At 70.8% G+C, this 100,088-nt stretch carries 81 protein-coding genes and 3 pseudogenes; 36 read left to right on the top strand and 48 right to left on the bottom strand.

Annotated features, from left to right (window positions below; all coding sequences use genetic code 11):
* The 3 genes and pseudogenes from K7G59_RS28940 to K7G59_RS28930 all read right to left on the bottom strand — a co-directional run.
* Nucleotides 1-279, bottom strand: a pseudogene (locus tag K7G59_RS28940) (hypothetical protein); the annotation flags it as partial.
* Nucleotides 280-579: 300 nt separating this feature from the next.
* A complete protein-coding gene (locus tag K7G59_RS28935; RefSeq protein WP_225839350.1) occupies nt 580-2,181 on the bottom strand; it encodes a M4 family metallopeptidase in 1,602 nt (533 codons plus the stop codon).
* 147 nt (nt 2,182-2,328) lie between these two features.
* Complete coding sequence (locus K7G59_RS28930) at nt 2,329-3,309, bottom strand: LysR family transcriptional regulator (RefSeq protein WP_225839346.1); 981 nt, start codon at nt 3,307-3,309, stop codon at nt 2,329-2,331.
* A gap of 423 nt (nt 3,310-3,732) precedes the next feature.
* On the opposite strand from K7G59_RS28930, the gene K7G59_RS28925 reads away from it, so the two are divergent.
* The 8 genes and pseudogenes from K7G59_RS28925 (at nt 3,733) to K7G59_RS28895 (ending at nt 10,901) form a co-directional block, all read left to right on the top strand.
* Entirely contained in the window at nt 3,733-4,392 is a 660-nt protein-coding gene (locus K7G59_RS28925) for a GNAT family N-acetyltransferase (RefSeq protein WP_225839343.1), read from the top strand.
* A gap of 618 nt (nt 4,393-5,010) precedes the next feature.
* Nucleotides 5,011-5,595, top strand: a complete 585-nt coding sequence (locus K7G59_RS28920) for a TerD family protein (protein WP_225839342.1) — start codon at nt 5,011-5,013, stop codon at nt 5,593-5,595.
* A gap of 75 nt (nt 5,596-5,670) precedes the next feature.
* Nucleotides 5,671-5,881: pseudogene (locus K7G59_RS28915) on the top strand (FAD-dependent oxidoreductase); the annotation flags it as partial.
* Between the two features lie 159 nt (nt 5,882-6,040).
* Entirely contained in the window at nt 6,041-6,556 is a 516-nt protein-coding gene (locus K7G59_RS28910) for a GNAT family N-acetyltransferase (protein ID WP_225839339.1), read from the top strand.
* 133 nt (nt 6,557-6,689) lie between these two features.
* Nucleotides 6,690-6,904, top strand: a pseudogene (locus K7G59_RS35435) (IS5/IS1182 family transposase); the annotation flags it as partial.
* Nucleotides 6,905-7,197: 293 nt separating this feature from the next.
* The gene (locus K7G59_RS28905; protein WP_374114298.1) at nt 7,198-7,752 is read left to right on the top strand and encodes an IS5 family transposase; all 555 of its coding nucleotides are present in this window, start codon (nt 7,198-7,200) and stop codon (nt 7,750-7,752) included.
* Between the two features lie 198 nt (nt 7,753-7,950).
* The gene (locus tag K7G59_RS28900; protein WP_225839337.1) at nt 7,951-8,832 is read left to right on the top strand and encodes a TIGR03619 family F420-dependent LLM class oxidoreductase; all 882 of its coding nucleotides are present in this window, start codon (nt 7,951-7,953) and stop codon (nt 8,830-8,832) included.
* A gap of 869 nt (nt 8,833-9,701) precedes the next feature.
* A complete protein-coding gene (locus tag K7G59_RS28895; protein ID WP_308295102.1) occupies nt 9,702-10,901 on the top strand; it encodes a GDSL-type esterase/lipase family protein in 1,200 nt (399 codons plus the stop codon).
* 167 nt (nt 10,902-11,068) lie between these two features.
* Here K7G59_RS28895 and K7G59_RS28890 read toward each other — a convergent pair whose 3' ends face one another.
* On the bottom strand, nt 11,069-12,034 hold the full coding sequence (locus K7G59_RS28890) for a D-2-hydroxyacid dehydrogenase family protein (protein WP_225839336.1): 966 nt from the start codon (nt 12,032-12,034) through the stop codon (nt 11,069-11,071).
* A 551-nt stretch (nt 12,035-12,585) separates the two neighbouring features.
* Between K7G59_RS28890 and K7G59_RS28885 the strand changes: the two genes are divergently transcribed.
* On the top strand, nt 12,586-14,889 hold the full coding sequence (locus K7G59_RS28885) for an NACHT domain-containing NTPase (RefSeq protein ID WP_225839335.1): 2,304 nt from the start codon (nt 12,586-12,588) through the stop codon (nt 14,887-14,889).
* A 318-nt stretch (nt 14,890-15,207) separates the two neighbouring features.
* Here the strand turns inward: K7G59_RS28885 and K7G59_RS28880 are convergent, their stop codons facing one another.
* Nucleotides 15,208-15,645 carry a hypothetical protein gene (locus K7G59_RS28880; protein ID WP_225839334.1) on the bottom strand — a complete coding sequence of 146 codons (438 nt, stop codon included), beginning with the start codon at nt 15,643-15,645 and terminating at the stop codon, nt 15,208-15,210.
* 883 nt (nt 15,646-16,528) lie between these two features.
* Between K7G59_RS28880 and K7G59_RS28875 the strand changes: the two genes are divergently transcribed.
* Entirely contained in the window at nt 16,529-17,239 is a 711-nt protein-coding gene (locus tag K7G59_RS28875; protein ID WP_225839333.1) for a hypothetical protein, read from the top strand.
* Between the two features lie 263 nt (nt 17,240-17,502).
* Nucleotides 17,503-19,728 (top strand): alpha-galactosidase, encoded by a 2,226-nt coding sequence (locus K7G59_RS28870; RefSeq protein WP_225839332.1) that lies wholly within the window; start codon nt 17,503-17,505, stop codon nt 19,726-19,728.
* Nucleotides 19,729-19,872: 144 nt separating this feature from the next.
* Here K7G59_RS28870 and K7G59_RS28865 read toward each other — a convergent pair whose 3' ends face one another.
* Entirely contained in the window at nt 19,873-20,829 is a 957-nt protein-coding gene (locus tag K7G59_RS28865; protein WP_225839331.1) for a hypothetical protein, read from the bottom strand.
* 169 nt (nt 20,830-20,998) lie between these two features.
* Between K7G59_RS28865 and K7G59_RS28860 the strand changes: the two genes are divergently transcribed.
* From K7G59_RS28860 to K7G59_RS28850, 3 genes are all read left to right on the top strand, one after another.
* Complete coding sequence (locus K7G59_RS28860) at nt 20,999-21,427, top strand: hypothetical protein (RefSeq protein ID WP_225839330.1); 429 nt, start codon at nt 20,999-21,001, stop codon at nt 21,425-21,427.
* A 396-nt stretch (nt 21,428-21,823) separates the two neighbouring features.
* Entirely contained in the window at nt 21,824-23,227 is a 1,404-nt protein-coding gene (locus tag K7G59_RS28855; protein ID WP_225839329.1) for an SMI1/KNR4 family protein, read from the top strand.
* 170 nt (nt 23,228-23,397) lie between these two features.
* Nucleotides 23,398-24,345, top strand: coding sequence for a hypothetical protein (locus K7G59_RS28850; RefSeq protein WP_225839327.1), 948 nt, complete (start codon nt 23,398-23,400; stop codon nt 24,343-24,345).
* A gap of 317 nt (nt 24,346-24,662) precedes the next feature.
* Here K7G59_RS28850 and K7G59_RS28845 read toward each other — a convergent pair whose 3' ends face one another.
* From K7G59_RS28845 to K7G59_RS28835, 3 genes are all read right to left on the bottom strand, one after another.
* Nucleotides 24,663-25,568 (bottom strand): hypothetical protein, encoded by a 906-nt coding sequence (locus K7G59_RS28845; RefSeq protein WP_225839325.1) that lies wholly within the window; start codon nt 25,566-25,568, stop codon nt 24,663-24,665.
* 158 nt (nt 25,569-25,726) lie between these two features.
* The gene (locus tag K7G59_RS28840) at nt 25,727-26,725 is read right to left on the bottom strand and encodes a hypothetical protein (protein WP_225839364.1); all 999 of its coding nucleotides are present in this window, start codon (nt 26,723-26,725) and stop codon (nt 25,727-25,729) included.
* Between the two features lie 34 nt (nt 26,726-26,759).
* The gene (locus K7G59_RS28835) at nt 26,760-27,008 is read right to left on the bottom strand and encodes a hypothetical protein (RefSeq protein WP_225839324.1); all 249 of its coding nucleotides are present in this window, start codon (nt 27,006-27,008) and stop codon (nt 26,760-26,762) included.
* Nucleotides 27,009-27,028: 20 nt separating this feature from the next.
* On the opposite strand from K7G59_RS28835, the gene K7G59_RS35430 reads away from it, so the two are divergent.
* Nucleotides 27,029-27,283 (top strand): hypothetical protein, encoded by a 255-nt coding sequence (locus K7G59_RS35430; RefSeq protein WP_374114297.1) that lies wholly within the window; start codon nt 27,029-27,031, stop codon nt 27,281-27,283.
* Between the two features lie 307 nt (nt 27,284-27,590).
* Here K7G59_RS35430 and K7G59_RS28825 read toward each other — a convergent pair whose 3' ends face one another.
* The 3 genes from K7G59_RS28825 to K7G59_RS28815 form a co-directional block, all read right to left on the bottom strand.
* The gene (locus K7G59_RS28825) at nt 27,591-28,397 is read right to left on the bottom strand and encodes a maleylpyruvate isomerase N-terminal domain-containing protein (RefSeq protein WP_225839323.1); all 807 of its coding nucleotides are present in this window, start codon (nt 28,395-28,397) and stop codon (nt 27,591-27,593) included.
* 353 nt (nt 28,398-28,750) lie between these two features.
* Nucleotides 28,751-29,485, bottom strand: a complete 735-nt coding sequence (locus K7G59_RS28820) for a sulfite exporter TauE/SafE family protein (RefSeq protein WP_225839322.1) — start codon at nt 29,483-29,485, stop codon at nt 28,751-28,753.
* Between the two features lie 215 nt (nt 29,486-29,700).
* Nucleotides 29,701-30,159, bottom strand: coding sequence for a nucleotidyltransferase domain-containing protein (locus tag K7G59_RS28815; protein WP_225839321.1), 459 nt, complete (start codon nt 30,157-30,159; stop codon nt 29,701-29,703).
* Between the two features lie 320 nt (nt 30,160-30,479).
* Here K7G59_RS28815 and K7G59_RS28810 point away from each other — a divergent pair, with 320 nt between their 5' ends.
* The 3 genes from K7G59_RS28810 to K7G59_RS28795 all read left to right on the top strand — a co-directional run bounded on the left by K7G59_RS28810 (nt 30,480) and on the right by K7G59_RS28795 (nt 32,436).
* Nucleotides 30,480-30,863 carry a VOC family protein gene (locus K7G59_RS28810; protein WP_225839320.1) on the top strand — a complete coding sequence of 128 codons (384 nt, stop codon included), beginning with the start codon at nt 30,480-30,482 and terminating at the stop codon, nt 30,861-30,863.
* 117 nt (nt 30,864-30,980) lie between these two features.
* Entirely contained in the window at nt 30,981-31,529 is a 549-nt protein-coding gene (locus K7G59_RS28805; RefSeq protein WP_225839318.1) for a GNAT family N-acetyltransferase, read from the top strand.
* A gap of 484 nt (nt 31,530-32,013) precedes the next feature.
* The gene (locus K7G59_RS28795; protein WP_225839317.1) at nt 32,014-32,436 is read left to right on the top strand and encodes an SRPBCC family protein; all 423 of its coding nucleotides are present in this window, start codon (nt 32,014-32,016) and stop codon (nt 32,434-32,436) included.
* A gap of 31 nt (nt 32,437-32,467) precedes the next feature.
* On the opposite strand, the gene K7G59_RS28790 is transcribed toward K7G59_RS28795, so the two are convergent.
* The 4 genes from K7G59_RS28790 to K7G59_RS28770 form a co-directional block, all read right to left on the bottom strand.
* A complete protein-coding gene (locus tag K7G59_RS28790; RefSeq protein WP_225839316.1) occupies nt 32,468-32,860 on the bottom strand; it encodes a hypothetical protein in 393 nt (130 codons plus the stop codon).
* Nucleotides 32,860-35,181: a DUF4132 domain-containing protein gene (locus K7G59_RS28785; RefSeq protein ID WP_225839315.1), complete on the bottom strand. Its 2,322-nt coding sequence runs from the start codon at nt 35,179-35,181 to the stop codon at nt 32,860-32,862. The genes K7G59_RS28790 and K7G59_RS28785 overlap by 1 nt, the downstream gene beginning before the upstream one ends.
* Nucleotides 35,181-37,685 (bottom strand): DUF4132 domain-containing protein, encoded by a 2,505-nt coding sequence (locus K7G59_RS28780; RefSeq protein ID WP_225839314.1) that lies wholly within the window; start codon nt 37,683-37,685, stop codon nt 35,181-35,183. The genes K7G59_RS28785 and K7G59_RS28780 overlap by 1 nt, the downstream gene beginning before the upstream one ends.
* 800 nt (nt 37,686-38,485) lie before the next feature.
* On the bottom strand, nt 38,486-39,052 hold the full coding sequence (locus K7G59_RS28770) for a TetR/AcrR family transcriptional regulator (RefSeq protein WP_225839313.1): 567 nt from the start codon (nt 39,050-39,052) through the stop codon (nt 38,486-38,488).
* Between the two features lie 87 nt (nt 39,053-39,139).
* Here K7G59_RS28770 and K7G59_RS28765 point away from each other — a divergent pair, with 87 nt between their 5' ends.
* The 4 genes from K7G59_RS28765 (at nt 39,140) to K7G59_RS28750 (ending at nt 43,276) form a co-directional block, all read left to right on the top strand.
* Nucleotides 39,140-39,607 carry a nuclear transport factor 2 family protein gene (locus K7G59_RS28765; protein ID WP_225839312.1) on the top strand — a complete coding sequence of 156 codons (468 nt, stop codon included), beginning with the start codon at nt 39,140-39,142 and terminating at the stop codon, nt 39,605-39,607.
* A gap of 411 nt (nt 39,608-40,018) precedes the next feature.
* Nucleotides 40,019-40,537 carry a GNAT family N-acetyltransferase gene (locus K7G59_RS28760; protein ID WP_225839311.1) on the top strand — a complete coding sequence of 173 codons (519 nt, stop codon included), beginning with the start codon at nt 40,019-40,021 and terminating at the stop codon, nt 40,535-40,537.
* A gap of 936 nt (nt 40,538-41,473) precedes the next feature.
* Nucleotides 41,474-42,487 carry an alpha/beta hydrolase gene (locus tag K7G59_RS28755; protein WP_374114296.1) on the top strand — a complete coding sequence of 338 codons (1,014 nt, stop codon included), beginning with the start codon at nt 41,474-41,476 and terminating at the stop codon, nt 42,485-42,487.
* A gap of 201 nt (nt 42,488-42,688) precedes the next feature.
* Nucleotides 42,689-43,276, top strand: coding sequence for a histidine phosphatase family protein (locus K7G59_RS28750; RefSeq protein WP_225839310.1), 588 nt, complete (start codon nt 42,689-42,691; stop codon nt 43,274-43,276).
* A gap of 137 nt (nt 43,277-43,413) precedes the next feature.
* Here the strand turns inward: K7G59_RS28750 and K7G59_RS28745 are convergent, their stop codons facing one another.
* The 8 genes from K7G59_RS28745 to K7G59_RS28710 all read right to left on the bottom strand — a co-directional run bounded on the left by K7G59_RS28745 (nt 43,414) and on the right by K7G59_RS28710 (nt 55,104).
* Complete coding sequence (locus K7G59_RS28745) at nt 43,414-46,233, bottom strand: type 2 lanthipeptide synthetase LanM family protein (protein ID WP_225839309.1); 2,820 nt, start codon at nt 46,231-46,233, stop codon at nt 43,414-43,416.
* Between the two features lie 234 nt (nt 46,234-46,467).
* The gene (locus K7G59_RS28740) at nt 46,468-46,668 is read right to left on the bottom strand and encodes a DUF6229 family protein (RefSeq protein ID WP_225839308.1); all 201 of its coding nucleotides are present in this window, start codon (nt 46,666-46,668) and stop codon (nt 46,468-46,470) included.
* 345 nt (nt 46,669-47,013) lie between these two features.
* The gene (locus K7G59_RS28735) at nt 47,014-47,622 is read right to left on the bottom strand and encodes a DNA-binding response regulator (RefSeq protein ID WP_225839306.1); all 609 of its coding nucleotides are present in this window, start codon (nt 47,620-47,622) and stop codon (nt 47,014-47,016) included.
* Between the two features lie 498 nt (nt 47,623-48,120).
* Complete coding sequence (locus K7G59_RS28730) at nt 48,121-49,569, bottom strand: DUF6851 domain-containing protein (protein ID WP_225839304.1); 1,449 nt, start codon at nt 49,567-49,569, stop codon at nt 48,121-48,123.
* Nucleotides 49,570-49,860: 291 nt separating this feature from the next.
* On the bottom strand, nt 49,861-51,087 hold the full coding sequence (locus tag K7G59_RS28725; RefSeq protein WP_225839303.1) for a 3-deoxy-7-phosphoheptulonate synthase: 1,227 nt from the start codon (nt 51,085-51,087) through the stop codon (nt 49,861-49,863).
* A gap of 312 nt (nt 51,088-51,399) precedes the next feature.
* On the bottom strand, nt 51,400-52,998 hold the full coding sequence (locus K7G59_RS28720; RefSeq protein ID WP_225839301.1) for an FAD-dependent monooxygenase: 1,599 nt from the start codon (nt 52,996-52,998) through the stop codon (nt 51,400-51,402).
* A 64-nt stretch (nt 52,999-53,062) separates the two neighbouring features.
* The gene (locus K7G59_RS28715) at nt 53,063-54,772 is read right to left on the bottom strand and encodes a cation acetate symporter (protein ID WP_225839297.1); all 1,710 of its coding nucleotides are present in this window, start codon (nt 54,770-54,772) and stop codon (nt 53,063-53,065) included.
* Nucleotides 54,769-55,104, bottom strand: a complete 336-nt coding sequence (locus K7G59_RS28710) for a DUF485 domain-containing protein (RefSeq protein WP_225839295.1) — start codon at nt 55,102-55,104, stop codon at nt 54,769-54,771. Before K7G59_RS28710 ends, K7G59_RS28715 begins: the two co-directional genes overlap by 4 nt.
* A 204-nt stretch (nt 55,105-55,308) precedes the next feature.
* Here K7G59_RS28710 and K7G59_RS28705 point away from each other — a divergent pair, with 204 nt between their 5' ends.
* Entirely contained in the window at nt 55,309-56,049 is a 741-nt protein-coding gene (locus K7G59_RS28705; protein WP_225839292.1) for a DUF6081 family protein, read from the top strand.
* On the opposite strand, the gene K7G59_RS28700 is transcribed toward K7G59_RS28705, so the two are convergent.
* The 9 genes from K7G59_RS28700 to K7G59_RS28660 form a co-directional block, all read right to left on the bottom strand.
* Nucleotides 56,042-56,743, bottom strand: coding sequence for an SDR family NAD(P)-dependent oxidoreductase (locus K7G59_RS28700; RefSeq protein ID WP_225839290.1), 702 nt, complete (start codon nt 56,741-56,743; stop codon nt 56,042-56,044). The genes K7G59_RS28705 and K7G59_RS28700 overlap by 8 nt on opposite strands.
* Nucleotides 56,744-56,820: 77 nt before the next feature.
* Nucleotides 56,821-57,459, bottom strand: coding sequence for an isochorismatase family protein (locus K7G59_RS28695; RefSeq protein ID WP_308295101.1), 639 nt, complete (start codon nt 57,457-57,459; stop codon nt 56,821-56,823).
* A gap of 28 nt (nt 57,460-57,487) precedes the next feature.
* Entirely contained in the window at nt 57,488-58,273 is a 786-nt protein-coding gene (locus K7G59_RS28690) for a 2,3-dihydro-2,3-dihydroxybenzoate dehydrogenase (RefSeq protein ID WP_225839288.1), read from the bottom strand.
* A complete protein-coding gene (locus K7G59_RS28685) occupies nt 58,273-59,463 on the bottom strand; it encodes an FAD-dependent monooxygenase (protein ID WP_225839285.1) in 1,191 nt (396 codons plus the stop codon). The genes K7G59_RS28690 and K7G59_RS28685 overlap by 1 nt, the downstream gene beginning before the upstream one ends.
* A 10-nt stretch (nt 59,464-59,473) precedes the next feature.
* Complete coding sequence (locus K7G59_RS28680) at nt 59,474-60,790, bottom strand: AMP-binding protein (protein WP_225839284.1); 1,317 nt, start codon at nt 60,788-60,790, stop codon at nt 59,474-59,476.
* Complete coding sequence (locus K7G59_RS28675) at nt 60,787-61,548, bottom strand: amidohydrolase family protein (protein WP_225839282.1); 762 nt, start codon at nt 61,546-61,548, stop codon at nt 60,787-60,789. The genes K7G59_RS28680 and K7G59_RS28675 overlap by 4 nt, the downstream gene beginning before the upstream one ends.
* An 11-nt stretch (nt 61,549-61,559) precedes the next feature.
* Nucleotides 61,560-62,663, bottom strand: a complete 1,104-nt coding sequence (locus K7G59_RS28670; RefSeq protein WP_225839280.1) for a 3-dehydroquinate synthase II — start codon at nt 62,661-62,663, stop codon at nt 61,560-61,562.
* A 49-nt stretch (nt 62,664-62,712) separates the two neighbouring features.
* A complete protein-coding gene (locus K7G59_RS28665; protein ID WP_225839279.1) occupies nt 62,713-63,537 on the bottom strand; it encodes a 2-amino-3,7-dideoxy-D-threo-hept-6-ulosonate synthase in 825 nt (274 codons plus the stop codon).
* A gap of 15 nt (nt 63,538-63,552) precedes the next feature.
* Nucleotides 63,553-64,836 carry an aspartate kinase gene (locus tag K7G59_RS28660; RefSeq protein ID WP_225839277.1) on the bottom strand — a complete coding sequence of 428 codons (1,284 nt, stop codon included), beginning with the start codon at nt 64,834-64,836 and terminating at the stop codon, nt 63,553-63,555.
* Nucleotides 64,837-65,046: 210 nt separating this feature from the next.
* Between K7G59_RS28660 and K7G59_RS28655 the strand changes: the two genes are divergently transcribed.
* The 3 genes from K7G59_RS28655 to K7G59_RS28645 all read left to right on the top strand — a co-directional run bounded on the left by K7G59_RS28655 (nt 65,047) and on the right by K7G59_RS28645 (nt 68,900).
* Entirely contained in the window at nt 65,047-67,032 is a 1,986-nt protein-coding gene (locus K7G59_RS28655; RefSeq protein WP_225839275.1) for an anthranilate synthase family protein, read from the top strand.
* An 81-nt stretch (nt 67,033-67,113) separates the two neighbouring features.
* On the top strand, nt 67,114-68,241 hold the full coding sequence (locus tag K7G59_RS28650; RefSeq protein WP_225839273.1) for a sensor histidine kinase: 1,128 nt from the start codon (nt 67,114-67,116) through the stop codon (nt 68,239-68,241).
* On the top strand, nt 68,238-68,900 hold the full coding sequence (locus K7G59_RS28645; RefSeq protein ID WP_225839271.1) for a response regulator transcription factor: 663 nt from the start codon (nt 68,238-68,240) through the stop codon (nt 68,898-68,900). Before K7G59_RS28650 ends, K7G59_RS28645 begins: the two co-directional genes overlap by 4 nt.
* Before the next feature lie 118 nt (nt 68,901-69,018).
* Here K7G59_RS28645 and K7G59_RS28640 read toward each other — a convergent pair whose 3' ends face one another.
* Both K7G59_RS28640 and K7G59_RS28635 read right to left on the bottom strand, forming a co-directional pair.
* Nucleotides 69,019-70,572, bottom strand: a complete 1,554-nt coding sequence (locus K7G59_RS28640; RefSeq protein WP_225839269.1) for a DUF6851 domain-containing protein — start codon at nt 70,570-70,572, stop codon at nt 69,019-69,021.
* A 127-nt stretch (nt 70,573-70,699) separates the two neighbouring features.
* Nucleotides 70,700-71,590: an aromatic prenyltransferase gene (locus K7G59_RS28635; protein ID WP_225839267.1), complete on the bottom strand. Its 891-nt coding sequence runs from the start codon at nt 71,588-71,590 to the stop codon at nt 70,700-70,702.
* A gap of 472 nt (nt 71,591-72,062) precedes the next feature.
* On the opposite strand from K7G59_RS28635, the gene K7G59_RS28630 reads away from it, so the two are divergent.
* On the top strand, nt 72,063-74,912 hold the full coding sequence (locus tag K7G59_RS28630; RefSeq protein ID WP_225839265.1) for a LuxR family transcriptional regulator: 2,850 nt from the start codon (nt 72,063-72,065) through the stop codon (nt 74,910-74,912).
* 96 nt (nt 74,913-75,008) lie between these two features.
* On the opposite strand, the gene K7G59_RS28625 is transcribed toward K7G59_RS28630, so the two are convergent.
* The 4 genes from K7G59_RS28625 to K7G59_RS28610 form a co-directional block, all read right to left on the bottom strand.
* On the bottom strand, nt 75,009-77,120 hold the full coding sequence (locus K7G59_RS28625) for a LuxR family transcriptional regulator (protein ID WP_225839263.1): 2,112 nt from the start codon (nt 77,118-77,120) through the stop codon (nt 75,009-75,011).
* Between the two features lie 340 nt (nt 77,121-77,460).
* Nucleotides 77,461-79,557, bottom strand: coding sequence for an MMPL family transporter (locus K7G59_RS28620; RefSeq protein ID WP_225839261.1), 2,097 nt, complete (start codon nt 79,555-79,557; stop codon nt 77,461-77,463).
* Between the two features lie 266 nt (nt 79,558-79,823).
* Entirely contained in the window at nt 79,824-80,705 is an 882-nt protein-coding gene (locus K7G59_RS28615; protein ID WP_225839259.1) for a YegS/Rv2252/BmrU family lipid kinase, read from the bottom strand.
* A gap of 86 nt (nt 80,706-80,791) precedes the next feature.
* The gene (locus K7G59_RS28610) at nt 80,792-82,390 is read right to left on the bottom strand and encodes an FAD-binding oxidoreductase (protein WP_225839256.1); all 1,599 of its coding nucleotides are present in this window, start codon (nt 82,388-82,390) and stop codon (nt 80,792-80,794) included.
* 84 nt (nt 82,391-82,474) lie between these two features.
* On the opposite strand from K7G59_RS28610, the gene K7G59_RS28605 reads away from it, so the two are divergent.
* The 3 genes from K7G59_RS28605 to K7G59_RS28595 all read left to right on the top strand — a co-directional run bounded on the left by K7G59_RS28605 (nt 82,475) and on the right by K7G59_RS28595 (nt 85,906).
* On the top strand, nt 82,475-83,074 hold the full coding sequence (locus tag K7G59_RS28605; protein ID WP_225839254.1) for a TetR/AcrR family transcriptional regulator: 600 nt from the start codon (nt 82,475-82,477) through the stop codon (nt 83,072-83,074).
* Entirely contained in the window at nt 83,071-84,654 is a 1,584-nt protein-coding gene (locus K7G59_RS28600) for a glycerol-3-phosphate dehydrogenase/oxidase (RefSeq protein WP_225839251.1), read from the top strand. The genes K7G59_RS28605 and K7G59_RS28600 overlap by 4 nt, the downstream gene beginning before the upstream one ends.
* Before the next feature lie 454 nt (nt 84,655-85,108).
* Complete coding sequence (locus K7G59_RS28595; RefSeq protein WP_225839249.1) at nt 85,109-85,906, top strand: SAM-dependent methyltransferase; 798 nt, start codon at nt 85,109-85,111, stop codon at nt 85,904-85,906.
* Between the two features lie 30 nt (nt 85,907-85,936).
* Here K7G59_RS28595 and K7G59_RS35425 read toward each other — a convergent pair whose 3' ends face one another.
* Nucleotides 85,937-86,014: a 50S ribosomal protein bL37 gene (locus tag K7G59_RS35425; protein WP_374114300.1), complete on the bottom strand. Its 78-nt coding sequence runs from the start codon at nt 86,012-86,014 to the stop codon at nt 85,937-85,939.
* A 259-nt stretch (nt 86,015-86,273) separates the two neighbouring features.
* On the opposite strand from K7G59_RS35425, the gene K7G59_RS28590 reads away from it, so the two are divergent.
* Nucleotides 86,274-86,537, top strand: a complete 264-nt coding sequence (locus K7G59_RS28590) for a hypothetical protein (RefSeq protein WP_225839247.1) — start codon at nt 86,274-86,276, stop codon at nt 86,535-86,537.
* On the opposite strand, the gene K7G59_RS28585 is transcribed toward K7G59_RS28590, so the two are convergent.
* From K7G59_RS28585 to K7G59_RS28570, 4 genes are all read right to left on the bottom strand, one after another.
* Nucleotides 86,516-86,896 carry an NUDIX hydrolase gene (locus tag K7G59_RS28585; RefSeq protein WP_225839245.1) on the bottom strand — a complete coding sequence of 127 codons (381 nt, stop codon included), beginning with the start codon at nt 86,894-86,896 and terminating at the stop codon, nt 86,516-86,518. The genes K7G59_RS28590 and K7G59_RS28585 overlap by 22 nt on opposite strands.
* Nucleotides 86,897-87,411: 515 nt before the next feature.
* Nucleotides 87,412-88,353: a hypothetical protein gene (locus K7G59_RS28580; protein ID WP_225839243.1), complete on the bottom strand. Its 942-nt coding sequence runs from the start codon at nt 88,351-88,353 to the stop codon at nt 87,412-87,414.
* Between the two features lie 103 nt (nt 88,354-88,456).
* Complete coding sequence (locus K7G59_RS28575; protein ID WP_225839241.1) at nt 88,457-88,912, bottom strand: hypothetical protein; 456 nt, start codon at nt 88,910-88,912, stop codon at nt 88,457-88,459.
* Between the two features lie 109 nt (nt 88,913-89,021).
* Nucleotides 89,022-91,805 (bottom strand): SpoIIE family protein phosphatase/ATP-binding protein, encoded by a 2,784-nt coding sequence (locus K7G59_RS28570; protein ID WP_225839239.1) that lies wholly within the window; start codon nt 91,803-91,805, stop codon nt 89,022-89,024.
* Nucleotides 91,806-92,062: 257 nt separating this feature from the next.
* On the opposite strand from K7G59_RS28570, the gene K7G59_RS35420 reads away from it, so the two are divergent.
* Complete coding sequence (locus K7G59_RS35420) at nt 92,063-93,103, top strand: DUF6215 domain-containing protein (RefSeq protein WP_374114295.1); 1,041 nt, start codon at nt 92,063-92,065, stop codon at nt 93,101-93,103.
* Here K7G59_RS35420 and K7G59_RS28560 read toward each other — a convergent pair.
* Entirely contained in the window at nt 93,081-94,457 is a 1,377-nt protein-coding gene (locus tag K7G59_RS28560) for a tannase/feruloyl esterase family alpha/beta hydrolase (RefSeq protein ID WP_225839237.1), read from the bottom strand. The two genes, K7G59_RS35420 and K7G59_RS28560, sit on opposite strands and share 23 nt — an antisense overlap.
* A gap of 190 nt (nt 94,458-94,647) precedes the next feature.
* Here K7G59_RS28560 and K7G59_RS28555 point away from each other — a divergent pair, with 190 nt between their 5' ends.
* Nucleotides 94,648-94,929, top strand: a complete 282-nt coding sequence (locus tag K7G59_RS28555) for a hypothetical protein (protein WP_225839235.1) — start codon at nt 94,648-94,650, stop codon at nt 94,927-94,929.
* Nucleotides 94,930-94,953: 24 nt separating this feature from the next.
* Here the strand turns inward: K7G59_RS28555 and K7G59_RS28550 are convergent, their stop codons facing one another.
* From K7G59_RS28550 to K7G59_RS28540, 3 genes are all read right to left on the bottom strand, one after another.
* Complete coding sequence (locus K7G59_RS28550; protein ID WP_225839233.1) at nt 94,954-95,811, bottom strand: TIGR03943 family protein; 858 nt, start codon at nt 95,809-95,811, stop codon at nt 94,954-94,956.
* On the bottom strand, nt 95,808-96,716 hold the full coding sequence (locus K7G59_RS28545) for a permease (RefSeq protein WP_374114299.1): 909 nt from the start codon (nt 96,714-96,716) through the stop codon (nt 95,808-95,810). Before K7G59_RS28545 ends, K7G59_RS28550 begins: the two co-directional genes overlap by 4 nt.
* A gap of 311 nt (nt 96,717-97,027) precedes the next feature.
* The gene (locus K7G59_RS28540; protein ID WP_225839229.1) at nt 97,028-97,420 is read right to left on the bottom strand and encodes a helix-turn-helix domain-containing protein; all 393 of its coding nucleotides are present in this window, start codon (nt 97,418-97,420) and stop codon (nt 97,028-97,030) included.
* 130 nt (nt 97,421-97,550) lie between these two features.
* On the opposite strand from K7G59_RS28540, the gene K7G59_RS28535 reads away from it, so the two are divergent.
* The 3 genes from K7G59_RS28535 (at nt 97,551) to K7G59_RS28525 (ending at nt 99,827) form a co-directional block, all read left to right on the top strand.
* Nucleotides 97,551-98,201: an FMN-dependent NADH-azoreductase gene (locus tag K7G59_RS28535; protein ID WP_225839226.1), complete on the top strand. Its 651-nt coding sequence runs from the start codon at nt 97,551-97,553 to the stop codon at nt 98,199-98,201.
* Nucleotides 98,202-98,431: 230 nt separating this feature from the next.
* Nucleotides 98,432-99,280 (top strand): DMT family transporter, encoded by an 849-nt coding sequence (locus tag K7G59_RS28530; protein ID WP_225839224.1) that lies wholly within the window; start codon nt 98,432-98,434, stop codon nt 99,278-99,280.
* 139 nt (nt 99,281-99,419) lie between these two features.
* The gene (locus K7G59_RS28525; RefSeq protein ID WP_225839223.1) at nt 99,420-99,827 is read left to right on the top strand and encodes a hypothetical protein; all 408 of its coding nucleotides are present in this window, start codon (nt 99,420-99,422) and stop codon (nt 99,825-99,827) included.
* The last annotated feature ends 261 nt before the right edge of the window (nt 99,828-100,088 follow it).

Raw genomic sequence — 100,088 nt, 5'->3', positions numbered from 1 at the left:
GTCACGGGCCCAGTCGATCTGCCCGAGGACCCAGTCCCGACGCCCCTCGTGGTCACGGGCCCAGGAAGTGGGCCCATGGACGTCGTGGCGCACTCGGTCGTCGTTCCAGCCCGCGTCATGGGCCCCGGAGAGCCGCACAGACTGGGAGGCGACGGCATCCCGGTCGCCGGCCGGGAGGCTGGCCGCCGAGGCGGTACCCCCTGCGGCGAGGAGCCCGCTCGCTGCGACCACCACGGAAGCGGCCGCCATGGCGGCGCGGCGCGCAATGCCAATCCCCATGATCTTTCCTCCTTGCTTACCCCGTGACCTGGACAAACAGTTCACGATGGCGTGCCTTGGATCAGGCAATAGGGACACTACACGCCTTTAGTTGAATGATGAACTGTCTCCTGGGTGAGGTACGCCATGCCGGTACAAAGCCCTTGATCCGGAATATGCGGGAGGCGCCCACGCGATGCCGCACATTCGCCGGCCACCTCGCGCCCACCACTGGACAGAGGCCCGGGCGACGGCTGTGGGACTTGCCGTCGCCCGGGCCCGCTCCTGCGTATGAAGGAGGTGTGTCGGCGCGTGGGTGCGTCAGAGGACGTTGACCGCGCTCCAGGCCGCGGCCACGGTGGCGTACTCGGGGCTGGTGGCGCCGTACAGGTCCTTCGCCGCGTTCAGGGTCGCGGTGCGGGCGCCCTTGTAGTCCGTGGTGGAGGTCATGTAGACGGTCAGAGCGCGGTACCAGATGGCGGAGGCCTTCTGGTTGCCGATGCCGGTGACGGTGGAGCCATCACAGGTGGGGCTGTTGTAGGAGACGCCGTTGATGGTCTTGGCGCCGCTGCCCTCGCTCGCGAGGTAGAACCAGTGGTTGCCGACGCCCGAGGAGTTGTGCACGTCCAGGCGGCCCACCGACTTCGACCAGCAGTCGGCGGAGCGGCCGTCCAGGGACGGCTTGTCGAAGCGGCGCAGCCACGGCGGGGTGGACTGGTCGCTGAAGAGGTAGTCGGGGGTGTCGATGGGGTTGTTGGCGTACCACTCGACCATGGTGCCGAGGATGTCGCTGGTCGCTTCGTTCAGGCCGCCGGACTCGCCGCTGTAGCGCAGGTTGGCGGTGGCCGAGGTGACGCCGTGGGTCATCTCGTGGCCCATGGTGTCGAGGTCGACCTGCTCGGGGTCGGTGGTGCCGTTGCCGTCGCCGGTCATCATGCAGAAGCAGGCGTCCGACCACTGGGCGTTGTCCCAGTTGGTGCCGACGTGGACGAAGACGGTGGCGCCACGGCCGTCGTTCTTGATGCCGTTGCGGCCGAAGGTCGCCTTGTAGTAGTCGAACGTCTCCGCGGTGTTGGCGTGCGCGTCGACGGCTGCGGTGGCGCGGTCGGTGGAGAACTTCTTGCCGTCGCCCCAGACGTTGTCGGCGTCGGTGAACAGGGTGCCGGAGGAGCTTTTCAGGGACGAGGACGACAGGTTGTGCGCGTCCTTGGTGATGTGACCGCGCACGGGGTCGATCAGGGCATAGGTGCCGTCCGCCTGCTGGGTGGTGTCGATGCTGACGTCACCGGTGTACTCGGAGTGGCCGGTGCCGGTCGCCTCGTGCTCGGCGTCGTAGTTCTCGATCGCCGCGCCGGTGGTGGCGTCGGTGACGAAGACCTCGCCGTGCGGCTGGCCCTTGTCGCCCAGGCCCTGCACGGTCGTACGCCAGGCCAGGCGCGGGGTGCCGTCGGCGGCCCACACGATCAGCTCGGGGGTGGTCTTGGCGTTGCGCACCAAGCCGTGCGAGCGCCTCATGGCGCTGGCCGCTGTGCCCTTGGCGCTGACGGCGGGAGTGACGGACTTGAGCGCCACCATGTGGGCCTTGGCGCGGGAGGATCCCTTGAACGAGCCGTCGGCCTTCTGGTGGACGACGAAGTCGCCGCCGACGACGGGGAGGCCGCGGTAGGTCCGCTCGAAGCGGACGTGCTGGGTGCCGTCGGCGTCGATCACGACGTCCTTCACGTGGAGCGTCTGGCCCGTGCCGAAACCGAAGGTGTCGGCGTGCCGGGTCACGTTCGCCTTGGCCTGGGTTATCGCCGTGTCGCGCACAGAGGTTCCGCGCTGCACTGCATGGGGCTGCGAGTGCGCGGGGAGGGCCATCACACCCGTGGTGATGACGCCGGCGGCGACCATCGCCGAAAGGGCAAGAAGAGGACGGGGCATGACGCGGTGTTCCTTCGCTCGTCGTGGGGTGACAACGTCCTCGGACGTTGACGCGAAGTGTCCACCGAGTGGCATGTCCCTGACGTGACTCCATCTGGGATATAACTTCGGTGCTATAGGGGGCCTGGGGAACAGCGGGCCGGCCGGTCATGTGCCCTCACCGAGGGCGAACTCCTCACCTCCGTCCTCCCACCAGGCCAGATACTGCGGCCGCTGCCGCACCTGCGGCAGATAGGCGGCCAGCAGACGCTCGTACGCCGCGTCGGCGAGTTCGGGCGGCACCGATTCCGTGTTCCAGGCCAGCAGCAGCCGCCGGTGGAACGGCACGTCCACGAGCGGCCGTTGCACGGTGCCCGGGGCGGAAACGTCCGCGGTCGGCCATACGCCGCAGACCGCACGCCGGCCGGCGACCAGGATCTGCGCCACGGACAGGTCCGGCGTCACATGGGCGATGCGCGGGGTGAATCCCGCTGACTGGCAGGTGAGATGAAGGTAGGCGTGGACACCGCTCTCGTCGGCCTCCGGCATGACCCAGTCCTCCCCCGCCAGCTCCTGGAGCCCCACCATCTCCTTTCGCGCCAGCGGGTGTTCCTCGGCGAGCAGGACGAAGACCGGCTCGCGGAGCAGTGTGCGCGTCGCCACCGACTCACCGACCGGGAGGGGGAAACCCGGGAACTCACCGAAGACGGCGATGTCGCATTTCGACAGGCTCAGCAGTTTCACCAGGGTGTGCACGGAACGCCGGGCATCTATGGTGAGCCGGCGTTCCGGGACGAGTTCGAAGAGAGCGGAGACCAGCAGGGACACCAGGAGGCCGGCGGTTCCGCCCGCTCTCAGCGGGGCGGCGGCCTGTCGGTCCGCCTCGGCCGCCGATCGTGCGTGCTCGCGCAGCCGGTCGAAGCCGGCGACGAGGTCACGGGCGCAGCGCAGGACGTACTGTCCGTTCTCGTTCGGCTTCACCCCGTCGACGCTGCGGATGAACAGCGGGCCGCCCAGCTCCTGTTCTATCCGCTTCAGCTGAGCGCTCGTGGCCGGCTGAGAGAGCTGCAGCCGTGCGGCAGCCTTGCGGATGCTGCCGGCCTCGGCGACGGTGAGCAGGAGGCGCAGGTGCCGGAACTCGAGGTGCATGAACATTCCCCGCTCAGCGCGGAGGGACCCATGCACCCCCCGTGACCAGCAGAACCACATGCCTTACGGCATGGTGACCAAGAATCTGACGGGCCCGCGAAGGTGACAACCACAGGACGGTAAAACCTGCGGGCGAACACTGCGGCGTTTCACCGGCAGCGCAGTGCCGGTCTGCGTATGCCGGCGTGACTCACCGGGCTGCTGCCCGCGCCCTGACGGGCGGTCGGGTCCGCGGCGCTCGCCACGCCCCTGCCGTGCTTGCTCGCGGCCCTCCCCCGCACGGTGCCGCGGGCGGCACTCCGACGTCACCTGTCAAGGATGCTGCTGGTCCTCCGTGCGGAATTCGGACGACACGACCCGATGTCTCTGGAACGCTACCGCTGCACATGGTGGTTACTGAGATGACTTGGGAGATGGGCGTCGATGGGCGTGGTGTTCGAGGGTCCGGTCCTGGAGGGCGCGCTGGTACGTCTGGAGCCGTTGAGCCGCCGCCACGCTGCGGATCTGGCTGTGGCTGCTGAGGAGGACCGAAGTTCGTACCGGTTCACCTGGGTGCCTACGGCGGCCGAGGTCGACGGTTATATCGATGTCCAGCTCGCTCGTGTCGCTGAGGGGAGGTTGGCGCCTTACGCGCAGGTCGACCTCGCGTCCGGCCGGGCGGTCGGGGCCACGGCCTTCTGGGATCCGCGACCGTGGCCGACCGGGGACGGTCTCTGTGCGGTCGAGGTCGGATTCACATGGCTCGCGGCGACCGCTCAAGGCACCGGGCTGAACACCGAGGCCAAGTACCTGCTGTTCCGGCATGCGTTCGAGAACTGGGGGGTGGCACGTGTTGACCTGGTAACGGATGCGCGCAACAGCCGTTCGCGGGCCGCGATCGAGTCGGTGGGCGCGCGGTTCGAGGGTGTGCTCCGCAACTGGTCGCGATCCTGGGTGCCGGGTGAGGAGGGTCAGCTCCGCGACTCCGCCATCCACTCGATCACTGCGGCAGAGTGGCCGGAACGCCGGGCCGAGCTCCAGCAGCGCATTGCACGGTTCATTGAACGCAGACAGCAGGCAGCCGGTCTCGCCGCTGGGGGCTGAGCGTGATCCGTTGGCTCCCGGTCACCGCGCGTCATCGGCTCGCCGACGCCTGGCCGGGCGGAGCCGGAGGCCGGCAGGCGAGTCGCCGGCCGTGCCGTCCGGCAGCCGGAACGGCCGGGGTTCCGGGCGGCCTGCGGGTGAAGGCAGGGGCCGTTTCAGTGCAGCGGTTCTTGACCGACGCCGGGCGATGACCGCGGTCACGACCTTGCAGACAGCCCCGCCTCCGGCCCTTCGGCGACGCGCCGGGAGTCGCGCGCTGCCTCCAGGCTGATCTGCTGAGGAACGTGTACGGCGTCGATGGCGTCCTCGCCCTCATGGCAATGCCCATCAGGCCTGCGTACTGCAGGCCTGATGCGGTCGGTCGACTGTCAGGCCGCGGTGCTCAGTTCTTTCGTGCGCTGACGGTCCGGTCAGGCGGCGGGTCGGTCACCGCGGACGGCCCGCTCACGCGACTTCCGTCTCACCCGGCAGGCGGCATCAGGGCACGGCGCTTCGCCCCGGACCCTGCTCTGACCGACAGTTCGTCGCCTTCCATACCGTGCCCCCTCGTTCGAACAGCACAGGTTCCCGGCACACTCTCCTTGTTGCAGTCCCTATCACCATGAGGATGAACCACACATGATCACGCTCACCAAGGAAGACGGCCCGGCGGATCTGGACGGAGTGACCCACCTGTCGATCGGCGTGTCCTGGGACCCCACCGGGGGCGCCAGCGGCGGAGTCATGGGCATGCTCCGCCGCAAGGCAGGAACCGACCTGGACCTGATCGCCATCGCCATGCAAGGTGCGGACCCGGTGCGCCTGGCCGGTCTGGACTCTCTGGACCCCATGGGCAACGGCGCCTTGGTGCACAGCGGGGACAACCAGACCGGCCGCGGCCATGGAGACGACGAGACGGTGACGGTCGAGTTCGCGCGCATACCGCGCAACATCACCTCGATCGTGTTCGTCGCCGCCGCCTTCAAGAAGGGCAGTTCCTTCCAGAAGGCACGGAACATCAGCTTCAAGGTGTACGACGCGACCGGCGGAAGCTCCGAGCAGGTCGCCGACATCTGGCCCAGCCTGCTGACCCAGGACAACGGCTGCGCCGTGGCGAAGGCCGTGCGCGTCGGCGACACCTGGAAGCTGGAAGTGATCAACGCGACCGGGAAGATCAAGCAAGGTGACGAGCACGCCCTGATGCGTTTCGCCATCAGCAAGTAGTGCGTCTGCGCTGTCCTTCCCGCGTACCCAGGCGCGCGGGAAGGACAAGCACTCCGGCCTGCTCGGCGACGGCCCGGCGACGGCCCCGAACCGGCCGGCCGGCGAATACGGAAGACGTCGTGCTGACGCAGGGACGCCCGTACCCGCTGGTGCACCGCAGCCGAGGACTCCTGATCGACCAGACAGCCGGCCCTCGGGGCCGGGCTGGGCGAAACGGATGGACCACGTCGTCGACGTCAGCGAGGAACCGGACGTGCCCGCTGTGCCGCTACGTCCGGACGGCCATCGGCCACCGCGCAGACCCTGCTCACCGTCGGGCGAAGCGGGTCCGCGAAACCATCACTTGTGAGCGCCACGCCGTGCGTCCCGGCATTGCCGATATGACTGCGGTGCTGCACCCCGCTTCGAACCCGGCACACAGCGGACACCCTGAACCTGAGTGAGCATGACCAACGTCGTTGCCGAGACCATCCGCACCGAGCGGCTGACTCTCCTCCCCCTGTCGATCGAACACGCCGAGGAGATGGCCGCGGTGCTGTCAGACCCGGACCTGCACACCTTCATCGGAGGCGTTCCGGCCACCGCGCAGGCTCTGCTCACCCGCTACGAGCGCCTGACCGCAGGCTCTCCCGATCCCGCTGTCTCGTGGTGCAACTGGGTGATACACCTCCGCGACGCGGCCTGCCTGACCGGCACTGTCCAGGCGACGGTCACCGCCAAGGACCACGGAAGAACAGCGGAGGTCGCTTGGGTGGTAGGGACCCCCTGGCAGCGGCGTGGCATCGCCGCCGAAGCAGCCCAAGGGCTGGTGGCCTGGCTCGGGAAGCAAGGCGTGCGGACGGTCCTCGCCCACATCCGTCCCGACCACAAAGCATCCGCCGCCGTCGCCACCACCGCCGGACTCACCCCCACCGATCAATGGCACGACGGAGAGATCAAGTGGCAGCTGACGATCGGCTGACCCCCCGTCCCGCGGGCCCTCGATGTCGGGGATACCCAGTCCGTGCCGCGATGGTTGGGGATGGGAGGGCTGGTCTCGATGCTGGTGGTTCCTATGCTGGTGGTTCCTGTGTCAGGCGAGCAGGAGTGCGTGGCTGCTGGCCGCGAACGCCCACGACAACGCCTCGGGCGTCGCCCTGCTGGACCAGATCGCCGAGAACGCCTGCGGCACTGTCGAGAAGACGCTGGTCGACCAGGGCTTCAAGAACCAGGTCGTCGCTCATCGCGTCGGCCTGGGCATCGACGTCGAGACCGTCGTACGCAACCCGCAGGAAATGGGATTCGTTCGCAGCCGAAGCGGTGGAGGGTCTAGCAGACCTACGGAATCCTGATACCGCACCGGCGCCTATGGTGTCTGTCGATCTTGTCTCCGACGACCTGTGGGAGCGAATGGCTCCACGGCCGCCAGAGCGGCCGCCCCGACGTCACCGTCATCCCGGACGGCTGCCGGTGCCGGGCCGGGTTGCGCTGGCGGGCATCGTGTACGTGCTGCGCAAGGCAGTGGCCTGGTGCGACGTCCCAGCCCAGGTCGTCGGCTGCTCGGGGTGACCGCCTGGCGTCGGCTGCGGGACTGGACCGAGGCTGGCGTCTGGCCTCGCCTTCATGAGGCACTCCTGGCCGAGCTACGGGCAACCGGCCTGCTGGACATGGACGATGCGGCCATCGACGGCTCCCGCATCAGGGCCCTCCAAGGGGGCTCACGTCGGCCCACCACCCGTTGACCGCGGCCGCCCCGGCTCCAAGCACCGTGTGATCGTCGACCGTCACGGCACGCCTCTGGCCGTCTCCCTGACCGGCGGAAACCGGCATGACATCACACAGTTGATCCCCCTGCTGGACGCGATACCCCGCATCCGAGGGGTGCGCGGACGTCCCCGCAACCGCCCCAAACAGCTCTTCGCCGACCGGGGCTACGACTACGACAAGTACCGCCCCCTGCTATGGAAACGCGGCATCAGACCCCTGATCGCCCGACGTGGCGTTGCCCACGGCTCCGGCCTCGGCCGCACCCGCTGGGTCGTCGAGCGGACCTCCGCCTGGCTCCGTCAGTTCAAACGACTCCGTGTCCGCTACGAGCAACGAGCCGACCTCCACCAGGGACTACTCGAACTCGCCTGCAGCATCATCTGCCTTCGACGGCTCCGCATGTCGTTCTGAAATGATCAGAAGGAGCACCGCCCGGCCTCCTCTCCCTCCCGCGTCCACTGGGCGATGACCCACGTCATGGCCCGCTTCCGGCCGGGATGAAACGAGGCGGTGCGGAAGTTGGGTTCGGCGACACGATGATCGGTGATCCGTGATCCGTGATCGGTGATCGTCGTGACGCCAACGGATAGCCACCGAAAGGCAAAGCTCATGCCCCTGCGCCTCGGCATCTCCCTGCAACCGCGCTGGCCACTCGACGGCGGCGCCAGTGTGCTCCGCGCTGCACGCCATGCCGAAGCTTTGGGCTTCGATCATGTTGCGGTCGGCAACCGCCTCCTGGACAGCGGCTTCGGCCTGGACACGGACCCGTTTGTTCTGCTGTCGGCCGTAGCGGGCACGACGACGCGCCTGCGGCTCCTGACGTCCGTACTCGTTGCGCCGTACTACCCGGCGCTGGTGCTCGCCAACCAGGCGGCCACCTTGGACGTCGTGTCCGGCGGCCGTCTGATCCTGGGCATAGGCACCGGCTGGAACCCTGACGAGTTCGCTGCCGTCGGCGTCCCCGTCCGTGAACGCGGTGCACGCACCGACGACCACCTCGCCGCCGCCAAAGCCCTGTGGGCCCGGCAACCAGCAGATTTCGAAGGGCCGTTCACGACACTGCGCCAGGCGTACCTGGGAGTGCCTCCGGTTACCGCCGGCGGTCCGCCCGTGTGGATCGGCGGTCACAGCGACGCCGCCCTGCGCCGTGTGCTGCGGTTCGGCGACGGCTGGTACGGCACCGGCGCCGACGCTGCGGAGGTCACCGCCATCCGGCGCCGTCTGAGTGACCTCGCCGGCACCGAGAACGCTGACCGCCTGGTCCTCGCTTCGGCCGCGTTCCTGACTCCGCCGGGTGTCCCCGCGGTGGTCCCGCCACCGGGACGGCCCCTCGGCGGCGCTGCGCCCACCGCGGGAAGCGTCGCCGACGACCTCGGGCGGCTCACCGAGGCAGGACTCACCGCTTGCACCCTGTGGCTGCCTGTCGCGGCCGAGCATGTCGAGGAAGCCATGGAGTGGATCGCAGCCGAGGTGGCACCCCAGCTCATCTGATGCCGTGAGCGGGAACCGCCGGGTTGATCAGGCTGCCGCTGCGAAGGGCGCCCGGCCCGGCGGATGCGCTTGTCGCTGCGGATGCGGGCGTGTTGCTCGCGCCGGACGGCGAGTTGTACGCCGGAGTGGCGGGTGCCGGCGCACCACTATCTGTCCAGCGCAGGGGCCCGGGCTGCGTGAGACAGCCTGGGGGGAGTCCGGGCAGGCGGCCCCGTGTTGGTCGAGCAGGTGGAACCGTATCTCGTAGGTGCCGTCAGCAGCCGTGCGAACCGTCCTGGTGCAACCGCAACCTGTGCCTCGGGGCAAGTGCGCGACAGAACCGGACCGGACAGGCGCGCCCGGTCTGCCAGGGAGGCGACCTCGTCGCACACCCGGTCCTCCGAGCCGGAGCCGCCGGGACACGACCCGCCCCTCACCCGTGCCCAGCCCCTGCCCGGCCGCCCAGTCCGGCGCCCGGGCTGGGTGGTCGGGCTGGGTGGTCGGGCAGGCGTGCACGGGGACCGGGCGCGGCAGGTGCAACAGCAGAGTGGGAGCCGGGGAATCGAGGGTCACCACCGTCAACCGTCCAGCGACGCCTCATGGTCACTCGAAGGACCAGATCCCGCCACCCGCTCCACCGTGGACAGGACGGCCGGACCAGTTCATGCGGCCTTCCCTGCCGCACTTACGCTCCGCTTCGTCGCGGAAAACAAGTTGGTCACATGGCCGAAAAACAGCAGTCCCCTACCTAGCGGTAACAAGGGCCGGCATGCCAGATTCCTGCCTGCCACCGGCCGGCGGCCCAACCCTCACTCGTGCGCCATCCCGTCCAGGGGACATCCCCACCTGTCTGGAGATCACCCTGGCGTGGCCGAAAGACGGAGTTCGCCGTGTCCGGATCCTTGCTCCCCCTGGCCCGTGTCCATGCGCGTTCCCGCGCCCGTTGCCGCAGACAGGTCCTCACCGCCGTGACCGTCGCGTCCCTGCTCGGCGTGGGGCTGGCCGCCGCCCCGCCCGCCTCCGCGAGCCCTGGAAACGGGCCCACCGCCATCGTCTCGATGGGCGACAGCTACATATCCGGCGAGGCCGGCCGTTGGCGCGGCAACAGCCTCGACAACAGCGGCAGCCGCAACGGGACCGACCGCGCCTGGACCGGCACCACGTACGACCCGACACTCGTGTACGGCGACACGGCCGTGAACGGCTGTGACCGCTCCGACTCCGCCGAGGTCAACAGCGCCACCGGCACCGGAGTCCAAGCCGTCGTCAACCTCGCCTGTTCCGGCGCGACGACGGCCAACGTCTTCCGCTCCGTCGCAGGCGGCCAGCCGTACAAGGGCGAGACGCCACAGGCCGACCGACTCGCCAGCGTCGCCGGGTCGTACGACGTCAAGGCCGTCACTCTGTCCATCGGCGGCAACGACCTCGGCTTCGGCGCCATCATCCAGAAGTGCGCGGAGGACTACATCCTCTGGTATTCGTATTGCTACGACGACCAGCAGACCGTCGTGGACTCCAAGATCGACGCCGTGATGGCCGATGTGGGCAAGAGCATCGACGAGATCCGCACGGTGATGAGCGCGGCCGGATACGGCTCCGGTTCGTACCGGATCATTCTCCAGTCCTACCCCTCCCCCATCCCGCGCGGCACCGAGAACCGCTACAGCCAGAGCGGCTGGTCCCGTGTCAGCACCGGTGGCTGCCCGTTCTGGAACAAGGACTCCGACTGGGCCCGCGACTCCCTGGTCCCGCAGATCGCGAGCCGGTTGCGTCAGGTCGCCACCGACAAGGGCGTCGAGTTCCTCGACCTGAGCGACATGCTCCAGGGCCGCGAGGTGTGCGCCAAGGCGAGCAGCCTGGTCACCTCGACCCAGCCGCCGTCCGCAACCAGCAGCGAATGGGCCCGCTGGATCGACAGCAACGAGACCCAGGGCCCCGTCCAGGAGTCCATGCACCCCAACTACTACGGCCAACTCGCCCAGGGTCGCTGCCTCACCCTGGCTTACACGGCAACGCCGGGCAGCCAGCACACCTGCCACAACACGCCGGGGACCGGAGCCTCGGGGATGTATCTGACAGCCATGCCCTGACAGCCCGCACATGCGACTGCCCGTCAGGGACGGCGTCCGTGACGGGCATCGTTCCGGCCCGGCCTGTCTCGCCCTCGCCCTCGCCGATGTTCCCGGCGGGGGCGGAGGGCGAGCGCCATGTCGGCCGGCCGGCCGGGCGGGGCCTCGCTTCGCACGCCGGGATGTGGTCAGCCGCCCGTCAGAAGCCGCACGGGGGTCCCGGAGAGGAAGGCGGTGATGTCCTCCACCGCCTCCGTGTAGAAGGTGCGGTAGTTGCGCTCGGTGACGTAACCGAGGTGCGGGGTGGCCAGCACGTTCGGCAGGGAGCGCAGGGGGTCGTCGGCGGGGAGCGGCTCGGTGTCGAAGACATCGAGACCGGCGCCGGCGATCCATCCCTCCCGCAGGGCCCGCAGGAGGGCGTCCCGGTCGACGATGGCGGCGCGGGAGGTGTTGACCAGGTAGGCGTGCGGGCGCATGGTGCGCAGTTCCCGCTCGCCGAGCAGGCCGCGGGTGCGGTCGGACAGGACGAGGTGGATGGACACGAAATCGCTGCGACTGAGCAAGTCCTCCTTGCTGCCAGCGAGTTGGGCTCCGGCGTCGGCTGCCCGCCGGACGGTGAGGTTCTGGCTCCAGGCAAGGACCTCCATACCGAAGGCGGTGGCGATGCCGGCGACCCGGGTGCCGATCTTGCCCAGTCCGAGCAGACCCAAGGTCCGGCCGTGCAGGTCCTGGCCGACCGCTGACTGCCAGGGGCCGCCCTCGCGCAGGGCCCGGTTCTCGGCGGTGACGTGCCGGGCCAGACCGAGGAGGAGGGCCCAGGTCAGTTCGACGGGCGGCGTGGGGCTGCTCGCCGTGCCGCAGACCGTCACCCCTTGGGCCACGGCAGCCGAGAGGTCGATGGACGCGTTGCGCATGCCGGTGGTGACCAGCAGACGCAACCGGGGCAGGCTGCGCAGGAGATCCGCGTCGAAGGGTGTGCGCTCCCGCATGGCCACGACGATCTCGCAGTCGGCGAGCACGGCGGCGAGCTTGTCCCGGTCGGTGATGTGTTCCCGGACCGTGCGCACCTCGACCCGGTCGGCGAGGGGGCTCCAGTCCGCCAGAGTGAGAGCGACGCCCTGGTAGTCGTCCAGCACAGCGCAGCGCAGAGTCATGCGGGCATGATGCCACTCGTCCGGGCGTGCGCCGGGTGCGGGTGAGGTGGTTGACGACGAGGGCGCCGGGCAGCCGCATCGGCAAGTATGGCCGTCAGCAAGCGGGTGCCGCCGGCGAGCAGGGCCGGGCCGAAGTGGCCGGACGGTCGGCGACGCTGCCCGAGAGCCTGCGGAAGGCGGTGGTCCGTCGACGATCAGGGTGCCCACATGGCGGCGGCCGTCTCGCAGCCCAAGGGATGAACGAGCCGGGGCTGTGGCTGGGAGGCCGAGCCGAGGCCATGGCTGGATGCCGAGCCGCCGGGCCGTCATACCCACGAACGCGACTGGCCGTTGCGTCGGCCCGAGCTGGACGAGTCGGTGGAGTCAGGCGAACACCGTGCAAAGCGCCGACGGCCGTGGCCCGGGTGCTGCGGGTCAAGCCGGTGCGCGGTGAGGCCGCCGGGGTGGCCGGGCGCGTCCCGGCGGGTTCGATGGTGCGCCCGGCCTCGTCCATGAGGCGCTGATGCCGTAAACCGGCCCCGTCCGCGGCGGGGAACCGACAGGATGGCCCCGTGGGATGGGGAGGGTTCGGCCAGGGGCCGAAGCGCGTGGGCATGTGGTACGTGGCCCTTCTGGTGTTGGGCGCTGCCGGGGCGCTGGCGCTGGCCCGGTACTTCGCATTGGGCACGGCCGCGACGACGGCCGCCCTGCTGCCGACTCTCGCGCCCGCCTACCTGGCGTGGAAGGCGTTCCAGCAGGACCGTGCCGACCCCGGCGCCCTGGCCCGGGCCCTGGACACAGCTGCCGACCAACTGGCCCAGGCCGTCGGCAAACAGTGGGACGCCGAGAGCGCGATCCGGCGCATCAACGACCCGTACCCACTGCCCGTCGCGTGGCGTCCGGCCGATCCGGACCTGGTGGAGTCATGGTCGCGGCTGACCGAGTTGGCCCGAGGGTGGCCGGGTGGGCCGCCCTCCGATCCGGCCGGGTGGCCGGAGGCGGCCGCGGACCTGGCGGGTGCGGACGCGGACATCGGGGAGGTGTTCACGCGGCGGGTGCCGACCCGGCGCCTGGTGGTGCTGGGAGAACCCGGCTCCGGCAAGACGATGCTGCTGGTCCGCCTGCTCCAGGAACTGGTCCAGCAGCGCGCGCCCGGCGGCCCGGTGCCGGTCCTGTTCTCGCTCGCGTCCTGGAACCCGGCCCACCAGTCGCTGGACGACTGGCTGACCGAGGAGTTGCGCCGCGCCTACCCCGGGCTGCGGGCCCCAGCCCCGGCGAACATGGCCGCAAACGGACACGGAAACGGACGCAGAGGCCGCGCTCACGGGTCCGACCTGGCCCGGGCGCTGCTGGACGCCCGGCGTGTCCTGCTGATCCTCGACGGCCTCGACGAACTGCCGCCCGTCCTGCACGAGACGGCCCTCGACCGCCTCAACCTGGGCCTGTCCGCGGGCCGGCCGGTGATCCTGGCCAGCCGTGCCGCGCCCTACCGGGACGCCCTCACCCGTCCCGACAGCTTCGTGCGGCTCAACGGAGCGGCGGGCATCCACCTGCTGCCGCTCACCGCCGAGGCTGCGGCCGCCTATCTGCGCCGCGACGCGGGCGGTGAGCACACGCCCGCCGCCGCCCGATGGGACGCCGTGATCTCCCGCCTGGGCACCGACGCGCCCGTCGGGCAGTCGCTCAGCACACCCCTCGGTCTGTTCCTGGCCCGCACCATCCACAACCCGCGGCCGGGCACCCTGCGCCGGGGCGGCTCAGCAGTCGCCCCGCACCCGGACACGCTGTGCGACACCTCTGCCTACCCCACCCGTGTCGATCTGGACGCCCACCTGTTCAACGCGTTCATCCCCGCCGCCTACACCCCGCATCACCCCGACCCGCCGCGCTGGCCGGCCGGCCAGGCCTACCGGACGCTCGCGCTGCTGGCCCGGCATCTGGAGCACAACCGCGACGGCAGCCCGGACCTGGCCTGGTGGGAGCTTCACCACGCCCTGGCGCCGCGCACGACGCGCATCACGGTAGGGCTGGTGTTCGGCCTGCTGTCGGGGGTGGCGGTGGGATTCGCGATCGGGCCCGCGGTAGGGCTCGCGTCCGGCCTCGCGGTCGGGCTGGCAACGAAGAGCCTGTACCCGGGGCCGCCCAGTCCACGGGCGCGCTGGGCGCCCGCGGCCCTGACGCGCAGGCTGGTCCTCGGGCTGCCTGTCGGGCTCGCGGCCGGATGCGCGGTCGGGCTCGCGGGCGGGCGCACGGCCGGGCTCGCGTTCGGTTTCGCAGGCGGGCTGGTCCTGGGCCTGGAATACCGGGGCATCGTCCCGCGCGCCCCCCGGACGGGACTGCGCTGGTCCTCCGACACCCTCAGACGGCGCATCGCCTTCGGGCTGCTGGTCGGGCTCGTCGCGGGGCTCGTGGGGGGCCCTCTGCCCGGTGTCGCCTTCGGCCTGGCCGGCGGCCTCGCGGGCGCGCTGAAGGGCGAGCGGCCCGACGTGACGACGGTCATCGGCCCGTCCGCCCTGCTCACCCAGGACCGCCGGACCTTCCTCACCATCGGGTTCGTCTCCGGGGCGGTCGTCGGGATCGTCGTGGGGGTCATGGTGGGACTGAAGGTCGGCCTGGCGGGCGGACTCGCGTTCGGGCTGGCCTTCGGGCTGGCGGCGGGGCTCGCCGAATCGGCGGCATGGGTGTTCTTCCGGGCGACGACTGTTCACCTGGCGGCACGGCACGGCGTTCCCTGGGATCTGATGGCGTTCCTGCGGGACGCGCACGAGCAGCGCGGCGTGCTCCGACAGGTCGGCGGGCTCTACCAGTTCCGGCACTTGGACCTGCAACGCCACCTGGCCCGCCAGCCCTGGCCGCCGCCACCCGCCGAACGGTGAGGGACGCCGCGACGCGACCGGCTTGCCGCGAGGGACGCCGAGCCGTGCTGCCGGGCCCGCCGGCCGGTACCTGGATGCTGTTCGCCTGGGCGGCGATGCACCCCGCTCGGCAGCGCGAAGAACGTTCATCGCACTCAGCAGAGCAGGCGGATGCCGCAAGCGGCATACGGAAGCAGCAGACGGGAGTAGGGGGACGCCCAGGCCCGACGGAATCAGACATATGCCGCCCCCACCGGAAAGGTGGGGGCGACGTCGATCCGTACGCTGGGGCGCCTTCGGGTGATCACCTGGCGGTGATCACCGTGCCAGGGGCCAGCATTACTCGCCTTCGGACGATCCTTCGCCCTCGGTCTCCGCTTCCTCCGCTTCCTCCGCTTCCTCTGGTTCCTCTGGTTCCGCTTCGGCTCCTTGCTCTGGTTCCGCTTCGGCTCCGGTCTCTTCGCCCTCGGTCAAGGTCTCCTCGGGCTCCGCAGCCTCACCCGTCGCAGGGGCTTCCGCCTCCGAACCTTCCGCAGTCTCCGCCGCCTCAGCAGCCGACCCCTCACCCTCGGTCTCCGCTTCCTCCGCTTCCTCTGGTTCCGCTTCGGCTCCGGTCTCCTCGCCCTCGGTCAAGGTCTCCTCGGGCTCCACAGCCTCACCCGTCGCAGGGGCTTCCGCCTCCGAACCTTCCGCAGTCTCCGCTGCTTCAGCAGCCGACTCCTGGCCCTCGGTCGAAGTCTCCTCGGGTTCCTGGGGCGTCTGTTCGGTATCGCTCATGTGTTCACCTCCTTCTCGCGGCGCATCAATGAAGGAGTCCCGGCAACAGCCGCCAAGGGGTCACCCGAATCCGCGTGACCTATTTCCATGCCTTTACGAGGTTTGTCCTATTCCTTGGGAGCAAGGATGTCAACGGCTTCGAAGGGGATGCCGCGCCGCGAGCGCGTCGGGTTGTGGGCGCCGACACGCCGCGCAGCGTAGGCGGAGCGCTCGCATAGGCTCATCCCTCGGCTCCGGTCCCGGTATGCGGCGGCTCGGACCTGCTTGGACTCGGGGTGCTCCCGAAGGAGGGGCCCGGGCTGCAAAGGGACTCGCTGGACTGCTCGACTTCCTGCCGAGTGTCGGGCGCCGGTGCCGCACAGGCACGCGCCCGTCGGCCCGCGGACGCTCTCCTCCACACACAGGGCCGCCGTGACGCGGCCTCCTCCCGCTCGCCGAGCATGCAACCGGCCATGCAGACAGGGCAGGCCGACACCAGCAGACCCGCGCGCCTCCCATGCGACAAGAGGATCTCCGCCTGTACGCCGGGGTCGTCGCGCCATGATGCTCGGGACCTGGGGAGGAGGCCGTGATCGGTGTCTCCACCGGAAGGCCAGAGGCACCGACACGTCGTGACCATCGGAGCCGGGAGGCGATCCCTCGCGCGAGCACTCTCGCCGCTCCTGCCCGTCGGCCGGGCCGGCCGCGCCGCCGACGGCACGTCGGATGTTTCCGCAGCCTCCTCGCCGATGTCTGCGCAGAGGATGCGGCGGCCTTCGGCGACGCCTCGGCACAAGCGGCGGGCGGCGGCCGTGGAGCCGACCGGGCCTTCGAGCGCGACGGCCCTCCTGCCAGTACCGGAAAAGCGTTCGCCATCCGGCCCGGAAGGGGCCGTGATCCGCTCGTGACCACGCCGAAGCAGTTCATGGTCCGGGCCGCCGCCCGTAACAACGCCGAGTGGTGCGCAGCGATGAACCGATCGCACGGCCTGGTGAGCGAGTTCGGTCCGGAGGCTTGGCCGGCCCCGGCCCGCACGCCGCGGTACTACCCCGACGCGGTGACGCTTGTGCCAGGTGTCGACCCGGCCGTGCTGGCGGCGCATATCGACACCACCGCGCCGGGCGCCTCCGTAAAGGACAGTTTCGCCGACCTCGACCTGACCGCGGCCGGCTTCCAGCTCCTGTTCGAGGCGCAGTGGATTCATCGCCCGGCGAGTGCACCGGCCATCGCATCCGATCTCGCGTGGGACGTGGCCGACGCGCCGGACACACTGCGCGCCTGGGCGCTGGCCTGGGGCGACGGGGACGGCAACGCGGACCTCTTCCGACCCGAACTGCTCGACGACCGGGCCATCTTCGTGCTCGCCGGACGGTCCCCGAGCGGCCGGGTGGTCGCCGGAGCGGTGGCTAGCCGCGGCGACCAGGTGGTCGGAATCTCCAACATCTTCGCATCGGACGACGGCCCTGACGCGGCCCGGCCGGTCGTACTGGAAGCGGTACACCATATGTTCCCGAGCTTGCCGGTGGTCGGCTACGAGCACGGTCCCGGCCTGCAGACCGCCGTGCGCCACGGCTTCGAGCCCGTCGGTCCGCTGCGGATCTGGGTGCACGGATAGAGCGGCTCCAGAGCAGTCCGAGCCCGCCTTTCGCGGCCCCCGTCCCCACGCGCACCGGGCCGCCGACCGTCGGTGCGCACGACCGGCGTGCCGGGATGGTCCTCCCACGTGCCGACGAGCACCGCGAGCCGACCAGAGTGGGGCGCCTGTCCTGTCCCGGCCCTGTTCCTGCCCCTCCGTAACGCCTTACGTCGCTGAATTGAGTAAGTCAACGACGCGTTCCTCCTTGTTCGGCGCGCCCCTCTCGTCTAGGAAGACTCCATGTGACAGGTCATTCGCTCCCCCTCCCTGATGGTGCGGTCCTCCTGCGTGCCGCAGGCACCGCCCTCGTCCTCGACATCTCAGGCGGCACGCTTCCGCGGATCGTGCACTGGGGCGCCGATCTCGGTGCGCTGTCCGACGGTGATCTGCAGGCGCTGAAGCTGGCCGCGCAGCCACAGCCGATCGGGTTCTCGGTCGACGGGCCTGTCGAGGTTTCCGTGCTGCCGGAACAGTCAGCCGGCTGGCTGGGCACCCCCGGGCTGGTGGGCAACCGCGGCGGCGCGAGCTTTTCCTCCGCTTTCCGTGTGACGAGCAGCGAGTGGGAGACCGCCGACGGCGGAACGGGGGAACGCCACGGCAGCGTGATCGTGCGCGCCCGGGACACGGCGGCCGGCCTGGAGCTGGAGCTGACGGTCCAGCTGACCGCCGAGGGGCTGGTGCGTCAGCGCGCCACCGTGATCAACCGCGGCAGCACCACCTTCACCGTGGACACGGTCAACCTGACCCTGCCGGTGCCGCCCGTCGCCGTGGAACTGCTCGACTTCACCGGTCACCATCTGCGCGAACGCAGCCCGCAACGCACCGCCTTCACCCAAGGTCTCCGCGTACGCGAGAACCGCACCGGTCGCACCGGGTTCGACGCGGCGTACCTGCTGGCCGCCGGTACTCAGGGCTTCGGCAACCGCAGCGGCGAGGTGTGGGCCGTGCACACCGCCTGGTCGGGCAACCACCGCACGTTCGCGGAACGCACCTTCCACTCCGTCTCCCTGCTGGGCTCCGGGGAACTGCTCCTTTCGGGCGAGGTGTCGCTCGAACAGGACGAGAGGTATTCCACGCCCTGGCAGTACGGTGCGTACGGCCGTGGCCTGGACACGGTGTCCGAACGATTCCACCGACATCTGCGGGCGCGTGCGCACCATCCCACGTCTCCGCGACCCGTGGTCGTCAACACGTGGGAGGCGGTCTACTTCGACCAGAACCTGGACCGGCTCAAGCGGCTCGCGGACGCCGCGGCGGCGGTGGGGGCAGAGAGGTTCGTGCTGGACGACGGATGGTTCGGTTCCCGCCGCGACGACAGCCGAGGGCTCGGTGACTGGTACGTGTCCGACGAGGTGTGGCCCGATGGCCTCGGACCCCTGACGGACCATGTCACCGCCCTCGGAATGCAGTTCGGAATCTGGGTGGAACCGGAGATGATCAACGAGGACTCCGAGCTCGCCCGGGCTCATCCCGACTGGATCATGGCCACCGGCGACCGGCTTCCCCGCGCCGCGCGCAACCAGCAGGTCCTCGACCTGGCCCGGCCCGAGGCCTATGCCTACATTCTTCAGCGCCTTCACGAACTCCTGACCGCCTACCCCGTCGCCTACCTGAAGTGGGACCACAACCGGGACTTGGTGGAGGCCGGACACCAGCCCGGCGGGCGTGCGGGAGTACACGCCCAGACGATGGCCGTCTACCGTCTGCTGGAGGAACTGCGCACCCTGCACCCCGGCGTCGAGATCGAGTCCTGCTCGTCGGGCGGCGGCCGGGTGGACCTGGGCATCCTCGAGCGCACCGACCGCGTGTGGGTGTCGGACTGCATCGACGCCCTGGAGCGGCAGCAGATCCAGCGCTGGACCAACGCCCTGATCCCGCTGGAGCTGATGGGAACGCACGTCGGATCCCCGGTCTCGCACACCACCGGCCGGACCCATCCGCTCGATTTCCGCGCCGGCACGGCGCTGTTCGGTCACTTCGGCATCGAGTGGGACCTGACCTCCGCCGAACCGGCCGAGCTGGACCGGCTGGCCGAGTGGGTGGCCCTGTACAAGGAACTGCGCCCGCTGCTGCACTCGGGAACGGCCGTGCACGCAGACCACCCCGACCCGGCCTACCAGGTGCACGGGGTGGTCGCCGAGGACAGGTCCGACGCCGTCTACGCCGTGGTCGCCACCGGCACCTCCGAGCTCTGTCCCGCCGGCCGGGTCCGGCTGCCCGGACTGGACCCGCAGGCGGTCTACCGATTGCGTCCGCAGGCTCCGGGCGACGTTCCCGACGGCATCGCTCACCACAGGGGGCTGCGTCTGCCGTGGTGGACCCCCGAGGGTGTCGAACTGCCCGGTTCCGTGCTGTCGGAGGCGGGGATCCAGGCACCCGTCCTGTATCCGGAACGGCTGGTGCTGCTGCGAGCGACGCGCCGACAGGCCCCCGGAGGCGGTCGGCCGAGCCACTACACGGCCGGGTGAAGCCGGAGCACGCAGACCGCCGGTGCCGGTTTCTCGCAGGCGACGTGCAGGACGCCGCCGGTCATCCTCGTCCGGGTCCGCTGTTTGCTGCCCGCTGCCCGCTGCCCGCCGACGGTCACGCACGTACGGAGCCCCGCCACCCGCTCACACGCCGGTGGCGGCTCGGCTCTGGGCTTTTTCGAACTCGACGAGAGGGTCGCCGCCGATCTGCCAGGGCCAGGCCGTCACGATGCCGCCGATCGCCTCGAACACCGCACGGGCCTCACCACGCCGGTCGCCGGCCATCAGGGCGTAGGCGAGGAGGTTCAGGTCGGCAAGAGTCTTGGCGTGACGAAGGAATCCGGGCTGCGTCCAGGTGTGCACCACACGGTCGAGCGCCTGGGAGGCCATCTGCTGGGACCAGTGGTTCCGTGCCACCAGTGCCTCGTATCCACCCCGGCCGAGGATGGCGTGGTACTGGACGACCTGGGCGGTGAGCTCGGTCGCCACGCAAGGTGCGTTGGCGGGCATGCGAGCGGTCAGAGTGTCCACGAACTCCAGGACCTGCAGCCGGGAGCCTGATTCTTCCGGAGAGAGATAGGCCAGCATGTTGATATAGGCCTCGCGGTTCCAGCGGTCACGCGCGAGCACCTCGTTCCACACCCCGAAGACCTGGGGCTGTTTCCAGCGCTCCCAGCGCGCCGCCCCGAGCAGGGCCACCCAGGGGACGGGGTCCTCCGGCGCCAGTTCGGCCGCGCGCAGACAGCTCTGCACGGCGTCACCCGCGTCCCCCGGATGTTCCTGGGCGCGGGCCTGCGCCACCTGGCTCCAGGCATGCAGCACCAGTGCGGTCGCATTCCGGGGCTCGCGTGCGACCCAGGACCTCGGCAGGTGTGATCCGGCGAGGAAATCCGCAAGAACGCCGATCCGGTGGGTCCGACGGTCCCAGTCGCCCGCGTCCTGACCCATGAGCCTGGACATCTGCGCCATACACAGATCGGTGGTGGCGATGGTTCCGCTCCGGGTGGTCGCCAGCAGGGACTTCAGTAGCCTGCCCAGCTCCTGGTCGTCGAGTTCAGGGGCGATACGGGCCCGTCTGCGGCGGTTTGAAAGAAATCCCATGCCCGGAGGCTAAAACGGATCACATGACGCACAAGGGCTGAGTCAAGATCGTTATGGATCATACGTCTCGCCGGACAAGTACGGGCGTTTCGGTTGTCCGGCGCCGGACGGACGGGCATGTGGCAGCCGGCGCCGCATTGCTCCCACGGGGTTGCCTATGATCATGGGCATGTCCGTCCTGCGTGAGCGTTCCGCTCTCAGTCACTTGGCCCCCGGGGAACAGCTCTTGGGGTACGGCAGCGTCGTCCCCGCCAAGAGCGCCAAGGGCGTCGGCGTGAACATCGGCGGCGCCCTGGCGAACCAGTTGGTCAACACCGTCGGTGCGCAGTCCGGCGGAGCCGGCAGCATCGCCGCCGGGATGCCACGCACTTCCGGCGCGCTGCTGCTGCGCGTGACCGACCAGCGGGTCGGACTGGTCAAGCCCCTGGACGGCACCCCGGTGTGGGAGGTGCCGCGGGCCTGGGTGACACGGGTCGAGCGCCGGCCCCGCACGCAGCTGATGGCCCGCTTCCGGCTGCATTACGCGGATGGCTCCTGGCTCGCTTTCCTCACCATGCGGCGCCGTACGGTCGAGCAGTTCCGCTCGCTCATCGGCTGACCCCCGAACTGTGAGCGTTCGTCATCCAGGGCTGATGGCGTGATCAGCGAGGGGCCGTACCGGTAAGGCACCTCAGTGTGGTGTGTGCGGGTGGACCCCGGGTGGGACTGTCTCCGGGATGGCCGTGCACGCCGGCCTCTCACGGCCCCCGTGGCCACGGCCGACGGCCCTTTGGAGGAACAGGGCGGTGAGGAGCCGCCAGGAAGGCGGCCGGGCTGCCGGTCGCGTGCGCAGTGTGCATGGCGGGCGCACGGTCCGCGGGTTCGCCCGCCCCCGTCTGAGCGCCCGTGACCGGCCCGGGCAGGTTCGGCCGGCCCTCACTGAGTGGTGTGCCTGCGCACGGTGCTCGGGACCTGGCGGCCTTCCATTGTCAGTGGCCGCGCATAGGGTCTGCGCATGGTTGATCGGAACCCTTGTCCGTCCTCAATAAACGACTTCGCGACCTGGGAGCCCGTACTGCGGCTGCTGCGGGACGACGGCGCCCACGCGCAGGCCGCACCCCGCGCCCGCGTGGCGGGACGCATCGGTCGGCACAGCTGGAGTGTGCCCGTGCAGAGACGGATGCCGCCGCACGGTGGTGCCGCCCAGGCCGAGGACATGCGGGACGAGTTCGAAGCGGTGAAGCGGGTACAGAAGGCGCTCGCGGACGCCGGCGTCGACGACATCGCGTTCACCGCGAAGTTCACGCCCACCGGGAAGACCTCACTGCGCCTGCTCGGGCCAAGTCCCGCCGTGGAGCCCGGCATCGGCACCCCGCATCCGGGCGCACTCATACTGGTCGAGGGCGCCGTTCCCCAGCCCTGGCGCTGTCTTCCCGAGCCGGTACCCGGGGCAGTGCCGGCCCCTTCGGCGGATACGGAACTGCTGGAGCGGACGCTCCGCGAGCGGTTGCCCCACGCCGTCGGCGCGACCGAAGCGGACATCACGGCCGCGGAAGCCCGCCTCGGCGTCACGCTGCCCGAGGAACTGAAAGTGCTCTACCGGGTGACACGGTCCCGCTGGGAGGACTGGGCCGACGACCATGAGGCAGCGGCACGTGAATGCATGGCAGTCGGCTGCGAACTCTTCACATTGGACGACCTCTACATCGCCGACGCGTCGTCCCGGCCCTGCCTGTGGAGGTTCGCGGCGAAGGAAGCGGTCGTCACCCCACCCGACGCCGCGGTGCAGGGCCTGGTCGGTTCACCCGGCTGGATCGTCTTCGGGGACAACGGCGGTGGCGACCGGCTGGCGGTCGACCTGACGCCCGGCCCCCGCGGACACACAGGCCAGATCATCATCCTCAGCCACGAGGAGAACGTCGGCGCCGACCTGGTCGCCGACTCGCTGACCGACCTGGTGCTGGACCGGCACAGCAAGGGGGACGGCCGCGCCGGCACGGACCAGCCACCGGCGGTGGCGCACGTCAACATCCGGAGCCTGCCCAGCATCGAGGCCGCCGCGCACCCCGGTCTTGAGGTCCTGTCCATCGGCGTATGGGAGGCCGAGCCCCTCAGCCTCGCTGCGGTCACCGCACTGCCCCGCCTGCGGACCCTGACCGCCTACCCCGGCACCCTCGCCGATCCCCTGGAGGTCGCCGGCCTCCAGGGACTGGAGTTCCTGGAACTCGGTCCGCAGGAATGGCGTGTCCTCCTCGACGCGGGAGCCGTCCCGCGCAGCCTGTCGGCCGCCGCCATCACGGTGCACGGCAACCAGGACACCCTGCCGATCGTGGCCCTCGCCAACGAGCTGCTGTCCCTGTGGGACCGGCCGCCGATCATCCAGACCGTCCTCGAAGGCGACCTCGGCCCCACGCCGTAGTCGGCGGGCCGGCAACCGACGGGCCGCGCGGGGACAGGGCCACGCAGTCCTTCTTCCGCGGCCGGTCGGCGAGACGGCCACTCCACATCCTCGTATGAAGGGCCCCGGCGGCCATGCAGGCGACAGCCGGCGCCCCGGTCTTCTCACCGGTCCGTCGAAGGAGAACCACCATGACCTTGCCCGGGCTTCCCCAGCCTGCGCCGGGTGAAGTGCTGCTGGTCTGCGCGTGCTACGAGAAGGGCAGAGCCCTGTGGGGCGGGCTGCTCGACGAGACCGGGGGCCGCCGGGAGGGCGACGTGCTCGTCCTCGGGGGCGGGGGCGGCGAGGTGCGGCTCCGCCTGGTCGAAGACCACGGATGGGACTACCTGCACGGCGGTGGCGTACCGGCGCTCGTCCCGGACGGCGGCCACCTGCCGCCGGTCCTCGCCCTGGCGGACATCCCCGTGGCATACGGCGGGGACGGACCGCTGCTGGTGGACCTGGCCGCGGTCCCCGGGCGCGGCGTCCGGGTACCGTCGGCCCGGCTCGGAGAGGTCCTGGCCGCCCTGCTGGGCAGCACCCTCGCCTTCGACGACCTGGTACGGGACATGGACAGGTACGGCATGTACCAGGGGGACGGCGGCCGGCCGGCCTTCACCACGCCGACAACGCCGCCGCGCCGGTCCTTCCCCGCGCTGCCCTCCACCACCGCGGCCCTGCTGGTGCGCACCTGCTTCGACGACGAGGGAGGATGGCGCGCCCTGCTCGAAGAGCTGGGCGGGGCAGACCAGGACGGCTGGGTCGGCGCCGAACTGGACCCGGACGAGATCGACGAGGACCACTACCCCTTGACTGCGCTGGTCGTCGACGACCGGGCCTTCGAGGACGTGCAGCCGGGCCAGGTCCCTGCGCTGGTCCCGCTCGAGGAGCACCCCACGCTGGTCGCGCTCGCCGACGCCAGGACCTTTGCCGACCCCGGCCGATGTCTGACCGTCGTCGACCTGTACGACACCCCGGGGCGGGCCACCGTCCTTCCGTGCCGCGAGGTCGGATCGATGGCGTGCAACCTGGAGATCGGCAACATGGACTTCCACGATTTCGTCGCCGTGGAAGGGACGAAGCCGTGGTGGGAGGAATGACCAGGAGGGCAGGTCAGCGGGGGTGCGGCCACCGTCGACGAACAGCGTCCGGCCGTCGGCCACGAGCCGTGGGTGAGCAGGTGTCGTACCCACGGGCCGATCTCCAGATCTTGTGGGGCGCGGTTCGAACGACGACACTGCCGCTCTGCTTGGTGGCGGAACGGTCGTCCGGCCGCGGAGGGCCCGTGGGGGGATGCCCGTGGTGCGAGGCACCGGGGAGGGACAGCCGGGGTACGAACGTGCGGCCGGACTCCGGCGCGGCGAACACGTGATCGCCGAACCCGACGAACGCCGCTCCATGGCTTTCGCGTCATCGCTCATCCGCCCCTGCCGCGGCGCTGCGTCTGTTCGGCGAGCTTGCGGGCGCGTGCGGCGGCATCCTTGGACCGCTGCCGGGCGTCGCGCACGGCCCGGCCGGCAGCGCGAGTGCGGTCGTGGGCCCTGCGGGAGGCCTCCCGGGCCCGCTGCTGGTCGCGTTCGGCCTCCTGCAGTTGCCGGGACAGGTCGGTGAGGTGCCTCTCGGCCTGCTGCTGTGCTTGCTCCGCCCGGCTCTCGTCCTCCTCGGCCGCGGCCAGCTCGCCCTCACGTTCATGGAGCTCCTGGGCGGCTTGTGCCGCCTGCTGCCGGGCCTGCTCCAGGCGTTCTTGCTGCTCCCGACGCCGGGAACGCGCGGCATCCAGGTCGGCGACCTCGCCGGCGGGCCGGGATGCGCGGCGGACAGCGGGGGCAGGTGTGGGTTGCCGGGAGGGGGTGGGGAAACCGACCGGGGCGCTCAGCGGTTGTGTCAGACGCCCGCCGGCCCACTGCTCGGCCGCCTGGGGGTCGGCCAGCACCGCGTGCAGGGTCTCCTGGACCTCCTGTCGGACATCGTCGCTGATGCGCTGCCCGGCCCGGGCCGTCAGCTCGCCGACCTGGCGGGCCAGAGCCGAGGTGATCTGCCGCTGCTGCGCCGAGAGCTTGCGCAACTGCCCGCCGTCCAGATCCTGGTGCGCCTGTCGCAGCTCCGCACCCAGCTGCAACAGCCGACCGACCTCATCCGGCTGCTCGCGCACCAGGAGGTTGCTCGCCCACGCCGCCAGGGTCGGGCGGCGCAGCCGGCGGATCTCCTCGGCCAGCTCCCGGTCCCCGGCAGCGCGGGCGGCTCTGGCCCGCTCATCGCGGGCGGCGGTGAATTCTCCCGGGGCCAGGGAGTACAGCTCGTCGGCGACAGTGTCCAGGTCCACCCTTGCCTCCCACCCACCCCCTTACAGGGAGATTGTGTCACTGTTTGATCCAGTATGGATGTGCAGCTCGGGTGACCGGGCAGCCCTGACGTAACCGGAGCCGACCGCAAGTGAGCAAGGTGATCGCGCGGCTGCGGGGCGCCTGGCGGGCGGGACGGTCATGAAGCGTTGCGGAAGGGAGCGGTGGCGGCGGAGCCGACCGCTCCGGGCCCGTACTTGTCACGAATGCGGTCCATGGCCTGTTCGGCGACGAGCCGGGATTCGCGTGCCCGGTCGAGGCTGATCTGCTGAGGGGCCTGCCCGGCGTCCATGAGGTCCTCGCCCCGCAGAGCAATGCCCACCAGCCGTGCGCGCTGCAGCCCTGCGGCGTCCATCAGCTGGTACGCCACCGTGCGCAGGTCTTCGTCATGCGCTGACGGTTCGGTCAGGCGGCGGGTCTTCTCCCAGCCGGCGCCGCCCGCGAACTTGAGGGTCAGGGTGAGCGCGCGGGCCGCTTGATCGCGTCGGCGCAGCAGCAGCCCGAGCTGTGCGACCAGGTCCAGCAGGGCGGCCCGGACAACCGCGCCGTCCAGGGTGTGACGGGGGAAGCTGGTCCGTACGGCGGCGGACGCGGGCAGTGCGCGGGGGACGACGGGGCGGGGGTCGACACCACGGGCCCGGTCAGCGGCGAGGCGGCCGGCTCTCTTGCCGAGCAGGCGCTGCACCGTGGCCGGGGAGAGGGCCGCCAGCAGTCCCACACAGTCGATGCCGTAGTCGCAGAGCACGGCTGCCTGGCGAGGTCCGATGCCGTGCAGGTCCTGGACCGGAAGCGGTCCCAGCCAGTCGGCGACCTCCTCGGGGGTGACACAGAGGACGCCCCCAAGACCACTGATCTGACCGGACGCGGTCGCGGCCACCGTGATCGTCGGCGCGATACCGATACGGAGGTCGACGCCGAGGCGTGAAATGGACCTTACGCGCAGGATCTCGCCCAGATGCACGGCGTCGGTGCCGTGGTAGCGCAGAGCGCCCCTGAGTTCGACCAGAGCCGCGGCCGGGGGGAGGGCCTGGACGACCGGGGACAGATCGGCCAGCAGCTCCAGCACCTGCCGGTAGGTCTCCTCGGACAGCCGGTGCGGACAGCGCACGTGCATCACCGTCGCCTGCCCGGCCTGCATGCCGTGGTTGTTCACCGTGGTCACCTCCCACCCCTCACACTATCGAACATAAAATCGAACACGCGAGTGCGCGGCGCGGCAGGCCCGCGGTTTCACGTGGCGTCGGGGTCAGCGGCAACGGCCGGGCTGATCTGGATATGTCGAGCAGCGGCGGCTGCGCGGTTTCGGGAGCCTGGCCGAACGGCGCGTCCTGCTCGCGGTCGACTTCGCCGACGGGACGGCCGAGACGCTGTCGAAAGCCCTTCGCTTCGGCGTTCGAGACGAGCAAGGAACTGCGCGGCACAGCAGGAGCATCTGCTGGAGGTGGAGACCGGCCATCGCAGCGGCAGCCGCTTCCAGGCCCGCCCCGGTGAGCCGCGCCCCGAGTTCTACCCGGCGCGCAGGACAGTGACCGGGCGGCGCCTGACGAAAATCCACGAGTGGAAGGCGCTCGGTATGCGGGAGGCCAGGCAGCTGGGACTGGAGTCGGTCAGCGAGCGCGCTGCGCACGGCCTCGCCGGTCCGGCCGACGCCGACGAGTACCACCGCCTGCTGTGGAAGCACGGCATCGACTGGTGATCGCCCGACGCGGCGTCACCCAGGGCCCGGGCTCGGCAAGGTCCGCTGAGGTGCCGAGCGCGCCTTCGTCTGGCTGCACCGGTTGAAACGACCCCGCATCCGCTACGAACGACGCGCCGACCTCACCGTCGGCCTGGCCCCGGAGCCTGGGCCCGCAACACTGCCCTGGAGCAGTGAGTCGGCCCAAGGCATGCAGGGGGCCTGGCCGGAGATCGCGATCAGCGAACCCCAGCCACCAGGGAGTGCCCCACCTGGTCCGCCCCGAAGACATGGCTTCGGGGCGGACCAGGTGGGGCACCGTCACTTCCTACCGCTCCGGGTCCCAGGCCACGAGCTGGTCGAAGAGGCGTCGGTTGCCGTCGAGCTTCAGGGAGTCCAACGGAATGCGGCCGTAGAGGGCGAGGACCAGCTCATTGGCCGTGCCACCGAGGGAGGCGTCGGCCGCGTCCGGGTCCTCGTCGGCGGCGGTGCCGGTGGCGGGCATGGTGCCGGGTGCGGGCAGGCGGGCGGCCCGTGCGCCCTCGTCGGAGAGCCAGTTGCGCCAGGAGCGGCCCTCGGTGGCGTGGTAATCGACGGCAGCGGGCTCGTGCGGCCAGGCGACCGTCGTGGTGCAGATGGTGGACAGGAACTCCTCGACACCGTCGAGTGCCACCTCGTCCGGCAGCGGCTGCGGGGCGCCCACGGTGAGCTGGGCGTCGTAGGTGTGCACCGCGATCTCGTGGAGCTGGCGTCGGGCGACGGCACTGCAGGTCTGCGGCGACTGCGACTTACCCCACCACGTCCAGCAACCGCGATCCGGGCCGGCCTCCCGCAGTGCGTCCAGGAGCTGCCGCGTCGATGCGGCCAGCCAGGCAAGCAGGGCCTCGCGCTCCCGGGGCGCGGCCGGGTCGCCCTGCGGTGCGCACTTGGCCGTGGCGTCAGGCCCTGCGGCGATGGTGGCGGCCCAGGCGCGGCGCCCCTCGCCCAGGTGCTGCACCAGGTCGAACAGCGTCCACTCGGGGCAGGTCGGCACCTGCACGTCGAGGTCGGGAGCGGTGGCGACCGCGGCGCGGAAGGCGGTCGACCGTTCGTCGATCAGTCGCAGCAGGTCGGGGAAGTCCAGAGCACTTTGCACTCCGGATGTCTATCACTGTGCTCCGCCGAGCGGACAGCGATTTTCCTGGCCGACGCAGCGGGCGCGCGGCACGTGCCACGCGCCGTCGGGACGATGCGGTGTCACCATTGCGCCCACCGCGGGCGGGTGTTCAGCACCTTCAGCCGCTGCTGCCCCGACTGCCTCCCCGGCGGCACCTGGCGCCGCTCCTCGGGCAGCGGGCGGCGGCTGGTGCGCTCGCGGTGCTGAGGTGCGGGTCTGCAGGACGGCGGCTGCGGAGGATCTGCCGTCGTGCGTTCGCGGCTGCCCGCCTGCACAACTCGCCCCCACTCAGTACCGCCCGATACCGGACCACCTACAGGATCATTGAGCAGTCATGCCATCTGCAACAGCCCTTTGGTCAACACGGAGAAGCCACCGGCCAGGGCCAGGGCGAGGATGAGCCGACGCACCCCCCGCTCCCGGACTCTCGGGGCGAGCGCCCTGCCGATGAGGGCGCCCGCCACCATGGCGGCCACGGTCACCGTCCAGGCCGACCCGCTCAGCCGTGGTACACCGTTGACGGCCACGGAGAAGATGTTCACCGCAATGCCGTAGAACTGCGCGTTGGGCACGAATTCGTGAAGCTCCCATCCCGCATTCAAGGCGTACAGCGAGTACGGTGGCCCGCCGACACCGGCGGCGGAGTTCATGAATCCGCCCACGGCACCCGCGGTCACAGCGCCCCTCGTTCCGGTCAGAGCCGGTATGCGCGCGCCTCCTATCACGAGAGCCACGGCAAGCGTCACGAGAGTCCCGATGCCGGCCAGCAGTACCGGTTCGGAAATCCGGGAGGCTGCCCACGAGCCGGCAGGCACGGTGCAGGCGGCAGCGATGACCAAGGGAACCATGGCTCCGATCCGTATCCGCCGCCAACCCGCGGCGAGTCCGACGATGCTGATGGCTCCGGCTGCGCAATTTGCGAGCACCACCCCCTGCGCCGGCCCGAGCATCAGAACCAGTACAGGGACCGCGATGAGCGCAAAGCCCATGCCCGTGAGCCACTGCACCGAAGCAGCCAGAACGACCGTCCCGCCCAGTAGCAGCTCGGCCGCTCCTGCACCAGCCACAGCAGACCCCTCACGTCACCCGGATGATCCAGGTCATCCTCAGGAGAGGATGACCCCGAACGCAATGGCCTGGCAGGCAGGTCCTCTCGGTACCGGCACCCGTCGATCACAGGATCCGCAAGGCCGGATCACGCAAAGAGCCCGAACAGGCGGCCCGGTCACCGCCCGGACAAGCGACCCGAGAACCCCACTGGCATGCCCGGTAGACCAATGCCCTAACAGGCGGCGAGAAGGCCGGCGAGGATGCCTGCTGGATCGTGCAGCAAGCGGGCGCCGTCGGTGACGACGCGATGTGTCCCAGGATCGACGGGATCTGTCTTCGCCCAGGCCGGAGAGCCGATGCCCATCTCGACTTCCAGGCCGGAGGCCGTGGAATAGCGTCGCTCTGTGATCGCCCCCCACGACTGAGTGCGGATCAGTTCACCCAGCCCGAGCTCCATGGCCCAGACATCGTCGAGGAGATAACGGGGCTCGTCCACGGTGAGCAAGACGATGTCGATGTCGGAGTCGGGTCGCGCAGCGTTGCGGGCGCATGATCCGACCAGAAGCAGACCGACGATGTCTTCGCGGCTCCTGGCCCAGCGGGTGATCCGACCGATGACCTCGTCGATCTCGGCGATCCGCTCCGGCGGTAGCGCGGTCCGAAAGCTCGCTGCCTGATCGTCCCGAACCACCGTGATGCCCCCTTGCCCTGGTTGGTGCCTGACTCCCGGCCATGCTACGGCGCTTCAGGAGGTGGGGAACTGCGCGGACTCAGCCCTGGGGAGTCTGGTAGCCACCATCCGCCCGCACCTTGGTCACGCTCGGGTGTGCCGCGTCCAGCTCGTCCAGCATCTGCCTGCCCGTCGGCGGAGTCATGCACCACCGAAGCAGCGGTGACGAGCACGGCCGGGACCAGGCCGAGGCTGTCGGTGGATCAGGTGCACGCGGGAGAAGGATCCGTGCAACTCCGAGGCGTGGTCGGCGCCTTCGTTGTCTACGTACACTGACGAGCATGGCATGCCGCATCACCGAACTGGTCATCGACGCCGCCGACGCCGACCGGCTCGCCGCGTTCTGGAGCAAGGTCCTCGGCTACGTCGAACTCGGCCGGGAAGACGACGGAAGCATCGAGATCGGACCGCCCGACGCCGGCTTCGGCGGCCCTCAGCCCATCCTGGTGATCAGCCCCAGCAGCGATCCGCGGGCCGGCAAGCTCCGGCTGCACATCGACGTCAACGCCACCGACCGCGACCAGGACGCCGAGTTGGAGCGGCTGCTCGCCCTCGGGGCCAAGCCCGTCGACGTCGGCCAGACCGGCGCCGAGAGCTGGCACGTCCTGGCTGACCCGGAGGGCAACGAATTCTGCCTGCTGCACGCCCGGGTCCAGCCCCTCTAGATGATCAATTCCGAGGGGTCAGTGCGACCGCCTGGTCGAATGCGACGCAGAAGTGTCGAGGGCATCAGCGCATGGATCGCCAGCCTTGAGCGGTTCCGCGATCGATAGGGTTACTCAATGCTCGAAGGAAAGTTGGTAAGGCTGCGCGCGCTGCGCTCCGAAGACGCTGAGCACCATTTCCGGTGGCGCAATGACCCGGAGGTGGTGCGCTGGGCCGCAGGTGGTGACCCGTGTTTCGGGCCGGTCACGGCGGAGGCGATCGGGCTCGGCTTCGACACCATGCTGCGACTGAGTCCGAGGGAGTCGGCCGTGTTCACGGTCGAGGATCTGGCAGGCGGGCGGGTGATAGGCATGGCCGACTACCGGGATCTGGACCCGCACGCCGGAGTGGCCACGCTGGGAGTCACCATCGGCGAGCGGGAGTTCTGGGGCTGTGGCCATGGCAGTGACGCGTTGCGGCTGCTCGTGGGCCACCTGTTCGGTGCGTACTGCCTGAGTCGGCTGGAGCTGGACACCTGGAGCGGCAACGAGCGCGCCGTGCGCGCCTTCACCAGGTTGGGCTTCCGTGAGGAAGGCCGCCGTCGGTCGGCTGTGCTGGTGGAGGGGGAGCGCTACGACCGCGTGCTCTTCGGAATGCTTCGCGAGGAGTGGGCGAACCCCGCGTGACGCCGTAGATGATCTCCCAGGGGGCGTTTGCGGAGGCGAGAACGGAGGCGCCCAAGATCGTTGCATGCCCGGGCTCACCTGCGGCGCCTCTTCCCGTGCCTGCCGCAGCAACCCGGCTATAACAAGCGGCCCTCGGCGGCGAACTCCACCGCATGGCCGCAGCCGCCGACGACGAACTCGTCCGCTACACCGCCGGACTGCCCTTCGCCCATCCCGTCCACCAGGAGGAGACCACACACTCGGCATGAGGCCGGGCGCCGTCCGGCCCGGATCCCGGGCCCCGCCCGGAGTCCGTCCGGCGCCGGATCAGGCGTGGTCGGCATGCCCACGGGCCGCCTCAAGGAACGGCGGCCCGCACCTGCGCGGATGGCCACCCGCGCCGTGAGACGACGTCCGCGGAGGCCGCCAGGGGCACCGGCGGGCGGGGGAACCCTGTCCGATTCGTTCAAGAGCGCACGACGGTGTGCCGCTACCGTCGATTTTCATGAACGGCACCACCACGACCTCCCGCCACATCAGCGTCCACATCGACCGCCCGCTCGAGGAGGTGTACGCCTTCGCGTCGAACCCGGCCCATCTGCCCGCGTGGGCCAAGGGCCTGGGCGACGCCATCGAGAAGATCGGCGATCAGTGGGTCGCCGCTGCGTCCCCCATGGGACGCGTCACGGTCACCTTCGCACCCCGCAACGATTTCGGCGTGCTCGACCACGACGTCACGCTGCCGTCCGGGGTGACCGTCTACAACCCCGTACGCGTGATCGCCGACGAGGAGGGGAGCGAAGTGGTGTTCACCCTGCGTCGTCGACCAGGCGTGAGCGACGCCGACTTCGAGCGCGACGCCGGCATGGTCGCCGACGACCTGGCCCGGCTCAGGGAGCTGATGGAGTCGCCAGGCGGTCAACGGTGATCACGGTGTCGTCGGCGGCAGGGCCGGGCGCTCAGCCGCCGACGAGGGCGACCAGCTTGATGAAGACCAGGTCGGGATCGGCGGTGAGATCCACGACGTCGTCGAGGTCCTCGACCTGGCGGTCACCGGCCAGGACGAAGAAGCCGTTGGCCAGGAAGGCGCGCTCGGCGATCCCGGCCTGGCGTTCCCAGTCGATGCGGCGGGGTTCGCGCAGGAGGTAGCCGTTCAGCTCCGTCTCGGCGTCGTCGGGGCGGACGAGGCCGTTGAAGCGGTTGCTCGGGCCGCTGTTGTACCGGGTGACCTCCTCGCGTACCCGGAGCCTGATCAGCTCCCGTACGGTCATCCGTTCCGGCAGCCCGGTGACCTCCCACTCGGTGACCGGCTTGCCCGTCGCGGTCTCGTCCCTGAACGTCACGGTGGCCATCAGGCACCTCGCTTGATCTGCATGAGGATGGTTTCGTCGGTGATGTCGGTGTCGGCCGCGAGCAGGAAGGCCTTGCTGAGGATCAGTGAGAGGCGCTCGTCCTCGAACGGCAGGAACACCTTGCCGTCCCCCGAGCGCCGTGCCGGGACGATGCACAGGTAGCTGTCGTCCGGTTCCATCAGGATGTTCGCCGAGCCCAGGTGGATCCTGTACGTGCGCAGATCGCCCCGGACGGTCAAGAAGCGGCCGTCGAGGGTGCACCGAGTGGCGATCTTCAGCCGGGGCAGGATCCGTTCCAGTGCCTCGCGACGGGCCTGTGCGCTCTCCGTCAGCTCGGCGAAGGAGGCCCGTTCCCAGTAGGTGCGTCCAAAGCCGCCGTCGGTCCAGTCGGGATCGGCGGCGATCGAGGTCACGCCGACGAAGAGGTCCACGTCGCGCATCGCCTCGCTGAACACCAGCGGGGGCACGTCGGCGAGCGGTGCCTCGCGCCAGGCCCCTGCCACCCGGCGGTCGAAACGCACCTGGTCGGTCGAGGCCAGTTCGTCGTCGCCCGCCCAGTCGGCCCAGCTGTGGAAGAAGCGGACCCGCCACTGCCCTGCCGCCAGGGTGCGTTCGGCTTGGTCGCCGTCCCCGCCGTCCCAGGGTCCGAGCAGGTTGCTCTTCCAGCCCCGGGCCCGGAAGAGAGCGAACATCCTGCGGTAGTGCACGAGGTGCGCGGCGAAGCGGTTGGAGTAGACGCGGGTCTGTTCCTCGGCCGGGGTGAGGAGATAGACCTCTCGGAACGCCTGCTTGAAGGGCTGCCGTAGGCCCCGCTCGGTGAGCAGGTCCCGCCAGGCCCGCACGGCCGGGGGGTCGGAGCGGAGCGGGTGCCAGAGCCGTACCGGGGCGGCGTCGGGGGCGTCGGGAAGCTGCCCGTCCGTCTCGGGCAGTACCGTCCGCCATTCGCCCGGTGCGGTCTCGACCTCCCAGATCAGCCTGCGTACGAGGGTGCGGGCGAGGGGGTGCCCGGCCAGCTCGGTGCGCCACCAGCCGTAGGGGTGGACGGCGTCGACGGTGAAGCCGCCCTCCAGCGCGCGTATCAGTGTGGCGAGTTGGGCGTTCACCCGCTTGACCAGGTCGCGCAGCTCCTTGACGAGGGCGGTGTGGTCGCGGCGGACCGGCGCCGGGACGCCGCGCAGTGGGCGGCCGTCCTTCTCCCAGGCCAGCGTGGCGGTTTCGGTGACCGTGACGACGGCCTCGTAGTCGCCGGCCGTGCGGCGCAGTACGCCGTCGTCGCCGAAATCCAGCCTGGGCAGCCGTAGCGCCACGTCGGTGCGCTCGGCCAGGGCCGCGTCGACCTTCTTGAGCATCTTGTCGAGCTGCTTGGGCACCCCGGCGTGGCGGACGGTCCGGCGCACGGTGCGGATCGCGGTGACCAGTTCGGGCGTCGGGAAGTCCTGCGCGGCACGGACCACCTCGTACAGCAGGGCCTGGGACGGAAGCGTCCTTGCCGCCGTCGGGGCGAGGGCGATACCGGGCAGCAGGCGCTCGAACAGCTCCGGCAGCCAGGGTTCGTCGCGCAGCAGTGCCGCCCGCAGAGCCTGTCCGAGCGAGGTGATCTCCCGGTCCGTGAACGCCTTGTCCGCCCGGTAGGGGATCTCGCCCGCCCGGATCGCGTCGGTGCGCTCGGCCGCCGCTTCCAGGGCACGGCGGGCGAACGCCAGGTACGCGGGGTTGTCGGCCGACCTGCGCCACGCGTCCGGGAACGGCGAGAGGAACCTGTGGTCCCGGTCGGTCCCGGACAGCTGTGCCTGTTCAGCCGAGGTCAGTCCGGCGACGGTGGCGATCTCGTCCGCGACGATGGGGCCCACGTCACGGGAGAGTCGCTCCACGGCCGCACGCAGGGTCCCATCGCCGGCGAGCCGCGCGACCGCGAGCAGTGCGTACGGCTGACGCACGGTGTCCTTCTCCAGCCACGACCCGACCAGGGCGCGCGCCGGTTCGGACACGTCGGGAAGCCGCCCCGTGCAGTTCTCCAGCGCGCCCAAGCCGCGTGTGAGGTCCGCCCAGCCGCGCTGCTCGTACCTCTCGACGAGTGCCTCGAACATCCGGCGGCACGCGTCGGGCGTATAACGCGGGCGTCGTTCCACGGACGCCTCCTCGACGGCGAAGCGGACTCTCGTCATCGTGCGCGGAGCCGAGGCGTCCACCCGGTAGGCCGCCACGAGCAGGCTTCCCAACTCCTCGTCGGAGACCTCTGGGAGGCCCGGGGGCCAGTCCTCGGTGCCGAGCACGAAGTCCGGGTCGGTCAGCGCGCACATCAGCCGGTCCGCGAGGTTCATCAGGCGCCTTTCTTGATCTGGCGGAGGATCGTCCTGTCGGTGATCTTCGTGTCGGCGGCGAGCAGGAGCGCCTTGCTGAGGATCAGGGAGAGCCGTTCGTCCTCGAACGGCAGGAAGACCCGGCCGCTGCCCTTGCCGCATGACGCGACGATGCACAGGTAGCTGTCGTCCGGTTCCATCAGGATGTTCGCCGAGCCCAGGTGGATCCTGTACGTGCGCAGATCACCCCGGACGACCAGGAACCGGCCGTCGAGCGAGCACCGGCCGGCGATCTTCAGCCGGGGCAGGATCCGTTCCAGCGCCTCGCGGCGGATCTCGGCGCTCGCCGTCAGCGCACCGAACGTGGCCGTGCGCCAGTACCCGGCATAACGGTCCTCGCCGCGGTCGGTCCAGTCGGGATCGGCGGCGATCGAGGTCACGCCGACGAAGAGGTCCACGTCGCGCATCGCCTCGCTGAACACCAGCGGCGGCACGTGCGCCAGCGGAACCTCCCGCCAGCGCCGGCCGTGCCCGTCCCTCCGCTCGAAGCGGACCTGGTCCGTCGCGGCGTGCTCGGGTGCGTAGCCGCCGCCGTCGTCGTCCGCGGCCGGTTCGTGGTGGAAGCAGGCCCGCCACTCGCCGTCGCCGAACTCGGCCCGCGCCGTGCCGTCGTGGCCGCCGTCGTACCGGCCGAGGAAGTTGGCCTGCCAGCCGCGTTCCTTGAACAGCGCGTAGAGCTGCCGGTAGTGGACGATATGGGCGGCGAACCGGTTGGAGTAGACGCCGGTCTCCTCCTCCGCCGGCGTGAGCAGGTAGATCTCACGGAATGCCTGTTTGAACGGCTGTCGCAGCCGTTCGGCGACGAGCCGCTCCCGCCACGCCCTGATGTCGTCCCGAGACGCCCGGATCGGATGCCACAACCGGACACGCCCGGGCCGGCCAGGCGGCTCGGCACCGGGCGCCACCGCACGCCACTCGCCGTCCGCGCCCCGGAACTCCCAGATCAGGCCGCGGACGAGAGTCCCGGTGACCGGATGGTCGCGGTAGTAGCGGCACCACTCGTCGTACGGCCATTCACGCCCGGCCGACATCAGCGCCTCGACGCGGGCCCGCTCGTTCGCCAGTGTGCCCCGCACCTGTTTGGCCAGGGCCTTCAACTCCTGGAGTTCGTCCGGGAAGCCGTCCTTGACCGATCCCGGGGCCGTCCGGGCCGTTGTGCCGTCGGGGCGTGTGAAGGTGAGTCGTACGGTCGCCGCTTCCTCGATCGACACCCGTACCCGGTGGGCGCCCAGCTCTCGTTCCAGCGAACCGTCCGGCGCCAGGCCGTGATCCGGCACGCTGCGCTCGACGAGCTGCGCCGCCGTGATGCCCTGCTTCCCCGCTGCCGTCACCAGCGCGGTGTCGACCTGCTTGCGCAGCCCGCGGTGCCTGATCCGGGACTGCAGCCGCCACAGGGCCTCCAGGGCCGCCGGATCGTCCACCTCGGCCAGGGCGTTGATCGCCGCGCCCGCCAGCTTCGGGTCCTCGATCACACCGGTTCCGGGGTCGCCGGTGCGCAGTGCGAGCGCGTCGAGGTGCTGTACCGCGGCCGGGCCGCCGGTCAGCGCGGCTGCCCAGACGACGCCGCGCGCCAGGTCACCGTCGTTCTGGTGGACGACGTAGTGGTAGTGGTACCCGCCGCCGATCCAGTCGGCGTGCGCACCGCTCTGCCTGCTGCACAGCGGATCGTCCCCGGCGAGCGCCCGCAGGACGTCGGCCACGAGATCCCGCGCTGACGCCGCGTCCGCGAGTTCGAGGCAGGTCCGCCGCCATCTCTGCGTAGGACGCGGCCCCGACAGGCTCGCCAAGTGCCTTATGAATCCCGCCAGTTGCGGCGTCGCCGAGGTGTTCGCACGGTCGCGCAGCGGGGCGGCCCAGGCGTCGTACGCCGGGATCAGCCCCTCGGGGATGTGTGCCTCGTCCACACCGGCGAGCAGCGCGCGGAGGCGCTGGGCGAGCTTGGTGCGCAGGCGCGCCTCGACCGTGGTGTCCATGAGTTCCGAGTGTGCGTGCCGCAGCCAGGGCATGATCGCGCGGCGGTCGTCGGCGTCGAGCCGGTCGGCGGCGTCCAGCGCCATCTGCAGCCCGTGGGCGAACCAGAAGTTCATGTCGTACTCGGTGGCGCGGAGCAGCAGCACCGCGACCTCGCCGGGCGTCCAGCCGCGCACCCGCGAGACCACGGAGGCGATCTCCGTCTCGTACTGCCAGAAGCCCATGTCGTCGAAGCAGGCGGCCAGCATGAGGCACAGGACCGCGGCCCTGCCCTCTTCACCGGCGCAGGCCGCGAGCCGCTCGTCGATCTCGGCCTGGATCGCCGCACCCGCCGCCCTGTGGTGCGTGTGCTCGAGCCCCCTGGATCGCCGGACCTCGGTTCGCTGGCGTTCCAGGAGGTCGACGAGCCAGCGGCCGCGGTCGAGCGCGGCGGACCTCACGGCGTCGAGCGAGTCGTTCCTGCGGCAGTCTGCCACCAAGGCGTTGTAGAGCATGGCGGGATGATGACAGGGGGCACTGACAGTGCGATCGGCCCGAGACCGCGTTCATCTGACCGACCGGACGAGTGACGGTGTGCCGGATGACCGGTTGGTGATGTTCGGAAGCGGTGGGAAGTGATCAGCAGCGAGCGCCGCGATGAGGCGTCGCAGAGCCGCACGGGCGGGCAGTCCCCAGATGGGTGCCGCCGGAGTGGCCGTGGACGCCTGCCTCTTCGATGAGGATGCCGCTGAGGGCGCGCGGCAGCGAGATCACAGGCCGGATCGTCCCCGCAAGAGGTCGCGAAGTCGGTCACCGGGCAAGAGGTGCCGTCCGTGGTGACCACCGTTCCGGGCGCGCCCGCTCGGGCGCGTCGGCGGCGGCGTCGTGCCACACCGCTCGAACGGTCTCCGGGTCAGGGATGAGCCCCGTTGTCGGTGGCCGAGGAGAGTTGCTCGGCGGACTGCTCGGCGCGGTCCTCCAGTGACCGGCCGCGGCCACTGGAGGCCGGGGGACCCGTCGGGGCCGGTCGGTGAAGAGCCGTCAGGAAGGCGGCCGGCCGTCGGCCGCCAGCGCACCGCTTGTGGCGGCGGCACGGTCGGCGGGCTCGCCCGGCACTCATGTGGTGGCCGGTCAGGGCCGCGGGATGGCTCGGAGGGCTCGCCGGGCCGCCGGCCGAGCCGCCGCAGTTGGTTGTCCCAGCGGCGCCCTCCGCGCCTCAATGGGCGATCGGCCGGGTCGGGGCTGTCGGCATGGGCGACTTCGCCGCGCAGCAGTACGTCCTCGACCACAGTGACCGTATCGCGGGCTGCTCCTGTCATGAGGTCCCGAGCAGCATCGCGGCGGCTGTGCGCGCATGGCGGGCCGGGGCCGGGTCGCCGCTGATGCCGGCTGTCACGATGGCTCCTTCGGCGAGCAGGAAGACGGCTTCGACCGCCGGCAGGCCGGTGGCGCGGACCCACCGCGCGATCTGGTCGTGGAACGCCTGCTTGTGCGACCGGACTTCGGCCAGCACCGCCTCGGACGACGGACCGAGTTCACCGAAGGCGTTGATCCAGGCACACCCGCGGAATCCGGGTTCCGCGAACCATCCGGCAAGCCAGTCGAAGATCGCGAGCACGCGCTCGCGGGGGTCCTGGACCTGCTCCACATGGGCGGCCAGTTCCCCCCTCCATCGCCTGTCGCGACGAGCGAGCACGGCCACCACGAGGTCCTCCTTCGCCGCGAAGCACCGGTATATCCGCTTCAACGGCAGTCCGGATGCCGCACGGACCTCGTCCATGCCGACCGCCTGTATGCCTTTCTCGTAGAAGAGCCTCTCGGCGGCGTCCAGCAGCGCTTCGCGGTCCAGGCGGTTCTGCTCCTCGGTGATCGGGGCCGGCATGGGGAACTCCTTGACGTTGAGAACGATCGTTTTCTATCGTAGGCCGCAGCAATGGAGAACGCTCGTTCTCAACGCGAGGAGGCCGCAATGCCGGAAGATCGCCCGCCCTACCCGCCCTTCACGCGGGACACGGCGCTGCAGAAGGTCCAAGCGGCCGAGGACGCGTGGAACACACGTGATCCTCAGCGGGTGGCACTGGCCTACACGCCGGACTCGACGTGGCGGAACCGGGACACGTTCCTCCACGGCCGTGAGGAGATCGTCGCCTTCCTCACACAGAAGTGGGAGCGCGAACTGGACTACGTGCTGCGCAAGAGCCTGTGGGCCTTCCACGAGAACCGGATCGCCGTCCGCTTCCAGTACGAGTGTCACGATGCGTCAGGTCAGTGGTGGCGCAGCTACGGCAACGAACTGTGGGAGTTCGACGAGCACGGCCTCATGCGACGCCGCGAGGCCAGTATCAACGACGTGCGCATCAGCGAGTCCGACCGGCGCTGGTTCGGGCCACGGCCGGAGGACGAGCGCGGCCCCGACCACGAGATCCCCCTCCAGTGAGAAGCGACCGGGCAGCACCGCCGCCCCGGACACGCGCAGGTGTTCTCGTTCTGGGCGACGGCCGTTTCACGGTTGGTCGGTCCCACCGGCGGAGGACGTCCTGTGCACGGCCACCGGACAATGCCGGGGCCGGAATCAGGGGCGGAGCCGTGGAGTCGACGCTCATGGCGCGGGCACTTGGGTGGCGCCCCGGTGGCCGTTGGACATGGGTCATCACGAGGACACCTTCCGCGGGATCGACGACGTCCGACCGCTTGCGGCACGCAGCTCGTCCTGCTTTGCGGCGGGCCGACGGAACGCGTGGACAGCCCCGGTCAGAGCTGGGCAGAACAGCACTCAGCCCGCGCGGCGGCCACGGCCCCTTTTTTTTACACGTGCCGGGCAGCGGCGCGGCTGCTTACTCTTGCCCGCATGTCCACGTTGTCTCTTTCCCCGCTGCGTCTGACTCCGGACGAGATCGCCGAGATCGTCGGCATCTACGCGAGCAATCCCGAGTACTGCCGCGCCGCCGGCGAGTACGACCCCGACAACATCGACGCCGAGCAGGTCGAAACCGACCTGCGCCAAGACACGGGCGCCACCGGTTTCGAGGTCCTGCTCGCCCGCGACACCAAGGAGCGGGCAGCGGGCCTGGTCTCCCTGCTGCACGAGCACCCCAAGGACGGGTATCCGTGGATCGGGCTGCTCATCGTGCACGGAGACCGGCGCCGAAAAGGAACCGGCCGGCTGCTGGCAAGCATGGTCGAGGAACGGCTCAGCAGCCTGGGTCGCAGCGGCATCCGCCTCGCGGTCCTGGAAAACAACCCCACGGCGCTGGCGTTCTGGAACTCACTGGGCTGGCAGGAGATCGATCGCCGTCCCGACATCCAGTACGGTCGCCCCTGCATCGTCATGCACAAGCAATTGACCGCGGGTGGCCTCGGAGACTGACCGGGTTCACCGGTCGCCGGCGCGGAGTCGGACACCCGGCGGGGCCGAAGGCGGTGTCGGGGTACGGTTCGCGGCGTGCTCCGCGGAGGACGACGACGGCGTCGGGCGCCCGGTCACGCATTGTGGGTGCGGTCCAGCAGTGCGCGCGCCCCGGCGGTGCGGCGGGGGTCCGGGCCGAAGGCCGCGAGGCAGGCGTCGTGGCCGCGGAGGCCGCGGGCCAGGCCGAGCCACAGGACCAGGCGGCACAGATCCGGTCCGGATGAGCGGCGAGGACCTCGCGGGCCGGCCCCTCTGCCGCGGGTGGCGGCCCTGCGCGTTCATGGCGTAGATCAGTCCGCTGCGGGCAGCCGTCACGATGAGCGCCGTCTCCGGCCCTCTGCCGCGGGTCGCGGCCCTGGGCACCCATCGCTTGTGCGGCGATACTCAGTGCCCGCGGTGCGTGACCGGGAGCGGGCTGCGGCCACGGCGCGGGCCTCGGCATCGGTGTGGTGCCCGGCCATGCACAGGGCCGTGGCCCCGGACAAAGGGAAGGCCGTCGCCCCTCTGGCGTCGCTTCGACCGTGCGACCTGAAGAGCTTCCCGGCTGGACCATACGGACGCCACGTACGCCCGGTGGAGGAAGGGGCGTCGGGCCGGGCGAAGGCGCGCGTCGGCGACGACGGCATCGTGAGCCCTGCCGCGCAGCCCTCAGTCAGAGCGCGGTGAGCAGTGGACATGACCCGGCGCCGGGGCCTTCGCTGTCGGGGGATTCAACGTCTGCTCCGGCGCCGGGAGATTGTCACACCTCTCTGACAGCGCAGGGCGCTGTGATGTGACAGGGATGGGGGTGTGACGTGCGTCTCAGTGCGTCAGGGGTTGCTGGTGAGGCCGGCCCGGCCGGGGTCGGACGGTCGTTCGGTCAACCCGCAGGGCACGGCTACTGATTGACTACGCCCCATGGACATGGCTCGGGACGGCGTGCCCCCTTTCGACCCCGAACTGGCTGCGGCGCTGGCGGCTTTGGGGGACGAGGCGAGGAAGCCGTACACCCCGGACAACCTTGCCGCCCGGCAGAAGCGGGATGCCGCGGCACGGCCCAGGCCGACGGTGCAGGATCTCCGGGCCGACGGCCGCTTCGAGGTGAACGAGCTACGGGTGCCGGGCGGGGCGGACGGACAGGACGTCACGCTCGTGAGCGCGCGGCCCGCCGATGTCGCGGGCCCGCTGCCGCTCCTCTACTACATGCACGGCGGTGGAATGATCACGGGCAATGCGTGGTCCGTACTCCCGCGGCTGCTGCACGAGTGGGCCCTCACGCTGGAGTTGGCCGTCATCTCCGTCGAGTACCGGCTGGCGCCGCAGGCGAGGTACCCGGTACCGGTGGAGGACTGTTACGCCGGGCTCGTCCACGTGGCCGCACAGGCGGACCGACTCGGCATCGAGGCGGGCCGCATCATCATCGGGGGAAAGAGCGCCGGTGCCGGACTCGCCGCCGCACTCGCCCTGCTCACCCGTGACCGGGGCGGGCCCGCCCCGATCGGGCAACTACTCGTGTGCCCGATGCTCGACGACCGCAACGACACGTTCTCCAGTCACCAGATGGCCGGTACCGGCCTCTGGGACCGCACGTCCAACGCGACCGCGTGGCAGGCGCTGCTGGGCGACCGTCACGGCGCGGCGGACCTGCCGTCCTACGCGGCGCCCGCCCGCGCCAAGGATCTGTCCGGACTGCCTCCGGCCTACATCGAGGTGGGGTCGGCCGAGACCTTCCGGGATGAAGGCGTCGCCTACGCCAACGGGATCTGGCAGGCCGGCGGCCAGGCCGAATTGCACGTGTGGCCGGGTGCCTTCCACGGCTTCGACACCGTCGCACCACAGGCGGCGCTCAGCGAGGACGCGCGCAACGCCCGTTTCCGCTGGCTCCGGCGCGTCCTCACCCAGTCCGCAACCAGCGACGCACCCGTCCGCTGAGCGCGCTGCGGACCCGGCCCGGAGCGTACCGACGGTGCACTGAATGCCAGTCACCGGCGCCGATCGTCGGCAGAACCGGCCCGCGCCGGCACCGCACGGACGCCGAGATCGAGTCCAGCCACGTCGACACGCACGCCGTCGGCGTGGTCGGGTTCGCCTTCACCCAGTCGCTGGTCCCCTGATCGGATAGCGTGCTCGCCCATGGGGAAGCTGATATTGATCAGGCACGGCCAGACCGAGTGGAGCCTGTCGGGTCAGCACGCGGGACGCACTGACGTTCCGCTGACTGACGCGGGCGAGGCATCGGCCAAGGCGCTCGCTCCAAGAGTGGCCCGACGCCCGCTGGCCGGCGTGTTCAGCAGTCCGCTGAGCCGCGCCATGCGGACCGCTGAGCTGGCGGGGCTGACCGGCGTCAGGCCCGATCCCGACCTGGTGGAGTGGGATTACGGCGGCTACGAGGGCCTGACCGCAGCGCAGATCCGGGAGGGGCGGCCGGGCTGGGACCTGTGGCGGGACGGCGTCGTTCCCGGCGACGCCGACCATCCCGGTGAGCGGCTCGAGCAGGTGGCCGCGCGTACGGACGCGGTGCTGGACCGCATCCGGCCGTTGCTGAACGACGGCGACGTCGCCGTGGTCGCCCACGGTCATCTGGCGCGGGTGCTCGCCGTGCGGTGGCTGGGCCTGGACGCAGCGGCCGGCCGGCTACTGGGCCACCCGCATCCCGGAACCCTGAGTTTCCTGGGCCATGAGGACGGGCAACCGTTCATCGCCGCCTGGAACGTCCCGTAGCGGCAGCCCGCCGCACGACCGCGGTGTGAGGCGCCGGCAGCCGCCGCGGGAGCGGTCGCCGGCGCGATCACCCGTTCCAGGTGCTGCGACGGGGGCGCTGTCGGCAACACCCTGGACCGGGCTCGGTCCGGGCGGGGTCAGTCGAGGAGCAGGGGATTGGGCAGGTCGGCCCCGGGATGCATGCGCAGGAGGGTGTGCAGGACTCCGGCGAGGCCGGACATGAGACTGGGTGAGAACGCCTCGCGGGCCAGGCCCCCCACCGGGCCGCGCTGTTCGAGTCCGGTGAGGATCTCCGCGTCCAGGTCCTGTCGGTCACCGTGGCCCAGAGCCGTGAGGAACTCCCAGAGGCCGAGGTCGCCGTGGCACAGGGTGTGGCTCCAGCCGAAGCCTTCGGCGGCGCAGGCGCGTGCGGCGCGGCGTGCCATGTCGAGATGGGCGGGGTCGCCGGTGCGCCGGTGCAGGTCGAGCATGCCGATACCGATCCCCGCGCTGCCGTGGCACCAGCTGGTGAAGAAGTCGTCCTCGGCGCCGACCCGGACGTCGAGCCAGTTGCCGTGCTCGGGCCGGTACAGGGATTCCTGGTAGGCGAAGGCCCGGTCGGCCAGGTGGCGCCAGCCGCGGCGTTCGGCGGCGGAACCCGCGTCGCTGAGGGCGAGCCGGGCCAGGGCCCAGCCGATACCGGTGGCGCCGTGGGCGAAGCCGCCGATGCCCTCGGGGTTGAGGCGGGTCGTCCACCGGGCGCCGCCGGCGTCAAGGGTGGCCAGCCCGGCCAGCCGGCGGCCGATGTGGGCGGCGGCGCCGAGCCAGCGGTCCTGTCCGGTGGCGGTGGCCAGGTCGAGCAGGGGGACGATCGCGCCGCAGGCCCCGTTGAGGAGGTCCACCTCGATGTCGTCCTCGACCAGAGGCCCTCCCTCCGTGAGCAGCAGGGCCCGTTCGGCGGCCCGCTCCAGCAGCCCGTCCTCGCCGAGCACCCGGTGCAGCGCAAGCCACGTCCACACCTGCGAGGCAGCACCGCTGAACGCCCCGGGCGAGGGTGTCGGTGTCAGGTCCTCGGTGGTGACCAGCACCCGCAGCGCGCCCTCGAACGTCTCGGCGACGCCCGGCAGTTCGTCGGCGCGACCGGCCCGTGCCTCGGTCACGTACTCCGCGAGCGCCAGGGCCACCCCGCCCTGCCCGGTGTAGAGGTCGGCGGGCAGCACCCTGATGGACCATCCGGCGGGCGTGAAGACGGGGCTGATCCAGGTGACCGTACCGTCCTCGCCGCGCACCGCCCCGTCGCACAGCCGCCGTACCATCCGCGCGGCCAGGTCCCGGCGGCGCCGCTCCCGGTTGCGGGCGTGCGGGTCGCGGGCGGCGGCCTGCACCCGTGCGGGCAGCGAGCGCTCGTTGAGGTACGCGCCCACCAGCGCGTCCTGGATCACCGCCTCCTCCAGCGACAGGTCGGCGGTGCGCCAGTCCTCGACCGTGTTCCGTACCGCGGTGGCGTCCACGGGGAAGGTGAACATCGGCACGTCGCCCGCCAGCAGGTCCGCGATCTCGCCGTCGATGGCCGCACGGTCGGTGGGCGCGCCGGGCAGCACCTCGGCGTTGCGCCGCAGGATGTCCCGGGCCCGCTCGACGGCCGCCGCCTCGTCGTGCAGGGACGCCGGGTGCCACAGCATCCGGCCGATGTCGACGTACGCCTGCGTGGGCCGCAGGATCCGCCGCGCCCGGGCGCCTTCGAACCGGCGCAGCAGCCGGTACGGGTCGCGGCCGGGGGTGCGCAGGTGTGCGGTCATCTCCTGGAAGCCGGCCAGGATCCGGTCCCAGTACGTGCTCAGTACGGGGGTGGGGCTGGGGTGGTTGGCCGCGGCGGGCATCGCCACCAGGTCCACCTGGAACCGGGCCGCCGCGGTGCCGCCGTCCGCGATCACCGGGTTCGGGATCAGCGGCTGCTGTCCGGGCAGCGCCCCGACCCCGGAGATGTCCACCCCACCGAGCGCGAATCCGGTGCCGCGTACGGGCAGCAGTCCGGTCCGCAGCACCGTACGGCGGATGGCCGCCGCCGCCACGTCCACCGCGTCGCCCCGGTTGCTGGGCGGGAAGGGCGCGGGGGCGTCGAAGAGCGTCTCGGCGTCCACGATCACCGGCACCGGTCCCGCGGCGATCATGTTCTCGGCGTGCATGTCGGTGCCGCCGGTGAAGCGGAGGACGGCCAACCAGTGTCCGACGCCGCGGTAGAAGGCGGCGAGTTCGGCCTCGTCGGCGCAGTAGCGGTGGCGGACGAACTCGGCCCAGCCGTAGCCGTCACGGGCCAGCGTCCGCGGCACACGGATGCGCTCGTGCGGTGCCGGGGCGGCGGGGAGGTCCGCGAACAGCTCGTCCAGCAGGCCGCCGAGGGCCACGTCCGTCTCGGACGGGCGGGGCTTGTACATGAGGCTTCCGCCGTCGAAGTCGACACGGCTGACGGTGAGCCCGCCCCGGTGGCTGTCGCCCGCCCCGAAGGTGACGGCGCGCATCTCCCCCGCCGGGCCGTCCAGCAGGGAGTGCAGCAGAGTGCGGTCGGCGGCGAGCCGTTGCGCGAAGCCCGCCGTCGCCGCCACGGACAGCCGTGCCACCGCCGCGATCCGCGGGACGACCGTCGGGTACCGGCCGGAGAGCTGGTCGAGGTAGCCCGCTCGTCCGGCCTGCTCGAGGTACGCGGCCCATATCTGCGGGTCCGACGCGTTGCCCGTGGCGGCGCCTGCGCCCGGGCCGGTGCCCGCGGCCGTGCCCGCGGCGGGTGGCCGGCCGCCTGTTGCCAGGCGCAGCGCGTGCAGCTCGATCAGGAACAGGCGGGAGAGTTTCGCGTGCAAGGACCTGAGCAGGGCGGTGTGGCCTGCGTCCAGCACGACTTCCCGTTCGTCCTGCCCGAGGCCGTTCACTGCGGCGAGCCGCCGGGCCAGCTCGTCCCGCCAGGGCCGGGCGATGCTGCGCACGGGCCGGGCGAACCAATCGGCCTCGTCTTCCCTGTCCGGTCCCGGTCTCTTCGACCCCGATCCGCTCACCATCCGCCTTCCCCGTTCCCCTGCCGCGTCGCGCCGTCCGAGGCGCCTTGAGGTGGGGCGTGAGGAACCGTTCCACCGGCCCGGTTCCTCACGCTCCCGTTCGTGGAACCTCACTCCGGGCTCCGCCGGGGCGCGCTCAGCGAGTGCGCTCCGGAGCGGAGACGGTCAGCAGCACCAACTGCCGAGCGACCCGGACGGGCTGGAACAGAAGCCGTAGAGGGAGTCGCTCGGGTCGGTGAGTGCGGCCTCGGCGGCTGCGCCGCCGACATAGAGGGGCCCGGCCGGGTTGGACTGGCCGTACGCGCTCTCGGCGCCCGACAGCCAGGCTTCGAGCACGGCGGTGTGGGACAGGTGGGTCTGGGGCATCAGCGGCCTCCGGACATAGGAATGGGGCGGGTTTGCCCAGCCCTGAGTATCGCCGCGTTCGAACACGTGTCAGACGACCGATTCGGCCACACTCGTACGGTTCTCATGCTGCGGCCCGCTACCTGTGAGGCGGGCGGGAGCATACGCGGGTCGAGCCGTGACACGTGCCGGGCCAGGAGAGGCTCCAGCTCGCGTTCGGTCCGGTGGCGGCTCGTGGCGGGAAGACGTCTCGACAAGGGAGCAGGTGCGGGCTGTCGGCCCGGGCGGGCGTGTCGGCAGTACGCCGCAGCCGCTTTCGAGGGCCCCGGCGTGCCGCCACGACGACGCCGGGGCCGGGTTCTTCGCTCAGATCCAGCCCGCCCGCGACGCGGCGTGCACGGCACCGATCCGGTTGCCCGCCTTCAGCTTGCGGACGGCGGAGTGAATGTGGTTCCGGACCGTGCCCGGACTCAGGTGCAGCTGGGAAGCGATGGCGCTGAGCGGGCGGCCGTCCTCTGCCGCCTTCAGGATCTCCGCCTCGCGGGCCGTGAGCGGGTTCTCGCCGGCGGCCAGCATCTCGGCAACCAGCTCGGGCGGGAAATGCCGTCCGCCTGCGTGCACTTCACGGATGACCTGGCACAGCTCGCGAATCGAGGTCTCCTTGGTGAGGATGCCGCGCACTCCGGCCTTGAGCGCCCGCTGCAGGTGCCCGGGCCGGGGAACACGGGTGAGGATCACCACCGGGAAACCGGGCCGCTCCAGGTGCAGTTGCTCGGCGACCTCGATCCCGCTCATGCCCGGCATGTGTACGTCGAGCACGGCGAGCCCCGCCTCGTTCTCCTCCACGAGCCCCAGCACCCTGTCGCCCCGACCCGTGTGGGCGACGACATCGATGTTCCCCGACATTTGGAGAAGTTCAGCCAGGGCCTCCCTGGTGAGGGCTTCGTCCTCGGCCAGGACCACCTTGATCGCCATCTTCCCTCCACCAGTCGCTCCGATTCAGGGGCACGGTCACTTCGACGCAATAGCCGGAATTGGGCTGGGGCCGTGCGTGCACGTGCCGCCATGGCCGGGACGAGGGCCACCCGGTCGGCAGAGATCTCCTCAAGGGAATGACACGACACCCGGCTCGCGAACCACGCCCGACGGCGGTGGCCGGGCTCCACCCGCCCTCAAGTTCACCGCGAGCCGGACCAGAACTCGAAACTCCGCGACTGGTGCCGAGCGTCACCGAAACAGGTACGCGCGAAATTACTGGGAAGTAAGCTAAAATCATTGGAATCCCCCGCCCTGCGTTCGAGCCGCAACGGCGACCATAACTCTTCAAGCTCGACTCTTCTACCCTTGATCGTCTTGATAGAGCGCGGGACGAGCGGGTCTCAAGACGTGATGACTTGTCGGGGCGCTCCCAGCAGCAGGCTGCCGCCGGGCCCGTTGGGGCGCCGGCGGCAGCCTGCGTCGGTGCTGGGGGAATCAGCCGCCGTTCAGCTTCCGCTGAACGAACTCGTAGCTCAGGTCACCGATCTTCGGTGCGTACTGCTTCGCGGCCTCGATCGCGGCAGGGAAGTTCTCACCCGCCCAGACCCTGCTCTCCCCGCAGTCCCGGGCGAAGTCCGTCCAGTTGCTCCAGTGCAGTGTCATGTCGTTGGCCGGAGTGACACCCGGCTCCACGAACGAGGAACCCTTCGCGGCAGCGAAGTTGATGTTGGCCTGGTCGGTGCCCGTGAACCGTCGCACCTGCTCGGCGAAGGACAGGCAGAGCGCGGAAGTCGCCGACGGGTACTCGGGGGAGTCGGCGGAATGCCCGCTCAGATAGCCCTGCCATTCGTTCCCGGTGATGTCGTCGACCGTGCCCGCCCCCGGCCCGCCCCAGGCGGTTATCCTCTTGTTCCCGTACACATGATGGACGGCGCTGAACGGCCGCACGGAGTCGTACTTCCGCTTGAAATACCAGGTGGCGATGGTGGAATCGACGAAGGCCACGTCGGAAGAGGTGATGTACTGCACCATCTTCTCGACGTCGTAGTTTCCGTTCATGACCACCGGCGTGCCGGCGACCGCCCCGAACGTCACCACCTTGTCGTTGAAGAGCTCGGCGGTCATCTTCTTGCGGTCATCAAGACCGGCCGACGCCTCCACCATCTCGTCGACCTGGCTCTTGTAGGCCTTGGCATTGTGGTAGTTGCTGCTGGTCGGCGGAGCCACGTCGAACTGCGCGGGGCTGTCGTACGTGAACGGCTTGAGCCAGCCGAAATACGGAGTCGCGAACTCCTGGGACCTGTAGACGTTGTTCGACGACGTCACGTTCGGCTGCCAGCGGGACGGGTCGTTGAGCTGTTCCGCCGTGTTGACCGGCCGGTACCCGGTGTAGTCGCTGTACGGCCTCAAGTTGTACTTACGGCCGCCTTCGTCACCGTACCGGTTGGAACCGTCGTGCAAGCGCGCCTTGATGGCGTTCTTGGCGGCAAGGATTCCAATACCGCTCGGCGTGGTCGGGTCTTCCTCGGTGTTGTTGGGATCAAGTCCCGCCGTTTGCATCATCTCGAGCCAACGGTCCTTGTACTGCGGGAGGACGGCGTTGAGCGACGTGAAGGCGGAGTAGATGACGGCGATGTTCTTGTTGCGCGTCGTACGCTCTTCCGCCGGACGGCGCCCGAGGTCCGAGAAAATACCCTTCGCCGTCGGGCTGTACGGGGCAATGGCGTCGAACCACGGCATTTCGATGAGGATGGCGTGGTCCACCGTCAGCGTCACCGCACGGCCAAAGCTCTCGTCGCGCGACACGCGCTGGAACTTCGGATAGACGACCTGCGTCAGGGCATTCCCGTGATCGAGGTCGAAGGTGGCTGTCGCCTGCTGCGGAGCCGCCGGCGCGGCACTGGTCAGCGAGCCCACCAGGGCCACCGCGGTGGCGATGGTCATTCCGTATCCCAGACGCCGACTCCGCGGTCGCCTCATTTTCTTCACTGGAAATTCTCCTTTCGATCGACCTTCATGTCGTGAAGCGATCGCCGGCGGTCATGGTCGAGCCAGAGAACTCATGCTCATCTAATGTCCCGGGATTTCACAGGGACGCTAGCCGACTCGGCTTCGAGAAGTCCACTGCTCGATCGAGTAGTGGACCATGGACAGCGACTCGTCCGGCAACGCATTCCCGACGCACAAGGAGCACTGCGGAGCGCGGGGCTGACGATCTACAGGACCTTTCGCCCTTCACGGACAACCGGACACCGTTCCTTTCGCCCAGGCCTCGATGAGTTCGACGGCCTGGGCGGCATTGAGCCGCGGATCGCACAAGGTGGTGTAATGCCGGTGCAGTTGGTCCTCGCCCGTCACGGAACCACCGATGCATTCCGTCACGTCGTCCGCCGCGACCTCTATGTGGAGTCCGGCCGCGTCCTGCCGGTTCGCCTGGAGGATGTCGCGGAATCGCAGCGCTTCGGTGATCACATCGGTGAGATGACGTGTCTTCAGGCCGGACCGGGACTGCACCGTGTTGCCGTGCATCGGGTCGCACAGCCAGATCACCGGGTGTCCCGCGTTCGCCACACGGCGGACGATGGGCGGCAGGGCCTGCTGAATGCCGTCCCGGCCCATCCGGGGTATCAGTATCAGGCGGCCGGGCTCACGGTGCGGGTCGAGTGCCTCGCACACCCGCAGGACGTCCTCGGGGTCCGCGGCCGGTCCGACCTTGCACCCCACCGGATTGGCGACGCAGGAGAGCAGCGCGACATGCGCATCGCCCGGTTCACGGGTGCGCTCCCCCACCCATGGCAGGTGGGTCGAGGACAGGTACGGCTCGTCCGTCTCCGGGTCACGGCGGACCAGCCGGGATTCGTAGTCGATGACCAGGGCCTCATGGCTCGACCAGGGCCCTTCCCCGGCCGGCATGCGGCCGCTGCCCTGACGGTACGTCCGCATCGCCCGCTGCACCACGGCGCTGGCGTCGTAGGCCCACTCCATGCGCCGCGGGTCGGGCTGCCGGGTCAGCGGCGTGGAGATCTCCGAGTTGATCATGTGTCCGCGGAAGGAGGGGATGCTCACCGCGCCGTGCGACTCGGTCGCCTGTGACCTGGGTTTGGCGAACTGCCCGCCCATACGGCCGACCCGGACGACGCTCTGGCCGGTGAGTTCTCCGAAGCGGTCCGCCAGCCGGTCGACGATCCGCAGCTTCTGCGCCACGTGCCGAGGCGTGCATTCGTAGAAACTCTCCGCGCAGTCGCCCAGTTGAAGCAGGAGGGTGCCGGTCGTCCCCAGCCGGGACAGCGTCCGCCGCAGCTGCCGGATCTCGGCGGCCTCCACCAGGGGCGGAGCCGACGCCAGACGCTCGCAGGCCTCGGGATAGGCGGCGTGGTCGCGCCAGTCCGGTTGCTGGGCCGCCGGCCGGCCTTCCCACGGCCCGAGTCGGGCGATGTCCGCCGTAGAGCTGGATTGCGTCATGAGTGCTCCCGTCGAGAGATCAGCGAGACGTGCTCCGGGGGCCACGGAAAACCGCCGGCCCGGCGCCGGACGAGCGGGTGTCATGCACGGGGCCCGACCGCACGGGGGGCTGCCCACCCGATCGCGCCGGTGCACGACGAGCGTGACGTGTCGGGCCCTGCGCGCACATCACGTCTTTGCGCTGCTCAAGACCTGCCTTTACCGGATTTCCGGTAAGGCACCGCATGTCGCGTCCCTGCTCTTGCGCTTCACCGGACACGGCGGGGCATGACGCCGTGCACCGGTCCGCCCGCCGTCACCCCACCGGACGCCTCACGCCGCGCCTCGTACCCGCCGAATCACGGCAGCAGGGTCCTCGGGGGCCTCGTCGCCGCGCCAGGCCACATGGTGGTCGGGCCTGAGCAGCACGAGGTCGCGTTCCCATGTCCGCCGGGCACCGGTGTCGGTCACCACGGTGTGGCCTACCGGCAGGCCCTGGGCGGCAGCCGCCTCGAGCAGTGCGTCGGCCCTGCCGTCGCCTGCGAAGTCGACGAGTGTGAAGGACGGGGCGAAGAGGTCGTAGATCGGCGTGCCGTCCTGCAGGAGCAGGCTGGGCGGCCGGCCACCGGGCCATGTCGTCGGTGTGTACGCCCGGGGGCTGTAAGGGGGTTCGGGCGCGTCCTCGTGGCAGACGACGGGCGAGTCGTTGTAGCGGTGGCCCAGTTCGATCCCCCGGTACTCGTTCTCGCCCCGTTCGTCCTGCAGGAAGGCTGCGACGGTGTCCAGCGGGGCGCCGCCGCGCAGGAGTTCGCCGGCCTTGAGGTGCACGCCGAGGTGCCGGTGGGACGTGTGCATGGTGCGCAGACCGGCCGGGCGGCGCTCGGCCTCGTAGCTGTCGAGCAGGGCGGGGCCGCCGAAGCCCTTGACGAGGGCGGCGATCTTCCAGGCCGCGTCCACCGCGTCGCCGACGCCGGTGTTCATTCCGTAGGCGCCGGTCGGGAACATGCGATGCGCTGAGTCACCGGCGAGCAGGACGCGGCCTTCCCGGTAGCGTTCCGCGATCATGAAGCCGGGGCGCCAGCGTGAGGTCAGCAGGACCTTGTCGATCTTCAGTTCGGTCTGCATCGTCTCGCGCAGGAATGCCGCCGGGTCGGCCGGCGGTGTGTCGAACTCGGCCGGATGGACGCCGTTGACGTGCGCGGTCCAGGTGTCCGCCTCGTCCTGGGCGATGATGATGTACCTGAAGGCGAAGTAGTGCCAGAACCGCCCGTGCCGGTGCAGGGTCTGCAGATCGCGGCTCTTGAAGTGCACCATGAACGCGCCCGGGAGCCCGGGTACGTCGAAGCCCTCCTCGCCGATGCCCACAGCCCTGCGGACCTGGCTCGACGCACCGTCGCAGCCGATCACGTACCGGGACCGCAACCGAACCCGGTCGTCGGTCATGACATCGACCAGGTGGCTGGTCACACCGTCGTCGTCCTGGGCGAGAGAGTCGAACCGCAGGCCGCACCGCAGGTCGATCAGCGGACTGCGCCGGCAGTGGGCACGCAGCACCGGCTCCAGCTCGATCTGGGAGATGCGCTGGCCGGGTTCGGTGGGACGGCTGCCGTCGTTGTGCTCGGCGATGCGCCGGCGTTCCTCGGCCACCGAGGGAAGTTCCCAGGTGGTGATCGGTTCACCGGCGAGGCCGGTCGACCAGATCACGTCGGCCGGATGCTCGGGCCCGACACCGGCCGACCGGACGTCGTCGGCGATGCCGAGCTGCCGGAAGAACTCCATGCTGCGGGAGTTGACGTAGTCCAGCTTGGGATGGACGGACGTCTCGAAGTCCTGGTCGACGACAACGCAGGGAACGCCTTGGCGAGCGAGCGCCAGAGCGGTGACCATCCCGACGGGGCCCGCGCCCACGACCAGAACCGGTACCGGATCCACGATTGCCTCCCCATGGGTGTGGGGCGGTCCGGCCGCCCCACACCGTTCGCGGTTGTTCGGTTGGTCAGCGTGCTTCGCTGGGCGTCCGGCTGTCCCGGTCGCGCTGCTCGGGGCCCACGACGGTCAGGTCCTTCTTCTGCGCGGGAGGGACGGCGCCCGTGAGGGCACGGACCCGTATCTCCTTGAAGGCCCTGTCGTTGCGCTCGCTGCTGGTGAGCGTGCCGACGAAGCCCAGCAGGAAGCCGAGCGGTCCGGTGACCATGCCGGGTTCGAAGTCGATGAACTTGAAGTCGGAGTCGGGGAACAGGGCGGCGACGTCACCCGACACACCGTTGGAGAACACGACCATGAAGAAGGTCACGGCCATCCCTCCGTAGACCGTCCACAGCAGCCCCGCGGTGTTGAAGCGCCGCCAGAACAGCGAGTAGACGACCGCCGGCAGGACGACGGCAGCCCCCAGGTCGATCGACGTCGGAACCATGATGTGGGTGCGCTGGGTCAGCATCGCCATCCCCACGACGAGGTAGCCGAGTCCGATGACCAGCACGTTGCGCCGTATCTGCTTCAGTTCGTCGGCCGGTTCCGGCTGCCGGCCACGCGCCGCGTTGATGTCCTTGGTGAAGGACGTGACCGCGCTGATGATCTGGACTCCGAAGATCGCGGCGACCGACAGCAGACCGACGGCGCCGAGCATGCCGGTCGCCCACTTGCCGCCGAGTTCGTCCGCGAGCTTGGGCAGGGTGATGTCGCGGTGCTCCGGGAGCAGGCCGATGTTCTTCCCGCCGAGGATCGCGACGGCGCCGAGACCGAGGATGGTCATGCAGAAGTAGAACGCCACGATGATCATCGACGCCCAGCCCGCCGACCGCCGCGCCTCGCGTCCGTTGACCGCCGTGAAGTGACGCATGAAGAGGAACGGCATCCCCATGGCGCCCATGGCGACGGAGATGAGCTTCGACATGTGGACCCACGGGTCCTGGTCCGAATGCGCCGTGCCGCCCTTGCCCAGCAGGCGGCCGGGTCCGAGCAGATCGTGGCCGTGCTTGTTGGGTGCCGCGTGGGCCTCGGCGGCATCGAGCATGTGGAAGGGGTTCATGTCGTACTTGGCCAGCACCGCCACCGCCAGTACCGCCACCATGCCGATCACCAGGACCACCTTGAGCACCAGCACCCGGGTGAGGCCGACCATCCCTCCCGCGTACACCCAGAGCACGGTGAGCAGGCCGACGACGGCGACGACGCTCGCCACGAGGGGTTTGTCCACCGTGGAGCTGGTGGAGAACATCCGGCTGGCGACCAGAGCGAGCGTGGCCAGCGTGAAGATCATGAACATGGTGTAGACCGTCAGGCTGACGACGGCCGAGGCGATGCGTGCCGGGCGCTGACGGGCGCGCAGTTCCCACAGGTCGCCCAGCGTGTACCCGCCCACGTTGCGCACCGGCCCCGCATAGACCAGGACCGCGAGGATCGTGGAGATCGTGAAGGCCGTCAGCAGGAGAACGCCGTCGAAGCCGTTCAGCGCGATGTGCCCGGCGATGATGATCGCGGTCGTGTACATGATGGCGCTGCCGACCAACGCCAGGGCGTTCTGGCGGGCGTCGACGTTCCGGCCCGCGAGGAGGTAGTCGGTCGGGTTGCGGATACGGCCGCGCGCCGACCTCACAAGGGCGAACACCGCAGCCGCGATGACCACGGTGAACCCCGTGGCGAGCCCCGGCGCCGCCCACGTGTTGTGCACCGGAGCCGGAGGGGGTGCCGCGAGAAAGAGGGTCATCGAAGATCTCCTTCCAGATCCCCCCGGATCTGCTCACTCAGGGGATCCAGCCGAGTTCGGGCGAATCGCAGATAGAGCGCGGAGATCGCCACCACGATGAGGAACGACAGCGTTACGAAAAGCAGGCCCACGTTGAAGGATCCGTGGATCCCCTTCCGGAAGAAGTCCGGCGCGAAGGCAGCGAGCAGGATGAGGAGCAACCACCACCCGTAGAAGGCGACGCTCGTCCAAACGATGAAGACATTCGATCGGCGTTGCAGAGCCTGGAACTGGGCGCTGTCGTACACCGCGACAAGGCTGTCGCCGTCCGCTGCCGAGTCCATCGTGCCCATGACACCTCCTCTGTTGCAGACGTCGCGAGGGCGACGTCGTGACGTGGCGGTCGGGTCGGTACGGCGATAGTCTCGGCCGCCGCCCGCACGCCGGCATGGCCCATTCACGGGATATTCGGCGTTCGCCGGCGAAATGGCGTGCCCCTGCCCGAACCGCGTGAACGTGTGATGTCCGGTGCCGGCGGCTCGGCCGATGGTGTTTGAATGACCACGACGCCGGAAACAACCACGTGGACGTACGACGACTTCACGAGCGGCGAACTCGATCCCGCCCGCTGGAGAATCCTGGAAAACCGAGGCGCCGACGGCGAAACCCACCAGTACCGGGATCGTAACGCACGGACACATACCGGTGACGGGCGATTCGAGCTGACTGTCAACCCGTTCAGCCGCTTCCACGACACCGACCCGCGGCAGAACAACGCCAAGCAGATGTACCAGTCCGTGCGGCGCTTTGCCGTGCCGGCGGCGGGAGAGCTGACGTTCGAGGTCGAGATGGGGGTGCGGACCTACGGCCAGATTCCCCATGACCTGCTCGACGCCTTCGGCACAGTGGCCCTCTTCGACCTGGAAAGCGGCGTCGTACTCAATGCCTCCGCGAGCAATGACACCGTTTACGCGCTGGTCGAACGACTGCCTGTCCCGGGCGTGACCCGGCCTGAGGAGCACTACACCCACCGGGTGGTCTCGCAGGTGCCGACGGAGCCGGGCCGAGCGCACCGCTACACCATCACCTACCGGGCCGAGACGTCAGAAGCGCGGTGGTACGTCGACGGCCGGCTCACGTACTGGGCGCGGCTTCCGGTTCCGGTGGCGGCCTTCCACGCGGGCATGGCCCTGTTCTCCGCCCGGGACCTCACCCGCTACTCCCGCGCGGAGCGGGAGCACGGGCAGGGTGCGACCGCCTGGTGGGGGCCGTGGCGGATCTCGACGAGCGTCAGATGAGCACGTCGCCGCCGTCGATGTTCAGATTGACGCCGTTGATCGAGCGGTTCCGCAGCAGGAACGTGATCGCCTCGGTGCAGTCCTGCATCGTCACGGGCCGCTTGGTCAGCGCACGCGTCTCGGCGGCCTGGCGGGCGCCGGGCTTGTCGCTCCAGAACGGCGTGTCCGCGACGATGCTCGGGTGCAGGGCGTTGACCCGGACCGGCGAGAGTTCCACCGCCAGCGTCCTGACGAGCGCGCTGATGCCGCCGTTGGCGGTCGTGACGGTCGTGGAGCCGGGATACGGCCGATGGCTGGCCAGGCCGCCGAGCAGTACGGCCGCGCTGTCGTCGGTCATGTGCGGGGCGAGGGCGTGCAGGACCGCCGTGTAGCCGGTGAGCTTCACCGTCAACAGGCGGGTCGCGTCCGCCGGACGGTACTCGCGCACGGTGTTGTAATCGCGGTCCAGCGCGGAGAGCACCAGCCAGTCGACGCGTTCCACGTCGGCCAGCGCGGCCCCGATCCGTTCCGGCTCGGCCAGGTCCAGCGCGAGCCCGCGGGTCCGCCCGCCCATCTCATGGGCCATCCCCTTGGTCCGGTCCTCCGTACGGCCGGTGATGATCACGTCGTGTCCCTGGTCGGCGCACGTCTGGGCGAAGTGCCGCCCGATTCCCGACGTTCCGCCGATGACGACGACCTGGGTGCGATCGGACATGAAGGGTGTTCCTTTCGTTTGGCTCCGCCCGGTGGATCAGGGGAACTGACAGGGGTCTTCGGGGCCCGCCGAGCCGGCTACGGCGTCAGCTCGGCCAGTACGTCGTCCGTGGTCAGCGGCATCGCACAGCGATCCGCGGCATAGCGCAGCGCCATGAGGTGGTCGTCGAGCGTCAGGTCCGCCAGCGCGTCCGCCACCAGGAACGGCTGGATGTCGCGGCTGAACGCGTCGCAGGCGGTGATGAGGCAGCCCATGTGCGCGTAGACACCGCAGACGACGAGCTGGTCGCGCCCCGACCGCCGTAGCCGTTCTTGGAGGTCGGTCCGGTGGAACGCGCTGTAGCGCCACTTGGTCAGTACGGTGTCGCCCGCCTCGGGGGCGATGTCGTCCGCGATGCCGCGGTCGGCTTCCTCGGCCGCCATGCCGGGGCCCCAGAAGTCCTGCAGCAGCCCACGGTCCTGGCGGCTCATACCGCCGGGCTGGGCCGTGTACATCACCGGTACCCCGGCCGCACGCGCCGCGGCGAGCAGCTTCACGACATTGGCGACCAGTTCGGTGAGCGGGGACTCACCGGCCACGAACGCGCGCAGGAAGTACCGCTGCATGTCGTGCACCAGCACGACGGCGCGGTCCGGCCGCGGACGCCAGGACACCGCGGGGGCCGGCAGGTCGCCGGCGCCTGGCATGCGGTACGGCTCGATCGGGGACATGGCCATGGTTCGCCTCCTGTTGCGTCCGACGGCGTCATACGTGCAGGGAGGCGCCGCCGTCCACGTACAGGTCGTGCAGCGTCACATGTCCGGCCTGGTCGGAGACGAGGTAGGCGACCGCCTCGGCCACGTCCCGCGGCTGGGCCAGCTTGCGCAGCGGAATGCCGACCTTGTAGGCGGCCGAGGAGCCCTCGATCACCGAGCTGAGATCGGCGTCCTCGCCGATCATCGCGCGCAGCATGGGGGTGTCGGTGGAGCCGGGCGAGACGATGTTGCACCGGATGCCGTAGTCGGCGAGTTCCAGGCCCAGACACCGGGTGAACTGAGCGGAGGCGGCCTTCGAGGCGGCGTATGCGGCCATCTCCGTGCGGGGCACACCGGCGGAGTTCGACGCCACGGTCACCATCGCGCCGCGGCGGCGGCCCATCATCTCCCGGGCCACCGCACGGGACACGTGGAACACGCCGTCCGCGTTGACCGAGAAGGTCTCCTGCCACTGACGGTCCGTCAGTTCGACGGCTCTGCCGGTGTGCAGGACGCCTGCCGCGTTGACGAGGATGCCGATGGGCCCCAGCTCGTCCTCGATGCGCCGCACGAGCGCGTCGACCGCCTTGCTGTCGCAGACGTCGACGCAGTAGGCGCGGGCCGACTGGCCCTCGGCCTCGAGCTTCGTCACCACGGTGGTGAGCGCCTCGGCGTTGCGGTCCACGGCGGCGACGTGTGCTCCCGCGCCCGCCAGGGTGGCAGCCACGGCGGCGCCGATGCCCTGGGCCGCACCGGTGACGAGTGCGACCGTCGACTCGATTCCGGTCAGTTCCATCATGAACTCCAGGGGGTCGTGACGGCTCGCTCGGCGTCGTACGCGAACAGCCACTCGTGCCGGTCCAGACCCGATGAGGTCTGCGCGGTGGTGTCGCGGTGGCGCTGCGCGTCCCCGTCGGCCAGGTGGAAGGTCTGCGCGTTGTCACGGGACTGGCGCTGGATCCGTGCGGTCCGGGGAAGGCGGTGTTGCTCGTAGCGGCGCAGGGCCCCGCTCAGACGGGCCGGCGTCACATGGGCCAGGCAGGCCGCGAGCACGACGGCGTCCTCGATCGCCTGGTTCGCGCCCTGCGCCTGGAACGGCAGCATCGGATGAGCGGCGTCGCCGATCACGGCCACCCGCCCCGAGCTGAGCCGGTCGATGCTCTCGCGGTCGTGCAGGGCCCATCGGCTGACGGTGTCCGCCGCGTCGATGAGCCGTGCGACGTCCTCGTGCCAGCCCGCGTACGCGGCTGCCAGTTCGGCCACGTCGCCCCGCGCCGACCAGGACTCCTCCTGCCAGTCCGAGGCGGTGACGGTCGCGCCGAAGCTCACCTGCCGGCCGGCCGACACCGGGTAGCACACACAGTGCTGGTCGGGTCCGAACCACAACTGCACACGGGGCTCCGAGAGCAGATGGGGCACCCGTTCGGCCGGCACCAGGCCTCGGTAGATCGTCTGCCCGGAGTACTTCGGCTGATCGGTGACGATCTGCTCCCGTACGACGGAGTGGATGCCGTCGGCGCCCACGACCAGATCCGCCGCGACCGTCGTGCCGTCGGACAGGTGCAGCCGTGCCTCGTCGGTGTCCTGGGTCACGGCGACGCAGCGGGCATCGAGGTGCACCTGTTCCGGCGGGACGAGCGAGAGCAGGCTGCTGTGCAGGTCCGCGCGGTGCACGGTGTAGTACGGCGCCCCGAAGCGGCTGTGGCACGAGCCGCCCAGTGCGGTGCGCTGCAGCAGCGTGCCGTCGTCCCAGCGGCGCATCTCGATCGCCTGCGGTGTGACCGCGACGGTGCGCAGCCGGTCGCGCAGTCCCAGCCGGCGCAGCAGCCGGGTGGCGTTGGGGGCCAGTTGGACCCCCGCACCCACTTCGGCCAGGCGCCCCGCCTGCTCGTAGAGATGGCACTCGACTCCCGCGCGGTGCAGGGCGGAGGCGAGGGCGAGGCCTGCGATCCCGGCACCGGCCACGGCCACCCTCATCTGCGACATGTCGTCCCCATCAGTAGTAGAGGAGCGCTTTGCCCCAGTCCTCGTCGGGCCCGAAGAGGCTGCGCGGCTTGACCACGTCGGGCATGGCGGTGAGCGCGTCGTGCGGTATCAGCGTCCCCGGAGCCAGTCCGGTGACATGGCTGTCGACGCCGAACTCGCCGTGCACCAGGGACGCGAGTTCCGCCTCGGCTGCCGCCCGGTGCTCCTCGGGCACCTCGATCTCGATGCGCAGGACGGCCGGTTCCGCCCGCGCCCGCCAGAACATCACCTGATAGGTCTCCGGCAGCGAGAAGACCAGCTCCTCCAGCCGGTGCTGGGTGACGGTGGAGGCGCCGACGCGGTAGCCGAACGCCGACCTGCCGAGGACCTGGACGGTGGGCAGGTTCCATCCGCACGGGCAGTCGTCGTAGGAGACCGACACGTTGTCCTCGAGGTTGTAACGCAGCAGGGGCATCGCCTCGCGGTACAGCGGCGTCACCACGAGCTGGCCCTCGCCCTCGGCACGGACGGTGCCGGTCCCCGGGTCGTACACCTCGAACAGGGCCCGGTCGGCCCACAGGTGCAACCGGCCGTGCGGGCACTCGCCGGCCAGGCTGCCGGTCTCCGTGGAACCGTACTCCTCGATCACCGGCACGCCCCACAGCCGGCTGATCCGGCGGCGGCGGGCGTCGGTGAGCGGCTCGCCGCCGACGAACAGCGCGCGCAGCTGGGGGAAGTCCGTGTCCGGCCGGTGCCCGGCCGCCCGCGCCGCGGCGGCCCAGATGAGGCATTCGGTCGGCACCGACCAGGTCAGCGTGACCCCCAGGTCGTGCATGACCCGGACCACGCGGGCGTACGGCATGGCCAGTGAACGGTTGTCGCCGGGCACCACGGTGGCCCCGTGCAGCCGGCCGGCGGCGTGCGCGAGATGCCCCGTCAGCAGCAGTGCGTACGGCGTGCGCACCAGGAAGACGTCCTCGGCGCCGATGCCGATCCATTTGCGGGCGAAGCGCTCGGCCAGGTCGACCCAGTCCTCCGCCGTGTAGTACGAGGGCGTGGGCCGGCCCGCGGTGCCGCTCGACTCGTGATAGGTGGCCAGCCGCTCCTTCGGGACGGCCAGCATCCCGAACGGGTAGTTGTCCCGCAGGTCCTGCTTCGTCGTCAGCGGCAGGGAGGCGAGGTCGGCGGCGGTGGCGGGCAGGGCCGCCGAGTTCAGCCGGCCGCGGTAGAACGGCGAGCGGGCCGCCCAGGTGACGGTCTGCTGCAGTTGCTTCTCCTGCAGGAGCCGCAGGTCCTCCGGCCCGTTCCACTGGCCGAGCTGCGGCAGACTCGAAGGTGCCTGATTCACCGTTTTTCCTCTCCTAGCAGTCGATGCGCGTTGTCCCAGGCGACCTGCCGCCACTGCTCGGGCGACAGGCACAGGGACTGGAACTTGGCCAGCTCCACGGCCGGGTGCTGAAGCGGGTACTCGGAACCGAACACCACCCGGCCCGCGCCGAGGCGGCTCAGTGCCGCCTCGGCCACGCAGGTGTAGCCGCCGGAGGTCTCCAGCGAGATGTTGGGTTCGTCCCGGATCAGGGTGAGGGCGTAGAAGTCGATGTTGCCGATGCCGCTGTGCCCGAGCACGAAGTTCACCTGCCGGAACCGGCGGGCAAGGCCGACCAGGTCGGCCACGCCCGCCCCCTGACGCTCCAGGCACACCACGTACACCGGGTGTCCGAACTCGGCGGCCACGCCGACGAGTTCGGCGACCCGGGGGTCGGTCAGGCCGACACCGTGCACCGCGGGTGATATCTCCAGGCCGCGGAACTCGGCGGCCCTCGCCCGGTACGCCTCGGGCGGGCGGTGCGGGTTGGCGAAGAAGAACGGCACCAGGCGCCCTTCGGTGCCCGCGCAGGCCTTGAGCACGGCGTCGTTGTCGGCGTCGGTCTCGACGTGCCCGCCCTCGATGAGCTGGCGGGAGAGGCGGTCCAGGTCGATGGTGCCGCCCGCGCACACCACCGCTCGCGCCAGCCGGCAGTCGTCCATCGCCGCCAGGAGCCGCTCTCCGGCCCCCGGCCGGGGAGCCAGACGGACATGGAAGTCCACAACGGGCTGTGCGGTCATCGCGGCACCGCTCACTTCTCGATGCAGAACTCGTCGATCGGGTAGCCGACGTGCCGCTTCTCGACGGGAAGGTAGCCGAGCACCTTCGTCCCCGGCGTCAGCTCCGTCACGTTCAGCACCGTGCCGCCCGGACCGAGCACGCGCACGTGCCAGTCGTCCTGGACGATGAGGTTGACCTTCACGCCCGAGGACGACACCGCGTCGATCGCGAGCAGCGGACGCGTCTCGATCTTGACCCGGCCCACGGTGACGACCCGCGACCTGCCCTGAGAGTCGACGGCGAGCACCCGGCCGCCGGAGACGAGTTCGCTGAGGTAGTTCGTCCGCCCGTTGGCCGAGAGCGTGTACGAGTGCAGGGCACCGGCGTTGACCCGGAACGGCCGGGTCGGCATGTACGGCAGCGGGTGGGTCTCACTGCAGCACAGGATCATGCCGGTGGAGTGCGAGCCGACGAGAATGCCCTCGTCGAGACGGAAGTTGGTGCAGGTGTCGACGCAGGCCCGTTCGCCCATGCCGACCCGCCGGATGCCGGTGACCTCCAGCTCCACCAGCGACAGGTCCGCCGCCTTGCCGGCCGCGGCGGCCTTCAGCTCGGTGGCCTCGCCCGGGGCGTGGGGGGCGAGCATCACGCCGTCGGAGCCGTGTTCGAGGACACCGAAGACGATCTCGGCCTCCTCGACGTCGGCGACCTGGGTGATGATGCTGCCGTTCGCCCCGGCCGCGGCGGCCAGCACGATCTCCAGCGGGATCTTGGTGGGGTCCCGGAAGTAGAGCAGGCTCCACTTGTCCAGGCGCGCCGCGCGGCAGGCGTCCTCCAGACTGTCGGCGTCCGTGATCTCCACGTACCGGCCGAACTCCACGTCCGGGTACTGCTGCGCCAGCTCGGCGGGCTCGCCGTGGCGGGCCGGGTCGACGATGACCAGGTCGGCGAACTCCAGCTTCTCCGGCAGCGGCTGGGCCTGCGGGAACAGCACCTTCTTCACCGTCGGCGGAAGCGGCTCCAGATCGGCCGGGTCGGCCGCCACGATGGCGTCCACCCGCTGGTGAACGGCTTCCTCGATGATGGCTTCCTTGGCTTCGCCGACGTTGCGGACGTCCAGCCAGCACAGCTTCACAAGTATCTCCTCAGCAAAGGACGGAATGCGTCTCGGGACGAGGGACGGTTCAGGTCGTGAGGGCGAGGCGGTCGTCCACGCCGGCCCGGTCCGGGGCGTGCGGGGTGTCGTGCACCAGCCGTGCGACGGCGGCTGCCATCCAGCCGGGCCGGTCGGCCTGGAAGACGTTGCGCCCCATGGCCACTCCGGCCGCACCGCCGCGCAGCGCATCGGAGACATAGGCCAGTACGGCGTCGGTCTCGGCCGAGCGTGCGCCGCCGGCCACGATGAGCGGGATCGGGCACGCCCGTACCACCTCCGCCATCTGCTCGGGGGTGCCCGCGTAGTCGGTCTTGACGACATCAGCGCCGAGGTCGGCGGCCAGTGTCGCGGCGTGCGCGACCAGTTCCGGCGCACGCGAGTCACTGATCTGCGGTCCGCGGGCGTACACCATGGCGAGCAGCGGAACGTTCCACCGGTCGCAACTCTCGGCGACGGCCGCGAGATCGGCGACCTGCTGGGCCTCTTGGCGCGACCCGAGGTTGACGTGCACGCTCACCGCGTCGGCGCCCAGCCGCAGCGCCTCCTCGACGTGGGCGACCAGGTACTTGGCGTCCGGATCCGGGGCGTGGCGGGTGCTCGCGTTCAGGTGCAGGATCAGCGACATGTCGCCGAACCAGCCGGGGTCGACATGACGGAGACTGCCCTTGTGCAGGACCACGGCGTCGACACCGGTGCCGGCCAACTCGCCGATCAGGGAGTTCAGATCGCCGGGCCCCAGCGGCCCGTCGGTGACGGAGTGGTCCAGCGGTACGACGAGCAGGCGCCCGTCGCCGTGCCGGAAGAGCCGTCTCAGGCGGAGGCCTCGAGCGAACGAGGCGTTGTGTACTGCCACTTGGTCCTGCCTTTCTCAAACGGTGGCGGAGCGGCCGGACGCCGTGGAGGTGACGTCGAGCGGCTCGTGCCGGTCGAGGTGGAACTCGCGGTGCAGGGCCTCGACGGCGTGGACGGTGCGTTCGCGCGGCACGATCACGGACAGCCGCATCTGGGATGTGGAGATCCAGCTCGTCGGGATCCCGGCCGAGGCAAGCGCCGCCATGAGCCTGGTCGTGTACTCGGGACGGCTGAGCAGGCCCATCCCGACGACCGAGACCTTGCCGACGTTCTCGTCGAAGTGCACGCCCCCGCCGTGGGCGGCCGTCACCTGGTGCAGTGCGGTCCGCACGGAGTCGGCCTGGCTGCGGCGGATGGTGAACCCCATGCGGAACTCGCTCTCGTAGGGACCGGACCTGGCCACCAGGTCCACCACCGTCCCCTGTGCGGCCAGCACCTCGAAGACGTCGGGAGCCAGGTCCCGGCGACTGTCACGGCAGTGCACGAGCACGCGGGCGACATCCGTGTCGTGCGTCACCGCCACGACCGCCCGCCGGGTTTCCAGCGGCCGGTCGTCCGGCCGGTCGACGACGACGGTTCCGGGCGCCAGTGATGACACGTTCCGCACGCGCACTTCGACCCCTTCCATGGCGGCCAGTTCGATGCAACGGGTGTGCAGCACCTTCGCGCCCGCGAACGCCATCTCCGCCATGACGCCAGGTTCGACCCACGGCAGACACCGCGCCGCGGGCAGGATGCGGGGATCGGCGCTGAAGACGCCGTCCACGTCGGTGTAGATCTCGCAGGCCGATGCGCGAAGTCGCGCCGCCAGTGCGACCGCAGTGGTGTCGGAGCCACCACGCCCGAGCGTGGCGACGTCCCCGGCGGCGTCGACCCCTTGGAATCCGGTGACCACAGCCACCTGGCCGGCTTCCAGAGCCGTCCGCACCCGTGCCGCCCCGATCCGCGCGATGAGCGCCTCACCGTGCCTGTCACTGGTCTCGATCCCGGCCTGCTGACCGGTCAGCGAGATCGCCGGCACCCCCATCCGGTTCAGGGTGAGGGCCATGAGCGCCGCGGACTCCTGCTCGCCCACCGCCAGCAACTGGTCCAGTTCCCGGGACGGGGACGCGGCGCCGACGTCGGCCGCCAGTCGCAGCAGGTCATCGGTTCTGCCGCCACGCGCGGAGACGACCACGGCCACCGACGGCCCGCGCCGCCGCGCCGCCGCGACACGGAGGGCGGCGCGGTGAACACAGTCGAGCGTCTGCAAAGAGGTACCGCCATATTTTTGGACCAGCACGTCCACAGTCGTTTTCACCGCTCTCGTCGAACTGGTATGCCACGACCGTAATCTCGATGCGCCGCCCGGCACACTACCCGCCCGAGTAGTGCTATCTGTTCAGCCGTTCACGCCATGCCGGCGCGCCATACCTGGAACACGTGATGGCGGCTTCACGTCATTGTGCGATTCCTTTCTCCTCCGCAATATCGAGAGGGGTCATCTGATCTCACACAAAGGGGAGCGAGTATGCACGGGACGGATTCGAGCGCGGCCGGCCCCCCGGACGCTCTGGCCGGACTCGGCCAGGACGGACGTGCCTTCGCCCTGCTGTACCGGCCCGGCTCCGCCGAGGACGCGCGCGTGGAGGTCCTGACCGGCGAGATCCATGAGGTGCCCCGTCTCGCCGAACTGCCCCTGCCCGACGGGCCGGCGGGCGCAGCGCGGCAGGACCTGCTCGTGGCGGTTCCCTACCGGCAGATCACCGAACGCGGCTTCACCTGTCGCGACGATCACGCGCCGCTGCTCGCCCTGCGTGTCCAGGACCAGGCCGCGGTCAGCCGCGAGCAGGCCCTGGCCGGCCTGCCCGAGCTGACCGCGCGGGTCTGCGACGCCGGCTTCGACATCAGCGACGAGGACTACGCGGCGGTCGTGGAGCGGGTGCTGCGCGAGGAGATCGGGCAGGGCGCCGGCTCCAACTTCGTCATCCGGCGGTCCTTCGTCGCGCAGCTGGACGACTGTCCGGTGCGCACGGCGCTGGCCGTCTTCCGGCGGCTGCTGACCGGCGAGCCCGGGTCGTACTGGACGTTCCTGTTCCACACCGGAGCGGGCACGTTCGTCGGCGCGTCGCCGGAACGGCACGTCAGCATGGCCGACGGCACGGTCTCGATGAACCCCATCAGCGGGACCTACCGGCACCCTTCGACCGGTCCGGACATTTCCGGGATCCTGGAGTTCCTGAACGACCGGAAAGAGGCCAACGAACTCTATATGGTCGTCGACGAAGAACTGAAGATGATGGCCCGCATGTGCAGCTACGGCGGCCGGGTGCACGGCCCGTTTCTCAAGGAAATGGCGCGGCTGACGCATTCCGAATACATCCTGACCGGCGACAGCGATCTCGATGTGCGCGACGTGCTGCGCGAGACGCTGCTGGCGCCGACCGTCACCGGCAGCCCGCTGGAGAACGCCTTCCGGGTCATCGGCCGTCATGAGACGACGGGCCGTGGATACTACGGCGGGGTACTGGCGCTGATCGGCCGGGACGCGGCGGGCAGCCGCACCCTCGACTCGGCGATCATGATCCGCACCGCCGAGATCGACGGCGGCGGCCGGCTGCGGCTGGGCGTGGGTGCCACCCTCGTCCGTGACTCCGTCCCGGCTTCGGAGGTGGCCGAGACCCGGGCCAAGGCCGCGGGGGTGCTCCACGCGCTCGGCCTCGCACCGCGGGAGGACGGCGTCGGGGCGGGTGCGCCCGCGGAGGTGACCGACCATCCGTCACCGGCCGCCGATGCCCGGGTGCGCGAGGCGCTTCGGTCCCGCAACAGCACGCTGTCGCAGTTCTGGCTCGACGGCGGCCGGCGCAGCGCACCGGACCCGGTGCTGGCCGGGCGGCATGCGCTGATCGTCGACAACGAGGACACGTTCATGGGGATGCTCGGCCATCAGTTGCGAGCCCTCGGCCTGCGGACCACGCTCACACGCTTCGACCAGCCGCTGTTCCCCGAGGAGTTCGACCTCGTCATCGTCGGTCCCGGCCCCGGCGACCCCTGCGACGCGACCGACCCGCGCATCGGCTCGCTCCACGCGCTCACCCGCGACCTGCTCGCCGGCGGCGTCCCGTTCCTGTCCATCTGCCTGGGCCACCAGATACTCGCCTCGGAGCTGGGCCTGGACATCGTGCGGCTGCCGGTGCCCAACCAGGGCGTGCAGAAGCTGGTCGACCTGTTCGGACACCATGAACGCGTGGGCTTCTACAACACCTACACCGCCCGCGCCGCGGTGGACTTCGTCCCCGGTACCGAGGGGCGCGGGCCGACAGCGATCAGCCGGAACCCCAGGACCGGCGACGTCCACGCGCTGCGCGGGGCGGGATTCCGGTCCGTGCAGTTCCATCTCGAGTCCATACTCACCCAGCACGGCCCGCAGATCCTCGGTGAACTGCTCACCTCGCTGCTCAGGGAGGGGGGACACACCGGTGGTCCCGGGGCGCGCGTGGGCGCGGTGCACCGCTGACCGGGGTACTGCGCGGGCGGTAGGCGGCCGTTCCTCCACAAGGAGGACTCGCCCGTGGCATGATCCAGTTATGGTGCGCCTATGAGCACAGGACTGTCCCGTGTCTGGGCCCAGGTCAGGGACTGGGTGATCGCGCTGGGTCTGGCTGCGGTACTGCTGACGACCGCCCTGGCCGGGAAGCACGTCACCACGTTCCTCGAACCGCTCGGCTACGCGCTGGTGGTGGCGAGCGGCCTGGCCCTGGCCGCCGGCCGCCGGGCTCCCGTGTCCGTCCTGCTCATCACGGGGCTGTGTGTGCTGGGGTACAACGCGGCCGGGTTCGAGGTTCCCGCCGTCGCCTATCTGGTCGCGGTCTACACCGCCGTACGGTCAGGGCACCGCCTCGTCACCGTGGTGGTGTCCGTGGTGATGCTGCTGTGCCTGCCCTTCGCGGTCATGGCCTCCGCGGACGGGCCCACGGCGGACGCGTTCGCACAGGCCCGTGGCGTCCTGGAACTGGCCTGGCTGATCGCCGCCGGTGCCGCGGGCGAGGCGCTGCGGCAGGCCGAACAGCGGGCGGACGAAGCCGAGCGCACCCGCGAGGAGACCGCGCGGCTGCGCGCCAGCGAGGAGCGGCTGCACATAGCGCGGGAGTTGCACGACTCGCTCACCCACCAGATCTCGATCATCAAGGTGCAGTCCGAAGTCGCCGTCCACCTGGCGCGCAAGCGGGGCGAGCCGGTGCCGGAGGCGCTGCTGGCGATCCAGGAGGCCGGCCGTGAGGCGACCCGCGAACTGCGCGCGACCCTGGAGACCCTGCGCGACGACACCACGTCTCCGTCGTACGGCCTCGACCGGGTACCCGAACTGGTGCAGCGTGCCCATGGAATCGGCCTCAAGACCACGCTGACGATCGAGGGAGAACGTCAGGACGTGCCCGACGCGGTCGACCGGACCGCCTACCGGATCGTTCAGGAGTCGCTCACCAACGTCGCCCGCCATGCCGCCGCCGCCACCGCGTCGATCCGGATCGCCTACCGTCCGGACTCCCTCGCGATCCGCGTCGACGACGACGGTACGGCTTCGCCCCACTACGCCCCGGTGCCCGGCGTCGGGCTGCTCGGAATGCGGGAGCGCGTCACCGCTCTGGGCGGCCATCTGCGGGCGGAGCCGCGCAGCGAGGGCGGATTCACTGTCCAGGCCGAACTCCCGGTGGCTCGTGTCTCATGATTCGTGTACTGCTGCTCGACGACCAGCCGCTCATCCGCAGCGGTTTCCGCGCGCTCCTCAACGCCGAGGACGACATCGAGGTGGTGGCCGAGGCCGCCGACGGCAAGGAGGGCCTCGCCCTCGCCAGGAAACACCTGCCCGACATCGCGCTCGTCGACATCCAGATGCCCGTGATGGACGGCATCGAGACGACGCGTCGGATCGCCGCGGACCCGTCCCTGGCCGGGGTGCACGTCGTCATCCTGACCAACTACGGCGTCGACGAGTACGTGTTCAACGCGCTGCGCGCCGGCGCCGCGGGGTTCCTCGTCAAGGACATCCAGCCGGACGACCTTCTGCACGCCGTACGTGTCGCCGCGCGCGGTGACGCCCTGCTCGCGCCGTCGATCACCAAGATGCTGATCGGCCGGTACATCTCCCAGCCCCCCAGCCTCGAGGTCGGCACCGGGCTGCACGAGCTGACCAACCGGGAACGCGAGGCCGTTGCGCTGGCCGCGCAGGGCCTGTCCAACGACGAGATCGCCGACCGAATGGTGATCAGCCCGCTGACCGCGAAGACCCATATCAACCGGGCCATGATCAAGCTCCATGCCCGTGACCGCGCCCAGCTCGTGGTCTTCGCCTACGAGTCGGGCCTGGTGACCCCCCAGGGCCGCTGACGTCGGTGCGTGACCGGAGGTTCGCCGAGATCACGGGTCCCGTCACTGTCACCACCCAGAGCGGGCGAGGGCGACCGGCACATTCGCCGAGTCGCCCTCGCCCGCCGGACGTCCGCGTTCAGGAATCGACGTCGCCCTTGATGTACTTCTGCACGTAGTCGTAGGCCCGGTCGCCGAACTGCGCGCCGAAGTCGATGGACCTCTCGACCGTCTTCCTGAAGTGCACACCGCCCCACACCCGGCTGATGGCGCAGTCATAGACGAAGTCGGTCCAGGTGGCGTAGTGCAGGTTCACGTCCGCGGCGGGGGTGAGCCTGGGCTCCACCAGCGAGGTGCCGGCCGGGGCCGAGTACCTCAGCTCCAGACGGTCGTCGCCGAGGAAGCGCCGCGTCGCCTGGGCCTGCGCCGAGCAGACCGTAGTGGAGCCGGACGGGTACTCCGCGTGGTCGCCCACGTTCAGGTAACTGGCCCACTCGTTGGCGGGCATGTCGTCGACCGTCCCCTTGCCGGGTCCGCCCCAGGCGGTCACCGCAGAGGTGCCGTACACGTGCCGGATCGCGCTGAACGGCCGCACGGAGTCGTACGTGACCTTGTAGTGCCAGAGGGCGATCAGGGAGTCCCAGATCGCCACCGTGCTCGTGAAGAGCAGATGGACCCAGGTGTCCAGGTCGAGGTCCCCGTGGGCCAGACCCGCGGCGGGCACCGCCCTGCCGACTGCCAGAATCTTGTTGTCGAAGAACTCCGCCGTCATCTTCTGCAGGTCGGTGAGCCCTGCCGACGCTTCCAGGATCTCGTCCACCGAGCGCTTGTACGCCTTGACCCGGGTGTAGTCGCTGTGGTCCGGCGGGGCGAGCTCGAACTGGCTCGGGTCCTGGAAGGTGTGGGCCTTGGTCAGCCGCAGTTGCGGGGTGACGAAGTGCTGGACGACGAAGACGCCCTTGTCGCCCGCGCCCCCGCCGAGGCGACGGCTGTGCGGCCCCAGCTTCGGCTGCCAGCGCGAGGGGTTGACCAGGTCGAAGGCGGTGTTCACCGGTCGGTAGCCGGTGTAGTCCGCGTAGGGCTGACCGTTGTAGCGGCGGCCCGTGTCGCCAAGCTGGTTCATGCCGTCGCGCAGGCCGGCCGCCACGACGGCCTTGCCGGCCAGGTTGCCGATGCCGACAGGACTGGTCCGGTCCTCCGAGGCGTCGTCAGGGTTCAGGCCGACCGAGGTCATCAGTTCCCGGAACGCTGGTTCCCGCCCCGGTTCGATGCCTTTTATGACCTGGTACGAGGCGTACAGGGCAGCGATGTTCCGGTTCCTGTTGGTGGTGGACTCGCTGGAGGGGCGACGGCCCAGCCGGGAGTGCACACCCACCGCGGTCGGGTGGTAGGGCGCCAGCGCGTCGAACCACGCGGTCGTCGACAGGTGGATGAACCGGTGGAGGATGGTCACGTCCATGGGGGCGATGGGGTCGCGTTCCGGACGGAACGAGGCCATCAGACTCAGCAGGAAGTTGTCGTTGTCGAAGTCGAAGGAGGCGGCTGTCTCGGCGACCGAGCGGGTGCGCCGGCCGGCCGCGGCCGTCCCGGCGGGGCCGAAGGTGGCCAGCGCCGCGGCCGAGGCACCACCGAGCAGCAGCGATCTGCGCCGCGGTGAGAATTCCGAGTCCGAGGAACGCTTCGACGTCGTCATGGATTCAGTCCTTTTCGTCATGGCCGCAAGGAAGGTTTGCACAGTGCTGAAATGAGGTTAGTGATTTCTTTCGTCCGGTCCACTACTCGACCGAGTAGTACTCGAAGGCCCTGGATGAATGCGCCGATCAAATGAAGTCCATTGTTCCTGGCTTCCATTTGTAGTGAGACTCGAGTTTGTAGTACTCGCCCTCGGGGGCGAGCGCGACGCCGTAGACGAACTTGCCGTCGCCGCCGGTGTGCGGAACGCTGCTCACGAACCTCTCGATCTGCGGTTCGACACGGACGGGAAGTGACGACAGGTCCGTGGTGGTGACGGCGAAGCAGATCCGCTCGATCTTCGCGGAGTCCCAGCGCAGCGTGACGTACAGCCCGAACGACGCCGCACCGATCCTGAGCATCCGTTCGCTCGGCTCCCCGAAACCGGAGTCACGGAGCATCGAGCGGATCGTCCCCGATCGGAAGCAGTCCTCGGGGACGTCGTTGAAATACACGTTCACGGTCCGGCTCGGGTAGTCGACGCCGATCACGCCGACCCGGTCGTCGAGACCGTACCGGGCGAAAAAGCCGGCGTTCTCGGCCAGACTGCGCGGCATCGAGGGGATACCGGTGAGTGCCGACAGCTCCTGTAGGTCGTCCGGGGTGAAGAACGAGTAGATCTTCTTGAAGCCGCCGACGACTCCGAAGTCGATTCCGTGGCTGTCGACGGGCAGCCGTTCCTGCATGTCGGCGAGCAGGGCGCCGACAGGGTGGTCCGTCTTCGGGGTGAGGCCGTTCGACAGGGCCAGGGCGTAGGGGTCGCGGTGCTTCGGGTGCGTCATGAAGCGGCAGTCGAGCTCCCCGACGTGGCGCACCCCGGTCGCGACCCGGAAGGCGACCACGGTCGCGTCATGCTCGAACGCATCCCCGTACGTGGTCAGGACGGGCCCGACCGTCTCACGCGCGCAGGGTACGCCCAACAGCCGGGCCGATTCCTCGATGACCGCACGGAGTTCCGCCGCCACGGCGCTTTCGGACATGTCTCCTCCTGTGTTGTGTGTCGGCCGCCCCGGCGCGGCTCGTGCACGCGCTGACGGCCGGACGACACCGCGACCAGCCGGCAGCGGCCGGTCGTCTCGCGGCCCGGGACGGTCGCCGCCGCCCCGCTTTCGTGCGCGCGCCTCTCGCACTCCGACGAATGCGCTGATACGGCGTCACTTCGGGCGCGGGGCAATGCCTTGCCGAGTACACTCGCCACCACGCCTCCCGGGAAACAGTGCCAATTTCTGGAGAAGTACATCCACTGCCCTGCGCCGCTCAACACGGAATCGGCATGGGCAAGATGTTAAACACGGTGCGAAGCTCCGGCCCACTACTCGCGCGAGTAGTGCGGACCACTCGACTGCATAGACGTCCGTCTGCTCATTGACGGCTGGTTGGCACTCGATGAGTATTTCCTGCCAGGCTCATGGCAGGTGTTGGAGGATTGTCGGGAACATCACGGGGGTAATCATGAATCCGTTGACAGGGCGGGAAAACTTACTGCCCACGCTGGACAGTCATATGGACGCCGTGGCGCGGGGCTCCGGCGGCTGCCTCGTCATCGAGGGTCCGTTCGGCACGGGAAAGACGCACCTGTTGAAAGCTCTGTCCCTGGAAGCGGCGGAACGCGGCATGACCGTGGCCGCCGGGGAGGCGAGCGGGACCGATCGGCCGGCCCCCCTTCACTTACTGATCAATCTCTTGCGGCACATCATGCCCGGTGAGGCAGATTTCGAGGATCTGGTCCGCCCGGACCGGAATCCCTTCTGGCTGGTGGACCGGGTCGGTGAACTGGTCGAGAGCGCGGCACGCAGGCGCCCTCTGGTGTTCGTCCTGGACGATGCCCAGCGGATCGACGACGCCGGCGGTCTGGCCCTTCGCGGGCTCGTGCAGTCGCTCGCCCCCTCACCGGTGCTGTGGCTGCTCGCCCGCCGACCGGTTCCCGCCCCGTCGCTCGGGCAGCATGCCCTCGGCTGGCTGATCGACCATGCGGCGGTACGGCTTGCCCTGGGCGCGCTGGACGACGAGGCGGTGGCCGAGATGTGCACCGGCATCCTCGGGGCCGACCCGGATGCGTCGGTGCTGCGTTGGGCGGCCCGCTGCGGCGGTAACCCCTGGCTGCTGGAGAACCTGTTCAACGCGTTCCGCCGCGCGGGACACGTGGTCGTCGTGGACGGCACGGCCTCGGTGATGGCCGAGCGGCTGCCCGAAGGTTTCCCCACCGCTGTCGGCAGCCTGCTCGACGGGATGTCCCCCGCGGTCCGGCGTCTGCTCGTGTCCGGCAGAAGGATCGGTCGTACGTTCACGGCCGAGGACGTGGCAGCCGCGCTCGGCGAGTCGGTCACGGAGCCGTCCTCGCTGTCCGCGAGTGTCGAGGAGGCGGTGCACGTCGGCCTGGTGCACAGAGACGGCGAGGAGCTGACGATCACGCACGAGGTGGTCGCGGAAGCGCTTCTTCAACCCTCCTTCCAGGAGTGGGAGTCCGCCGCGGCCGTGGCGTCCGCTGCGTCGGCGTGCGACGGCCGCGCCCTGGGCGGGCCGCAGCCCGCGGGCCTGCCCTCCCCCGTTCCCGGCGGGAATCGGGCCCCGGCCGGCGTGGCGGACGCCTCCGCCCGGCAGCCGGACGCCGCCGTACCGGTCGTCACGCCCGCCGCACCGGCGGCTGCGCAGCCGCCCGGGTGCGGTTGCGAGGATCTGGCGGCCCGGGCCATGTCGGCCCTGGGGGACGTGTTCGACGACGTTCCGCGAACGGTGGCCGTTGCCCTGCGTCTGCTCGCCGGAGCAGGCAGGAGCACCGAGTCCGTCCGTCTCGCGAGAGTCGCCCTGCGGCCCGGTGTGGAGGCGGCGGCCGAGGCACAACTGGTGAGGGAACTGAGCCAGGGACTGCGGGACGCCGGTTGCCACGGCGTGTCGGCCGGGCTTCTGCAGCGAACGCTGACCCGGCAGGACATCGATGAGGCGGAGCGTGCCGCGTTGCGGACGGCGCTCGCCGAGACCGCTCAGTGTGCGAGCGGCGCACCCGCCGCGGTCACCGCACCGTGGGGCGGCCGTCCCACCGCCCTCGCGTCACCGCTCCTCCCCCGGCGGGACGGGGGCTCCGGCGACGGCACCCGTGCCGGCGCGGACGGCCTCGTCACCCGGGTGCCTCGGCATGCCATGTCCCCGGCGCACTGCGGCGCCTGCGAACGCCCGCTGTGGACATGGCTGGTCCGAGCCCTCGTCGCGGCAGACCTGTTCGACGAGGCGACGGCGGTCTGCCAGGCCGTGAAGCAGGAGGCGGAGAGGTTCGGTGAGGCCTGGCCGGAGACCCTCTGGTACGGCCACCACGCCGAACTCCTGGCAGCCGCAGGCCGTATCGAGGAGGCGCGGGGCGAGGCCGAGGCAGCGCTCCGGCTGGCGGACCGGTCGGCGGCGCAGGATTCGGTGCCGGCCCGCCTCGTGCTGGCGCGACTCAGCATGCACCGGGGTGACCTCGCCACCGCCAGCGACCAGTTGCGTATGACCGAGCGGCTGACGACCGGTGCGGGGCAAGCCGACAAGGCCCGCCTGGACTGGGCACTCGCACACTTCCACGCGGCCAGTGGACGACCGGCGATGATGGTCCGGACGCTGATCGACACCGACGGGAAGGTCGAACCCGATCCTCTGCTCTTCACCGAGGTCCCGACGGCGGCGGCCATGCTCGTCCGCCTGGCCGGGCAGGCGGGGCTCGGCGCGGAGGCCGAGCGGGCGGCCGAGTTCGCCCGGCACATCGCCGAGCGCAACCCGGCGGTGCGCTCGCTCGTGGGGAGTGCCGAACACGCCGAGGGCGTCCTGCGCAACGACATGGTGGCGTTGCACCGCGCCGTGGAACTGCACCGGCACGCCGCCCGTCCGCTGGCGGCGGGCAGCGCGCTGGAGGACGCGGCGAGGGTCGAACAGGACATGGGGAACAGGACCCGTACCGTCCGGCTCCTGGAGTCCGCACTGGACCTCTACCTGGACTGCGGCGCGCAGCGGGACACGGCGCGCGTGCAGAAGAAGCTGCGCCGTCTCGGCGTGCACCACGAGCGGGGGCCGGGCGCCGAGCGGCCCAAGTCGGGCTGGGAGAGCCTGACGAGCGCGGAGCTGCGCGTCGTACGGGCGATCGTCGACGGCAAGACCAACAGAGAGGCCGCGAGCAGCCTGTTCCTGTCACCCCACACCGTCGACAGCCATCTCCGGCGCGTTTTCTCGAAGCTCGACATCAACAGCCGTGTCGAGCTGACCAGGCACTTCCTCGCCCATGAGGCACTCTCCTCCGGCGGTGCCGCCTCGCAGCGGCCCGGATCGGCGGTCTGAACGCACGACGAGGCCCTCGGACGGTCGAGTCGGGACATGATGTCCCGCCCGGCTTTCCGAGGGCCTCACCCGTCCTGCCTGGCGTCGAGTCAGGAATCAGCCGACGACTCCTTCGATACCCGGCTCTGCCTCGCCCTCCAGCGAATAGATCGCCGCACGGCTCGAGTAGGAGGCGGCTCCGCGAGCCAGTTCGACGCGGGTCTTGATGCCCAGCTTCCGGTAGATCTTCCGTAGGTGGTAGTTCACCGTGTGCGCCGAGAGATGGACCTGCTTGGCGATCTCGCGGTTGGTCATGCCCACGCTCACCAGATAGGCGATACGCCGCTCCATGTCGGAGAGAACCGACCAGCACGCGGTCTTCGGCTGAGCAGTGGCGACCTCCTGGGAACTCACCGGGATCGGGCCGGAAGGAAGCGACGTCATGTTCCTTCTCCTCACCGGAGCCCGGGTGCCGTAGATCTTGGCGAGTTCCTCGGTCGCCAGGGCGACGGAGATCGGATCCGGCGACTGCGCGATGATGCGTGCCAATCCGGCCGGATCGCCGTTCACCAAGGCGTTCGCGTGCACGGCGCCGAGACCGACGACGGAGATCCCGGGGTTGTCCGCCGCGAGACCGTCCACGGTGTCCAGGACGCTCCGCTTCAGGTCTGTGTCGCCCATGTCGAGCGCGAGGCGGACCAGGAACGCGGCGGCGGCCGGGTCCTCGATGTACAGGCTGCGCTGCGTCGGAAGGTTGCTGTACTTGTCGCCGAACAGCTCGACGGCCGCCCGAGGGCCTTCTCTCATCACCGCGATCCGCACTTCCGTCCAGGCGTACTGCGCGGAGTGGAGCACCGCCGGGTCCGTCGCCAGTTCGCCCTGCGCCCGCTTCAGGTGCTCGGCCGCGCCGGGCAGGTCGCCCATGTGGAGAGAGACGGTACTGAGCACGCAGTACGCGAGCGGCCGGAACAGGGGAACAGCGTCGGGCCCCGCCGCGGCCGTGACCAGTTCCGCCTGCCGGCGGGCGTCGCCGAATCGCCCGGCCTGCAGGAACAACCGGGACCGCAGGGCCGCGGGTGCGGCGTTCCAGAGCCGCGTGGGCAGTGTGTGCAGGCCTGCTTCCGCGTCGTCGATCAGCGATTCCGCCTTCTCGAATTCTCGGAGGTTGGCGAGCTTTCCGGCGAGCGCAAGCTGGAAATGCAGGCGCCAGACGGGAGGGACATGGTCGCTGTGCCGGACCGCGGTACGTCCCAGGCTGAGGCCTTCGGCCAGTTCTCCGGCCTTCCAGCGGGCCTGGGAGAGCGCCGTCAAGGCCATCAACGAGGCGATGTCGCCCTGTCCGGCCCTTCGTTCCCGCAGAACCCTCGCCGCGTGCTTCTCGGCCTCTTCCATGCCCAGCAGGGAGTAGCCGAGGATCATCGACGCCTCGGCGTCCAGCCGGTCGGATTCCGGGTATCCGGAACCGGAGAGGATCCGCTCCGCCTCCCGGATCCCGGCCGTCGCCTTTCCGTCCATGAGCAGACCGAGGGCACGTGAGTGCACCCCGTCGGCGCCCTCATCCGCTCCGCGGGACGGCTCCGTCGGATGTCCGGTCGTCCACGTCGGACGCCCGGCCACCCACAACTGCTGATCGTAGGTCTCGGTGCGCCTCCCGGGCCTCATCGCCTCGCGCTGCAACGCGTCCCGCGCCGGAGCGGGAATGGATTCGATGATCCCTCGCAGGACAAAATCGCTCTGGAACACGAGCTGAAGCTCGTTCGCGACGACGAAGCCCGAGGCGATCGCCTCGTCCAACGGCGAGAGCAGGCTGGCCGAGGAGCGGTCCAGCATTCTGGACACATCCTCCAGCATGAAGGATCTGCCTAATACGGCCGCAACCTTCAGAAAGTGCTGGCAGCTCGTGCTCAGATCGTCCAACCGGCGTTTGACGAATGCCGGAACACGGTGGGGAATCCGGCGTTCAGCCAGCCGGATCGCTCCATTATGTGCCTTTACGAGATCTTCTTCGACCAGCCCCAGCGCGAATTCGGCGAGCAGCCGGCGATTCCCGCCGGCTCCGGCCGCGAAGTCGAGCAGTTCGCGGTCCGGTTCGCCTCCGAGTATGCCCCGCAGGATCTGTTCGTCGGTGGCATCCTCGTTCAGCGGACTCAGCAGCAGACGCCGGACGCCGCCCGCATCGTTGGCTATGGATTTCGTCTTGCAGTTCTCCGTCGTCGATCGACATGCCATGACCCCGGCTTACCCCCGTAAATCGTCGGGTGTATCACAAGCTCGCGCGCTTCTTTCTCCACTCATCGCCAGAGCACCAAGAATGATGCCGATGCTTCATCAGCAGGCGAAGCATCGGCGCTCTTATGACAACCTTATCCACTTCTCGGGATCAACGTAAGAGGTGAGCGGGCACCTTACCGCATATGCGTCTCCCACATTACTTTTGCTGACCGTGAGCCATGACATATGTAATGGACTGCGGAGCGGTTGTGTTCAGGCCACGCCCACGTGGCCGTCACCGTGCGGCAAGCCGGGAGCCCCCGTCCCTGGGGGACGGGGGCTCCCGACGCGAAGCAGGTCAGACCGTCGCCCCTTCCTCGACCCCGGCCTGGGGTGCCGCGGCCGTCTTCGACTTGCGGCTTCCGGGCATCCACCAGTTGGCCTTGCCGCACAGTTCCATCACCGCGGGGACGAGGACCATCCGGATGATCGTGGCGTCGATGAGCACGGCGACAGCCATGCCCAGACCGATCTGCTTGACCGAGACGTCCGGGCCGAGCAACGAGGTCGTGAAGACCGCGACCATGATGGCGGCCGCGGCCGTGATGACCTTGGCGGTCCGCGCCAGTCCTCGGGTGACGGCCGTCCGCGTGTCACCGGTGCGCTCGTACTCCTCGCGGACCCGCGAGATCAGGAAGACCTCGTAGTCCATCGACAGTCCGAACAGGACCGGGAACATCATCATCGGCACCCAGGTCGTGACCGGCATGTCGGTCGGGAACCCGAGGGCCGAGCCGAGCCATCCCCACTGCACGACCGCGACCAGCACGCCGTAGGCGGCACCGATCGACAGCAGGTTCATCACGGCGGCCTGGAGGGCGATCGTGACCGACCGGACCAGCGCGACCAGCAGCAGCAGGGACAGCAGGATGACGACCGTGACCATCCAGGGCAGACGCGTGCCGGTCTCCTCGGCGAAGTCGATCGCCCCGGCGTTCGGGCCGCCGATGTAGACCTTCTTGCCGCCGGACGCATCGGGCAGGACGTCGTCGCGCAGCACGTGCACCAGATTCGTGGTCGCCTTGTCCTGGAATCCCGTCTTGGGGAAGGCCATGAAGGTGGCGGCCTGCTGGTCCTTGCTGACCCGCGCCTCCGTGGCGTAGGCGATGCCGTCGGTCTTCCTGACCGCCTGGATGACGGGGTCGAGATCACCGCCCTGGGAGCCGACCTCGGTGGCGAAGATCAGGGGCGCGCCGTAACCCGGGCCGAAGCCCTCGGAGAGGATCTTGTACGAGGTGTAGCTGCTCCTGTCGTGGGGCTGCACACTCGCGTCGGGCAGGCTCAGCCGCATCGACAGCGCGGGGGCCGCCAGGACCAGCAGGCCGGCACCGGCCAGCACCGCGGCGACCAGCGGCTTGCGCTGCACCACACCGGCCCAGCGCTCGGCGGGGGTGCGGCGCTCCCGGGAGGGGACACCGTCCATCCGCTGCTTGCGGGAGGTGCGACGGGGCAGCCGCAGGGAGTTGATCTTGTAGCCGGTGAAGCCGAGGAACGCCGGAAGCAGGGTGACCGCAGCGATCATCGTCACCAGCACGGTCACCGACGCGCCGATGGCGACGCCGGTCATCAGCCGCTGTCCCATGGTCATCAGGCCGAGCAGCGCGATCACGACGGTCGTGCCGGCGAACAGCACCGCGTGACCGGCGGTGGTGATGGCCTTGACCGTGGCGGTCTCCGGCTCGTCGCCCGCCTCGAGGCCCTCGCGGTAGCGGGTCACGATGAACAGCGCGTAGTCGATGCCGACACCGAGGCCGATCAGCGCCGCCACGAGCACGGTGAAGTCCGGGGCGGGGACGATGTACCCGACAAGCTTGATCAGGGCGATACCGCCGAGGATCGCCAGCAGCGCGGTCACGATCGGCAGGCCCATCGCCACCAGCGAGCCGAAGGCGACGAACAGGATCGCCGCCGCCGCGAGGACGCCCACGCTCTCGGCCGGACCCTGCTTGGGCGTCTCGGCCTTCTCCGCCTGTTCGCCGCCCAGACCCAGCGTCACACCGTCGCCGGAGGCGTCCTTGACCGTGGTCACCAGCGGCTTGACCTTGGACTTGTCCACCTCCTTGATGGTCAGCGGGATCGTGGTGCGGGCGATCCTGCGATCCTGCGTCACCAGCCGCTGGTCGTCGTACGGCGACGTCACCGGTCCGGTGACGGGGGATGCGTCCAGACTGGCGATGACCTTCTCGATCTTCATGCGGGCGGCGGGGTCGTCGATCCCCTTCTCCGCCTTGATCGCGAGGGTCAGCGTGTCCCCCTGCTCCTCGGGGAAGTGCTTCTCGATCAGAGCCTGAGCCTTGGCCGAGCCGGAGTCACCGCCGGTGAAGTCGTTGTCAGGATCGGCGCCGAACCGGAAGCCGACGAACGCCAGGGCGATCACGCCGATGATCCAGGTCACGAGGACCAAGCGGCGCCGCCGGTAACAGAACCGGGCTAGCCCCGCCAGTGCCCCATCGCTGCGGGGAGTCTCGGTTGGCATCATCTCTCCTCGAGTCGTTGAGCATTGCTCTCCATCCTCGGGGGGACGATGTCTGGTGTCGATCTACGTATGAAGGCACTATGCCGATGTCACTACCGTGGTTGCCGTACTCCACCCGCAGTACTGCCTGATGTGATGTCCCGTCAGATCCGTGCTCTGCTGCCGTCGTCGGCGTCTGCCGCCGGTCAGTACAGCATTGCGAGGTCGCCGGGCCGCACCCGGACCGTCACCGGCAGGGTGGCGTCCACTTCGCCGTCGGCGCCGTACGGGACGGGGCGGGAGGCCTCGATGCGCAGTTCCCGGCCGCGCAGGACCCGGACCTGGGGACGGTGCACATGGGTGCCGGTCTTCAGGTCGTTCATGAGGGTGAAGAAGAGGTGGCGGGGGGCCTCGCTGATCAGCACGATGTCGAGCAGGCCGTCGTCGACCCTGGCCTCGGGGGCGATGAGGCGGCCGGAGCCGTAGTAGGGGGAGTTCGCGGCGACGACCGTGTAGCCGCGGTGCGTGTGCTCCTCGCCGTCGAGGGTGATGCGGTAGTCCGCCGGGCGCCAGGAGCTCACCGCGCGCAGTCCGCCCGTGTAGTAGGAGACGGAACCGCGCAGCAGACGGGCGCGGTTGGCGTGCCGGTTGGCCAGTGCGTCGACGCCGGCGTACACGCTGCCCAGGACCACCGTGCGCTGGTGGACGGCCGATTCCACCTCGATGGTGTCGACGCGTCGCGGTTCGGCGTGCAGCAGGACGCGGGCGAGTGCCTCGGGCTCGTGCGGCAGTTTCAGCGCCCGCGCGAAGTCGTTGCCGCGTCCGGCGGGTACGAGGCCGAGGACGGTGCCGGTGCCGCTGAGTGCGCCGCCGATGCCACCCGCGATGCCGTCGCCACCGACCGCCAGCACCACGCGGCCACGCTCCCCGGCCCGGCGGGCGAGTTCCTGGGCGTGGGCGAGGCTGTGGCTGTACTCGGTGTCCAGCGTGGCGCCGGCCTCGCGCAGCAGCCGGGCCACCTGAAGGAGCGTCGCCGCCCCGGTCGAGCCGCCCGCGGTCGGGTTGACGACGGCGGTGAACTGTCGCATCGGTGTGCCTCCGGGGCGGTGACGGGTGGGGCGGGTGGTGGAAGGACGTACGGGGACCTGCGGGGCCGGTCGGCAGACCGGCGAACCTACTGCCGGTCGGTGGGCAGCAGGACTCCGGGGTTGAGCAGGCTGCCGGGGTCGAGCCGGTGTTTCACCGCGCGCAGGGCCTCGATGCCGAGCGGTCCGGCCTCGCGGACGTACCAGTCCCGGTGGTCGGTACCGACTCCGTGGTGGTGGGAGATGGTGCCGCCGGCGGCCAGCACGGCCTCGTTGGCCGCGTGCTTGGCGGGCGTCCAGTGTGCCACCGGGTCCTCGCCCTGGGCGCTGACGACGGTGAAGTACAGCGAGGCGCCGTTCTCGTAGACGTGGGAGATGTGGCACATCACCAGGGGCGGAGTGCCGGCCTGGGTGAGGGTGTCGGTGAGCGCGGTGCGGACGGCCGAGTACAGCTCCGGGATGCGCGACCAGAAGGCCGCGGTCTCCAGGGTCTCGGCGAAGGCTCCGACGTCGAGCAGCGCGTCGCGCAGGTAGGGCGCGGAGTAGCGGCCGTGTGCCCAGCGCTCGCCCGGCTCGGATCCGACGAGGGTGCCCCCGCAGGCGCGCAGCACGGCCGCCGCCTGTTCGCGGCGCCAGGCGGTCTCCTGCGCGGTGCCCTCGTACCCGGCGACGGCAAGGCATCCGGCGTCGCCGCCCGCGAGGCCGGCGCCGATCGCGTCGGGCTGGGCCAGGCCGATGAGCGTCTCGGTCTCGTCCGACAGACGCAGCACCGTGGGCCGGGGTCCGTCCTGGGCCAGGCGGCGCAGGGCGGCGGCGCCCTCCTCGAAGGAGGCGAACCGCCAGCCTTCGTAGAGGCGCTGTTCGGGCAGCGGACGGATCCGCACGGTGACGGAGGTGATCACGCCGAAGGCTCCCTCGGAGCCGAGGAACAGCTGGCGCAGGTCGGGTCCGGCGGCCGAGCGGGGGGCACGGCCGGTCTCGACGGTGCCCTCGGGTGTGGCGAGGGTCAGGCTGAGGACCATCTCGTCGAAGCGTCCGTATCCGGCGGATGCCTGACCACTGGAGCGGGCGGCGGCGAAGCCGCCGACGGTGGCCCACTCGAAGGACTGCGGGAAGTGTCCGAGCGTGAATCCCTCTGCGGCCAGGAGGGCTTCGGCCTCGGGGGCACGCAGGCCGGGCTGGAGGACGGCCGTGCGGGAGACCGGGTCCAGGTCGAGCAGGCCGTTCATGCGTCGCAGGTCCAGGGCTATGAAGTCGCGCCGCTCGGGGGCGAGTCCGCCGACGACGGAGGTGCCGCCGCCGAAGGGCACGACCGCCAGTGCGTGCGCCGCGCAGGCCCGCAGCACGGCGAGGACCTCCTCGTGGGAGGCGGGCAGGACCACGGCCCGGGGGACGTCCGTGACGTCGCCGGTGCGGATGCGCAGCAGGTCGGGGGTGGATTTGCCGCGGGTGTGCCGGATGCGGCTCTCGGTGTCCGTGCGGACGTGTTCGGCGCCGCCGACCGCCTCGGCGAGTGCCGCCAGGGCGGCGGGCGCTGCCGTGGCTTCGGTCAGGCTGATGTCCTCCAGGGCGAGCGCGGGTGTGGTGCGCGGTCTGACGCCGAGCAGGTCGCGCAGCAGTCCGGTCACCGTGTCGGGCAGCGGGGCCGCCTTGGCCGGGTCGCCCCAGCCGTTCCACAGCATGTCCATCGCAGGGTCGTCCTCACAGGTCGGTGTGCTCGGGTTCGCGATGCGGCGTCTCCGCCCGGCCCCCGGGGCGTTACACTGTGACACATGACGCCTATTCGTCACAACGGTTCGGACAGCGACGCGGTGCTCGATGCGGTACGGGACTGCGTGCTGGCCGTCGGGATGCGCCGTACGACCCTCGCCGACGTCGCCCGCCGCGCCGGCGTCTCCCGGATGACGCTGTACCGGCGCTGGCCGGACCTGCAGACACTGGTGGGCGATCTGATGACCCGTGAGTGGATCGACGTGGCCACGCGGGCCATCCCCGAACGCACCCCCGGCGTCAGCACGCGCACCCGGATCGTGGAGGGGCTCGTCACGGGGGTCGGGGCGTTCCGCGCGCACCCGCTCTTCCGCAAGATCGTCGACGTGGATCCGGAGCTGCTGCTCCCCTACGTACTCGACCGGCGCGGAGCGAGCCAGGAGGCGCTGCTGGCGCTGCTGGCCGACGCGCTCGACGAGGGCCACGCGGACGGCTCGGTGCGCATCGGCCACACCGGGCGGCAGGCCCGTGTCCTGCTGTTGACCGTGCAGTCCTTCACCCTGTCCCTGCGCACGATGACCGACGAGGACGACCCGGAGCTGGACTCCGCCGCCTTCCTCGCCGAGTTGCGCACCCTTTTGGAGAGGACCCTGACGCCATGAGCCACACCAGGGCCGTACCCGGCTCGTCCCTCAGCGCACCCCGGCGCCTCCGGGAGCTGGCCGAGGCCGCGGACGGCACAGTGGCCGACGTTCTGGTCGTCGGTCTCGGCGCCACCGGGGCCGGAGTCGCCCTGGACGCCGCCGCCCGCGGGCTGGACGTCGTCGCGGTGGACGCCCACGACCTGGCCTTCGGCACGTCCCGCTGGAGTTCGAAGCTGATTCACGGCGGGCTGCGTTATCTGGCCTCGGCCCAGTTCGACGTCGCGCACGAGAGTGCGGTCGAACGCGGCGTGCTGATGACCCGGACCGCCCCGCATCTCGTCGCCGCCCAGCCGTTCGTGCTGCCGCTGACCCCGCTGGTGTCGACAGCCCAGGCGGCGCTGTCCTGGGCCGGGTTCCGGGCCGGGGACATGCTGCGCCTGGCCGCCCGGACCCCGCGGCAGGTGCTGCCCGCCCCGCGTCGGCTGTCGGCCACGGAGGCGCGGCATCTGGCGCCCGCGGTGCGCGCGGCCGGGCTGCGCGGCGGCCTGTTGTCCTGGGACGGAAAGGTGGCCGACGACGCCCGCCTGGTGACCGCGCTGGCCCGCACGGCCGCGGCGCACGGGGCACGGGTGCTGACCCGGGTCAGGGTGCTGGAGCTGACCGGGACCGGTGCCCGGATCCGCGACGAACTCACCGGCGAGGAGGGCGAGATCCGCGCACGGGCCGTGGTCAACGCCACCGGGGTGTGGGCGGGTGACCTGGTCGAGGGCGTCCGGATCCGGCCCTCGCGCGGTACTCATCTCGTCCTGCGCTCGGAGCGGCTCGGCGCCCTGCCGGCCGGTCTGCACGTCCCCGTCCCCGGGGAGACGAACCGCTTCGTCCTGGTCCTGCCGCAGGGGGACGGCCGGGTCTACGTCGGTCTCACCGACGAGCCGGTCGAGGGCGAGATCCCGGACGTGCCGGAGGTCCCCGAGACCGACATCGGCTTCCTGCTGGACGTGCTCGGATCCGTCCTGGACGCGCCGGTGGGCCGGGACGAGATCGTCGGTGCGTTCGCCGGGCTGCGCCCCCTGCTGGACACGTCCGCGCCCGCCGGCCCGGACACCGCACCCACCCGCACCGCCGACATCTCGCGCCGGCACGCGGTGCTGACCTCGCCCGACGGTGTGACCACGGTGGTCGGCGGCAAGCTCACCACCTACCGGCGGATGGCGCAGGACGCCGTCGACGCGGCGGTCCGGGCCCGGGGCCTGCATGCGGGCCCCTCGACCACGGCCGCGCTGCCGCTGGTCGGCGCCGCGCCGGCCGAACGCCTGCGCGGGCTGCCCGCACCGCGTCACCTGGTCCGCCGTTACGGCACCGAGGCGGTGGCCGTCCACGCCCTCGCTGCGCAGGATCCCGCGCTTGCGGATCCGGTGCTGCCGGGCCAGCCGGTCACCGGTGCCGAACTGCTGTGGGCGGCCCTGCACGAGGGAGCGCTGGACGAGTCGGACCTGCTGGACCGCCGCACCCGCATCGGCCTGGTCGCCCCCGACCGCGCCGAGACGCTGGAAGCAGCGCGGCGGCTGCTGGACCGGGCGGCGGCCACGCACGTGTGACACCCGGGGCACTGGGGTGAGACCGTGTGCCCGGCCCGGCGGTTCTCGCCACAGACGCCGGGGCGGGCACACGCCTGCACAGTGACGCCGGGCCGGGCACACGCCCGCGCAAGACGCCGGGCCGGGCACAACCCTGCGCATGACGCACGTGCCGGCGCGCCCGTCTGCGCGGTCCAGGCCGTTCCATCCGGACTGCCCTGCGTGTCCCGGTACTTCCCCGCCCACCGGCCGCCTTCCTGCCGGCCCCGGAGCACACCCGCCGGGACGGCCCCGCCGGAGAGGACCCCTGGAGCGCGGCGGCACGACGCGTGACGGTGTCGGGCCGGCCGTGGCGGCCTTCGGCGGAGGCGTTTCGGGAGTAACTGCCCAGGCGGACGAGGTAGTTGATGTGCGAAGCTGTTCCTGACCGCTCGCGGGGCGCAGAGGCCGTGGCGGCTGTGGAGAGGACAACAGGGTGACACAGGACGGCTGGGACGCCACGCACATCGACACGAGCAGGCCGCATCCGGCGCGTATCTACGACTATCTCCTCGGGGGCAAGGACAACTACGCGGTGGATCAGCTGGCGGGCGAGGAACTCGCCGCCGCGGCGCCCGAGGCGCGCATCGGGGTGCGGGCCAACCGAGCCTTCCTGCAGCGCGCCGTCCGGTACGTGGTCGGCCACGGTGTCCGTCAGATCCTCGACATCGGCACCGGGTTGCCCACCTCCCCGAACGTGCACGAGACCGCCCAGGAGGCGGCGCCGGACGTGCGTGTCGCCTACGTGGACAACGATCCGATCGTGGCGGCACACGGCAGCGCGCTGCTCAGCCGCTCCGGTACGACCCGCATCGTGCTCGGCGACCTGCGTGATCCGCAGGCCGTCCTGGACCATCCCAGGGTCCGCGAGATCATCGACTTCGACCAGCCGGTCGCCCTGCTCCTGGTCGCCGTGCTCCACTTCCTCACCGACGCGGAGAAGCCGGAACAGGTCGTCGCCACCCTGCGCGACGCGCTGCCCGCGGGCAGTTTCCTGGTGCTGTCGCACGCCACGGACGACTTCGCCGACCGCAGCGCGGCCCAGGCCGTCTACCGCAAGGCCACGGCCGCGCTGACCCTGCGCTCCCACGCGCAGGTCGAGCGGTTCTTCGACGGCTTCGACCTGGTCGAGCCCGGCCTGGCCCAGATCCCGTTCTGGCGCCCGGACAGCACACCGCCGCCTCGGTCCGCCGAGATCGGGTTCTACGGAGGGGTGGCCCGCAAGACCGGCTGAACCGCCGACCGGAGGCCGCAGCCCCTCGGTTCAGCACTGGGGCCGCTTTCCGTGGTTCGCCCCGTGCTTACGGCGGGACTTCTTCTTGCGGCGTCGCTTCGAGGACATGCCAACCTCCTCCTGGGGCAGGGACGACAAGCATGCGACCGATCCACTCAGATATGCATAGATCGGACAGATCGCCTGGATACCGTACCTCCGGACATTTCACACATCCAGCCAGGGCCGCGCGTGGCGTGGACCGGCGCGTCATCTCCCGGTGTGCGTGGCGCCGGCGTGATGTGTTGCGACATCAGGTGGCCGACGCCGACACCGCGAGGGCCGTGGGCAGCGATGACGTCCCTTCACCGGACCGGGCCGTACGACCGTGGGCACCGCGGTCCGGATCAGGTATCTGCGCGCCACGCACGCGGGCGGCTCGGTGGAGGTGACCGCCGACGCCCCGCCCGCCGTGGACGGCCGACGGCTCACCTTCCTGGTGCGGGCCGTCGACGGCTCGGGCGAACTGGTCGCCACCGGTGAGATCGACCGGGCAATGGTGGACCGGGAGCGGTTCCTGACGGCGGTGTCCGACGCGGACGGATGGCGCCGGGCCGGTCGACGGCCGGGTCACGCGGGGGTGTGCCCCTGAAGGTAGTCACGCACGGAGTCGGGCAGGTCCGCGCCGGCGGTCTCGGCGAACGGGGCCCAGCGGAGTTGCTCCGGTGCGAGGCTGCCCCCTTCCGACGGAGCCTCACTGAGCAGGTGGCACACCACGGCTGACACCGCGTCCGTTCGCCCGGACTCCGGGGCCTGCAGCGTCTGTGAGCCGTCGACGAGGTAGCCGGTGAGTTCGTAGACGATGCGCCCCGCGGCGGCCTGAGCCGACTCGGCCGGTTCCGGCGTACCCGACGGCAGTCCCCAACGGTCGTGCCGCGCCACCAACAGCAGCCGTCCGTCGTAGACGACGACCGCCTGCACCGTGCCCGCGACAGCCTGACCCAGCGTCATGACTCGCTCATCCCCTCTCCCCTCGCTCCCTTCCTCCGGTCCCGCACCGCCCTGCGGCCGGTGCATGCGACCGGGCTCCCCTGCGCCTACCCACGGCTGAGCGGTCCCGCACCTCGCCTTTCGTGCCGTCGGCAGGTGCCGTAGCGCGGCCGTATCGCGCGCACGAGGTCCACGGCGCTCCGGCGACTCCTTCCCGGTTCGCCACCGGCTTCGGGCGGCCGAGGACCGCGGGATCGGGTTCGCTGTCTCGCTCGTCCCCGGATTCACCATGACCCGCTCCTACGACGTAAGGCCGACAGCGCCTGTGCCGCGCCGGAACGCGCCGCTCGGCCGGACGGCACGGAGGCGCCTCGGACGCCGGCCCGGGGCTGTGACGCGCCTGCGTCAGCCGGCGGACAGGGGCCATGAAGTGCATCAACAGCACCGCCGAGCTGTGACCCGCATGGCCGTCGCCACCGGCCTGTGACGACCGCCACGGCCGGGGCGCCGCTCGTGCTGCGGCGCCCCGGCCGGTGTCAGCCCGCGCGCAGCGTCAGCGCGGCGGTGTGGAGCTTGCCGCCGGTCTGGAACTGGAGGAACAGCCGCCAGTCGCCGGCGTCGGGCAACTCGGCGTGGAAGGTGAGGTCCGGACCGCCGTTGCCACCGGTGACCTCGGTGGTCGGGTGGAGGTGGGCGAACGCCATGTCCCCTTCGTGGAAAGCGGTGAGGTGGGCGTAGGTGCTCAGGTAGGGCTGGAGGTCCCTCACGGGCTTGCCGTCCTTGGCGAGCGAGACGGTCAGCGGGTGCGCCATTCCCGCCATCAGCTCGCCCTTGACGGTCACCTTGTATCCGTCGACCTCGGCGGTGGTGGACGGTGCCGGCAGCGACGTCCTGACCGACGTGCCGGGGACGGTGACGGGGCGGCTGAGCACGAAGTCCTTGCCCTTGCCGGCTCCGGCGTCCGGGGTGAAGGAGGCGAACACCCGCCACGAGCCGGAGGTGAGCGGGGCCAGAGGGGCGGTCCAGGTGCCGTCGGCGGCCATGGTGGGGTGCACGTGCTGGAAGCCGGTCAGGTCCGAGCGGACGGCATAGAAGTGCATCCGCTTGGTCTGGTCGAGCGCGAAGCCGGTGACCGGCTTTCCGTCCGGGCCGGAGACCGTGAAGCGGTACGCGGCCTGCTTGCCGGCGTCGAGCCGCTGGTCCCTGGAGGTGAGGCGGTAGCCGTCCTGGGTGTCGGACAGGCCCTTGCCGGAGGCCATGTGGTCCATGCCGGGCATGCCGTCCATCGGAGAACTGCTCATGGACGGCGCGGCGGACGTGCCACCGTGGTCCATGCCGGGCATGGAGGACTTCCTGCCGTGATGCATGCCGGACGAGTCGTGGGAGGATCCGCAGGCGGCCAGGGTCAGCGCGAGGGCGGCGGCGGTGCCGGCCGCGGCGAGGGCGCGACGGCCGGCGAAACGCTTGGACGTGAACATCTGTCTGTGGTCTTTCCGGGTGGGCGCACCACACCGGTGGTGCGCGCGAGGGGCAGGACACGGCACCGGGGCCCGGCCTGCGGCCGGTCCGGCGGGGTGCCTGTCACGTGCGCGCGACGCACACCTGGAGCAGAAGGGTTCGTCCCCCGGACGGTGGTCCGCGCCGCATGGCCCGGCCCGACCGCAGCAGGGTGGGCGACCGCAGGGCAAGGGCGGCCAGGGCGGCCACCCCGAGCAGGGCCGGGGCCGGGACGGAGGTTCGCTGGTGCGCCGGGGTCGACACGCACAGTTCGCCGGGCATCCCCGATGCGTCGTGGGCCCGGACGACCGAAGCCGTCGTACCGGCGTGGGCCGCGTGGGTGGTCGTAGCGGCGTCGGCCATGGTCGCTGCTGCCGCGCGGTGATCCCCGTGGGGCACCGGCGAGTCCATGACCGCCGTCTCGCCGTGGCAGCCCCCGGCGGCGGTCGGGGCGCCGTGCATGAGGAACAGGCCTAGGAGGACCGCGCACAGCATCAGCAGCCGGGCGACGCCCTGCCTGCCTGTCCGTCCGCCGTCCACAGCGTGTTCCCTTCCGATTCCGCCGGCTCTGCCTGCCCGCTCGCGCTGAGCATACCTGGGTAGGGTATGGCGCGCAGAACGAAGGTCGAAAACCGGCCGGAACGATGTGTCACCAGGCCAGTTCTTCGATCAGGGCGGTCGCGTCCGGTTCCGGCGTGCGGCCCAGCGACTGTTCGGCCCAGATCACCTTCCCCTTCGGGGCGTAGCGCGTCCCCCACCGGTCCGCGAACTGGGAGATCAGGAACAGGCCGCGGCCCCCTTCGTCGGTGGTGGCCGCGCGCCGCAGGCGGGGTGAGGTGTTGCTGCCGTCCGACACCTCGCAGACCAGGGTGCGGCCCAGCATGACCCTGACGTGCACGGGCGGGGCGCCGTAGCGGATGGCGTTGGTGAGCAGTTCGCTGAGGATCAGTTCCGTGGTGAACGCCGACTCCTCCAGGCCCCACTCCCCGAGCCGGTGGCTCACCTCCGTGCGGACCCGGGACACGGCCATCGGGTCGAACGCCATGTCCCAGGTCGCGACCCGGGACGGTGCGAGCAGCCGGGTGCGGGCGACCAGCAGGGCCACGTCGTCGCCGGGATGCTCGGGCAGCATCGTCTCCACCAGCGCGCGGCAGGTCTGCTCCGGAGTCGGGCCCGCGTGGGCGACGGCCGAGCGGAGCAGTTCCAGGCCCTCGTCGATGTCCCGGCTACGGGCCTCGACCAGGCCGTCGGTGAAGAGGATGAGCCTGCTGCCGTCCCGCAGGTGCAGCTCGTCCGCCTCGAAGGGGTGGCCGCCGACACCCAGGGGCGGTGAGACGGGGATGTCAGGCAAGGTCAGCACGCCCTCGGGGTCGACGACGGCCGGGGCGATGTGGCCGGCGCTGGCGAGTGTGCACTGCCCGGCGACCGGGTCGTACACGGCGTAGAGGCAGGTCGCGCCGGTGAGCGGGGCGCCGTCGCCGTCGCCGGACGCCGTCTGGGTGTCCAGGCGCGTCACCATCTCGTCCAGGTGGGTGAGCAGTTCGTCCGGGGCGAGGTCGAGGGAGGAGAAGTTCAGCACGGCGGTGCGCAGCCGCCCCATGGTCACCGCCGCGTGCAGGCCATGGCCCACGATGTCGCCGACGACCAGGGCGACCCGGAAGCCGGGCAGCGGGATGACGTCGAACCAGTCGCCGCCGACGCCGGACTGCGCCGGCAGGTACCGCGTGGCGATCTCCAGCGCGTCCTGCTCCGGGAGGTCCTGGAGCAGCAGGCTGCGCTGGAGGGTCACGGCGAGGGCGTGCTCACGGGAGTAGCGGCGGGCGTTGTCGATCGCGACGGCGGCGCGGGCCACCAGTTCCTCGGCGATCGCGACGTCCTCCTCCTCGAACCGGGGGGAGCCGGTGCTCCGCCAGAAGTTGACCATGCCGAGGACGACGCCGCGTGCCCGCAGCGGGACCGTGACCAGCGAATGGATGCCGTACTCCAGTGCCCGACGCGCCCCCTGCGGATCCTGGGCCCGCCAGTCCTGGGCGATGTGCAGGTCAGGCACGAGGACGGCCTTGCCGCGTCTGAGGGCCGCCACCATCGGCGTGTCGGCCACCACGAACCGGATGAGGTCACCGACCGGCTGCAGTGGGTGCCCGGCCTGCGACTCGCGCAGCGCGGTGCGCCGCATCCGGTTGACCGCGCCCGAGGGTTCCTCGCCCCGCAGCACGGAGTCGAGGAGCTCCACGGTGACGAAGTCCGCCAGGCGGGGGACCGCCACCTCGGTGAGTTCCTCCGCGGTGCGGCGTACGTCGAGCGTGGTTCCGATGCGCCCGCCGGCCTCGTAGAGGAAGGTCAGCCGTCCGCGGGCCACCTCGGCCTGGCCGGACAGGGCGCGCAGTTCGGTGGTGTCCCGGAAGGTGGCGACCAGGCCCGGTTCGTCGGCACGGGGTGCGGTGAGCCGGGTGTTGACCGCCAGGAGGCGCTCGCCGGCCGGGACGAGTTCGTCGGTCGTGGTCTCGCCGGACGCCAGCAGCCGGGTGAGCCGTGGGCCGAGGCCCAGGTCGGTGACCTGCCGCCGGTCCGCGTCGGCCGGGAGGTTCAGCAGGCGGCGTGCCTCGTCGTTGGCGAGCAGGATTCTTCCGTCGCCGACGATGACGACACCCTCGCGCACCGCGTGCAGGACCGCGTCGTGGTGCTCGTACATGCGGGTCATCTCGGCCGGGCCGAGTCCGTGGGTCTGGCGCAGCAGTCGCCGGCTGACCAGGGCGGTGCCCGCGGTGGAGAGGGCCAGTGCGACCGCCGCGGCGCCCAGCATCATCGGCAGCTGGTTGTTCAGCACCCGGCCGAGGGTGTCGAACCGGATGCCGACGCTGACCATGCCGATCACCCTGCGGCTCGGGTCTGTCACGGGCACCACCGCGCGCACGGCATTGGTCGGCTTGCCGTGGAACGTCTCCGTGAACGACTCCCCTGCCGCTGCCCGCTCCACGCCCTGGGTCTTGATGCCGATCAGCGTGGGGTCGGAGTCGGCGAGCCGCACCCCGTGCTTGTCCAGGACGGAGACGAAGTCGACGTCGGCTCCGGCCTCCACCTTTTGCGTGTCGTCCTGGAGGCGGGCCGTCGGATCCGATGACAGGAGCGCGGTCGCCATCCCGGGTGAGTGCGCGAACGCCTCGGCGGCGGCCAGCGAACGGTCCCTGGCGTCGCGCTCCCCGTCGTACCGGCCCTGCACGACCAGAGCCGTGGTCGCGGCGGCGACGAGGACCAGCACGATGAGGGCCTGGAGCAGGAAGACCTGCGCGGCGAGCGTGCGGATGTTCAGGTACGACGAGAAACGACGTCCTGGTGCCGGCCGGGGCCCGGGGCGCCGGGACCGGGTCGATGGCCGCCCTGCTCCGAGGGGCGTGGCCACTTTCGCCCAGGACCAGCGGGGACGTCCGCGCATGTCCCTTTTCTAGCACTGTGTCTCCGGGGTGGGCGACCGCTGTGCCGGGCCTGCGGTCGGTCTGCGGTGATCGGCGGCATCCCGGGGCGACCGGGGCGCGAGTGCGCGGCGACGCCCCGCCCGAGCGGCCCCCGGGCCACCTGGCAGGCCTCTGAAATGCGGTTTCTCCGTCGACTGAGCAGCGGTGGTGCGCCCGGGTGCACCACCGGGGTTAAGTGGGGGCTGTCGGAGGTGGGTCGGTCCGGTGACGGGCGCCCGTGTTCGTCTGGCGCGCGTCACGCGCTGCCGTCGGAGTACGTGTGCGAAACGAAGCTGTGCACCGCGCTGAGCCGCACCGACGCTCCGGCCTGGCGACGCTCCGACCACCTGCCGACGCTCCCACCTGCCGACGCTCCCACCTGCCGACGCTCCCCGGCGCCGCAGGAGTGGGCGCAGACCGCGTATCCGGAGGCCGGGTCGCCCTCACCGACGGCGCCAGAACCGCCTCCCCGGAGGCGACGGTCACCCTCGGCACGTGCTCCGTGACGCTCTCGGTCTCCTCCGACAACCTCCCGGTGGGCGAGACGGCCGATCTGTTCACTCGGCGGGATTGCCCGGCGCGGACGGTTCCCGGGGCGGCCGCGGTTCTCTGCACCGACCGGGCAATCACCTTCACCTCGCACGGCGGCAAGGCCGGCACCGGCCCAGGCGGCATGGCCCGCAGCCTGCTTGGCCGCCAGGGGTACCGAAGGACGTCGGCGGCTCCTTCGCGAGCTCCGTCCGACGCCGGGGCGACGTGCCACCGGACGACACGGCCCTGGTCCGTGCGGCCGAGCGGGCCCGGTCGCCGGGAGGCCCGCGACGGCCGCGCCGCCGGAGCATACGTCCGGCGGGAGGCGCCCTCACCGACGCTCCTCACCCCGCCCGCGGACGACTCCGGGTGGCCTGCGCCCAGGAGGGATCCGTGCGGTGGTGGGGGGCCACCCGTCGGTCATCTGCCGGATGGGCAGGGCCTCGCCCTGGCCGCGGGAGGAGCCGGACGACGGGAACCGGTTGAAGCAGGAACCGACGTCGTCGGCGCTCTGCCGCTGAAACAGCAGCACAGCGGGGCCCCGGGCGTCGGCCCACTCGGTCCAGCCTGGTCTTGCCGTCGAACGCGGACGCGGACCGCGTGCCGCGTGCAGTGCGACGACCGGCGGACGCCCGGTCGGCAGGCGCCGCCGGTGATCCGGCGGAACGTCCGCGGGCCGCCGGGCTCGGTGACCGCGCGGCGACCGGAGCGGGGCATGCATCGGTTCAGGTCAGGGAACCGGTGTTGACCAGGTCTCCCGAGGTGGGCCGGGGAACGGTGCCGCTCACCGGCGGCTCCTGCCCGCGCTCCACCCAGGCCGTCAGCGCGCCGAACGCGGCGCGGTAACAGGGCAGGATCGGCCGCAGCCGGTCCGGATAGGTGTCGTAGAGGCTGTCGACGTGGGTGCCGCCCTCGATGCGGTAATAGCGGTGCAGCGCGGACCTGCCCTGTTCGGCGATCATCTGGGCGTAGACGTCGGACTGGACGGTGATGGGCAGCAGCGCGTCCAGGGTGCCGTGCAGGGTGATCAGGGGCTTGCCGATACGGCCCGTCAACGAGATCCGGGCGACGGCGTCATGGACCGGGCGGGGGCGGGCGGCGTAGTCGTAGGCGGCGTCGGACGGGCAGGGCGCGAGGATCTCCCCGAGTGTCGTCCCCGCGGATGCGCCGGGGCAGGCGGGGTCGTAGCCGGGGTCGAACGCGGCGCGGTACGTCTTCTGGGTCAGGCCCCAGTACACCTTCTCGTGGTACGGCCACAGGAACTCCGAACCGCGGGCGAACCCGGCCGCGTACATGTCCTCGTCATCGGCGCGCCCCAGCTGGCGGGCGACGGCGGTCGGCAGGAACGTGAGCAGGTTCGGCCCGTCCGGCCGCCACAGCGGGCCCTCCCAGTCGACACCGCCGTCGTACAGCTCGGGGTGGTTCTCGAGCTGCCAGCGGGTGAGATAGCCACTGTTGGAGATCCCGGTCATGTACGTGCGGCGCGGGGCCCTTCCGTAGTGCTGGGCCACAACCTCCCTGGCCGCGCGGGTCAGTTGGGTGGTGCGCCGGTTCCATTCGACGAGGGCGTCGCCGGGCAGGTCCGTGTCGGTGTAGAAGTCCGGTCCGCTGTTGCCCTTGTCGGTGGCGGCGAACGCGTATCCCTGGGCCAGCACCCAGTCGGAGACGAGGGTGTCCATCGCGTACTGCCTGCGGACTCCGGGGGCGCCGGTGACGACCAGGGCGCCGTTCCAGTGCTCGGGCAGCCGGATGACGAACTGGGCGTCATGGTTCCAGCCGTGCAGGGTGTTGAGCCGCGAGGAGTCGGGGAAGCAGCCGTCGATCTGAACCCCGGGCACACCCGAGGGGTTGCGGGTGCCGCTGGCTGCGAGACCTGCCCAGTCGGTGGCATCGGTGTACGGCGTGCCGGTCAGCGCGCTGGTGGTCAGATCGTCGTGACGGGATATCAGCTGCCGTTCGGCACCGGGCACGGTGAGGCGCGGCCGTCCGCCGGAACCGGTGGCGGCGCGGGCCGCGCCGGCCGGGGTGACGACGGCCGTCGCGAGCAGGGCGGCGGACAGGAGGGTTCGTCGTCGGCTGGGACCGGGATCACATGGGCGCATGGGTACGGCCTTCCGGGTAGTGCGCGGTACGGGGGGCGAGGCACATCGTGGGTGCCCCGTCGCCAGTCCGGCCACAGAGGCAGTCCACACTCTGCAGGGCTCTGCTGTGGAGGGCGCACACACATGCCGTCCGCACACACCACAAGGGGGGCCTCCTATGCTGTGCCGTGATCACATGGGAGGGGAACACATGGCGACCTGGGGACTGATCGTCGAGACCACCGTCGGTGCGTCGGACCGCAAACACGTCGAGACGTATGTGCTGGCGCACGTGGAGGGCACGCGTGAGGAGGCGCTGAGCGAACTGCAGGCACGTGCCAGGCAGTACGTGTCCGAGCATCCCAGGATGCCCAAGCGGCGCCGGCTCTTCCGGCACACCGACGGTTTCCTGCTGGTCAGCGATGGTGCCTGGCAGTCGTTCAGCACCCGGTTCACGGTTGCGGAGCTGATCGACGACAACGCGGCCCGGTAGGCGCCTCCTTGTCCGGCGAGCCTCCTAGGACGGCGTGACCGGCAGGTCGTCGGTGTAGGCGTTGACCGGCGGCGACATGGGGCGGACGGCTCTGACGTCGAGGGCGGCCTCCGCGGTGCGGGTACCGAGGGTGCCCCTGGGATGCCAGATGCCGGTCACCGCCAGCCAGGTGTCGGCGGGTGGCGCCTCGGTCCCGTACATGCGGACCTTGACCGACTGTGAGTCGGCTGCGCAGCAGCTGAAGATGATCCGCGTCAGGTACCAGCCGCCGCGCTCGCCGGCCGGGGTGACGAAACCGGTCAGCCGCACGCTGCGGCCCTTGATGGCCCGGCTGCGGTCCTGCTGGATCCGGGTGGTGAAGCCCGTGAGGGTCATCGGCAGGGGCGAGGTGGCGGGCAGCGCGGGGAACGATCTCTGCGCCGCGACCACCTTGCTGTTCGACCGGGCCGCGGTGAAGGCGCCCAGCGCGGGCGGGGCGTAGAAGAGGAGGCTCAGCGCCGGGAGGAGCAGCAGCCAGGCGATGCGCGGGGCGCGGGAGTGGTCGTGGCCGTGCGCGTCGTGCTCGTGACCGTCGTGCGCGGAGCCGCCGTCGCCCGCGGGGCTGTCACCGTGGGCTGGACCGTCGTGCTCGTGACCGTCGTGCGCGAGGCCGCCGTCGCCCGCGGGACTGTCACCGTGGGCTGGACCGTCGTACGGAAGTCGGCGCTCTCGCGTCCTGATCACCCCTGTCAGCCCGAGTGCGAGCAGCACGGCGCCGGCTGTGACGAGGAGCGGGCGCTGGCCGTGCTTGACGTAGCGCAGGTAGAGGTCGGTGAAGAGCGCGGCGTGCAGCAGGCCGCAGCCGGTCAGCAGCAGGAGCAGCGCCTGTACCGGGCGTTTCACAGCAGTGCGCCTCCGATCAGGGTGCTCGCGGCGACCGCCACCACCGTGGTCGCGGTGGAGAAGCGCCAGGCGAAGGCCCGCCCGAACGTGCCCGCCTGAAGGGCGATCAGCTTCAGGTCGACCATGGGACCCACCACCATGAACGCGAGCCGGGCGGTCGGTGAGAAGCCGGTGAGCGAGGCCGCCACGAACGCGTCGGCCTCCGAGCAGACCGCCAGCAGCACGGCGAGGGCGGCCAGGAAGAGCACCGACAGCCAGGGCGAGCCGGAGAAGGTGTCGAGGACGGAGCCCGGCACCGTGACGTTGAAGGTGGCGGCGGCCATGGCACCAAGGACGAGGAAGCCGCCGGCGTGCAGGAAGTCGTGCTGGAAGCCCAGCCGGAACTCGCGCCAGCGGCTGTGTCCGTGCCGGTGTCCGGTGTGCCGCCGGCGAGCGAGGGGACGCAGCCACTCCTCCCGGCCGAGCCAGAGCCACAGCCAGCCCATCACGGCCGCCGCGCCGAGCGAGGCGATCAGCCGGGCGGCGACGACGGCGGGGTTGCCCGGGAAGGCGACGGCGGTGGCGGTCAGCACGACCGGGTTGACGGCGGGCGCGGAGAGCAGGAAGGCGAAGGCGGCGGCCGGGTCGACGCCCCGGCGGATCAGGCTGCTCGCCACGGGCACGGAGGCGCACTCGCAGCCCGGCAGCACCGCTCCGGCCGCACCCGCCACCGGCACCGCGAGCGCGGGCCGCTTCGGCAGCACCCTGGTGAACAGGTTGGCCGGGACGAAGGCGTTGATGGCACCGGACAGGGCGGTGCCCAGGAGGAGGAAGGGGAGCGCCTGGACGGTGATGGCCAGGCACACGGTGCGCCAGGCCTGAACGGCCGGCCGGTTCAGCCACCCGGTGCCCGCGAGCAGGAACAGCACCGCCGCACCGGCTGCGACCGCGAGCGCGATCGCAGCGGCGTGCGGCCGGGGCCGGTCGCGGCGCGGGGGCGGGTCCGGGGCGAGGTCCGCGGAGAGAACCGCCGGACTCTCTGCCACATCCTCGGCCACACCAACCAGCTCATCCGTTTTTTCCATCATTGCTCCGGATGTCGGTGTCTGGCCGACGATAAGCGAAAGGCGCGCCCGCGACCGCGCTCACACGCCGCCGCACGCAGAATGAGGCACGCCGACGCCTACCCTGACGGCCGGGCAGCCGGCCCCACCGAGCCCGGAACGGCCGGCGGAGGCTACGCCTGCGCGGGGCTCGGCCGGTCCTGCTCCAGGCCGGGGCAGGGGGCCGCGTCCGGCAGATGCGCCATCGCCCACTCCCCCAGCATCCGCAGTGCGGGCTCCAGTGCGGCACCGGCCTCGGTCAGCCGGTACGACACGCGCAGCGGCGGCCCCTCGTCGACCTCGCGCAGCACGAGGCCCGCCGCGCCGAGTTCCGCGAGCCGGTCGGACAGCATGCGTTCGCTGATGCCGGGAATCGCCCGGCGCAGGTCCGCGAAGTACGCGGGCCGCTCCACCAGGACGGCCACGATCTGGCCGTTCCAGCGCTTGCCCAGCACCTGGAAGACGCGGGTGATGCCCTCGTCGACGCGTTTACACGCTGCACTGCCGTGGTTCCGCTGAGCCCCCATGCGCCCCATGGTACTACCCGGCCGTAGGGGGATGAAAAAAAGTAAGTCCCTGTGTTATGAATAGTTGAGTACGAAACAACAGCCCGTGCCGACGTGCCGGGCTACCCCCTCGTTCTGCCTGGAGACACCCATGGCCACCTTGCTGCACATCGACTCCTCCGTCTTCTCGCTCGAGGCATCCTCCTCGCGTGCCGTGACGGATGCCTTCCGCAGGCACTGGCAGGAGCAGCACCCCGACGGCAAGGTCGTCTACCGCGACCTGGCGGCCGAGCCGGTCCCGCACATCACCGCCGACGCGCACCTGGCCGGATTCGCCGACGAGGCGTCCCGCACGCCTGCCCAGGCCGCCGCGTTCGCCGAGCGCCTGCGGCTGATCGAGGAGCTGGAGCAGGCCGACGCGGTGCTGATCGGCGCACCCATGTACAACTTCGCTATCCCCTCCACGCTCAAGGCGTGGCTGGACAACGTGATCCTTTTCGGCCGCACCGCGGGCGAGAATCCCTCCACCAAGGGCACCCCGGTGACCGTCGTCGCCAGCCGTGGCGGCGCGTACGGGCCGGGCACCCCGCGCGAGGCGTACGAGTACGTGCAGAACTACCTGGGCGCGATCTTCACCGACATGCTCGGCATGGAGACGGACTTCATCGTCCCCGAGCTGACGATGGCCCCGCAGAACCCGGCGATGGCCGAACTGGTCCCGCTGTTCGAGGCCTCCCGTGAGCGCGCCCTCCAGGAGGCGGCCGTCAAGGCCAAGGAACTCGCGCAGCGCCTCGCGGCCTGATCCCGACACGGAGGCCGGGCGCCGGAGATCCGGCGCCCGGCCTCCGGCACATGGTCCGGCACATGGTCCGGTGCATGGTCCGGTGCATGGTCCGGTGCATGATTGCACCGCCTTGCACCGTCTTGCACCGCCGCAGGCCCCGGCCCCGCGGGGCTCGCGCACGCGGCGTCGTCGGGCCGCGTGTGAGTGTCGCGCCCGGCGCCGCCGCGGACCTTCCGTAGGCTGAGGTCGTGATCGAACTGGCCGCGGCGTACGCGGTCGCGGGTGCGGCGAGCAACGCGGCGGGCACCGCCTTCCAGCGCAAGGCGGCGTCCGCGAGCAGCCGGGGCGGGATCAGGCTGCTCGCGGAACTGGTGCGCCGGCGCTACTGGCTGCTGGGCATGGCGGGCGTGATCGGCGCCGCGCTGTTCCAGAGCCTGGCCCTGGTCAACGGACCGCTCGCGCTGGTCCAGCCGCTGTTCATCCTGGAGCTTCCCTTCGCCCTGCTCATCGCCGCGCCGCTGATGCACCGCCGGCTACCCCGCTCGGGCTGGTGGGGGGTCGGCAGTTGTGTGGCGGGCCTCGCGGCGCTGCTGGCCGCCGCCGCCCCGCACGGAGTCACCCACGACGCCCCGCTCACACGCTGGACCCCCGCGCTGTGCCTGGGCCTGGGCGGGATGGCGGTGACCGTACTGCTGGCCCGCCACGACCGGCAGCCCGCCCGGCGCGCGGCACTGCTGGCAGCCGCGTCCGCGATCGGGAACGCACTGACCGCCGCCCTGCTGAAGTCGGCGACGGGAACCTTCGCGGACGACGGTTTCCTCGCCTTCCTGTGCTCCTGGCAGACGTACGGCTTCGCGCTGACCGGCATGGCCGCCGTCGTCCTGCTGGAGAACGCGCTCCAGGCGGGCCCGCTGGCCGCGGCACAGCCCGCGCTGACGATCGGCGACGCCATGGTGAGCCTGGTCCTGGGCATCACCCTGTTCGGGGAGCGGATCCGTGCGGGCTGGTGGCTGGTGCCCGAGGTGTGCGGCGGCCTGCTGATCGTGGTGGGCGTGCTCGTGCTGAGCCGGGCCGTACAGCGCATCGAGTTCACCTGATGCGGTGACCGCGAAGGGCAGTTCGGGCGAAAGCGACCCGAAACACGACGGAACCAGTTGAGTCACCTCATTACTGTTTTCGTTCATGTGGTCCGGTGCGGTCGTACGACAGTGCCGTTCCCGGTCGGGGACCGGGGCGGTGCTCGCACTGCTGCTGGCCACGCTCGTGCACGTACTGGCCTGCGCCCACGGGCCGACGGCCACCGCGGCCGACCGCACCGGCACCCTTCCGTACGCCTCCACGGCGTCTGCCGAGGCCGCAACGGGGACACGTCCCTCCTTGCAGGCTCCTGCGGCCTCCTCTCTGGACGCCGGCCCCGCCGGTCACGGCGGTGGCCACCACTGCTGCTCCGGCGCGGGGGAGCCGGCCCTCCAGTCCCCGCGCCACAGGGACCCGGCCGCCCCGCCCCTGCCCGCCCTCGCACGGAACGAGCACCCCGGCGGCCCCCGCGGCCGGGGCCCCGCACACCGGCGCGGGTCACCGCTGTCCGCCGAGGCCCCTTCCGACGGTCCCCCGCGCGCGCTTCTCGGTATCTGGCGGTCCTGACCGGACCGAGTCGGCCAGAATCCCGCCCGTACCCGCGACCGTCGGCCGCCGCGCACAGCGCCGGCCGCAGGAGAAGCACGCCATGCAACACTCCAGCCCCAGCCCCAGCCCCCACCCCCCCCCCCCCCCCCCCCCCGGCCCCCCCCCCCCCACCCCCCCCCCCCCCCCCCCCCCCCCCCCCCCCCCCCCCCCCCCCCCCCCCCCCCCCGCCCCCCCCCCCCCCCCCCCCCCCCCCCCCCCCCCCCCCCCCCCCCCCCCCCC

The organism is Streptomyces sp. NK08204 (assembly GCF_020400585.1).
Lineage (GTDB): Bacteria > Actinomycetota > Actinomycetes > Streptomycetales > Streptomycetaceae > Streptomyces.
Note: the sequence above shows the minus strand (reverse complement) of the source record. Positions and strands in the feature narration are given on the sequence as shown.

Excerpts from the sequence above, each read along its gene's own strand:
- K7G59_RS28555 (WP_225839235.1), top strand. The coding sequence starts at position 94,648 with ATGGCGACCTGGGGACTGATCGTCGAGACCACCGTCGGTGCGTCGGAC.
- K7G59_RS28855 (WP_225839329.1), top strand. The coding sequence starts at position 21,824 with ATGGTTGATCGGAACCCTTGTCCGTCCTCAATAAACGACTTCGCGACC.
- K7G59_RS28850 (WP_225839327.1), top strand. The coding sequence starts at position 23,398 with ATGACCTTGCCCGGGCTTCCCCAGCCTGCGCCGGGTGAAGTGCTGCTG.
- K7G59_RS28540 (WP_225839229.1), bottom strand. The coding sequence starts at position 97,420 with ATGGGGGCTCAGCGGAACCACGGCAGTGCAGCGTGTAAACGCGTCGAC.
- K7G59_RS28785 (WP_225839315.1), bottom strand. The coding sequence starts at position 35,181 with ATGAACCTCGCGGACCGGCTGATGTGCGCGCTGACCGACCCGGACTTC.
- K7G59_RS28675 (WP_225839282.1), bottom strand. The coding sequence starts at position 61,548 with ATGACCGCACAGCCCGTTGTGGACTTCCATGTCCGTCTGGCTCCCCGG.
- K7G59_RS28805 (WP_225839318.1), top strand. The coding sequence starts at position 30,981 with ATGCTCGAAGGAAAGTTGGTAAGGCTGCGCGCGCTGCGCTCCGAAGAC.
- K7G59_RS28740 (WP_225839308.1), bottom strand. The coding sequence starts at position 46,668 with ATGCCCCAGACCCACCTGTCCCACACCGCCGTGCTCGAAGCCTGGCTG.
- K7G59_RS28715 (WP_225839297.1), bottom strand. The coding sequence starts at position 54,772 with ATGACCCTCTTTCTCGCGGCACCCCCTCCGGCTCCGGTGCACAACACG.
- K7G59_RS28690 (WP_225839288.1), bottom strand. The coding sequence starts at position 58,273 with ATGGAACTGACCGGAATCGAGTCGACGGTCGCACTCGTCACCGGTGCG.
- K7G59_RS28860 (WP_225839330.1), top strand. The coding sequence starts at position 20,999 with ATGTCCGTCCTGCGTGAGCGTTCCGCTCTCAGTCACTTGGCCCCCGGG.
- K7G59_RS28910 (WP_225839339.1), top strand. The coding sequence starts at position 6,041 with ATGACCAACGTCGTTGCCGAGACCATCCGCACCGAGCGGCTGACTCTC.
- K7G59_RS28780 (WP_225839314.1), bottom strand. The coding sequence starts at position 37,685 with ATGCTCTACAACGCCTTGGTGGCAGACTGCCGCAGGAACGACTCGCTC.
- K7G59_RS28725 (WP_225839303.1), bottom strand. The coding sequence starts at position 51,087 with ATGACGCAATCCAGCTCTACGGCGGACATCGCCCGACTCGGGCCGTGG.
- K7G59_RS35425 (WP_374114300.1), bottom strand. The coding sequence starts at position 86,014 with ATGTCCTCGAAGCGACGCCGCAAGAAGAAGTCCCGCCGTAAGCACGGG.
- K7G59_RS28750 (WP_225839310.1), top strand. The coding sequence starts at position 42,689 with ATGGGGAAGCTGATATTGATCAGGCACGGCCAGACCGAGTGGAGCCTG.
- K7G59_RS28770 (WP_225839313.1), bottom strand. The coding sequence starts at position 39,052 with ATGCCGGCCCCGATCACCGAGGAGCAGAACCGCCTGGACCGCGAAGCG.
- K7G59_RS28650 (WP_225839273.1), top strand. The coding sequence starts at position 67,114 with ATGAGCACAGGACTGTCCCGTGTCTGGGCCCAGGTCAGGGACTGGGTG.
- K7G59_RS28890 (WP_225839336.1), bottom strand. The coding sequence starts at position 12,034 with ATGACTCTGCGCTGCGCTGTGCTGGACGACTACCAGGGCGTCGCTCTC.
- K7G59_RS28755 (WP_374114296.1), top strand. The coding sequence starts at position 41,474 with ATGGACATGGCTCGGGACGGCGTGCCCCCTTTCGACCCCGAACTGGCT.
- K7G59_RS28655 (WP_225839275.1), top strand. The coding sequence starts at position 65,047 with ATGCACGGGACGGATTCGAGCGCGGCCGGCCCCCCGGACGCTCTGGCC.
- K7G59_RS28935 (WP_225839350.1), bottom strand. The coding sequence starts at position 2,181 with ATGCCCCGTCCTCTTCTTGCCCTTTCGGCGATGGTCGCCGCCGGCGTC.
- K7G59_RS28730 (WP_225839304.1), bottom strand. The coding sequence starts at position 49,569 with ATGACCATCGCCACCGCGGTGGCCCTGGTGGGCTCGCTGACCAGTGCC.
- K7G59_RS28840 (WP_225839364.1), bottom strand. The coding sequence starts at position 26,725 with ATGCAGGCCGGGCAGGCGACGGTGATGCACGTGCGCTGTCCGCACCGG.
- K7G59_RS28880 (WP_225839334.1), bottom strand. The coding sequence starts at position 15,645 with ATGAGCGATACCGAACAGACGCCCCAGGAACCCGAGGAGACTTCGACC.
- K7G59_RS28615 (WP_225839259.1), bottom strand. The coding sequence starts at position 80,705 with ATGCGACAGTTCACCGCCGTCGTCAACCCGACCGCGGGCGGCTCGACC.
- K7G59_RS28930 (WP_225839346.1), bottom strand. The coding sequence starts at position 3,309 with ATGCACCTCGAGTTCCGGCACCTGCGCCTCCTGCTCACCGTCGCCGAG.
- K7G59_RS28920 (WP_225839342.1), top strand. The coding sequence starts at position 5,011 with ATGATCACGCTCACCAAGGAAGACGGCCCGGCGGATCTGGACGGAGTG.
- K7G59_RS28635 (WP_225839267.1), bottom strand. The coding sequence starts at position 71,590 with ATGTCCGAAAGCGCCGTGGCGGCGGAACTCCGTGCGGTCATCGAGGAA.
- K7G59_RS28905 (WP_374114298.1), top strand. The coding sequence starts at position 7,198 with ATGAGGCACTCCTGGCCGAGCTACGGGCAACCGGCCTGCTGGACATGG.
- K7G59_RS28585 (WP_225839245.1), bottom strand. The coding sequence starts at position 86,896 with ATGACGCTGGGTCAGGCTGTCGCGGGCACGGTGCAGGCGGTCGTCGTC.
- K7G59_RS28640 (WP_225839269.1), bottom strand. The coding sequence starts at position 70,572 with ATGACGACGTCGAAGCGTTCCTCGGACTCGGAATTCTCACCGCGGCGC.
- K7G59_RS28625 (WP_225839263.1), bottom strand. The coding sequence starts at position 77,120 with ATGGCATGTCGATCGACGACGGAGAACTGCAAGACGAAATCCATAGCC.
- K7G59_RS28570 (WP_225839239.1), bottom strand. The coding sequence starts at position 91,805 with ATGCGCGGACGTCCCCGCTGGTCCTGGGCGAAAGTGGCCACGCCCCTC.
- K7G59_RS28765 (WP_225839312.1), top strand. The coding sequence starts at position 39,140 with ATGCCGGAAGATCGCCCGCCCTACCCGCCCTTCACGCGGGACACGGCG.
- K7G59_RS28695 (WP_308295101.1), bottom strand. The coding sequence starts at position 57,459 with ATGGCCATGTCCCCGATCGAGCCGTACCGCATGCCAGGCGCCGGCGAC.
- K7G59_RS28645 (WP_225839271.1), top strand. The coding sequence starts at position 68,238 with ATGATTCGTGTACTGCTGCTCGACGACCAGCCGCTCATCCGCAGCGGT.
- K7G59_RS28685 (WP_225839285.1), bottom strand. The coding sequence starts at position 59,463 with ATGTCGCAGATGAGGGTGGCCGTGGCCGGTGCCGGGATCGCAGGCCTC.
- K7G59_RS28925 (WP_225839343.1), top strand. The coding sequence starts at position 3,733 with ATGGGCGTGGTGTTCGAGGGTCCGGTCCTGGAGGGCGCGCTGGTACGT.
- K7G59_RS28865 (WP_225839331.1), bottom strand. The coding sequence starts at position 20,829 with ATGGGATTTCTTTCAAACCGCCGCAGACGGGCCCGTATCGCCCCTGAA.
- K7G59_RS28795 (WP_225839317.1), top strand. The coding sequence starts at position 32,014 with ATGAACGGCACCACCACGACCTCCCGCCACATCAGCGTCCACATCGAC.
- K7G59_RS28790 (WP_225839316.1), bottom strand. The coding sequence starts at position 32,860 with ATGGCCACCGTGACGTTCAGGGACGAGACCGCGACGGGCAAGCCGGTC.
- K7G59_RS28700 (WP_225839290.1), bottom strand. The coding sequence starts at position 56,743 with ATGTCCGATCGCACCCAGGTCGTCGTCATCGGCGGAACGTCGGGAATC.
- K7G59_RS28710 (WP_225839295.1), bottom strand. The coding sequence starts at position 55,104 with ATGGGCACGATGGACTCGGCAGCGGACGGCGACAGCCTTGTCGCGGTG.
- K7G59_RS28900 (WP_225839337.1), top strand. The coding sequence starts at position 7,951 with ATGCCCCTGCGCCTCGGCATCTCCCTGCAACCGCGCTGGCCACTCGAC.
- K7G59_RS28580 (WP_225839243.1), bottom strand. The coding sequence starts at position 88,353 with ATGTTCACGTCCAAGCGTTTCGCCGGCCGTCGCGCCCTCGCCGCGGCC.
- K7G59_RS28810 (WP_225839320.1), top strand. The coding sequence starts at position 30,480 with ATGGCATGCCGCATCACCGAACTGGTCATCGACGCCGCCGACGCCGAC.
- K7G59_RS28760 (WP_225839311.1), top strand. The coding sequence starts at position 40,019 with ATGTCCACGTTGTCTCTTTCCCCGCTGCGTCTGACTCCGGACGAGATC.
- K7G59_RS28605 (WP_225839254.1), top strand. The coding sequence starts at position 82,475 with ATGACGCCTATTCGTCACAACGGTTCGGACAGCGACGCGGTGCTCGAT.
- K7G59_RS28560 (WP_225839237.1), bottom strand. The coding sequence starts at position 94,457 with ATGCGCCCATGTGATCCCGGTCCCAGCCGACGACGAACCCTCCTGTCC.
- K7G59_RS28705 (WP_225839292.1), top strand. The coding sequence starts at position 55,309 with ATGACCACGACGCCGGAAACAACCACGTGGACGTACGACGACTTCACG.
- K7G59_RS28610 (WP_225839256.1), bottom strand. The coding sequence starts at position 82,390 with ATGGACATGCTGTGGAACGGCTGGGGCGACCCGGCCAAGGCGGCCCCG.
- K7G59_RS28600 (WP_225839251.1), top strand. The coding sequence starts at position 83,071 with ATGAGCCACACCAGGGCCGTACCCGGCTCGTCCCTCAGCGCACCCCGG.
- K7G59_RS28535 (WP_225839226.1), top strand. The coding sequence starts at position 97,551 with ATGGCCACCTTGCTGCACATCGACTCCTCCGTCTTCTCGCTCGAGGCA.
- K7G59_RS28735 (WP_225839306.1), bottom strand. The coding sequence starts at position 47,622 with ATGGCGATCAAGGTGGTCCTGGCCGAGGACGAAGCCCTCACCAGGGAG.
- K7G59_RS28630 (WP_225839265.1), top strand. The coding sequence starts at position 72,063 with ATGAATCCGTTGACAGGGCGGGAAAACTTACTGCCCACGCTGGACAGT.